The organism is Paenibacillus sp. TAB_01 (genome assembly GCF_043945595.1).
Taxonomy (GTDB): Bacteria; Bacillota; Bacilli; order Paenibacillales; family NBRC-103111; genus Paenibacillus_S.
On the sequence record NZ_JBIFNP010000001.1, the window covers coordinates 6,207,501 to 6,322,843 of the forward strand.

General features: G+C 49.6%; 105 protein-coding genes, 12 tRNA genes, 3 rRNA genes and 9 pseudogenes (2 of these 129 cut by a window edge). 19 read left to right on the forward strand and 110 right to left on the reverse strand.

Annotated elements, in window-relative coordinates; genetic code table 11:
* From ACHHV8_RS30215 to ACHHV8_RS30225, 3 genes are all read left to right on the forward strand, one after another.
* On the forward strand, positions 1 to 318 hold the final stretch of the coding sequence (locus tag ACHHV8_RS30215) for a carbohydrate ABC transporter permease (protein ID WP_395162963.1). Its footprint begins 648 nt before the window's first position; only the last 318 of its 966 coding nucleotides appear in the window; its start codon lies beyond the left edge, outside the window; the stop codon is at positions 316 to 318.
* On the forward strand, positions 315 to 1,136 hold the full coding sequence (locus tag ACHHV8_RS30220; RefSeq protein ID WP_395162964.1) for a carbohydrate ABC transporter permease: 822 nt from the start codon (positions 315 to 317) through the stop codon (positions 1,134 to 1,136). The genes ACHHV8_RS30215 and ACHHV8_RS30220 overlap by 4 nt, the downstream gene beginning before the upstream one ends.
* Before the next feature lie 112 nt (positions 1,137 to 1,248).
* Entirely contained in the window at positions 1,249 to 2,625 is a 1,377-nt protein-coding gene (locus ACHHV8_RS30225) for an ABC transporter substrate-binding protein (protein ID WP_395162965.1), read from the forward strand.
* A 69-nt stretch (positions 2,626 to 2,694) separates the two neighbouring features.
* Here the strand turns inward: ACHHV8_RS30225 and ACHHV8_RS30230 are convergent, their stop codons facing one another.
* Together ACHHV8_RS30230 and ACHHV8_RS30235 are read right to left on the reverse strand one after the other, a co-directional pair.
* A complete protein-coding gene (locus tag ACHHV8_RS30230) occupies positions 2,695 to 2,820 on the reverse strand; it encodes a hypothetical protein (RefSeq protein WP_395162966.1) in 126 nt (41 codons plus the stop codon).
* Positions 2,821 to 2,837: 17 nt separating this feature from the next.
* A complete protein-coding gene (locus ACHHV8_RS30235) occupies positions 2,838 to 3,593 on the reverse strand; it encodes an alpha/beta fold hydrolase (RefSeq protein ID WP_395162967.1) in 756 nt (251 codons plus the stop codon).
* Between the two features lie 190 nt (positions 3,594 to 3,783).
* Here ACHHV8_RS30235 and ACHHV8_RS30240 point away from each other — a divergent pair, with 190 nt between their 5' ends.
* Both ACHHV8_RS30240 and ACHHV8_RS30245 read left to right on the forward strand, forming a co-directional pair.
* Positions 3,784 to 4,650: a helix-turn-helix transcriptional regulator gene (locus ACHHV8_RS30240; protein WP_395162968.1), complete on the forward strand. Its 867-nt coding sequence runs from the start codon at positions 3,784 to 3,786 to the stop codon at positions 4,648 to 4,650.
* 105 nt (positions 4,651 to 4,755) lie between these two features.
* Positions 4,756 to 5,634 carry a phytanoyl-CoA dioxygenase family protein gene (locus ACHHV8_RS30245; RefSeq protein WP_395162969.1) on the forward strand — a complete coding sequence of 293 codons (879 nt, stop codon included), beginning with the start codon at positions 4,756 to 4,758 and terminating at the stop codon, positions 5,632 to 5,634.
* Between the two features lie 248 nt (positions 5,635 to 5,882).
* Here ACHHV8_RS30245 and ACHHV8_RS30250 read toward each other — a convergent pair whose 3' ends face one another.
* The 7 genes from ACHHV8_RS30250 to ACHHV8_RS30280 form a co-directional block, all read right to left on the reverse strand.
* A complete protein-coding gene (locus ACHHV8_RS30250) occupies positions 5,883 to 7,334 on the reverse strand; it encodes an IS1182 family transposase (RefSeq protein WP_395155790.1) in 1,452 nt (483 codons plus the stop codon).
* Positions 7,335 to 7,506: 172 nt separating this feature from the next.
* Positions 7,507 to 7,692: a hypothetical protein gene (locus ACHHV8_RS30255; protein ID WP_395162970.1), complete on the reverse strand. Its 186-nt coding sequence runs from the start codon at positions 7,690 to 7,692 to the stop codon at positions 7,507 to 7,509.
* A gap of 19 nt (positions 7,693 to 7,711) precedes the next feature.
* Positions 7,712 to 8,728, reverse strand: coding sequence for an acrylyl-CoA reductase family protein (locus ACHHV8_RS30260; RefSeq protein ID WP_395162971.1), 1,017 nt, complete (start codon positions 8,726 to 8,728; stop codon positions 7,712 to 7,714).
* A 51-nt stretch (positions 8,729 to 8,779) separates the two neighbouring features.
* Positions 8,780 to 9,793, reverse strand: a complete 1,014-nt coding sequence (locus ACHHV8_RS30265; RefSeq protein WP_395162972.1) for a phosphotransferase enzyme family protein — start codon at positions 9,791 to 9,793, stop codon at positions 8,780 to 8,782.
* Positions 9,794 to 9,920: 127 nt separating this feature from the next.
* Entirely contained in the window at positions 9,921 to 10,484 is a 564-nt protein-coding gene (locus tag ACHHV8_RS30270) for an NADPH-dependent FMN reductase (RefSeq protein ID WP_395162973.1), read from the reverse strand.
* A gap of 227 nt (positions 10,485 to 10,711) precedes the next feature.
* The gene (locus ACHHV8_RS30275; RefSeq protein ID WP_395162974.1) at positions 10,712 to 12,145 is read right to left on the reverse strand and encodes a S1C family serine protease; all 1,434 of its coding nucleotides are present in this window, start codon (positions 12,143 to 12,145) and stop codon (positions 10,712 to 10,714) included.
* A gap of 297 nt (positions 12,146 to 12,442) precedes the next feature.
* Positions 12,443 to 13,201 (reverse strand): glucose 1-dehydrogenase, encoded by a 759-nt coding sequence (locus tag ACHHV8_RS30280; RefSeq protein WP_395162975.1) that lies wholly within the window; start codon positions 13,199 to 13,201, stop codon positions 12,443 to 12,445.
* 203 nt (positions 13,202 to 13,404) lie between these two features.
* On the opposite strand from ACHHV8_RS30280, the gene ACHHV8_RS30285 reads away from it, so the two are divergent.
* Positions 13,405 to 14,025, forward strand: a complete 621-nt coding sequence (locus ACHHV8_RS30285) for a TetR/AcrR family transcriptional regulator (protein ID WP_395162976.1) — start codon at positions 13,405 to 13,407, stop codon at positions 14,023 to 14,025.
* Positions 14,026 to 14,177: 152 nt separating this feature from the next.
* Here ACHHV8_RS30285 and ACHHV8_RS30290 read toward each other — a convergent pair whose 3' ends face one another.
* Both ACHHV8_RS30290 and ACHHV8_RS30295 read right to left on the reverse strand, forming a co-directional pair.
* Positions 14,178 to 15,110, reverse strand: coding sequence for a manganese-dependent inorganic pyrophosphatase (locus ACHHV8_RS30290; RefSeq protein ID WP_395162977.1), 933 nt, complete (start codon positions 15,108 to 15,110; stop codon positions 14,178 to 14,180).
* 149 nt (positions 15,111 to 15,259) lie between these two features.
* Positions 15,260 to 15,688: a cell wall hydrolase gene (locus tag ACHHV8_RS30295; RefSeq protein ID WP_395162978.1), complete on the reverse strand. Its 429-nt coding sequence runs from the start codon at positions 15,686 to 15,688 to the stop codon at positions 15,260 to 15,262.
* A 237-nt stretch (positions 15,689 to 15,925) separates the two neighbouring features.
* Here ACHHV8_RS30295 and ACHHV8_RS30300 point away from each other — a divergent pair, with 237 nt between their 5' ends.
* Positions 15,926 to 17,413 carry an oligosaccharide flippase family protein gene (locus tag ACHHV8_RS30300; RefSeq protein ID WP_395162979.1) on the forward strand — a complete coding sequence of 496 codons (1,488 nt, stop codon included), beginning with the start codon at positions 15,926 to 15,928 and terminating at the stop codon, positions 17,411 to 17,413.
* A gap of 252 nt (positions 17,414 to 17,665) precedes the next feature.
* Here the strand turns inward: ACHHV8_RS30300 and ACHHV8_RS30305 are convergent, their stop codons facing one another.
* From ACHHV8_RS30305 to ACHHV8_RS30315, 3 genes are read right to left on the reverse strand one after another with little or no spacing between them, the layout of a single operon-like run.
* A complete protein-coding gene (locus ACHHV8_RS30305) occupies positions 17,666 to 18,241 on the reverse strand; it encodes a metallophosphoesterase family protein (protein WP_395162980.1) in 576 nt (191 codons plus the stop codon).
* On the reverse strand, positions 18,178 to 18,396 hold the full coding sequence (locus ACHHV8_RS30310) for a metallophosphoesterase family protein (RefSeq protein WP_395162981.1): 219 nt from the start codon (positions 18,394 to 18,396) through the stop codon (positions 18,178 to 18,180). Before ACHHV8_RS30310 ends, ACHHV8_RS30305 begins: the two co-directional genes overlap by 64 nt.
* Positions 18,397 to 18,447: 51 nt before the next feature.
* Positions 18,448 to 19,464, reverse strand: coding sequence for a zinc-dependent alcohol dehydrogenase family protein (locus ACHHV8_RS30315; RefSeq protein WP_395162982.1), 1,017 nt, complete (start codon positions 19,462 to 19,464; stop codon positions 18,448 to 18,450).
* Between the two features lie 318 nt (positions 19,465 to 19,782).
* Here ACHHV8_RS30315 and ACHHV8_RS30320 point away from each other — a divergent pair, with 318 nt between their 5' ends.
* Positions 19,783 to 21,948: an ATP-binding protein gene (locus ACHHV8_RS30320; protein ID WP_395163667.1), complete on the forward strand. Its 2,166-nt coding sequence runs from the start codon at positions 19,783 to 19,785 to the stop codon at positions 21,946 to 21,948.
* Between the two features lie 202 nt (positions 21,949 to 22,150).
* Here the strand turns inward: ACHHV8_RS30320 and ACHHV8_RS30325 are convergent, their stop codons facing one another.
* Complete coding sequence (locus ACHHV8_RS30325) at positions 22,151 to 23,566, reverse strand: MFS transporter (protein ID WP_395162983.1); 1,416 nt, start codon at positions 23,564 to 23,566, stop codon at positions 22,151 to 22,153.
* A gap of 150 nt (positions 23,567 to 23,716) precedes the next feature.
* On the opposite strand from ACHHV8_RS30325, the gene ACHHV8_RS30330 reads away from it, so the two are divergent.
* Positions 23,717 to 24,583 carry a helix-turn-helix transcriptional regulator gene (locus tag ACHHV8_RS30330; protein ID WP_395162984.1) on the forward strand — a complete coding sequence of 289 codons (867 nt, stop codon included), beginning with the start codon at positions 23,717 to 23,719 and terminating at the stop codon, positions 24,581 to 24,583.
* Here the strand turns inward: ACHHV8_RS30330 and ACHHV8_RS30335 are convergent.
* Positions 24,580 to 26,298, reverse strand: a complete 1,719-nt coding sequence (locus ACHHV8_RS30335; protein ID WP_395162985.1) for a DUF4091 domain-containing protein — start codon at positions 26,296 to 26,298, stop codon at positions 24,580 to 24,582. The genes ACHHV8_RS30330 and ACHHV8_RS30335 overlap by 4 nt on opposite strands.
* Before the next feature lie 163 nt (positions 26,299 to 26,461).
* Positions 26,462 to 27,446 (reverse strand): annotated as a pseudogene (msrA, locus tag ACHHV8_RS30340) (peptide-methionine (S)-S-oxide reductase MsrA).
* A gap of 171 nt (positions 27,447 to 27,617) precedes the next feature.
* Here msrA and ACHHV8_RS30345 point away from each other — a divergent pair.
* A complete protein-coding gene (locus ACHHV8_RS30345) occupies positions 27,618 to 28,073 on the forward strand; it encodes a hypothetical protein (RefSeq protein WP_395162986.1) in 456 nt (151 codons plus the stop codon).
* Positions 28,074 to 28,224: 151 nt separating this feature from the next.
* Here ACHHV8_RS30345 and ACHHV8_RS30350 read toward each other — a convergent pair whose 3' ends face one another.
* From ACHHV8_RS30350 to ACHHV8_RS30375, 6 genes and pseudogenes are all read right to left on the reverse strand, one after another.
* Positions 28,225 to 28,539, reverse strand: a complete 315-nt coding sequence (locus tag ACHHV8_RS30350) for an LSm family protein (protein ID WP_395162987.1) — start codon at positions 28,537 to 28,539, stop codon at positions 28,225 to 28,227.
* Between the two features lie 148 nt (positions 28,540 to 28,687).
* Positions 28,688 to 28,930 carry a helix-turn-helix domain-containing protein gene (locus ACHHV8_RS30355; protein ID WP_395162988.1) on the reverse strand — a complete coding sequence of 81 codons (243 nt, stop codon included), beginning with the start codon at positions 28,928 to 28,930 and terminating at the stop codon, positions 28,688 to 28,690.
* 130 nt (positions 28,931 to 29,060) lie between these two features.
* Positions 29,061 to 30,725 carry an ABC transporter substrate-binding protein gene (locus ACHHV8_RS30360; RefSeq protein ID WP_395162989.1) on the reverse strand — a complete coding sequence of 555 codons (1,665 nt, stop codon included), beginning with the start codon at positions 30,723 to 30,725 and terminating at the stop codon, positions 29,061 to 29,063.
* Between the two features lie 53 nt (positions 30,726 to 30,778).
* A pseudogene (locus ACHHV8_RS30365) lies at positions 30,779 to 31,673 on the reverse strand (carbohydrate ABC transporter permease).
* Positions 31,674 to 31,696: 23 nt separating this feature from the next.
* Positions 31,697 to 32,662, reverse strand: coding sequence for an ABC transporter permease (locus tag ACHHV8_RS30370; RefSeq protein ID WP_395162990.1), 966 nt, complete (start codon positions 32,660 to 32,662; stop codon positions 31,697 to 31,699).
* A gap of 120 nt (positions 32,663 to 32,782) precedes the next feature.
* The gene (locus ACHHV8_RS30375) at positions 32,783 to 32,956 is read right to left on the reverse strand and encodes a hypothetical protein (RefSeq protein ID WP_395162991.1); all 174 of its coding nucleotides are present in this window, start codon (positions 32,954 to 32,956) and stop codon (positions 32,783 to 32,785) included.
* 458 nt (positions 32,957 to 33,414) lie between these two features.
* On the opposite strand from ACHHV8_RS30375, the gene ACHHV8_RS30380 reads away from it, so the two are divergent.
* Together ACHHV8_RS30380 and ACHHV8_RS30385 are read left to right on the forward strand one after the other, a co-directional pair.
* Positions 33,415 to 33,840, forward strand: a complete 426-nt coding sequence (locus ACHHV8_RS30380) for an SRPBCC family protein (protein WP_395162992.1) — start codon at positions 33,415 to 33,417, stop codon at positions 33,838 to 33,840.
* Positions 33,840 to 34,220 (forward strand): ArsR/SmtB family transcription factor, encoded by a 381-nt coding sequence (locus tag ACHHV8_RS30385; RefSeq protein WP_395162993.1) that lies wholly within the window; start codon positions 33,840 to 33,842, stop codon positions 34,218 to 34,220. Before ACHHV8_RS30380 ends, ACHHV8_RS30385 begins: the two co-directional genes overlap by 1 nt.
* Positions 34,221 to 34,587: 367 nt before the next feature.
* On the opposite strand, the gene clpP is transcribed toward ACHHV8_RS30385, so the two are convergent.
* The 3 genes from clpP to ACHHV8_RS30400 all read right to left on the reverse strand — a co-directional run bounded on the left by clpP (position 34,588) and on the right by ACHHV8_RS30400 (position 36,930).
* Complete coding sequence (gene clpP, locus ACHHV8_RS30390) at positions 34,588 to 35,178, reverse strand: ATP-dependent Clp endopeptidase proteolytic subunit ClpP (RefSeq protein WP_395162994.1); 591 nt, start codon at positions 35,176 to 35,178, stop codon at positions 34,588 to 34,590.
* A 26-nt stretch (positions 35,179 to 35,204) separates the two neighbouring features.
* The gene (locus ACHHV8_RS30395) at positions 35,205 to 35,963 is read right to left on the reverse strand and encodes an RNA polymerase sigma factor (RefSeq protein ID WP_395162995.1); all 759 of its coding nucleotides are present in this window, start codon (positions 35,961 to 35,963) and stop codon (positions 35,205 to 35,207) included.
* Between the two features lie 85 nt (positions 35,964 to 36,048).
* Positions 36,049 to 36,930, reverse strand: a complete 882-nt coding sequence (locus tag ACHHV8_RS30400; RefSeq protein WP_395162996.1) for a LysR family transcriptional regulator — start codon at positions 36,928 to 36,930, stop codon at positions 36,049 to 36,051.
* Between the two features lie 260 nt (positions 36,931 to 37,190).
* Here ACHHV8_RS30400 and ACHHV8_RS30405 point away from each other — a divergent pair, with 260 nt between their 5' ends.
* Complete coding sequence (locus ACHHV8_RS30405; RefSeq protein ID WP_395162997.1) at positions 37,191 to 38,087, forward strand: DMT family transporter; 897 nt, start codon at positions 37,191 to 37,193, stop codon at positions 38,085 to 38,087.
* Between the two features lie 273 nt (positions 38,088 to 38,360).
* Complete coding sequence (locus ACHHV8_RS30410) at positions 38,361 to 38,522, forward strand: aspartyl-phosphate phosphatase Spo0E family protein (protein WP_395162998.1); 162 nt, start codon at positions 38,361 to 38,363, stop codon at positions 38,520 to 38,522.
* A 165-nt stretch (positions 38,523 to 38,687) separates the two neighbouring features.
* Here the strand turns inward: ACHHV8_RS30410 and ACHHV8_RS30415 are convergent, their stop codons facing one another.
* The 5 genes and pseudogenes from ACHHV8_RS30415 to ACHHV8_RS30435 all read right to left on the reverse strand — a co-directional run bounded on the left by ACHHV8_RS30415 (position 38,688) and on the right by ACHHV8_RS30435 (position 43,921).
* The gene (locus tag ACHHV8_RS30415; protein ID WP_395162999.1) at positions 38,688 to 39,611 is read right to left on the reverse strand and encodes an ADP-ribosylglycohydrolase family protein; all 924 of its coding nucleotides are present in this window, start codon (positions 39,609 to 39,611) and stop codon (positions 38,688 to 38,690) included.
* A gap of 263 nt (positions 39,612 to 39,874) precedes the next feature.
* Positions 39,875 to 40,366, reverse strand: coding sequence for a PepSY-associated TM helix domain-containing protein (locus tag ACHHV8_RS30420; RefSeq protein WP_395163000.1), 492 nt, complete (start codon positions 40,364 to 40,366; stop codon positions 39,875 to 39,877).
* 156 nt (positions 40,367 to 40,522) lie between these two features.
* Positions 40,523 to 42,484: a carbohydrate-binding domain-containing protein gene (locus ACHHV8_RS30425; protein WP_395163001.1), complete on the reverse strand. Its 1,962-nt coding sequence runs from the start codon at positions 42,482 to 42,484 to the stop codon at positions 40,523 to 40,525.
* 18 nt (positions 42,485 to 42,502) lie between these two features.
* Positions 42,503 to 43,183: a DUF4956 domain-containing protein gene (locus ACHHV8_RS30430; RefSeq protein ID WP_395163002.1), complete on the reverse strand. Its 681-nt coding sequence runs from the start codon at positions 43,181 to 43,183 to the stop codon at positions 42,503 to 42,505.
* Positions 43,180 to 43,921: pseudogene (locus tag ACHHV8_RS30435) on the reverse strand (VTC domain-containing protein). Before ACHHV8_RS30435 ends, ACHHV8_RS30430 begins: the two are co-directional and overlap by 4 nt.
* Positions 43,922 to 44,211: 290 nt before the next feature.
* Between ACHHV8_RS30435 and ACHHV8_RS30440 the strand changes: the two are divergent.
* Positions 44,212 to 44,889, forward strand: a complete 678-nt coding sequence (locus ACHHV8_RS30440; protein WP_395163003.1) for a response regulator transcription factor — start codon at positions 44,212 to 44,214, stop codon at positions 44,887 to 44,889.
* Positions 44,889 to 46,148, forward strand: a complete 1,260-nt coding sequence (locus tag ACHHV8_RS30445; protein ID WP_395163004.1) for a sensor histidine kinase — start codon at positions 44,889 to 44,891, stop codon at positions 46,146 to 46,148. Before ACHHV8_RS30440 ends, ACHHV8_RS30445 begins: the two co-directional genes overlap by 1 nt.
* A gap of 583 nt (positions 46,149 to 46,731) precedes the next feature.
* On the opposite strand, the gene ACHHV8_RS30450 is transcribed toward ACHHV8_RS30445, so the two are convergent.
* From ACHHV8_RS30450 to ACHHV8_RS30470, 5 genes are all read right to left on the reverse strand, one after another.
* Positions 46,732 to 46,929, reverse strand: coding sequence for a hypothetical protein (locus ACHHV8_RS30450; RefSeq protein ID WP_395163005.1), 198 nt, complete (start codon positions 46,927 to 46,929; stop codon positions 46,732 to 46,734).
* A gap of 360 nt (positions 46,930 to 47,289) precedes the next feature.
* Entirely contained in the window at positions 47,290 to 47,940 is a 651-nt protein-coding gene (locus ACHHV8_RS30455; protein ID WP_395163006.1) for an FMN-dependent NADH-azoreductase, read from the reverse strand.
* Positions 47,941 to 48,056: 116 nt separating this feature from the next.
* Entirely contained in the window at positions 48,057 to 48,911 is an 855-nt protein-coding gene (locus ACHHV8_RS30460; RefSeq protein ID WP_395163007.1) for an MBL fold metallo-hydrolase, read from the reverse strand.
* Positions 48,912 to 48,959: 48 nt separating this feature from the next.
* Positions 48,960 to 49,541, reverse strand: coding sequence for a TetR/AcrR family transcriptional regulator (locus ACHHV8_RS30465; RefSeq protein ID WP_395163008.1), 582 nt, complete (start codon positions 49,539 to 49,541; stop codon positions 48,960 to 48,962).
* A 420-nt stretch (positions 49,542 to 49,961) separates the two neighbouring features.
* Entirely contained in the window at positions 49,962 to 50,294 is a 333-nt protein-coding gene (locus ACHHV8_RS30470) for a hypothetical protein (protein ID WP_395163009.1), read from the reverse strand.
* Positions 50,295 to 50,476: 182 nt separating this feature from the next.
* On the opposite strand from ACHHV8_RS30470, the gene ACHHV8_RS30475 reads away from it, so the two are divergent.
* Entirely contained in the window at positions 50,477 to 51,355 is an 879-nt protein-coding gene (locus ACHHV8_RS30475; RefSeq protein WP_395163010.1) for an AraC family transcriptional regulator, read from the forward strand.
* A gap of 192 nt (positions 51,356 to 51,547) precedes the next feature.
* Here ACHHV8_RS30475 and ACHHV8_RS30480 read toward each other — a convergent pair whose 3' ends face one another.
* From ACHHV8_RS30480 to ACHHV8_RS30615, 28 genes and pseudogenes are all read right to left on the reverse strand, one after another.
* Positions 51,548 to 55,219, reverse strand: coding sequence for a X2-like carbohydrate binding domain-containing protein (locus ACHHV8_RS30480; RefSeq protein ID WP_395163011.1), 3,672 nt, complete (start codon positions 55,217 to 55,219; stop codon positions 51,548 to 51,550).
* Between the two features lie 266 nt (positions 55,220 to 55,485).
* Positions 55,486 to 57,420 carry an S-layer homology domain-containing protein gene (locus ACHHV8_RS30485; protein ID WP_395163012.1) on the reverse strand — a complete coding sequence of 645 codons (1,935 nt, stop codon included), beginning with the start codon at positions 57,418 to 57,420 and terminating at the stop codon, positions 55,486 to 55,488.
* Between the two features lie 50 nt (positions 57,421 to 57,470).
* Complete coding sequence (locus tag ACHHV8_RS30490; protein WP_395163013.1) at positions 57,471 to 61,646, reverse strand: Ig-like domain-containing protein; 4,176 nt, start codon at positions 61,644 to 61,646, stop codon at positions 57,471 to 57,473.
* Between the two features lie 354 nt (positions 61,647 to 62,000).
* On the reverse strand, positions 62,001 to 63,830 hold the full coding sequence (gene glmS / locus ACHHV8_RS30495; protein ID WP_395163014.1) for a glutamine--fructose-6-phosphate transaminase (isomerizing): 1,830 nt from the start codon (positions 63,828 to 63,830) through the stop codon (positions 62,001 to 62,003).
* 463 nt (positions 63,831 to 64,293) lie between these two features.
* Positions 64,294 to 65,634, reverse strand: coding sequence for a phosphoglucosamine mutase (gene glmM, locus ACHHV8_RS30500; protein WP_395163015.1), 1,341 nt, complete (start codon positions 65,632 to 65,634; stop codon positions 64,294 to 64,296).
* A 46-nt stretch (positions 65,635 to 65,680) separates the two neighbouring features.
* On the reverse strand, positions 65,681 to 66,175 hold the full coding sequence (locus tag ACHHV8_RS30505) for a CdaR family protein (RefSeq protein ID WP_395163016.1): 495 nt from the start codon (positions 66,173 to 66,175) through the stop codon (positions 65,681 to 65,683).
* Positions 66,135 to 66,872, reverse strand: a complete 738-nt coding sequence (locus tag ACHHV8_RS30510; protein WP_395163017.1) for a CdaR family protein — start codon at positions 66,870 to 66,872, stop codon at positions 66,135 to 66,137. The genes ACHHV8_RS30505 and ACHHV8_RS30510 overlap by 41 nt, the downstream gene beginning before the upstream one ends.
* An 82-nt stretch (positions 66,873 to 66,954) precedes the next feature.
* Complete coding sequence (gene cdaA / locus ACHHV8_RS30515; protein WP_395163018.1) at positions 66,955 to 67,761, reverse strand: diadenylate cyclase CdaA; 807 nt, start codon at positions 67,759 to 67,761, stop codon at positions 66,955 to 66,957.
* A 144-nt stretch (positions 67,762 to 67,905) separates the two neighbouring features.
* Positions 67,906 to 68,511 (reverse strand): zf-HC2 domain-containing protein, encoded by a 606-nt coding sequence (locus ACHHV8_RS30520; protein WP_395163019.1) that lies wholly within the window; start codon positions 68,509 to 68,511, stop codon positions 67,906 to 67,908.
* Between the two features lie 79 nt (positions 68,512 to 68,590).
* On the reverse strand, positions 68,591 to 69,157 hold the full coding sequence (sigW, locus tag ACHHV8_RS30525) for an RNA polymerase sigma factor SigW (protein WP_395163020.1): 567 nt from the start codon (positions 69,155 to 69,157) through the stop codon (positions 68,591 to 68,593).
* A 290-nt stretch (positions 69,158 to 69,447) separates the two neighbouring features.
* Positions 69,448 to 72,236, reverse strand: a pseudogene (gene ppc, locus ACHHV8_RS30530) (phosphoenolpyruvate carboxylase).
* A 257-nt stretch (positions 72,237 to 72,493) separates the two neighbouring features.
* Positions 72,494 to 72,567, reverse strand: a tRNA-Gly gene (locus ACHHV8_RS30535).
* 6 nt (positions 72,568 to 72,573) lie between these two features.
* A tRNA-Pro gene (locus tag ACHHV8_RS30540) sits at positions 72,574 to 72,650 on the reverse strand.
* A gap of 52 nt (positions 72,651 to 72,702) precedes the next feature.
* A tRNA-Arg gene (locus ACHHV8_RS30545) sits at positions 72,703 to 72,779 on the reverse strand.
* Positions 72,780 to 72,785: 6 nt separating this feature from the next.
* Positions 72,786 to 72,860 (reverse strand) — tRNA-Gly (locus ACHHV8_RS30550).
* An 8-nt stretch (positions 72,861 to 72,868) separates the two neighbouring features.
* A tRNA-Leu gene (locus ACHHV8_RS30555) sits at positions 72,869 to 72,948 on the reverse strand.
* A gap of 13 nt (positions 72,949 to 72,961) precedes the next feature.
* A tRNA-Lys gene (locus tag ACHHV8_RS30560) sits at positions 72,962 to 73,037 on the reverse strand.
* 7 nt (positions 73,038 to 73,044) lie between these two features.
* Positions 73,045 to 73,119 (reverse strand) — tRNA-Gln (locus tag ACHHV8_RS30565).
* A 12-nt stretch (positions 73,120 to 73,131) separates the two neighbouring features.
* Positions 73,132 to 73,207: transfer RNA gene (locus ACHHV8_RS30570), tRNA-Thr, on the reverse strand.
* 4 nt (positions 73,208 to 73,211) lie between these two features.
* Positions 73,212 to 73,287 (reverse strand) — tRNA-Val (locus ACHHV8_RS30575).
* A 16-nt stretch (positions 73,288 to 73,303) separates the two neighbouring features.
* A tRNA-Glu gene (locus ACHHV8_RS30580) sits at positions 73,304 to 73,378 on the reverse strand.
* A gap of 9 nt (positions 73,379 to 73,387) precedes the next feature.
* A tRNA-Thr gene (locus ACHHV8_RS30585) sits at positions 73,388 to 73,463 on the reverse strand.
* A 3-nt stretch (positions 73,464 to 73,466) separates the two neighbouring features.
* Positions 73,467 to 73,542: transfer RNA gene (locus ACHHV8_RS30590), tRNA-Asn, on the reverse strand.
* Positions 73,543 to 73,547: 5 nt separating this feature from the next.
* Positions 73,548 to 73,664 (reverse strand): 5S ribosomal RNA (rrf, locus tag ACHHV8_RS30595).
* 179 nt (positions 73,665 to 73,843) lie between these two features.
* Positions 73,844 to 76,793, reverse strand: a 23S ribosomal RNA gene (locus ACHHV8_RS30600).
* 249 nt (positions 76,794 to 77,042) lie between these two features.
* Positions 77,043 to 78,585: ribosomal RNA gene (locus ACHHV8_RS30605) — 16S ribosomal RNA — on the reverse strand.
* The 16S, 23S and 5S rRNA genes sit together here with 12 tRNA genes alongside, the layout of an rRNA operon.
* 303 nt (positions 78,586 to 78,888) lie before the next feature.
* The gene (locus ACHHV8_RS30610) at positions 78,889 to 79,107 is read right to left on the reverse strand and encodes a hypothetical protein (protein ID WP_094018015.1); all 219 of its coding nucleotides are present in this window, start codon (positions 79,105 to 79,107) and stop codon (positions 78,889 to 78,891) included.
* Positions 79,108 to 79,283: 176 nt separating this feature from the next.
* Positions 79,284 to 79,889, reverse strand: coding sequence for a stage II sporulation protein M (locus ACHHV8_RS30615; protein ID WP_395163021.1), 606 nt, complete (start codon positions 79,887 to 79,889; stop codon positions 79,284 to 79,286).
* A 120-nt stretch (positions 79,890 to 80,009) separates the two neighbouring features.
* Here ACHHV8_RS30615 and pdaB point away from each other — a divergent pair, with 120 nt between their 5' ends.
* Positions 80,010 to 80,795 (forward strand): polysaccharide deacetylase family sporulation protein PdaB, encoded by a 786-nt coding sequence (gene pdaB / locus ACHHV8_RS30620; RefSeq protein ID WP_395163022.1) that lies wholly within the window; start codon positions 80,010 to 80,012, stop codon positions 80,793 to 80,795.
* Between the two features lie 29 nt (positions 80,796 to 80,824).
* Here the strand turns inward: pdaB and ACHHV8_RS30625 are convergent, their stop codons facing one another.
* On the reverse strand, positions 80,825 to 81,421 hold the full coding sequence (locus ACHHV8_RS30625; protein ID WP_395163023.1) for a KinB-signaling pathway activation protein: 597 nt from the start codon (positions 81,419 to 81,421) through the stop codon (positions 80,825 to 80,827).
* A 191-nt stretch (positions 81,422 to 81,612) separates the two neighbouring features.
* Here ACHHV8_RS30625 and gerD point away from each other — a divergent pair, with 191 nt between their 5' ends.
* Positions 81,613 to 82,245, forward strand: coding sequence for a spore germination lipoprotein GerD (gene gerD, locus ACHHV8_RS30630; protein ID WP_395163024.1), 633 nt, complete (start codon positions 81,613 to 81,615; stop codon positions 82,243 to 82,245).
* Positions 82,246 to 82,284: 39 nt separating this feature from the next.
* On the opposite strand, the gene ACHHV8_RS30635 is transcribed toward gerD, so the two are convergent.
* The 45 genes and pseudogenes from ACHHV8_RS30635 to rpoB form a co-directional block, all read right to left on the reverse strand.
* Positions 82,285 to 83,367, reverse strand: a complete 1,083-nt coding sequence (locus ACHHV8_RS30635; protein ID WP_395163025.1) for an Mrp/NBP35 family ATP-binding protein — start codon at positions 83,365 to 83,367, stop codon at positions 82,285 to 82,287.
* A 56-nt stretch (positions 83,368 to 83,423) separates the two neighbouring features.
* Positions 83,424 to 84,176 (reverse strand): N-acetylmuramoyl-L-alanine amidase CwlD, encoded by a 753-nt coding sequence (gene cwlD / locus ACHHV8_RS30640; RefSeq protein ID WP_395163026.1) that lies wholly within the window; start codon positions 84,174 to 84,176, stop codon positions 83,424 to 83,426.
* Positions 84,177 to 84,275: 99 nt separating this feature from the next.
* Positions 84,276 to 85,436: a sulfate adenylyltransferase gene (gene sat, locus ACHHV8_RS30645; protein ID WP_395163027.1), complete on the reverse strand. Its 1,161-nt coding sequence runs from the start codon at positions 85,434 to 85,436 to the stop codon at positions 84,276 to 84,278.
* 34 nt (positions 85,437 to 85,470) lie between these two features.
* Positions 85,471 to 86,163 (reverse strand): phosphoadenylyl-sulfate reductase, encoded by a 693-nt coding sequence (locus tag ACHHV8_RS30650; RefSeq protein ID WP_395163028.1) that lies wholly within the window; start codon positions 86,161 to 86,163, stop codon positions 85,471 to 85,473.
* Between the two features lie 212 nt (positions 86,164 to 86,375).
* Complete coding sequence (gene rpsI / locus ACHHV8_RS30655; RefSeq protein WP_094018023.1) at positions 86,376 to 86,768, reverse strand: 30S ribosomal protein S9; 393 nt, start codon at positions 86,766 to 86,768, stop codon at positions 86,376 to 86,378.
* Positions 86,769 to 86,788: 20 nt separating this feature from the next.
* The gene (rplM, locus tag ACHHV8_RS30660; RefSeq protein WP_395163029.1) at positions 86,789 to 87,226 is read right to left on the reverse strand and encodes a 50S ribosomal protein L13; all 438 of its coding nucleotides are present in this window, start codon (positions 87,224 to 87,226) and stop codon (positions 86,789 to 86,791) included.
* A gap of 209 nt (positions 87,227 to 87,435) precedes the next feature.
* A pseudogene (gene truA, locus ACHHV8_RS30665) lies at positions 87,436 to 88,231 on the reverse strand (tRNA pseudouridine(38-40) synthase TruA).
* A 71-nt stretch (positions 88,232 to 88,302) separates the two neighbouring features.
* Positions 88,303 to 88,668: a 50S ribosomal protein L17 gene (rplQ, locus tag ACHHV8_RS30670; RefSeq protein ID WP_395163030.1), complete on the reverse strand. Its 366-nt coding sequence runs from the start codon at positions 88,666 to 88,668 to the stop codon at positions 88,303 to 88,305.
* Positions 88,669 to 88,704: 36 nt separating this feature from the next.
* Positions 88,705 to 89,649, reverse strand: coding sequence for a DNA-directed RNA polymerase subunit alpha (locus tag ACHHV8_RS30675; protein WP_094018027.1), 945 nt, complete (start codon positions 89,647 to 89,649; stop codon positions 88,705 to 88,707).
* 124 nt (positions 89,650 to 89,773) lie between these two features.
* A pseudogene (gene rpsK / locus ACHHV8_RS30680) lies at positions 89,774 to 90,170 on the reverse strand (30S ribosomal protein S11).
* A gap of 20 nt (positions 90,171 to 90,190) precedes the next feature.
* Positions 90,191 to 90,560: pseudogene (rpsM, locus tag ACHHV8_RS30685) on the reverse strand (30S ribosomal protein S13).
* A 16-nt stretch (positions 90,561 to 90,576) separates the two neighbouring features.
* Positions 90,577 to 90,690 (reverse strand): 50S ribosomal protein L36, encoded by a 114-nt coding sequence (rpmJ, locus tag ACHHV8_RS30690; RefSeq protein ID WP_003333770.1) that lies wholly within the window; start codon positions 90,688 to 90,690, stop codon positions 90,577 to 90,579.
* 57 nt (positions 90,691 to 90,747) lie between these two features.
* Positions 90,748 to 90,966, reverse strand: a complete 219-nt coding sequence (gene infA, locus ACHHV8_RS30695) for a translation initiation factor IF-1 (protein ID WP_009676800.1) — start codon at positions 90,964 to 90,966, stop codon at positions 90,748 to 90,750.
* Between the two features lie 2 nt (positions 90,967 to 90,968).
* Positions 90,969 to 91,262 carry a KOW motif-containing protein gene (locus ACHHV8_RS30700; RefSeq protein ID WP_395163668.1) on the reverse strand — a complete coding sequence of 98 codons (294 nt, stop codon included), beginning with the start codon at positions 91,260 to 91,262 and terminating at the stop codon, positions 90,969 to 90,971.
* 23 nt (positions 91,263 to 91,285) lie between these two features.
* Positions 91,286 to 92,038, reverse strand: a complete 753-nt coding sequence (map, locus tag ACHHV8_RS30705) for a type I methionyl aminopeptidase (protein WP_395163031.1) — start codon at positions 92,036 to 92,038, stop codon at positions 91,286 to 91,288.
* Positions 92,038 to 92,688 (reverse strand): adenylate kinase, encoded by a 651-nt coding sequence (locus tag ACHHV8_RS30710; protein ID WP_395163032.1) that lies wholly within the window; start codon positions 92,686 to 92,688, stop codon positions 92,038 to 92,040. The genes map and ACHHV8_RS30710 overlap by 1 nt, the downstream gene beginning before the upstream one ends.
* 85 nt (positions 92,689 to 92,773) lie before the next feature.
* The gene (gene secY / locus ACHHV8_RS30715; protein ID WP_395163033.1) at positions 92,774 to 94,075 is read right to left on the reverse strand and encodes a preprotein translocase subunit SecY; all 1,302 of its coding nucleotides are present in this window, start codon (positions 94,073 to 94,075) and stop codon (positions 92,774 to 92,776) included.
* On the reverse strand, positions 94,075 to 94,515 hold the full coding sequence (gene rplO / locus ACHHV8_RS30720) for a 50S ribosomal protein L15 (protein WP_395163034.1): 441 nt from the start codon (positions 94,513 to 94,515) through the stop codon (positions 94,075 to 94,077). Before rplO ends, secY begins: the two co-directional genes overlap by 1 nt.
* Before the next feature lie 36 nt (positions 94,516 to 94,551).
* On the reverse strand, positions 94,552 to 94,740 hold the full coding sequence (gene rpmD, locus ACHHV8_RS30725) for a 50S ribosomal protein L30 (RefSeq protein ID WP_094018035.1): 189 nt from the start codon (positions 94,738 to 94,740) through the stop codon (positions 94,552 to 94,554).
* A 10-nt stretch (positions 94,741 to 94,750) separates the two neighbouring features.
* Positions 94,751 to 95,248, reverse strand: coding sequence for a 30S ribosomal protein S5 (gene rpsE / locus ACHHV8_RS30730; RefSeq protein WP_094018036.1), 498 nt, complete (start codon positions 95,246 to 95,248; stop codon positions 94,751 to 94,753).
* Positions 95,249 to 95,278: 30 nt separating this feature from the next.
* Complete coding sequence (gene rplR, locus ACHHV8_RS30735) at positions 95,279 to 95,647, reverse strand: 50S ribosomal protein L18 (protein ID WP_395163035.1); 369 nt, start codon at positions 95,645 to 95,647, stop codon at positions 95,279 to 95,281.
* Between the two features lie 51 nt (positions 95,648 to 95,698).
* The gene (rplF, locus tag ACHHV8_RS30740; RefSeq protein WP_395163036.1) at positions 95,699 to 96,241 is read right to left on the reverse strand and encodes a 50S ribosomal protein L6; all 543 of its coding nucleotides are present in this window, start codon (positions 96,239 to 96,241) and stop codon (positions 95,699 to 95,701) included.
* A gap of 33 nt (positions 96,242 to 96,274) precedes the next feature.
* Positions 96,275 to 96,673, reverse strand: coding sequence for a 30S ribosomal protein S8 (rpsH, locus tag ACHHV8_RS30745; protein WP_395163037.1), 399 nt, complete (start codon positions 96,671 to 96,673; stop codon positions 96,275 to 96,277).
* Between the two features lie 32 nt (positions 96,674 to 96,705).
* Positions 96,706 to 96,891 (reverse strand): type Z 30S ribosomal protein S14, encoded by a 186-nt coding sequence (locus ACHHV8_RS30750; RefSeq protein ID WP_026326663.1) that lies wholly within the window; start codon positions 96,889 to 96,891, stop codon positions 96,706 to 96,708.
* A gap of 32 nt (positions 96,892 to 96,923) precedes the next feature.
* Positions 96,924 to 97,466 carry a 50S ribosomal protein L5 gene (gene rplE / locus ACHHV8_RS30755; protein WP_094018040.1) on the reverse strand — a complete coding sequence of 181 codons (543 nt, stop codon included), beginning with the start codon at positions 97,464 to 97,466 and terminating at the stop codon, positions 96,924 to 96,926.
* Positions 97,467 to 97,498: 32 nt separating this feature from the next.
* Positions 97,499 to 97,852: a 50S ribosomal protein L24 gene (gene rplX, locus ACHHV8_RS30760; RefSeq protein ID WP_395163038.1), complete on the reverse strand. Its 354-nt coding sequence runs from the start codon at positions 97,850 to 97,852 to the stop codon at positions 97,499 to 97,501.
* A 118-nt stretch (positions 97,853 to 97,970) separates the two neighbouring features.
* Positions 97,971 to 98,339, reverse strand: a complete 369-nt coding sequence (rplN, locus tag ACHHV8_RS30765) for a 50S ribosomal protein L14 (RefSeq protein WP_395163039.1) — start codon at positions 98,337 to 98,339, stop codon at positions 97,971 to 97,973.
* 41 nt (positions 98,340 to 98,380) lie between these two features.
* Positions 98,381 to 98,644: a 30S ribosomal protein S17 gene (gene rpsQ / locus ACHHV8_RS30770; RefSeq protein WP_395163040.1), complete on the reverse strand. Its 264-nt coding sequence runs from the start codon at positions 98,642 to 98,644 to the stop codon at positions 98,381 to 98,383.
* Between the two features lie 23 nt (positions 98,645 to 98,667).
* On the reverse strand, positions 98,668 to 98,868 hold the full coding sequence (gene rpmC / locus ACHHV8_RS30775; RefSeq protein ID WP_094018044.1) for a 50S ribosomal protein L29: 201 nt from the start codon (positions 98,866 to 98,868) through the stop codon (positions 98,668 to 98,670).
* Positions 98,858 to 99,292 carry a 50S ribosomal protein L16 gene (gene rplP / locus ACHHV8_RS30780; protein ID WP_395163041.1) on the reverse strand — a complete coding sequence of 145 codons (435 nt, stop codon included), beginning with the start codon at positions 99,290 to 99,292 and terminating at the stop codon, positions 98,858 to 98,860. The genes rpmC and rplP overlap by 11 nt, the downstream gene beginning before the upstream one ends.
* A gap of 2 nt (positions 99,293 to 99,294) precedes the next feature.
* Positions 99,295 to 99,960 carry a 30S ribosomal protein S3 gene (gene rpsC, locus ACHHV8_RS30785; RefSeq protein WP_395163042.1) on the reverse strand — a complete coding sequence of 222 codons (666 nt, stop codon included), beginning with the start codon at positions 99,958 to 99,960 and terminating at the stop codon, positions 99,295 to 99,297.
* Positions 99,961 to 99,973: 13 nt separating this feature from the next.
* The gene (gene rplV / locus ACHHV8_RS30790) at positions 99,974 to 100,309 is read right to left on the reverse strand and encodes a 50S ribosomal protein L22 (RefSeq protein ID WP_395163043.1); all 336 of its coding nucleotides are present in this window, start codon (positions 100,307 to 100,309) and stop codon (positions 99,974 to 99,976) included.
* 45 nt (positions 100,310 to 100,354) lie between these two features.
* Positions 100,355 to 100,635: pseudogene (gene rpsS / locus ACHHV8_RS30795) on the reverse strand (30S ribosomal protein S19).
* A gap of 39 nt (positions 100,636 to 100,674) precedes the next feature.
* Positions 100,675 to 101,505: a 50S ribosomal protein L2 gene (gene rplB / locus ACHHV8_RS30800; RefSeq protein WP_395163044.1), complete on the reverse strand. Its 831-nt coding sequence runs from the start codon at positions 101,503 to 101,505 to the stop codon at positions 100,675 to 100,677.
* 30 nt (positions 101,506 to 101,535) lie between these two features.
* Positions 101,536 to 101,826 carry a 50S ribosomal protein L23 gene (gene rplW, locus ACHHV8_RS30805; protein WP_395163045.1) on the reverse strand — a complete coding sequence of 97 codons (291 nt, stop codon included), beginning with the start codon at positions 101,824 to 101,826 and terminating at the stop codon, positions 101,536 to 101,538.
* Positions 101,826 to 102,449: a 50S ribosomal protein L4 gene (gene rplD / locus ACHHV8_RS30810; RefSeq protein ID WP_395163046.1), complete on the reverse strand. Its 624-nt coding sequence runs from the start codon at positions 102,447 to 102,449 to the stop codon at positions 101,826 to 101,828. The genes rplW and rplD overlap by 1 nt, the downstream gene beginning before the upstream one ends.
* A 26-nt stretch (positions 102,450 to 102,475) precedes the next feature.
* Positions 102,476 to 103,096 (reverse strand): 50S ribosomal protein L3, encoded by a 621-nt coding sequence (gene rplC, locus ACHHV8_RS30815; protein WP_395163047.1) that lies wholly within the window; start codon positions 103,094 to 103,096, stop codon positions 102,476 to 102,478.
* Positions 103,097 to 103,144: 48 nt separating this feature from the next.
* Positions 103,145 to 103,453, reverse strand: coding sequence for a 30S ribosomal protein S10 (gene rpsJ, locus ACHHV8_RS30820; protein ID WP_006212922.1), 309 nt, complete (start codon positions 103,451 to 103,453; stop codon positions 103,145 to 103,147).
* A 242-nt stretch (positions 103,454 to 103,695) separates the two neighbouring features.
* A complete protein-coding gene (gene tuf, locus ACHHV8_RS30825; protein WP_395163048.1) occupies positions 103,696 to 104,886 on the reverse strand; it encodes an elongation factor Tu in 1,191 nt (396 codons plus the stop codon).
* A 33-nt stretch (positions 104,887 to 104,919) separates the two neighbouring features.
* Positions 104,920 to 106,995, reverse strand: coding sequence for an elongation factor G (gene fusA, locus ACHHV8_RS30830; RefSeq protein WP_395163049.1), 2,076 nt, complete (start codon positions 106,993 to 106,995; stop codon positions 104,920 to 104,922).
* Positions 106,996 to 107,034: 39 nt separating this feature from the next.
* On the reverse strand, positions 107,035 to 107,505 hold the full coding sequence (gene rpsG, locus ACHHV8_RS30835; protein ID WP_028552019.1) for a 30S ribosomal protein S7: 471 nt from the start codon (positions 107,503 to 107,505) through the stop codon (positions 107,035 to 107,037).
* Between the two features lie 44 nt (positions 107,506 to 107,549).
* Positions 107,550 to 107,972: a 30S ribosomal protein S12 gene (rpsL, locus tag ACHHV8_RS30840; RefSeq protein WP_395163050.1), complete on the reverse strand. Its 423-nt coding sequence runs from the start codon at positions 107,970 to 107,972 to the stop codon at positions 107,550 to 107,552.
* Positions 107,973 to 108,099: 127 nt separating this feature from the next.
* Entirely contained in the window at positions 108,100 to 108,351 is a 252-nt protein-coding gene (locus ACHHV8_RS30845; protein WP_395163051.1) for a ribosomal L7Ae/L30e/S12e/Gadd45 family protein, read from the reverse strand.
* Between the two features lie 168 nt (positions 108,352 to 108,519).
* Positions 108,520 to 112,144 (reverse strand): annotated as a pseudogene (gene rpoC / locus ACHHV8_RS30850) (DNA-directed RNA polymerase subunit beta').
* A gap of 92 nt (positions 112,145 to 112,236) precedes the next feature.
* A protein-coding gene (rpoB, locus tag ACHHV8_RS30855; protein WP_483874893.1) for a DNA-directed RNA polymerase subunit beta crosses the window boundary here: on the reverse strand, positions 112,237 to 115,343 show its 3' portion. It continues 430 nt past the right edge of the window; the window shows 3,107 of its 3,537 coding nt (coding positions 431–3,537); its start codon lies off the right edge, out of view; its stop codon occupies positions 112,237 to 112,239.

The following is a 115,343-nucleotide window of genomic DNA, read 5'->3' on the forward strand; positions in this document are numbered from 1 at the left end:
GACAGCGCCAAAATCGATGGGTCCGGCTCAATGCGCACGTTTATCCAGCTGACGCTTCCGCTAATTTCGCCGACCTTGTTCTTTTCGACGATCGTTTCAATCATCGGAGCTTTTCAGTCGTTCGGGCAAATCCACATTCTGACCAAGGGCGGGCCGATGAATACGACCGATGTCGTCGTGTACAACATTTATCAGGATGCGTTCGTTAATTTCCGGTTCGGGATGGGGAGCGCACAAGCGTTGGTCTTGTTTGCGATCATTCTTATCCTTACCTTGATTCAGTTCAAATTTTTTGAAAAGAAGGTGCACTACCAATGACGACGAAGCTGCAAAACACTATCATCTATGTGCTTCTTATCGCTGCAGCGGCGTTGGTGCTGTATCCGATTTTTTTCACAGTATCCGCCACTTTCATGACACCCGCCGAGTCTTCCGCTTATCCGCCCAAGGTGCTGCCGGGCAGCCTGTACTTGGATAATTTGCTGAAGGTGATTCAGATGGTGCCGATTTTCAAGTTCATCTCCAACAGCTTTTTGATCTCGACTGCCATTATGGCAGGTCAGGTTTTGACGGCCAGCCTGGCGGCCTATGCGTTCGCTTTCCTCCGTTTTCCCGGCAAAAGCGTGCTGTTCGCCTTATTCCTGTCCACCATGATGATTCCATGGGAAGTGACGATGATCCCCAATTATTTGACTATAAAAAGCTGGGGCTGGCTGGATACGTACGCGGGACTGACCGTCCCTTTCCTCGCTTCGGCTTTCGGCACTTTTCTGCTGCGGCAGTTTTTCCTGCAGCTTCCATCGGAGCTGTTCGAGGCGGCGCGAATGGACGGATGCGGCCATTGGCGAAGCTTTTTCCGGCTTGTACTGCCGCTGTCCCGTCCCGCTTTGGCTACGCTCAGCGTGTATTCGTTCTTGACCCATTGGAACATGTACCTGTGGCCGCTGCTCATTACCAACGGTGAACAAATGCGTACCGTTCAAATAGGGATCAGCATGCTCCAATTCGAGGAAATGACTTCGTGGAACCTGGTGCTCGCCGGGGTCAGCCTGGTCATGCTGCCTTCCCTGCTGCTGCTGGTGCTTGGAATCAAGCAGCTCGTACGCGGCATCACCGCAGGGGCCGTCAAAGGGTAACGCGGATCAAGCAGCCGGCAATCACCATGCCCGTACAGCTGCAAAAGACAATAGCGCTTCCCCTTCGGGGGCTCTATATAAAACATAATTTTTTAAGGGAGAGAAATCTACAATGAAGAACTGGACTAAAAAGAGTTGGGTCCTGCTTTGCCTCGCTTGTGTGATGCTGTTTATGGCGGCGTGCGGAAGCGGCGGAGCTCAGTCAACAGCAGGCGGCAGCGATACTAAAGATGAAACCAAGCCTGCAGCAAGCAAAGATCCGGTCAAGGTCGTATGGTGGCACTCGATGAGCGGCGAGCTCGGCAAAACGGTGGACAAGCTGGTGGCCGATTTTAATGCATCGCAGAAAAATGTAGTTGTCGAAGCCGTATTCCAAGGGACCTACGATGAAAGCTTGAACAAGATGAAGGCGTCGATGGATTCCAAAAGCGGTCCGAGTCTGATTCAGGTGTACGAAATCGGCAGTCGGTTCATGATCGATTCCAAGGCGATTACGCCTATGCAAAAGTTTATCGATCAGGATAAATATGATCTGTCTCAGCTTGAAGAAAACATTCTGAACTACTATAAAATCGACGGCAAGCTGAACGCAATGCCTTTTAATACGTCCAATCCGGTTCTGTATTACAATAAAGATATGTTCAAAGCAGCCGGACTGGATCCGGAAAAACCGCCAACAACGTTTGAAGAAGTAGCCCAAGCTGCGAAGGCTTTGACTAAAGACGGCAAAACCGGCGGAGCCTTCGCCATTTACGGCTGGTTCATGGAGCAGTTCCTTGCGAATCAGGGCATAGATTTGCTGAACAACGGTAACGGCCGCAACGGCTTGGCAACCGAGTCGATGGTCAACAGCGAAGCGGCAGTGAAAACTTTGGCTTGGTGGAAGCAAATGGTCGACGACAAAACCATGCTAAACTTGGGTCGCAAAACGGATGATACGAAAAAGGCGTTCCTCGCCGGTCAAATCGGCATGACACTGGATTCCACAGGATCACTGAGAGGATACGTCGATGGAGCGCAAGGAAAGTTTCAAGTCGGCACAGCGTATTTGCCTAAACCGGCGGATGCGAAGGACGGCGGCGTGATCGTAGGCGGCGCAAGCTTGTACATCTTGAACAACCGCAGTGAAGAGGAGCAAAAGGGCGCTTGGGAATTTATCAAATTCCTGACGGAGCCGAAGCAGCAAGCGTACTGGCACGTAAACACCGGCTACTTCCCGATCACGAAGAAGGCCTATGACGAGCAGACGGTAAAAGACAACCTGGCCAAATATCCTCAGCTGAAAACGGCGGTAGACCAGCTTCACGCTACCAAAGCAAGCACGGCTACACAGGGCGCTGTGATGGGAGTATTCCCGGAAGCCCGCCAATTGACCGAAGGTGCAATTGAAGAAGTGCTTAACGGCAAAAAGCAGCCGAAGGAAGCGTTGGATGCAGCAGCCAAAGAAATTACGTCCAAAATCGTGCAATATAATAAGACGGTGAAATAGTGAAAAGCCCCCCTCCACTTCTGCTTTCTGCGGAAATGGAGGGGGGCTTTTTTGCGGCCATTCGAGGGATCAGCGCTGAAGCTCCTGCTCTTGTTCCTGCACCGGCAGTTGCGGCTGGGCATCCGACCAAGCCCGAATAGGCTCGATCGGCGCCTCCCGCAGCTCAGACGGTTCAGCGAGGCTGCTGCTACTCACCGCTCTTTGCTGTGTTTTCAGCCAGCTGCGGATGAGCTGATGCAGCTCATAAGGGCTTTTGGTCGGAATCTGATGCTTGGCTCCTGGAATATAGTACAGCTCGCGGTTGACGAGCTTCCGGCGCATAATCTCCGCATATTTGCGGAAGCCCCGTCATTTTCGCCGTAAACCAGCAGGACCGGACTTTGGATCCGGTGAAGCCGGTCCGTAACCCGATAGCCGTAGCTGGCTTCATAATATTGATGCAGATGAAGCCGATCCCCAGCAGCGGCGGTTTTATACAGCTGGCGGAAGGTACGGCGGTTATCCGCATTACCCCATGTAATGGCCGCCGATAACAGCCCCGTGGCCCGAAGCTTCGAGAGCGCTATGGCGGCCCAAAGCCTGCTTTTATTGTATAGATCGCTCATCTCCGACATGGCGCTGATCAAGATGCCGCCAAGGAACCGCTCCGGGTAGTTAAGCATCGCTTCCAAGGCAACCTCGCCTCCGGTAGAATAGCCGCAGAGATATGCTTGAGGGATACCGAGGTGATTCATAAGCCCGATGATATCGCCCGCTATCAGGGAATAGGTTAATCTATCGGGAGACGGCGCGCTCCGCCCATGCCCTCTGACATCAAATGTAATGACGCGGCATACATCGGCCAGGCCGTCCCTTTGATAAGCAAAAATGTCCCCGGTCAACAGAGGCGGATGAATACAGATCAAAGCCGGCCCGCTTCCCGTTATATCATAATGCAGTTGAAATCCATTCATTTCGACTTTTGGCATCGGCTGTCCCTCCCGCTATATTTCGGATTGTCTTCCTAGTTTGACCATTTCCGAAAGGAACATGCGACGGAAGCCGCCACCGAATCCGGCATTCCTCATTCCCCCTCGTTCGGCCCAATGGTATACTCGAAATGCATAGACATCGGGTGAAGCTCAGACTTTACATTGAGGACAAAGGAGACCTGTATCGATGTTCAAACCACAGGAACCTGCAGAGCCGGACTTTCCGCTGGCCGGCATCCGTCTGCTGCGCAGCGCCCAGGCAGGCAAGGCCCGCTGCGAGCCGGGATGGCATTGGCGGCCGCAGCCGCTGCACGATTACGACCTATGGTATGCCCTGTCCGGAAAAGGACGCATGACTCTGAACGGCCGGCAGTATCCGATCGAGAAAGGCAGCTGCTTTCTCGTTCGTCCCGGCGACAGTCCGGAAGCGGTACAGGACCCGGAAGACCGGCTTACGGTCATTTTTATCCATTTCAGCGCGCAAGACCTGCAGCAAGGGAAGGCTTATGACCCGAACCTTATGCCGGAGCGGTATTCGCGGATCGGCGATACCTTTTTGTTCGAGGTACTGCTCAACCGGCTGCTGCAAACGATCCACGGCAATGGACGCTGGTACGAAGCCGAGTTTCAGCTTATTCTCTCCCAGCTGCTGCTCCATCTGTTCCGCGCCCAGCAGGAGGAGGAATCCTCTACGTCGGGCAAGCACAGGCAGCTGATCAACCGGGTCATCGGACATATCCGCGAAGATATCGGCAAACGGATCTCTCATGAGGAAATCGCCGAGCAGGTGCAGTTATCCGCGGAATATTTGAGTCTTTTATTCAAAAAAGTGACGGGAACGTCCATGAAGGAATACATAACGAAAGCGCGTTTGGAGCGTGCACTGCATCTGCTCATGGAAACGCCCATGAATGTCTCCCAGGTTGCGGAAGCGCTGGGCTATTCCAACGTTTATTTGTTCAGCAAGCAGTTTAAGGAGCATTACGGCTCGCCGCCGTCGGCATTCAAGTGGAAATCACAGCCCGCCGAGGCGCATAAGCCGCCAACCCATTGACAGCCCCTATCGGTTTAAGTATAAAAAATCGCAGCGTGCAGCCATTCAGCAATCCCTTGCTTTCCGGTACGATATAGCTATGAAAGATAAAGGGAGGTAAGGCAAATGGCGAGTAAAGCGGAAGACAAAGAAGCGTTATACGGCTACAAAAGCAAGGAAGAGGAGCTGTTGGCCCGAAACATCGCGGATTCGCTGTACCGGTACGATGCAGTTGCTACGGATAGGCTGTCCCATTTGAGCGAACTGACGGATGAGCATGTGAAAAAGTTTTGGGAACAGGGGTACCTTGTAGTCGATGAGGTTTTGAATGCCGAAGAAATTGCCACTTCACTGGAAGCGCTGATGGATATCCTCTACGGAAGGTCCAAAGGCTCCAAGGTGCAGTTCGTCAAACCGAGAGCCGAGCTGAAATCAGAGGAGGAAGTCGAGCTCGCGGCCCGTAAGATCTATGATTACGTCGATCACGAGCCTCGTTTGAAAGCGGTTGCGGACCATCCCGACATTATGTCGGCCATGGCGAAGCTGTTCAAGGAAGGCGCCAGACTTGCGCAGGATCAGGCGCTGTTGAAGCCTCCTACGGGCGGTGCGGAAAAGCCGTGGCATCAGGACATGGCCTATGGCAATCTGGCGTACGACCAATGTGTTATCGGCATTTGGCTGGCGCTCGACCCTGCGGAGCTGGATAACGGGTGTATGCATGTGATCCCGTATTCGCACCGGGAAGGCGCCGTTCCCCATTATGCCGTGCGGGATTGGCAGCTCTGTGATGTCAGCGTGCATGTCGAGCGGGATGTGGCCGTTCCCCTGAAGCCAGGCGGAGCTCTGCTGTTCGCAGGCCTGCTTCATCATGGGACACCGCCGAACTTCTCTAACAAACGCCGCCGGGCGCTTCAGCTGCATTATGCGCCGGAGTCCGCGAAAAAGCTGACCCCGCAGGAGTATAAGAAAATGTTCACGAATGAGATGACCGGAGCGGAATGCTAAACGGTATTCACAATTCGGCCGGCAGCGGCAGCATTCAAGCGCGCTATCGCTAGGTGCGCCAAGCCAGCCTTCCAGAGCTCCCGCTAAGCCGGGCGCACATGAAAAAAAGAACTCCTTCCCGATCCCAGGAGGCCACTGAAGAACTTACGTTTTTTCGGTGAGTCCAGGCGTTAGGCGAAAAAAAATGCGGCACCTGTTCCGATTTTCTCGGAGGGTACCGCATTTTTCATAGGGCTTTACACTATTTTTTAGTCAGCCAGTTTCAATATCCGCTTTAAGTTTACTGCGAATATGGCCATAGCTCCTTGTATCTGCATGCCTAACAGACCCGAGGACGTGGCTACGTCGTACCCGTGCCGGTGCTTAAGTTCGCTGTTTTTGGCCTCGATCTTGTACCGTTCTTTCGCCTTCTCTTTGAAATACTCCGTTTCCTGGAATGCCATCTGCTCGGCGTGCTCCCCGGATTTAATGCTCACCGAGTACGTTTTACTTTTAGAGCCCTCCTTGTAGCATCCTTCTTTGAAGGGGCATCGTTTGCATAGCTCCACATCGAAATAGTAAGTGTCCTTTTGGTTTTTGCTGATTCCCTTTTTTCCTGTCCGCGCTTTCCGAATCGCCATATGGCCTGCCTTGCATACATACATGCCTGCATCTTTATTGAATTCGAATTCATCTTCCTTTTTGCGCATACCCTGGGTGATTTGTGGGTTAAGCCGGGAGACGAGTTCAATCTGATTTTCCTTGCTGTATGCGATGTTTTCTTTTTCCGAATAGGCCATATCGCCAATTACCGTCTTTACATCCATGCCCGCAGCCTTGCTTTTCTCGATGAGCGATTGCAACTGCTTGCCATCGTTCTTCTCTCCGGTCGTTACAATTGCCGCCGTAATGATTCGTTCCTCACTCATGGCAATATGCGTCTTATAGCCAAAAAACGAGGAATCTGCACTCTTGTGGCCGACGCGCGCATCCTGATCTTGCGAGATGCGCAGTTGTTCTATGTCATCCTCGACGGTCTCTTTTAGCAGATTCAACGGTTCTGTAATCTTAGGCAGTTGGGCGATACCAAGCCCGGTTTCGGTAACCTCGATGAGCTTCTGGCAATAGTCGATCTCGGCCTCGAGCGTATCCACGGCGTTCTTGGCAGGTAGCTTCCCCTTCAGCGATTCGTCGATAGAGTAGATGGCTTTTCGCAATTTGCGGGAACGGTCCTGTAAAATCTCCCTCGGTGATTTCTGGTTATAACGGGCTTTTGTATGCGTCGCGTCCACGATGATGGACGTGCTCGTTAAAATCCCTTGCGCAGTAGCCAGTTCAACTGTCTTGCCGATGAGTAGATCCAGCAGATCCATGTTTTTTAACCGCAACTTGCGGAACTTCGTAAGGGAGCTCGGGTCGATGACGGCTTCTTCCGGAGCCATCTGAAGGAAGTATTTAAAAGACATATCGTACCGGGAGCGCTCGACCAGATCCACGTCCGACACCTCGAAAATAGCTTTCAGAAGCAGATATTTAAACATCCGCAACGGATCGATGGCGTTACGGCCGTTGTCCAAACAGTAGTTAGCTTTCAATTCGTCGTAGACGAAGGAGAAATCAACCAGCTCATTTATCTGGCGTAGCATGTTGTCTTTCGGCACGATGAGGTCATATAGCGCTGTGTATGGGCTTAATGCAAAAGAAAGTTGAGGCTGGAACATGGTCTTCACCCTTCCGACGTATTACTTTAAAGTATACAAGAAAAAAGGCACAGCGCCCTCAAAGTATTGAGAGTCTGTACCTTTTCATTAATGGACTTTTTCAGTGGCCTCCGATCCCAGGGGAGGAGTTCTTCGCTTTGCCCTTTGTGCCGGAACGAGCGGCGACTAGGCTTCAACCATGCATCGCCACCATACCGATCGTCCACATCATCAAGGCAAAAAACAGGCCGGCCCAGCCCTTTTCGGCGGTGCACCGCTGTTTGTGAACGATTTTTTCTATAGCCTGCAGCAAGAGAATCACGAAGAGAAAAGCAAAAACAGGCACCAGGTACACCGCGCTGAAGCCAATTACGATCAATGGTTCCCCGCCTCCCCTGTCAAGCTTGGTCCAGCTCTACAATCGTTCTTCCTTTCATCCGTCCCTGCAGAATCGCTTCCACCGCTTCCGGCACCTGCTCCAGACGGATGCGGGCTGCGCCGATCCGCTCCAAATGCCCTGCCGGCTTCAAGTCGGCGGCCAGCCGCTCCCACAACGCATAGCGCCGCTCCAGCGGATAGTACACCGAATCGATGCCGAGCAGGCTGACGCCCCGCAAAATAAACGGGTGCACCGTCGTCGGAATATCGCCTCCTCCGGTCAGCCCGCTTACAGCGACAGCGCCTCCGTACTGAATGGAGGCGAGGATAAATGCAAGCGAGGGCCCGCCGACCGGGTCGACGGCGGCCGCCCACGCCTGCTTCTCCAGCGGCCTGACGGCATCGCGCTGCAGCTCGCTTCGCGTCAGCACCTCCTGCGCTCCGAGCTCGCGCAGGTAACCATGCTCCGCCGCCTTGCCGGTAGCGGCGGCCACCCGGTAGCCGCGCGCGGCGAGCAGCGCCACGGCAAAGCTGCCGACGCCTCCGGTGGCGCCGGTGACAAGCACCGGGCCTTGGCCTGGCGCAAGGCCGTGCCGTTCCAGCGCGTCGACGGACATCGCCGCGGTCAGCCCCGCCGTGCCGACAGCCATCGCCTCGGCCGGATCGAGTCCCGGTGGCAGCGGCACCACCCAGTCCGCGGGCACGCGGGCCAGCTGGCTGTAGCCGCCGAAGTGGGATATGCCGAGGCCAAAGCCGGTGACAACAACGGCTTGCCCCGGCTGGAACTGCGGCGCCCGGGAGGAGAGCACCGTGCCGGCCAGATCAATCCCGGGCACATGGGGATACTGGCGTACTACGCTGCTTTGAGGCTGGCATGCCAGCGCATCCTTGTAATTCAGGCTCGAGTACTGCACCCGGATGATGACCTCCCCTTCCGGAAGATCCGCCTCCTTCAGCTCCTTTACCCCTATCTGAAAAAGGCCGCTTTCCTTATCCTTATCGGCAACCAATGCACGAAACTCTCTAGAACCGGACAATGACGTTCATTCCCTTCTATGTACAGTATAGTCATCAGAATTATTGGATAATTAACGCAGCTGTTCGGCAAACCGGATGAAATCAAATTGAACGATGGGCTCTTGATTTTCAATAATTTTGCGGCGCTTCTCCTGCTCCGTCCATTGGTCCGGCGTGATTTGGCTTCGCTCATGGCTTTGGAAAAAGATCGTATAGAGCAGAATGTGGCGCAGCATTAGAAAATCGGGCACATGCCGGAACCAAACCGAGTCCAGCTTATGATGCCGGTTATAGCCGGCCATAAAATGCTGCAGAAAATAAGCGATAAAGTCCGGCTCCTCCGGGTGCAGCCCCCGCTTCGGAAAACGTGCGTAAAATAACACAATCGCAATATCGTTCATAAACCAGCTATACTCGATATCATCAAAATCAAAGACCGTGATCCGCCCTTCGTCATCAATGAAAAAATTACCGCGGTGCAGGTCCGCATGAACCAGCCCGTAAACGTCGCGCGTCCGGGGCAGCCGGCGGAGCCTTGCGATCAGCGCCTGGGCCCGTTCGACAACCCTCGTCTGATCCACAGGCACATAGTTCACCGTCCGAAGCTGTTCCCCTTCATACCATTCCTGACGTTTGTAAACTGGAGCGCTCGGCACATAGCTTTTGGTTAAAACATGCATCCTGCCCATCAGCTCGCCAAGCGCCTCAAACAAGGGGCCGCTCCACTCAGCTTCGCCCGCCCGACGGCCTTCGGCTTTGTCATAGCAGATGACAAGGAAGGCAGAGCCGTCCGGCTCTGCGAGGACTTCTACGTTTCTTCCTTGACGGGAAGGTACGGAGCGGGCAGCCGGAATGCCATGGTCTGCCAAATACGCGAGCCACTCCAGCTCGCCTTGAATATAATCCACGGAACGGCGGAGCGTGTGGGTGATTTTCATGATGTACGAGCGTCCGTCTCTCGAATATTCATACACGCTGCTTTCAAAGCCGCCGACGCTTTTCAACTGATCCGCGGTCAAATCATAGGCTACCGCCGCTGCTTGAAGAACGCCTTCGTGAAACCGATTGCGAATTTCATAGTTCATGGTTATCCCGCCTCGTCTGCCGTTTCGTTCAACCAAGCTTTCTGCAGCATGAAAGAAAAGGAATGCCGCTTAATATTCCAAATAATGGTGCCGCGAAATAAGGGGAATGACTACAGCTGTGTTCAGATTATGATGATGGCTGCATCTGTCGCTCCAAAACATGCAATACCTGCTTCAGGGCGCCCAGCGTCGCTTCATCCGTTACTTCGCCCTCGGCATTCAGCTTCTTGCTGACCATAGGTATCTTTAATGTCGCGCCTTCGGCTATAGAGGCCGTCAGCATCTTTAGCGTTAACAGCAGGGAAGCGTGCGCCTTATCGCCGCCGAGCGGATTGGGGGACGCGCTGATTACAGCCGTCGGTTTATCCAAAAATTCGCCGGAGGAGACGATCCAATCCAGCGCGTTTTTTAATGAGCCGGGAACGCCGTTCGCGTACTCCGGCGTGCAGATGATCACTCCATCCGCCGCTCGGAGCTGAGCGCGCCATCCTCTAACCGGTTCCGGCGCCTCGTCACCATCCCCGTCCAGCTCAGGATTGAAATGCGGCAGTGTGTCCAAACCGTTGTAGAACGTAAAATGAAACCGTTCCGCCCCCAACTGCGAGGCCGCCTGCAGCACCGAAGCATTGGACGACTTCCGCCGCAGGCTTCCCGAGATCGCCAATATGTGCTTTGTATTCGATTCGGTCACATCCTATCATCCTCTCTTTACATTATGCCGTAAACACTGCTTCAAATATATAGGTATCGGCCCGCCCTTACTGCAGCAAGAGAAGACAAGCGCCGCGGTCTTCCATCCTAATTTTACCACCACTTCGGGTCGAATTCATAGGCGCCTCCGGTCTTTTCGTTCGCCTGCCGTTTCCACAAAAAAACTGCCGGGGTCGTCTATCCCCTCGGCAGTTCTCTTTTCCAAGCTTATTTACTTTGCAGGTTGGCGTTGCGGTCGCCAATCGTGACCGTGACTTCTTTCTCCTCCCCGTTGCGGACAATGGTGAGCTGCATTTTATCTCCGACCTTCGCGGCCTGAACCTTCTTGGTCAGCTCCTCAGCATTCGCGATCTTGGAGCCATTCACGGCTATGATAGCATCGTATTGGCGCAGACCGGCTTCAAAGCCAGGCGTTTTCGGCTGAATGTCGGCAACCAGCGCACCGTCTGTATTTTTCAGATTCAGATCGGACAGCATGTCGTTCGTAATATTTTGCAAGCTTACCCCGATATAAGGAGACGGTTCTTTAGGAATCGTCACATTGTTTTTAAGGTTTTCCAGTACGGAGCTGATCGTGCTCGTCGGAATCGCGAAGCCGATACCCTGTGCTTCCGCATTAACCGCGGTGTTGATCCCGATCACCTCGCCGTTCATGTTCAACAACGGACCGCCGGAGTTGCCCGGATTAATGGCCGCATCCGTTTGCAGCAGATGCTTGTAATTGCGGGTGCCTTTCTCATCCGGGATGCTGATCGGACGCTCCTTGGCGCTGATAACGCCGGAAGTCACCGTGTAGTCAAAGTCGTACGGGTTACCGATCGCAACGACCCAATCTCCGACCTGCGTGTTGTCCGAGCTGCCGATAGGCAGGGTCGGGAAGTCTTTATCCCCTTCGATTTTCAGCACAGCCAAGTCGAGATCGTAGCTGTTGCCGAGCAAGGTCGCTTTGAACGGCTGGTCGTAGCCTTGAACCGTCACTTCAATTTCGGCGGCACCGTCCACCACGTGCTCATTGGTTAAGATATAACCGCTGGATTGGAAGATGAAGCCCGAGCCCATGCCGCCCGGCTGCAAGCTTCCACTGTTCCCCGAGTCGCCCTGGGAGCTGCCGTCGCCTCCGTTATTGCCGAAAAATTGACGGAACAACGGATCGTTGAACATGGAATTGCCGGAGCGGTTCTCCGCCTTCACTTTCGTTTCGATCTTCACGACAGCCGGCCCCGCCTGCTTGGCGATATCGGCAATACTGCCGTTCGTAATCGTATTTAGCGATGCGGTCTTGGCTCCGCTGTTGTTACCTGAACCGGAAGCAACGCTCTGCGTCGTCGGCGCTGCCGCGGCATTGCCTGTAAATAAATTGTACTTATCCGCCACAAACATGAGGCTGCTCACCACGAGGGCGCCTGCCATAAAAGCGGCGAAGGAACTGACCAGCGCGTTCCGCTTCTTACCTTGAGGCGGTTCGCCGGAGTTCAAGCTTACCTCGCCCGAATATCCGAAGAACCGGCGGGACGCCTGCGGCGTCACATCGATGGGCTCTTCCCGATTGTCGAAGGAAGCCGGCCCTTGCTGAGAATTTTCCATAGGAGACGCACCTCTGTATGTGTAGTTATACTCGTTGTCGTTTCGATTGTTTTCCATGATATTGCCCTCCCTATTTGAAATATGATAAAGGATGAAATAGATGAAGTTGACTGCTTGCTAGCAGCTGTTGCTTATGTTCTAATCATGCAGTCTGAACCTTAAAATCGCTTTAAAATAAGATAAAGGAAAGGTAAAAGAATTCATTTTGTCGAACAAGCCCGATATAGCCAACAATCGCCGGCCGCCGCCTGTCTTTTTTTGAGGGATGGCGTGCTATTCCGGACATACCAAAAGACGACATGCTGCGCATGCCGTCAGAGTACCCATTCTATTGTGCGATGTTTGTTGTTCCTCTTAACGTGCGGTCCAGCCGCCATCCACCTTCACGACATCGCCGTTGACAAAGCCGGCATCGTCGGATGCCAGGAACAGCGCCACCCGGGCAATGTCCATAGGATCTCCCGTGCGGGCAGGACCCGTATCATTCTGAGCAGCCAAGCCCAGAGGATGCGGCGCGGTAATCGTCGACCCGATGTTGGTGTTGACGGCCCCTGGCGCAATCGCGTTGCATCGGATTTTGCCGTCGCGTCCGTAGGTAGCGGCGATGCTTTTGGTTAACCCGATCACTCCGTGCTTCGATGTTACATAAGACGATCCGCCTCTGGCGCCGAACAAGCCGCCTACCGAAGCGTTATTGATGATGACGCCGCCGCTTTCCTGCCCGACCATATGCTTCAATGCCGCGCGGCAAGCATAGAAGGGTCCGTATAAGTTAACTCCCAATACTCTCTCCCACAGCTCGTCCGTTACATCCGCTACCGGAACAAAGTTATCCATAATTCCTGCATTGTTAACCAGCACATCGATCGAGCCGAACGTCCGGACAGCCGTTTCCACCATCGCCGTAACATCCGCATCTTTAGCTACGTTCGCTGTAACCCCGACCGCTTCTCCGCCTGATGCTACAATGCTCTCTACCACTGTGTCGATATTGGCCTGGTTCAAATCGGCCACCACGACCTTAGCCCCTTCCCGGGCATACAGCTCAGCAATCGCTCGGCCCATACCCGACCTGGCCCCTGTAACCACCGCTACTTTATTTTGCAGTTTCATTGAAAATCTCCTCCTCCAGCTTGATTTTATAAGAGTAAAAGAGGTATTTTTAATTGAACACATGTCCATTAAATGAACACATGTTTATTATATTCCTTCTTCCGCTCCGGCTTCAATCAGCAAAAAATCCGCTCTTGTCCGCTAATGAACATTTAGGCGGCGAGTGTATGATAACTCTAACATTTCAAACAATGGAGGCGTTTATGTCTAACAATCACCGTCCGCCAACCGTCGATAAACGAATTAAACGAACAAAGCATGCATTGAAAGACGCGCTGATCCGTCTAATGGAAGAAAAGGATTTCAGAAGCATTACGATTACCGATATTATTGAACGGGCGGACTATAACCGGGGCACATTTTACACGCACTATCCTCATAAAGAGGCTTTGCTCGACGATGTCGTCAACGAGGTGATCGACGGCTTTATAGAAGCTTACCGGGAGCCTTATTTAGATAAATCCGAGCTGAATATCGAGCAGCTGCCGGATACGGGAGTCAAAATTTTCACGTACGTCGAACAGCATGCCAACATATTCAGTCTGCTCCTGAGAGACGAATATATCCCAAGGTTCCAGGAACAGCTGTCTCATGCGATCAAGGAAGTCATTACGGCGGAATTTCCGCCTCCCCCGCCTCCGATCAACGCCGAGATTTATATTAACTACACGGCCTACTCGTTTCTCGGATTAATTATTTACTGGGTTAAAAGCGGCTATACTTACTCCGCCAAGTATATGAGCCAGCAGCTGCTCGCCATTAGTCTGGGTCAAACGAAGTCGTCCGCTACCATCAAGGTTAACCCTAAAAAGCCGATGGAATAGCCTCTCTACATTTTTCCTTCGTGTATCCTTGATACAAGACCATACGTTTAAGCCTAAGGAGGAGGAGATGGATATGATGGGCTCCGCAAAGCAAAAAAGCCGCGCGGCACTACATTGCCGGCAGCCTTTAAGGGAAGGAGAAATCCCAGTAATTACATTTTATTAAAAATTTCGGTCAGAACAGGAACGATTTGCGATTTACGGGATACGACGCCTTTCAGGACGGTTTTGTTGTCCGCCAGCGCCACATTATAGGCTTGCTCTACCGCAGCCGCTTTGTTGCCAAGCGCTACGCCGATGGAATCGTTGTTCAAGATATCCGTAACGACAAACAAGAATAAGTCCAGGCCTTTCTCAGCAATAATACCGTTAAGCGCAGCTTCCAGCTCGGCTTGGCGGGACAATACGTCGTTCACGTCCACCGCGTTCACCTGTGCGATTTCCACTTTGTAAGCGCCCATCGAGAATTCCTTGGAGTCCAGGGAAATCAGCTGGCTGATCGATTTGTCGCTCAGGTCGGCGCCTGCTTTCAGCATCGATAGGCCGTAGGTTTCCAGATCTACGCCAGCAATACCGGCAAGCTCGTGTGCCGCGGCTACGTCCTGCTCCGTGCAGGTAGGGGACTTGAGCAGCAAGGTGTCGGAGATGATGGCGGACAGCATCAGACCGGCGATCTCTTTCGTCACGGCAACGCCGTTTTCTTTGTACAATTTATTTATAATCGTTGTCGTGCAGCCTACAGGCTCGGCACGGTAGTACAACGGATGGCTCGTCTCAAAATTTGCAATACGGTGGTGGTCGATAACTTCAAGCACACGCACTTGGTCGATATCATTCGCGCTTTGCTGGCGCTCGTTGTGGTCGACCAGAATCACGCCCTCGGCTTCCCCGGCTACCGTTTCCACTTGGCGCGGAGCGGCCGCTTTGAAATAATCAAGGACGAACTGAGTTTCGCTGCTGACGCTGCCCAGACGAACGGCTTCGACATTCGCACCTAATTTAGTCTTCAGATCCGCATAAACCAGTGCGGAGCAAATTGAATCGGTGTCCGGATTTTTATGTCCGAAAATAAGAGTTTTTCCCATGCTATTACTCCTTGTCATGTGTAATGACGAGACATCCGTCCCGTAAATTGTTTTTTCCACTTTCGATTATAGCGTTAAAGCCTCCTTATTCCAATTCCTTTACAGAGAATCGTTCGACCCGCCAAAAAAATAGAGCCTCTCGGCTCCATTCAAAACGTGTTAAAAATACTTTCGCACTCCTGCAGTGTCGGCTGATAGAAGCAGTGAGCCTTATAACGCCCGACCAGCGGCTGATTATACCAGGTATCCGGACAGTCTCCCGTCGGTTTAAAATACCACAGGCTGAATTCCCCCGGCCACGATCTCTCCCCGTTAATCGCCCGTTGAGCTAAGCGCTTCTCCCGTTCTCTCGCACTCTGATAAAAATACCCGTGAATGGTCGCTTCGAAAGCATGCGGCTGATAAATCATCTGCGGAATCGTTCGCAGGCCCTTGAAATCCGAGCAGTTCGCCCGTATGCGGTTAATGCCCACGTTGCCTACCAGCATCATCCCTTTCTCGCCTTCCCCTTCCGCCTCCGCGCGCAGCAGCCTCGCAAGCAATGCAACATCCTGATCTCTAGCCTTCACTACTGCCATATCATCACCCCACTATTATGTATGCCGGGTTTCGCAGCAAATAGACCGGAGGGACAATTCATATCATAAAATAATTTGTGCTTTGCGTTCATCCTGCGCTTAAATCGCCCTCTATTCTGCGAAAAGCATGCCATAACGGGCATTTTCAGCCAATTCAGTCCGTTGCCAATGGAAAGCTGCTCTGTTACGATAAAGCGGTGAATTCATACATCAAGAAACCAAGAAGGTGCCCTTTTTATGCAAAAAATGAGGCTCGTGTTAAGCGAGCACCAGCGGTTTTTATTGCGCAGCGTCTCCATTATTGTTGTCGGCCTGTTTATTAACCAACTGCTGCAAACGGTCGGCAGTATTATTCTGGCCCGGGTGCTTAATGATCCCGCCAAGTTCGGAGAAGTAAATTTGCTGCTGCAAATTTTCGGAATGGTCGCCTTGTTCCTGAACGTCGGCTTCAACTCCGCACTGGTATACACCTTCTCCACGGACAGGCAGGAAGCGATCCAGCAGAAATTCCGGCTCTCTTTGCTGGGAAGCACCTTTGCCGCTGTTGTGGTCAGCCTCGCGCTTACCGCGCTGGCCCCGTTTCTGGCTGAGATATACCATCTGCCTTCCCTCAAGGGAGCGCTGTTCATTAGTTCAATTATGTTAATCTTTAACTCTGTAATCAATATCGGGGTTTCCTCGTTTTCGGGCAACCGGGAATTTATGACGCAAGCGTTATTCATGGTCATTACAACGACGTTCTCAACGCTCGGCATGGTTCTGGGCGTGCTCTGGACGTTCGGCACCAACGATCTGCTGTGGGGCGTCTCCTTCTGGATGGGAATGGGCTCTGTTCTGACCGCCGCTTTCATTGTATGGAAGGTTGAACGTGTGCATCGTCCCAAATGGCTCGGAAGCATTTCCCTTCCCGAGATGGGGCAAATGATGAAATACGGCGTGCCGCTCTGGGCCGGCAACATCGCCAAAGCCTTCCAGCAGCCGTTCCTGGTCATGTTCATCGGCTCCAGCTCGGTCATCGCCGTAGGGGAGCTGGCTAACGCCTCGCGGATAACGGGGTTTATCGGGATCGTTACCTGGGCGTTTATGATCGTTACCTTTCCGTTCGTCGCCGAAAGCTCCCGGGACCTGAACGAAAGCACGCGCCGCGGTACACTGTGCATCCGTTACAACAATCTGATCCTGTATCCGCTCACGCTGATCATCTGCCTCTATCCGAATGAAATCAACGGCTTCCTGTTCGGATCGGGCTACACAACGCAGGATTCCGCTATCTATATCCGCCTGCTTGCTCTTGGGGTTTTCTTCTCCTCGGTCGGACGGTTAGGAGGCAATATTCTGGCCGGTCTCGGCAAAACGAAGGCGAATTTCTGGGTGATGATTGTAGCCGGTGTCATCGTCATTACGTTGGCTCCTATATTCGCCGTCAATAATCCGGTCTTGGCCGTGTGGCTCTATACCGGCGGCTGGGCGGTATCCGCCTTGTTCATGATCTGGTTTTTCTTCTATGAGGGCTTTCCTCTGGACTGGTGGAAATCGTACGGAGAGCCTTTGATCCCTACCCTGGTGATGGGATTGCTGATGGAAATCGGGCATTTTGCAGGAGGTTTCTCTACCTTGTTCGTCTTGCTCGGCATTGGCGGACTGATGCTTTTCACGCTGATAGTTGAAACGTTTCATGTCCCTCGTTTACGGCTTTCCAAGCATAAACAGTCTAATTCCGGCTAAACCATGGAAAAAGAGCCTGCCCGGCCCCGAGGCCGCTGAAAAAGGCATCGCTCCGAGTACCCGCTTGTAGCGGTTGAAACCCAAGGACAAAGGCGAACGCTTTCGCTTCTACAGAACGATTCCGCACGCTCCGCTAGTTTTTCAGTGGCCTCCCCGGCCCGGCAGGCTCTTTCTCTATGCAGCGCGCGCTGCGGCGCTTCGCAGCGACCGGTTGAGTCCTACGGCCAGCTGTGCTGTGCCTGCCGCGTCGGCTTATACCTTCACGCTGGCCTTTCGGACGATGCGCGTCATCATCTCCGCATTCGGGTAACGGGCCTCCTCATACTCGCTGACCACCTGCTCGATATCAAAGGCAACACGCTCGATGCGCGTAGACAAGCTGCCGTCCGCTATTTCGATCAGACCGTAGGAAGCCCGCGGCAGCCCGTCGAAAGGCAGCCCCACGCTCCCGATATTGATGACAATACGTCCTTCCAGGTAACGGATATACGGCTTATGGATGTGCGCGTAGACGTATAGATCCGCTTCCGCCGCGGACATCAGCTTCGTTTGCAGCACTTCATCTCCAGAGCCTGGAGCGACAATATCGAACAAACTGTCCGGCGTAGCGTGAAACGCGTGGATGCTCACGCCTTCATGCTCAAGATGAAGCTCAGAAGGAAGGCTCGCCAAATACTCCAGGTCTTCCAGACCGAGCTGAGATACCGTCCAGTCGCGCTCCCGATTCATCAGCTCCAGCGCCCCGTCGGCCACCTCGCCCTGCCTTACTCCACGCACGACCCACTCGTCCGCATTCCCCTTGATGACGCTCGTTTGTAAAGCCTGCACGAGCTCCAAGGAACGTTTCGGGGCCGGCACCGGTAACACAGATCGCCGAGTACGTAAATACGATCCACCGCCTGTTCCCGTATGTGCGCCAGCACCGCTTCAAGTGCGGTTGCATTGCCGTGAATATCCGAAATAAATGCAATTTTCATTGTCATTTCCTCCTTGTCTAAATTAGCCGCTTGGGGCCGTTAATTTTCGCACCGGCATCATTTCTGCCGGCCGGATCTGCTGACCAGCATGATCTTCCCCCGCCGTCCCCGTTGTTCCGCCGCCCGGACGGCATCGACGGCATGCTTGAGCTCAAAGATTTGCTCGACCTCCGCCAAGTGAAGCAAGTGTCTTTTGAAGAGCACGATGAGAATGGCAAACGTGCGCTGCCAGACATCCGGCGATACATGGCGCATCCAATGCCGGAGATGAAATAACCGCGACTCGATTCGCCGTTCCGCATAAACCGGCTCGGGCACCGGCTCCCCTGACAGCAGACCGAGACTGAGGAACGTCCCTCCTGCAGCGATACAGGCGGACAGCTCCGCTGCTGCTGAGCCGCCGACACAATCGATGGCGGCCCGAACGCCTTGTCCTCCGGTCAGCCTCTTTACGGTATCTATAAGGCTGCCCTTGGTGTCCGGATGTCCGGAAGCCTCCATGACCTGCCATGCGCCTAAGCTGTACAGCCGGGACGCCTGCTGAGGCTCGCGGATCACGGCCGCAAAGCGGAAGCCCAAAATCGCGGACAGCTGAGCGAAGATGGCGCCTAGCGAAGAATTCGCCGCATTCATAAGCAGAATATCGCCCCGCTTCAGCTGCAGCACTTCCGTACACAGGACCCACGCCGTAACCGGATTGATAAAAAGCTGGCAGGCCGCTTCATCCGGCAGCTCATCCGGAACGGGAACCGCCCAGACTGCGGGCGAGATGACGCTGTCCTGCCACGTGCCTGCTCCGCGCAGCGGCAGGACGCGCCTTCCGATCAAAGCGGGGCTGACGCCAGGTCCCACCGCCTCGATGACGCCGACTCCCTCATAGCCGGGGACAGCCGGCAGCTCGATCCGATGGGCATACGCGCCCCGGACCGGGATAAGATCGGACGGATTGATGATCCGTGCGGCCACTCGCGTGCGGATCTCTCCGATCCCTGGCTCCGATAGCGGCCTTTGCTCAACCTGAAGCACTTCGGCAGGCTCTCCGAACCGGCGGTAACAAATAACATGTTCATTCATAATGCGTTGTCCTGCTCCTTTGTTTCACGCTGCAGGAGAAATGCGCGCCCCTGCTCCCGAGCTAATCCCCGTTCCAGAAAAAGCTCATGGAAAATCCTTACCAAGCATGTTATCATTTCATGTACGTGTCCTGCGGGAGACGATTATCCCCTTTGGATACGCAGCCTCGAACACGTCCCTCTAGGAGGTCATCTTCTGTCTATCAAAACAAAGCTCTCTTTATGTATCTCTTTTATTGTAGCTATTATCTTATCTTTAAATATATCGATCTACTATTACTCTACCAAATCCGAGCTGCAGGCTGGCGCCGTGAAGCAGATGGCCTCGATCGCCAAGCAAATCGGAGGCAATGTAGAGATGTCCCAGCAAATGAAGCAGTCCCTGGAGGACGGCTTGGGTGAAAAGCTACGCATAGCCGCAGTCGCCGCCAGAAATCAGCTCGACCCCGACATCGACAAAGTAACCAATGAGCAGCTGACGGAGCTGAGCCGTGAGCTGGGCATTGACCATATCACCCTCTGGAAGCGGTTCGATAATGATATTGTAGCATTGAAGTCGTCCAATGCGAAGGAGATCAATCTCAGCTCCAAGAGCTGGGATTACTGGTACACTGCCTTTAATCAGCTGCTGGATGCCGGGGAGGTCACGATCCCGCAGGGCCAGAAGCTGTCTCATTATTGGTTCGGCCCGATCAATTATGCCAGCTCGGATCCGTCTATCATTAATAAATGGGGTTACTATTACGACGGGACGACGAATTATTTGATCGATCCTTATTTGAACGCCAAGCCGCTGCTTGAATTTGAAACGGCAGCCGGAACGGAAGCGCTGCTGCAAAAGATGCTGAAGGATAACCGCAATATTTTGGAAATTACCGGTTTCGATCCGCAGTTTTTCGGCAAAGAGCCGATAATTAAAATCAAGAACGGAATGGCGATCAACAATCTGGATGTCCGGGATATTATTTTCGGAAAGTACACGTATCAAGCGGCATCGGATGAAGCCCAGATCCGGCAGGCCGTCCAATCCGGTTCGATGGTGACGGTAACGGATACCGTGCAGGACCAGCAGGTCATTAAAAGCTTCATCCCGATTCAAGCGGCTCAGCCTTATGTCATTGGCGTCACCTTCGACCATGCCGTTATTCAGAGCGCGTTGAACAAGCAGCTGCTTGAGCATATCGGCATTTCCGTCGGTCTTCTGCTGATTACGATGATCGCAAGCTATTTCATCGCAGGCTTCATGCTTCGCTCGCTGCAGCTCGTGATGCGCCAGGTCAATGAAATGGCGGCCGGACATTTCAGCGGCAGGCTGGCCATCCGCAGCAAGGATGAGCTGGGACAGCTGGCTTCCAAAGTGAACACGATGGCCGAGAATCTGCACCTGTACACGACCCAGCTGCGCAATGCGGCGGAGGAGCTGCAGCATACCAAGGAGTATCTGGAATCGTTCGTAAATCATACGTCCGATGCGATTCATGTCGTGGATCTGAAAGGCACCGTCATGCAGACGAACCATGCCTTCGAAGCGATCTACGGCTGGAGCAAGGAGGAAACGGAGGGCAGGCCGCTTGAGGATCTGGCACCGAGCCATGTGCTGGAATTCAGGCAGATCCGCTCCGCTATTCTGGAAGGAGGCACGGTTGCCGACTACGAGACAGTGCATGATACGAAAAATGGCGAATCGATAGATGTCAGTATTACAAGCTCGCCCATTCGCAGCGCGCAAGGGGACATCATTGCCATTGCCTCCATCTCCCGCAATATCACAGTAAGAAAACGGACAGAGGAGCTGCTGCGCAAATCGGAAAAGCTGTCCGTCGTCGGACAGCTCGCTGCAGGCGTCGCGCATGAAATCCGCAACCCGCTGACGACTATCCGCGGCTTTTTGCAGCTGCAAAAAAGCAAAGGCCCGCTGAACCCGATGCATGTGGATGTCATGCTGTCGGAGCTGGACCGGATCAATTTTATCGTCAGCGAATTTCTTGTGCTCGCCAAGCCTCAGGTAAGCTGCTTCGAGCTTACCGACCTGCAGACGATTCTTCGGGATATCGTGCTGCTGCTGGATTCGCAGGCATTGCTGAACAATGTCCAGCTGGAGCTGCACATGGCGCCCGATCATCCGCCGATCTATTGTGAACCGAATCAGTTGAAGCAGGTATTCATCAATGTGCTTAAGAACGGAATTGAAGCCATGCCGGACGGAGGCATTCTGCGTATCCAAACAGAGAGTGATCCCTCCGGCTGCATCACCGTCCGCTTCATCGATCAAGGCTGCGGAATCCCGGAGCAGGATCTCCCCCGCTTGGGCGAGCCGTTCTTCACCAACAAAGAGTCCGGTACCGGACTCGGTCTGATGGTCAGCCAAAAAATTATCGCCAACCACAAAGGGAGCCTCCAGATTCGAAGCAAGCTGGGAACAGGCACCAGCGTGGAAATCCGGCTGCCCGCTGCCGAGCCGGAATCAGCCGATCAAACAGGCTGAGCCCAGGGCCGCTTCTCCAAGGAAATCATTGCCCCTTGGAGGAGCGGCCTTTTTTGACGCTGCCCAGCTTTCCCCTGCTTCGCCCAGCGTCCGGCATTCGGCCGGACGCTCAATAAGCGCGCTGGGTTCGGTCGACCCCCACGCCGAGCCATAACGCGCGCTTGAGATTCGCATGCGCGGGAAAAGCGGCGGCCAGCGAAGCCTACCGGGCCGCTTCCTCTCCGGCGGCGGAATCTCTCCGCTTCGTGCCGATATAAGCAAACGACAGTACGCCTCCGAGCAGCAAAAGCGCTGCGGCAGCGAATAATCCGCTGTGCATACCATCGCTCCATGTAACGCTGCCATTGATGATGGCGCCCAGCACAGCGACCCCGATAGCCGCCCCCAGCTGGCGGCTGGTATGAAGCGCGCCCGAGGCGGCACCGGTCAGCTCCTTGGGCGAAGCCCCGATGACGGCCGCCATGAGCGCAGGGATCGTGAGCGAAATGCCGAAGCCTGTAAGCAGCAGTCCAGCCAGCATGAGCCCATGATACGCCCCGTCCATTCCTCCTGCCTGCAGCAGCGTGCCGCAGGCAGCCAGCATAAAGCCTGCCGTCATTGGCGCTCTTGCACCTATCCGGCTGACCAAACGGCCGGTCAGCACCGGATTGACGGCCATCGGAATCGTCATCGGAAGAAGAATCAGTCCGGCCGCATGAGCGGAATAGCCCAAGCCCTGCTGGAAATATAAAGGTATAACAAACAGGATGCCCGATAAAGCTATATTAACGAGCATTCCGGCCAGCATGCCCGCAGAGATCGTCGGGCTGCGGAACAGGGTCAATGGCAGCATCGGCATCCTTCCCTTCGCCTCCAGACGAATAAAAACGGCGAGGCTGAGTACGGCTGCCGTCCAAGCTGCCAGCACCCATGGAGAACCCCATCCCCATTCCTGTCCCTCCATGATGGCCAGCGACAAGGACACAACACCTGCGGCCGCTGCTAATTGTCCGCCGATATCCATTCCTTGCCCCGGTCTGCGGGGCGTCTCCCGGATCAGAACCGCCGTTATCATAAAGCTGATCAGGGCCAGCGGCACCTGAAGCATAAAGATGCTCCGCCAGCCGAGCAGATCCGCAAGGAAGCCGCCGGCGACCGGCCCGGCTGCCATCGCTGTTCCCGTTACCGCAGCCCAAACCCCCAGTGCCCGTGCTTTCTGGGCAGGCTCCTGGAACCTGTGGGAGAGCAGCGCCAGCGAGGCGGGCATCAAGGCCGCGCCGCCAGCTCCCAGCAGCGCCCGCATAGCGATAAGCATGCCTAGAGAACCGCTGGCAGCCGAAAGTGCCGAGGCAGCCAGAAACAGTCCAAGTCCGCCCAAATAAACACGCTTGGCTCCCAGCCTGTCGCAAAGGGCGCCCATCGCTAGAAGCAGACCCGCAAAAACGATCGTATAGGCATTGACCACCCATTGGAGGCCGACAAGCCCTCCGCCCAACGTCTGCCTTATAGCCGGTAATGCGACGGTCACCACCGTCATATCCAGAAGGACCATAAAATAACCGAGAGAAAGCCCCAGCAGCAGCATCCCTCTTGCCGTTCTGCTCCCCAGGCTTCCATAACTTCTTACCTGTTCTTTCAAACGTAACACTCTCCTTTTCGGGTCCGTCGAAAGCCTGTCGGCTCCCGGCATAGAAGAGTGTATAATGGGATTTATCCTGGTACTAGATGATGCTTTATCCTAGGAGTATGGCTCCTACAATATATTTCCTAAGTAGAAAGGGGCGGACTCATGAGCCAGACAGAGCAAGAAGAACGGGAACGGTTATTGGAGCTGGCCCGGTTCTTGCGCACGCGGCGCGAGCGCATTACCCCGGAGCTGGCCGGCCTTCCCTCGGGCGGGCGCAGACGCACGCCAGGGCTGAGGCGCGGTGAAATCGCCATGCTGGCCGGTGTCAGCGTAGACTGGTACACCTGGCTGGAGCAGGCGCGAAACATTAAGGTATCCGCCCAAGTACTGGAGAGCCTGGCCGGAGCGCTCCGGCTGGATGCCAATGAGCGGAAGCATCTGTTCCTTCTCGCGCTCCAGCAGGTGCCCGCTCCATCCGAGCCGTTAAGCAGCGAGGCCACCGCTTCCCTGCAAAGCTTCCTTGACCTGCAGGGAACAAGCCCCGCCTATCTGTGCGATTTGCGGTTAAACGTTATCGCCTGGAACCGCGCGGCCCATCTCGTCTACGGCGATTACAGCCATATGACGATGCGCGAGCGCAACAGTGTATGGCGCACGTTCACTTCCCCCTATGTCCGGCAGCTGCTGGGACAGCACTGGGAGCGGCATGCCCGGCACCGTCTGGCGCAATTCCGCGCCAGCTACGCCAAATTCGCCGGGGATGCCTGGTGGCTGGCCTTCATCGGGGAGCTGACACTGATAAGCGATGAATTCCGAGCCTGGTGGCCGCAGCATGAAGTATTGGAGGCTCCGGAAGGCCGGAAAATCAATTATCATCCGACAGCCGGAACCCTGATTTTTGATCAGGTTTCGTTCCAAGTCACCGGGGCGCCCGACCTTACTGTTACCGTCAACATGCCTTTCGCCGGTTCCGGTACGGAGGAAAAGATGCGGCGGCTGCTTCAGCACGCCGGCCCTCCGGGGAGCTAAAGGTCATACAGCCTGTCGTAAGCGTCGGGCTGCAGGCTGTAAAGCTCATCAGCCCGCTTGTTGGCGGCAGGCGATAATTCGGCCGGATGCTTAAATCGAAAGACCTGCTCCAGCAGGCGCTGCACCTGCTCTCCCTTTCCCGCTGCCTTGAGCTGCTGCATGTATTCATAATCCCGGATGCCGCGCTGCAGCCACTTGTATCTAAGCGACAGCATCGGACGGCCCATCCGCCCCGGGTACACAAAGTTCGTATCTCCCGCTTTCCAGGAGGAAGGGCGGTAAGATAGCCGCTCCAGCGGATGATCCGGCCAGACCGTATAATTCCAGCGAAGAAAGCCGTCCAGCCCCAGCTGCTCGGCAAGCCATGGAATGATGCGCGATTCGATGGAGGGAGAACATAGAAACGTATTAGGCAGCTCCGGCGCGCAGCAGACGTAATACGCCAATTTTCCTTTGACGAATGGCCTCATCTGTTCTAACTGCTCGTACTCGGCCGCAGCACAATTCAAGATCGGCACATAATCGACGAGTCCTTCAATCTGCTCGCCAATAAATTCGGCGTGATTGATCGCGGCCTTGTATGTAAAGGATGGTGCGATAGCGCGCAGGCAGTCCATCCGCTCTTTAAACAAGGCGATATCGTCCGGCTCGTCGGCTACAATGCGAACGCGGTCCATCCAGCCTTTGGCCAGAAAGTGTGCCTCCAGCGCCTGGATATAGGCGGCCAGCTCCTGCCTGCTGCGTATAAAAGCGTACCGCCGTTCCGCCTCATCGTAGTACCTTACGCGAATCGCATCGGGAAATCCCTCCACCAGAGCCCCATACCCCGCTTCATCCTGACGCCAAATATTGACAAGCCCGAACACTTCGATTTCCTCCCGGATGCCGTGGCGTTCCGCCATTTCCACATAGCGGTCCAAATGGGAGAAGTCGTAATGAAAGCTTCCGTCCTGGCGCTTAACAACCGGGACAATACTGTATTCGTTCAGATCGGACGGCTCTGCGTCGAGAAACGTCCGCTGGCCGCTCCAAGGCTCCTCCGAGACGACGACTGAAACCGCTTTCTGGCCAAGCTGGCCTAAGCTGTGCAAATACGAATCCAATACGGCAAAATGCTCCTCCGACCAATAGGCCGCGTCATATTTTCTCGCGATATTGCAGTTATGCTGCCATAAATCGAGATAAAAAGCATGATCCTGCGGCGCCGGAAGCACATGGTCCCGGATCGTTAGCTCGAAAGTGAGAGTGGCGTCCAGCACCTCGTCCTCAAATAAAGTGCGTGTATAAAACCTGACCGCTCCCTGATACGCGCCGGGAGCTGCGGCTTCATCGGCATGCAGCTCGATCCATACGGCCTGCAGCCGTCTCTTCGGTACCTTGACATGCCGCTCCTCCAGAAGCACATCCGCCTGCAGGGACCGGTCGTCGTCCTCCATGAGTCCGATGAGCTTGACTTCTACCCGGCATGGAGCCGCGGTCTCCACTTCGCAGCGAACGGTACGCATCGCTCCTCCTTTCCACAGCAGCGGATCGCTCCCGATCGTCAGCACGAATTCCTCCTGTGCAGAAAAAACAACGGCCTGAAAAGCCGCGCTGTCGCGGCGGCAGCAAACCAGCCGTCTGTGCTTTGAAGCTGTTGCCTCGTCCCCATGATTCCAGGCGTTATAAGACCAGCGGTATTTATAGAAGCTATGCTGCAGTCCGTATTGTATCAAGTCGGCTCATCCCCTCGGATTCGAATATCGAAATCATCGTACAAAAAAACCGCTCCATCCTTCGCAATCAGCAAGAGTAGAGCGGTTCTTGGTGTTATGTTTCGGCAGCAAGGCAGGAACGGGTTATTTTATGCGGGCAGCCTATGGAACTATGCTGCCGCGCCTAGCTATTGGCCTGCTCGAACAGCTTCAAATAATGCCCGTAGCCTTCCGCTTGCAGCTCTTCCTTCGGAATAAACCGCAGAGCGGCCGAGTTGATGCAATACCGCAGCCCCGTCGGCGCCGGTCCGTCATTGAACACATGTCCCAGATGGGAATCGCCTTCACGGCTGCGCACTTCGGTGCGGATCATCATATGGCTGAAATCCGATTTTTCCTTCACATTGCCGGAAACAAGCGGCTTCGTAAAGCTGGGCCAGCCGCAGCCGGAATCGAACTTGTCCAGTGAGCTGAACAACGGCTCGCCGGATACAATGTCGACATACAGCCCTTCGCGGTGATTGTCCCAAAATTCATTACGGAAAGGAGGCTCCGTCGCATTGTTTTGCGTCACCTCATATTGCAGCGGAGTCAGGCTTTGTTTCAACTGAGCCTGGTCTCTTCTCTGCCCGCCAATGCTGTTCGATAAAGGCGTCGCGGCCCGAGCCTTTACGGTACATTTTGTAGCGGAACGGATTTTTCGTATGGTAATCCTGGTGATAATCCTCGGCCGGGTAAAATACAGCCGCCGGTACGATCTCCGTAGCAATCGGTTTATCGAACCTGCCGCTGCGCTCCAGCTGCTCTTTCGAGGCTTCCGCCAGGCGCTTCTGTTCCTCATTGTGATAAAAAATCGCCGTACGGTAGGAGGAACCCCGGTCATGAAATTGACCTCCCGCATCCGTCGGATCGATCTGCCGCCAGAATAGCTCCAGCAGCTGCTCATACGGCATCAACTCGGGGTCAAAAGTAATCTGTACCGCTTCGGCATGGCCCGTCGTTTCCGAACATACCTGCTCGTAGGTCGGATGCTCCGTATGACCTCCCGTATACCCCGAAACAACCCGGATGATGCCGGGCATCTCTTCAAACGGGGTAACCATGCACCAGAAGCAGCCTCCGGCGAAGGTGGCCAATTCATACTCATGCGGCTTATTCGCTTCACTCATGCTCCTAACCTCCCTGTAATCGAATTTGCTGAAGATGACTTTAGTATAATCGATCCCCGCTCCAGGTTCCAATCCGCAGCCCGCTCGAAATTAACCGGTACAGACTCGTTTAAAAAATTCCCCTTAAGCCTATACTCATTATCATGCTTTATAGTAAAGAAGGTGAATGATTTGTGGTCCAGCGGCTATATATTCGCTTATACTGCTAGCGCTATCTTCATTGTGGCCTATATTTTGTCTCCTAAGCATCTGAATAAGCGGGAAGTATATGTCAGCTGGTATATGATGACCGCGCTCACTCTCAATATTGATTTAATCTGCGGTCTGATCTATGACCGATATGATTTCGTCACTTCAGAGGTTTCCCTGCCGGACCTGCTGCTGCAAGCCCTGCTGGCGCCATCCGCCTCCATCCTTGTATTAAACTTCATGCCGGCCAAGACGGGCCGCTTTATCCTTTATCTTATAGGGGTAACCCTGCTTTCCTTATTGATCGAGTGGTTAAGCTTATGGTTCGGCTACCTCGTTTATAAAGGCTGGAAGCTCTGGTATTCGGCCCCATTCTACTTCTTCGGCGTGATTTACTTAAGGTGGCATCTGCGTTTCCTGCGAAAAAACAAATCGTGACCCATGACCGCCTGAAGCTGTGCGTTGTGCCACCTGCCCGAAGCAGACTTAGGTTCCATGCAAAAAAAGCGGATCCACGCGCTTCGGTTCATTTCTCGAAGAGCGTGGATCCGCTTCGTGCTTCTTCATTCGTGGTTCGTGGTTCGTGCCGTTAAGTATACAGCAGTGTGATGACCAGCAAGTTATACAATACGAGCGGGAGAATGGCATTGTTATAAAAAGAAGCGCTTGGTCCCCAAAAACCGCGGGGCGCAGCCGGTATTGCCAAATAAATATGGCCCGGATCGACCATCACGATCGTCCCCTCATAGGTTTGTCCGTCGATCGTCTGGACCCGCACCTTTTTGTTCATGTAATGCTGTCCGATAGAACGGACATGGCCCCTCACCGATTTCAAGGTTTGAACCGTATGCGGGTTCGCTTGGTACAGCACCTGCTCCTGATGCATGGGTTGAGAGTAAGTCATAAAAGGAAACCTCCCTGGGCTTTAATACTGTCATCGTATTCGCCCGCCCAAGTATAGGTTCCTTGCCCATACAAATAAAATAGAGCGCCATCGCTGACCGTGCCGCCGATACTTTTTAAGGCTCGGCTAAATGCTGCGAATCGCTCGCTTAGACATCCGCGCGTTTGACCGGCACCGGGGCATCCGGCAGGAGCTCATACAGCTCCTTCGCCTCGCACCCCAGCGTATCCGCAATCGAGATCGCCGTTTTCAGCGGCATGACCCGCTTGTTGTCCATATAGTCGGACAATCGCTCAGGCTTATAGCGGAGCGCCCGCGCAAGCTGCTCCGCTGTCAGGCCCGCCTGCAGCAGCCTTTCCCGAAGCAGGCAGCGGCCCAGCTCGAACTTCATTGAGGCAGCCTCCTTCCATTTACTATTACACAAGCTAGCATGACCCAACGAAAGCCGTTATAAGCGGGGAGATAAAAAGAACGCGGCTCCCAACGGAAGCCGCGCCGGATATCGCGCTACTTTTTATTCTTCATATAAACCTCGTAGGCAGCCTGTTGAATTTCCAGGTAGCGGTCACCTTCATGCTGTCCAGCGTCTTCAAGTAATTGTCCCATTCCTTCGCGATATCGATTTTGCCTGTAATTGCTTTGGCCAGCGTCTCGGTCCGGTAATCGTTAATCGTTTTGGTGAGACCCGCCAGCTCCTCCGCCTGCTCGCTGGAGAAGAACAGCGGCGGAACGATCTTACCCACAGCGATCTTATAAGGCTCATATTTCATCTTTGTTTCATTATACAAAATAATTTCAAGCGGGTTTTTGGGATCAGCCATCTGACTTAAGCGGAATTTGTTCGAACGGTAGGAAGGGTTCGCCTGGCCCCAATGCACATTCTGCTGCGTCCCTGTCGGGGCTCCCAGCTGCTTCCAGCGCGCCGGCTGGCCGTCAATGCCCTTCTCTCCCGGCTCGGCCCAAGCCCATTCTTTGTCCTGCCGGCCGATCGTCCCCCTCAAGGCATTCTCTTCGGTGTACATAAAATCCGCCAGACGGAACGCGGCTTCCGGGTTTTTCGCTTTATCTGTAATCACATAGTTCCCGTTCGAGACGGCAAACGGATTGTACGCCGCCGATTGAATGCCTGCCGGCCCCTTCAATGGAGGCACAGCGACATATTCCTTAAACCGCGGTCCCGCGGAATTGATGAACATCGTCTGATTCTGGGCAATAGCCACGCCAAGGATCGGGGCATCCGGATTTTCGCCCATTTGCTTCAGCTGGTTGCGGTCCTGCGTAAACGTCTGCTGCGCGATGAGCCCTTCCGAATACAGCTTGTTCAAATAGATCAAGCCGTCTCTCCAGCCCGGCTGCGTATAAGCCAGCTGCACCTTGCCGTCCTTGACGAACATGGAGTTCGTGTCCTTCTCTACAAAGGAGCCCAACAGGTGCGAATCGATATTCGATGCCGCCCCCATGCTCGGCGTCGCTCCATTCACATACCCTGCCAGCGGAATTTCGTCAGCCTTGCCGTTTCCGTTCGGATCTTTCTCTTTAAACGCTTTCAATACCTGATAAAATTCATCCGTCGTCGTCGGCAGCGGCAGTCCGAGCTTGTCGAGCCACGGTTGATAAATCCACATTTTCTGCCCCAGGGAGCAGTGGAAGCATTCGTTGACGAGCGGAAGCCCATAAATGTTCCCGTCCGGCATCGTAATCAGACTTTTGACGTAATCCGCTTCCTTGAACATTTTGTTCGTCTCGACGCCGAATTGATCGATGTACGAGTTCAGCGGGAGGAACACGCCCTCTTTGCCGTACAGCGCCTGCTGCACCGGGGAAATATTGAAGTTCATAATGACATCGGGATAATCGCCGCTGGCCAGCGCTACATTCAGCTTTTCCTGCGCTGACTTGTCCTGAACGACCTCCCACTCAATATGAATATTTGTTTTCTCCTCCAGCCATTTCGTGTACTCGTTCGTTGCATAATCCTCTACATTGGTCATCGCTTTGACCATGATCTTCAGATTGGTCTTCTCCTTCGTAATCGGCAGCTCTCCCGCCGCCGTTACTCTGGACGCGTCGACCTTGACCGCCCCCGCTTCGCCGCTTGCAGGCGCCGCCTCATCCTTGGCACACGCGCTTAGCAGCAGAGACATCCCCATCGCCGCGCTTAATCCGGCAACCATCCATCTTTTCATTGTTTAACCCCCTAAAGTAAATTGGCAGCAGTACTGCCGCATCGTCCGGTCCGCTATCCTTTTAAGGAGCCGACCAGCATCCCTTTCACAAAATGCTTCTGGATAAACGGATAAATAATCAATACGGGCACCGTCGAAACGACGATCAGCGAATATTTCAGCAGCTCTCGTAAGGCATCTTTGGCCGCCGCTTCATTTACGTCCATCATGCTGGAGGCATCGACATTGTTCTGCACCAGAATATCCCGGAGCACGATCTGGAGCGGATACAGGCTCTGCCGCTTCAAGTACAGCAAGGCGGAGAAATACTGGTTCCAATGGCCGACCGCATACATCAGCGTAATGACCGCTATAATCGGCCCCGATACGGGAACAACGATATCCTTGAAAAATTTGAAATCCGAGCAGCCGTCCATCTGTGCCGCCTCGAGCAGCTCATCCGGAACCGTACTCTGAAAGTACGTTCGGGTGACAATTACATTCCAGACCGTGATCGCCCCGGGAATGAGCAGCGACCAGCGGGTATCGAGCATTCCCAGCTGTTTAATGAGCATATACGACGGAATCAAGCCGCCGGAGAACATCATCGTGAAGACGAACATCGCCATAATCCAGTGGCGGATCATGAAATCCTTGCGCGAGAGCGGATAAGCGGCCAGCAGCGTCAGCACGACATTGATGAAGGTGCCCCACGACCGTATAAAACACCGAGTTTAAGAAGCTCGATACAATCAGCTTGTGGTTGAACACGGCTTTATACCCTTCCAGCGATACATCGACCGGCCAGAGCCACACTTTGCCGGACACGACGGCCAACGGATTGCTGAACGATGCGCTGAGGATGTAAACCGCCGGGTACAGCACGGAAATCGTAAACAGAGACAAGATCAGAACATTCGCAGCATCGAAAATCCGGTCGCTCTTCGTGTCGCGGACTGCATTTTTCATCGTTCCTTCCTCCCTTCCCTTTCTTACCATAAGCTGGTCTGCCCGGCTTTCTTGGCGATTTTATTGACGGCTACCAGCAGCAGCAGGCTGACGACCGATTTGAACAGACCGATGGCGGACGAATACGAATAGTTAATGGCTGTCGAGGCCAAGCCAACCTTATAGACATACGTATCGATGATTTCCGATGCGCTTAAATTCAGCGGATTTTGCATGAGGAGCACCTTCTCGAACCCGACATCCAGAATATGTCCGGTATTAAGAATAAGCAGGATGACCGCAATGGGCAGAATGCCCGGCAAATCGATGTTCCACATCCGCTGCAGCTTGTTCGCTCCATCCACGACAGCCGCCTCATGCAGCGATGGATCGATGGAAGCCAGCGCCGCGAGGTAGACGATACAGGAGAATCCGACATTCTGCCAAATGCCCGACCAGACGACGATATGCATAAACAGTCCCGGCTCGCCCATAAACCCGACAGGCTCCATCCCCAAGAGAGGCAGCAGCTTGTTGATCAGCCCGGTCCGCGGGCCCAGCATTTGCAGAATCATGCCCACCATAACGACGACCGATATAAAATGCGGTGCATACGTAATCATTTGGGCTGCATTCTTGAACCATTTTTGCTTCACATAATTTAAACTCAGCGCCAAAATAATCGGAAACGGAAAGCCTGCCACCAGGCTGTAAACGCTTAAATAAAGCGTATTCTTCATGATCCGAATGAACTCGTACGAATGAAAAAACTTCGAGAAGTGCTTGAATCCTACCCAATCGCTGCCCATAATACCCTTGGTCGGCACATAATTTTGGAATGCCATGAGCGCTCCGTACATGGGCACATATTTGAACAGGATAAAATAGGCCGCAGGCAGCAGCATAAAAAGGTACAGCTGCCATGCTTTTCTCACATTCTGAAGCAGTGCCGATGCATAGCCGCTTTTGCGTGCCGCCTGCTTGGGCCTTACCGCCGTAACTGTTTCCATAAGCTCGCTCCTCCGCTGCATTTCGTTGATTTCCCAGGCTGTCGTGCTCTACCCAGTGTACAAAAAACAAAAAGACCCTTAATTATGTTAAATTAAGGGCCTATCTGCTTTTTTGCGATACTAGGTGTCAAAGTTTTTATCAGACTTCTTTTTCTTGCTCCGCACAACAAGCCACAGCCTCTTAAACCACCCGCTTCTACAGCCGTCTCCCGCCCACATCCATGCGTGTCTTGCCTTTCTCTCGATTTCGCTTTGATTAAGTTCCATTTGCTGCTGCAGGTCTCCCCACCACATAGAAACTCCCCCTTGCTTTATGATAAAAACGTCTCTCGACGTCTTTTCACAGATGGCTGGCCGCGCGTCCAGCGGTCGTGGTATAACAAAAAAGCCCACAGAAAGTTACCGACATAACGGAACTTTCCGAGGACTTTTATTCCTACGGTGTAAAGCAGGTCCAACCCGCTCCTGTATCACTTGGTTCGAACCGAAGCAGCAACGTCAGCCTCGTCGGATCCCTAGATATCTTCCACGTTGTGTAGGATTCTACGATACCTAATATGAATTAGCAAAATCCAAAACATGCCATGAAAGCGGGAACATCCCATTTAATCTTAGGTTTTGGATCCTTTATCTTCCTCTTTCTGAATTCTGAATAAATCGATTCATCCGACTTGACTCGAAACCAAAAGGTTTCATATAATAAGGCCATACGGCAGGCATGTCTTTAAGCAGCCGATGAATGGAGGATTCCGATGCAGCACGATTCTACCGGGAGCATCCCGGATATACGCCACACCATCCTGATGAATGCACCTATCCAAAAGGTATGGGATACCGTCGCTACAGCCGAAGGTATAGCAGCCTGGCTTATGCCGAATACATTCCAGCCTGTGCTTGGATATGAATTTACCCTGACTTCTCCTTACGGCATTTCCCCTTGTAAGGTTACTGAGCTTGACGCTCCCAAGCGGCTGGCTTTCAGCTGGGGAAAGGATTGGCACGTTACCTTTGATCTGGAAAGTCTGGAGGGAAGCACCCGCTTCACCTTAACGCATTCCGGCTGGTCTCTAGATACAGTCACGGAGGTCGGCGCGCCTCACACTGTCATCCGCGACAGAATGAACGACGGCTGGGGATCCGTCATTCTCCCGCGTCTGCAGCAGCTGGTCGAGGCCTAATGTCCTCCGCACCGAAGCATGACGTATTTCAGGCTATTGCCGATCCCACGCGGCGGCAGTTATTATCGCTGCTCAGCGACAAGGAGATGGCCGTTACCGTGCTCAGCGGACACTTTCCGATCAGCCGGACGGCGGTTTCCAAGCATCTGCGCATATTATCGGATGCCGGGCTGGTCAAAGAACGGAAAGCCGGGCGGGAAACCAGATACAGCCTGCAGCCGGAGCCTCTGCTGGAGCTCAAGCGCTGGCTCGCATACTATGAGCGGTTCTGGGAGAACCGGCTGTCGGTCCTGAAGCAGCTGGTGGAACAGGATTCACCGTCCGCCGATGACTCTGCATCCGCTGAGCCGAAGGCTGCTGCGCCTCCGGTGGAAGAGTAACTCTCTACCGGCTGAAGCGAACCGCCGGCCCCCTCGAAACGATGCGCTCCGCATCGCGGTACGCTACGAGGCGTCTGCGTGGGGGACTCGGTGGTGTATCCTCCTCTGGAAGATACACCACCGGAGTCGAGGCCACTGAAAAAATCATTGCTACAAGTACGGAATATTCTTCCGATCGCTGTTGTCCCTGTATTTCTCTGATTATATTCCGCTTGTAGCGGTTGAAATCCAGGGACAAAGGCGAACGCCTACGCTTCTACGGAACATTTCCGTACCCTCCGTAAGTTTTTCAGTGACCTCCCTGCGTCTATGCTCATTTTTCACTTAAGCAGCCCCCAGGGCTGCTTTTTCTTCTTCCTGGCGCTTTTTAGCCGGGGATGGACCGGATCACCTGGTCGAGGATGCCGTATTCCTTGGCCTCCTCCGCCGACATGTAATAGTCGCGGTCCATATCCTTCTCGATCCGCTCGATCGGCTGTCCCGTCCGCTCGGAGGCGATGGTGTTCAGCCTCTCGCGGATGCGCAGAATCCGATTGGCGCTAATCGCGATATCGCTCGCCTGCCCCTGCACGCCTCCGTGCGGCTGGTGAATCATAATTTCGCTGTTCGGCAGCGCCAATCGCTTGCCCTTCGCCCCGGAAAGCAGCAGAATGGCCGCGAACGAGGCCGCCATTCCCGTACAAATCGTCGATACGTCAGGCTTAATGAACTGCATCGTGTCATAAATGGCGAACCCCGCCGAAGTCGATCCTCCCGGGCTGTTAATATATAAGTGAATGTCCTTCTCCGGTTCGTCTGCGGTCAAAAACAGCAGCTGTGCTATAATGCTGTTCGCTACGGCATCGTCAATCGCCGCTCCCAGGAAAATAATCCGATCCTTCAGCAGCCGGGAGTAAATATCATAGGAACGCTCGCCTCTCCCCAATTGCTCCACTACATACGGTACATACGTACTCATGGGCGTGCACTCTCCTCATCGAAAGACTAGGCGGCCATGATCAGGGAACGGCTCTGTACAGGATCCGGCTGCGCGGCTGCCTTCCGGCGCTTGCCGCTCTGCATTCCGACAACGGCGGGCAGCAGATCCTGCCGGGTCTCTTCATTCAACAATCTGGCAAGCGCAAAGGGATTATGCTGCTGAAAAGCCTGCAAATATGCATAGACGACGTGTTCGTCTACCGCTCCCCGCTCCGGTACGAGCTTCCCCTCATCAGACGAGCCTGCTGCTTCGTCTCTTACCGACTTCAGCTTGGTACGGGCCCGATGCAGACCGGCCTTAACGGCACCCTCCGTGGTCCCTAGAAGCCGCGCCGTCTCCTGAGCCGTGAAGCCAAGCGCCTCCACCAGCAGCACCACCACCCTTTGCCGCGCAGGCAGATGGGCAATCAGCGTTTCCATCGCGCCCCGCAGTTCAATCGGGTCTACCGAAGAGGGAGACGCGAGCTCCAGCGTCTCGCTTGAAACGCCGCTTCCCTGCCTTTGCTTCCGGCGGCAGCGGTCGATCCATGTATTATGGGCGATACGGTACAAATACGATTTGGACATCTCCGTACGGGACGGATCCCGCAAATACATCCGGTACGCCTTTACCCACGTATCCTGCGCCAAATCGTCCGCCTCCCAGCTCGAATGAGCAATGGAGCGGCAGTACGCTTGCAGCGATGGACTCAGCGGCTCCATTAAAGACGCGAAGCGGCGCTGCTCCGCTGTGTATTTCCCGCTTCCGGCGGCTTCGGTTGTCATCTGCATCGGCTCCCCTCTGGGTCGTTGTAAGAGTCTTGCCCCTATATACGATGGCGGATTGTAAATCGATACGGTGCTCGCGAATTTATTTTATATTACGCTCCCGGATCAGTTTCTGCACCGTCTCAATGAACAGCTTCACCGCAGGCGAGGCTTCATTCAGGGAAGGCACAGCGATGCTCACCTCCCGGCACACCTCCGGCTCCAGGCTGCGGATTTCGATGTCCGGCGGCAGATTCGTCAAAGAAAGTCCCGCCATAATCGATATGCCTAGCCCCTCCCGGACCATGCTCAGCACCGTAGCTACATTGTAGACGGCATGCGCAATCGTTAACTCCGCTTCCGCGCGGCGGAACATCTCAATAATCGGCGCCTCGTAGCCGCCATGACACACAATAAGCGGTAAGCCGTCCAAATCGTTAATGGAAACCGTCTGCTGCGCGCACAACGGATGGTCCCGCCGCAGAACGGCTTTCATCGTGTCTTTATAAATAGGGACCGTCTCCATCTCCGCATCCGGCAAAATGATAATTCCGGCATCGACCTCACGGCTGTTCAGCCACTTCTTCACTTCTTCAATCGTACCCTCACGAAGCAGCAGCTCGAGCTTCGGATAATGGCGTTGAAAATACGACATAATGGGCGGAATAAACTGCGCAGCCGCCGTCGGGAAGGTCCCGATGCGGATCGTGCCTACCTCCAGCCCTTTTTCCGCAGCCGCGATCTGTTCAATATGTCCGACGCGCTGCAATATTTCCCTCATATGAACCAGCAGTTGCTTGCCTACCTCGGTAAGAAGGATGCCTTTGCGTCTGTCGCGGATAATCAACCGTACACCCAGATCGGATTCCAGGCTGGAAATGGCATGACTGACGGCCGGCTGCGTCATATTCAACTCCTGTGCCGCCTTGGTGAAGCTTCCCGATTCCATGACCTTAACAAATACCTGATATTGAGTGATTGTCATAAGCTTTTAGTAATACCCCTTATAAAAAACATTCATTTTATTTATAACTATTCCTAGCTTATCATAGGAAAACGAGATTCGAAAGCCGTCTTCCCCGTCTCATTCAGCGCCTTTCCATCTGCTCCTCCCAGCCGGATATACTATGCGGAAACGAAGTTTGGGCATGCCGCATTTCGAATCAGGATAAACCTGTACTTATCCAAGGAGGCTGAGTATGAATTCGCAGTCTGTCTCGGAAAGCCATAAAGGAGTGCTTCATTATGTTATCGCCATCCCGTGCAAGAACCGCCGGTATGCTTACCTTTCTTATTATAGTCTGGGGCTTCAACTGGCCCTTATCCAAGATCGCGTTGAATTATGCTCCGCCCCTGCTGTTTGCCGGCATCCGGACCGTCATCGGCGGCGTTCTTCTGATCCTGATCGCGCTGCCGCGGTATAAGCAACTGCGCTTCAGGCAAAATTGGGGCGTCTATCTGCTCTCTGCGCTCGTTAATATCGTTCTGTTCTATGGGCTTCAGACCGTGGGGCTCGGCTACATTCCGTCCGGGCTGTTCTCATCCATCGTCTTCCTTCAGCCGGTTCTGCTCGGCCTGATCTCGTGGCTCTGGTTCGGGGAAGCCATGTACGGCTTAAAAGTAATCGGGCTGATCCTCGGCTTCATCGGCGTTGCCGCTATAAGCGCAGGCGCGTTATCCGCCCATGTGTCTACCATCGGCATCCTGCTCGCGCTCGGAACGTCCGTAAGCTGGGCGCTCGGCACCGCATTGATCAAAAAAGTCGGCCCCCGCGTGGACGCGGTCTGGCTTGTCGCCGTTCAGCTCACACTTGGCGGCCTGTTCCTGACCGGCACCGGCTCGGTGACGGAATCATGGGGCAGCATTCATTGGAACGGCGCCTTTTTGGTTAACCTGCTGTTTATCTCGATATTTGTCATCGCCTTCGGGTGGCTGGCCTATTTTACACTGATGGGAGAAGGAGAAGCGAGCAAGGTCGCTTCCTTCACATTCCTCATCCCTGTGGTCTCCATTAGCGCCAGTGCGGTGCTGATGGGTGAGCATATTACCGTGAACTTAATTATCGGGCTGCTGATGATCCTGCTTAGTATTGTATTTGTGAATATGAAACCGAGGGCGGCCGCTTCTCGTATCGGCTCATAAATCTGTTAAATAGAGCCTCGCTAACAGCACGGCGGATCCGGCAGTGAAAAAAGGGTTGTTCCTTCGAATTGATACGAAGAAACAACCCTTTGCTTTTACATTTCCGGCCCGTTATCTGCATCACATTACAAAAAAGGGCACGTACCACATTATTTTTCCTTTTGTCAGTTGTTTTTTTCGCCTTTTTCTACAGCAATTCTCCAAAAAATTAACCTCATATATATTCCCTGTTTCCACATTTTAGTGTAAACTTAAAACTAGGGAGGCGTATATATGGTATACTTGGAGCAGAGAATTGAGCATCTGAGAGCAGAGTTAGTATCTCTGGTTGAACATACCGGGAATTTTATCGATTCCAGAGTTCTTTCTCTCAGTCAGGAATTGGACGAAGTATTAATAGAATTCCATAAAAGGCTTCACTCGGTAGTAGCTTAATCTATAAAGGCTTATACCGCATGCTAAATTACTTCATGATCGTTTGAACATCCGAAGAATCATCCGTTTATTTTGATTCAGCCTATATGTAATTATTTGTAATTTAAAACATGATACATTGGTATACATCTTTTCTCGGACATAAGCGTGTTTGAAGCGCTGACATTATGCCCGAGTTTTTTCTGTGTGCAAAAATAGCTGATCTGCATATTGCAGAATCAACTCACTCATGGCCACCTGCTTAACCCAGCGGTCAGGTATCTGCTCTATACCGTACAGAGCTCCGGCCAACTGGCCATATACCGCGCCGGTCGTATCCGCATCATTCCCTAGGTTAACTGCCAGCAGCACGCCTTCCTCAAAGCTGCTTCCGGAATGCAGAGCCCATAAGGCCGCCTCCAACGACTTGACCACATACCCGCTCCCGACAATCTCCGGCGGCTGCAGCTTTTTATAGGAACCTTTATACACTTCCTGTATCCGCGGTGCAAGCGGCTCCTCTTCCCATAACTCATCGAAGGTGTCGGGATGCAGCAGCGCTTCCTTCCCCATCCCCGCTGCGGCCGACGCGATCATCACTCCGAACAGCCTGCACGCATCCAGACATTCTTTGGCCGCATGCGTCGTTCTGGAGCTCTCTGCAGACCGTTTGGCCGCCTCTGTCAGATCGCTGCCAAAATATAATGCAGCCGGAGCCAGCCGCATGATCGATCCGTTACCCGCAGCATAGACGCTGTCGGAGCCGCTGAACGGCTCCAAGGTTTGTTCAAATCTGTGCAGCGCTTCCGCCGTCGCATTCCCGATATCGAAGCATGCTCCAGTAGAGCTGAGATGCCCTGTACGGTACCATTTCACATACCGTTCCATTTGGTCCAGCGCATTGAAGCCTTGGCGAACGATCAGGCTCTCCGCCATACATAAAGCCATCGAGGTGTCATCCGTCCAGCAGCCTGCAGGCAGCTCGAAAACGCCTCCTCCGGTCATATCCGTCACCGGCTCGAACGTTCCCGGATGCTGAAATTCGACTGTCGTTCCAATCGCATCCCCTACGGCCAGCCCCATTAAACTTCCCTGGAACCGATTCCTCATAGTCGTTACCTCCTGCGTATAAAGTTATGCCTGCCTTTTCAGCAAATTTTGCAAAAATCCGCATTTGACAGGGAAGCGGCAGTCATTCTCCATTAAATGGTACCTCTATTAAGGATTCTCGTTGTCCCTTCCATTAACCTGCCCTTGCGGGGAAAAAACTGCCTATCAGCAAAGCGCCTGCTAAAAGCAGCTAACGGAGATGCAAAAACGGGGCCAGCCCATTTCATTCAATAGGCGGCCCCTGCCTGCAAGCATACGGGAAATTAGGCTGCCGCTCTTTTCCTCCTGCTTCTGCTTTGTGCTCTTAATGTTTGAACAGAGAGGGAAATCCCTGTTATCGTTAATACAATCAATCCGATGGCTGTCATATCAGCCAGCCATTTCACATTCGTAGAGCCGATTCGTCCTTCGTGAAGCCCATGAATGAGTCCGACAAAGGAATTTCCCTGCTGCCCGCTTCCATTCATCGCTCTCCCTTGCTGCCCAGAGGCACTGCTGCTGGCGGCTCCCTGGTTATTACCTTTGCCTTCTTGGGCCGGAGCAGAGCTTGCGCTGCTGCCGGAAGCCGGATCTTGCCGGTCGGGGGTTGCAGTACCGGCCGCCTGCTGCGTCTGCGCTGGCATTCTTATTTCGGATCGGGAGGTTTGTCCCATCATCCAGGGCTCCGATAAAAGCAAGCCGGTCACGGCCTCCATTAAAATAAGAACCGATGTTAGCAACCCGATCCATAGGTGAAGCTGGCGAAATTTTCTCATTGTAAGCTCTCTCCCTCAATCGTCTTCATGAATGATTGGTGCATGTAAAAAGTCAAGGCGAATGCAACCTCATTCGCATCCATTCGCCTTGACTTGCTGCGGTGCAGCCACAGCTGGTATGACTTATCCCGGCAAGCTTAGTTGCTTGGGCTGCCGTCAGCCGGACGGCCTCGGCCGCCTCCCATTCCGCGGCCGCCGCCGGGCAGCTTCGCCGGTGTTGGCTGTAGTGACGCCGGAGCTGTTGACATACGTCACGGTGTCTCCCAGCTTGAAGGTCACGACCTTGGTGCTGCCGCTGGTCGAGCCGCCGTCGTACAGACCATCGGTCGCGGTTCCGGCAGCCTTGCCGCCGGTAGCCAAGGTGTACTCTGTACCGGCCAACAGATTCGGCGAGGAAACAACGATGCTGGAGAAGGTTTTTGCCGGTGCGAACGCCGCTATCTGCTTACCCGAGCTGTCTGTCAGCGTCACTAAAGTGCCTGCTTCAAGCTGGCTCGGAAACGTCATCAGGATAGCTCGCTGCGATGACGTCTCGGAAGGAGCTTGCGCCATCCCCGAGCTGCCTGCTGCGATCAAGGTGCCTCCTGACTGCTCGAAGGTGCCGTCGTAATCCAAAGCGCCGTTGCCATCGTTGGAAGGGCCGTTCACAAGGGCCGTCCCGCCCGTCATGACCATCGATCCGTTGGAATCGAGGCCGTCGCCTGCGGCGTCAACGTACAGATAACCGCCGCTGATCGTCAGCTTGCCGCTTGCGGGGCTGGACGGGCCCCTGCCGCCTTGCGCTGTGCCGGTGCTGCTGCCGCCGCTGACGTTTACACCGTCATCCGTCGAAACAAGATGGATTGTACCGCCGGAGATGGCAATATCCAAGCTCTCCAAGCCTTCATAGCTCTTCGTAATATCGATGGTCCCCTTCGAGATGGCGATAGCCGTATCCGCATGGATCCCGTCATCTCCGGAAGCCAGGCTGTACTGACCTCCTGTGATCGCCAGATTGGCCTTACTGTGAATCGCATCGTCCGCTGCGTCAATCTGGAACGTACCGTCCGTAACCGCAATATTCTTCGCCGCTTTCAGCGCTTTACCGCTGGAGGACTCAGTCTCGGTATCCGCCTGCGTCTGGGCTTGGGCGCTAGCTGCTGCACCTGGCTTTTGCTGCCCTTGCGGCGAACCGTTAAAGCCGCGCGGCGGCTCCTCCTGATGCGTCTTCGTAGAGGCTGCGCTGCCGCCGCCGGACACGATATGAAACGTGCCGCCGCCGATCAGGAGACTGGAAGCGGCCTGGATGCCGTCGTTAGCAGAGGTGATGTTGAAGGTCCCGCCTGCGATGGCGATATTGCCTTTATCCGAATCGGTATCATTCGTCGTTTTTACACCATCGCCGCCCGCCTTGATTGTCAGGCTGCCGTCTTTGACCGCAAATAAATCGCGTCCAACCACCCCGTCATCCGCCGCTTGAACGTCAATCACGCCGCTCATCAGCTTCACGTCATCCTTGCCGGTGATACCGTCCTTTGCGTTGCCTCGAACGGTTAGTTTGCCGGAGCCGTTAATCGTCAGATCGCCCTTGCTGTAGATCGCCGCTGTCGGCGCATCCTCTGATGTATCCGTGTAAGCCGCACCGTCGGAAACGACGTTTTCCGTGCCTTCCGGCAGGGTGACGATAGTCCTGTCAGCCTCCTTCACATAAATAGCGGAGCTATCCTTGCTGCTGATCTGCGTGCCGTTCAGCACCAGATGGACGACCGCATCCTTCGGAGCATTGACGATCAATTGGCCTTCGGCGGCTGTCCCGGACACGACATAGGTACCGGCCTCGGTAATCGTGACGACGCCTCCCTCAGCCGCTGCGCCGGAGCCGTCGATGCTGGCGCCCGAGGTTCCCCAGAGGATCGCTGTCGATTGCTCCTTGCTCCAGGATGTCAGCGTGTCATTTTCGCCAAAACCGGCCTGCTTTGCCGCATCCAGGCTTGTCAGCTGTGCAGCGGCGGCCGGGGTTGAGGCTGTACTCGCCGCCGCAGGTGCCGACACCTCAGCGGACTTCGAGCTGCAGCCTGCAGCTAATAGAGTGCTTAGAAGCACGATTGCCATCATTTTTGCTTTATTGGAGTGTTTCATTGATTGTCCTCTTTTCATTTAGTATTCCATGACCGTCGGGTTCATGGTCAGTGTAATATCGAGATTGCCATTTCGCGTACGGACGGCGTCGAGCAGTTCCTTCTGATTCGTATTCGGGCCCAGCTTTATCGCATAAACGACTTCGTATAAGCTGCCGAGCTCAGTGGTGCGTACCTTTTTCAACTCGTACTCGATGTTGAACTTGTTGAAGATTTCCTCGAATGCCTCCTCATAGCCGAGACTCTCCGGAATGGTCACCTTCAGCGTCTTCATCGCTTCCTTGCTTGTGCCGAATTTCACAGCTTTCAGGACGAACATCAGGATGCAGAGCAGCACCGTGAACAGTGCGGCATAGCCATATGCGCCGACGCCGCAGGCGAGACCCGCCGCCATGGAGAACAGGACATACGAGATATCCTTCGAGTCGCCGGGAGCGCTTCGGAACCGGATGATCGAGAAGGCACCGGCCAGGCTGAATGCACGGGCGATATTGCTGCCGATCAGCAGGATGATGATAGCCACAATCGTGGGCAGCACCATCATCGTAAGCGTGAAGCTCGGAGAATAGGCCTTCTGTGTCTTCATATAAGTCCAGCTGATGATACCGCCCAGGAGGATAGCGACTGCAAAGGTCAGCAGCGCCTGGGTTAAAGTTAATTCAGTGACGGGCGTATTTGAGGTGAAGATCGATTCCATCATAAAATAATGCTCTCCTTTTCCTGTTTCGCATAGCGAACTGATTTTTTATACTCGTTGCCGTATTTGGAGAAGCTCGTACGGTACATCTGGTGCTCCGACAGCAGCTTGGACAGCCAGACCGGAATCGTCTTCTCCGCCTTCACTTCCATTAGCCACTGGCCCCGCTCTATCAGCTGTTCGCCGTAATCCCCGTACTCCAGCTTGAGATCATGCCTTCTCGACCGAATGTTGGTGTCGAACGTGATCCTTAGATCCCGGTTGCCTTTGCAGAACATCGCAATCCGATCATACGCCAGATACACCATAGGCTGCAGTGCGTATCTCGATAGAAAGTAGTCGATTTCTTGAATAACCTGCTGGTTCATTCCCTTCCTGTATTCCGGCGCTTGCCCGGTTCCGAACAAATTCGTACGCTTCATGAAGCTTCAGGGAGGTTCGCCGTTTGTTGACGAGGCCGAACACCTTCTTTTTTAGCTCCAGATACACTTTAGCGTCCGAATCGGGTACGCCGTATGCCCTAATACGCAGCTTCTCCCTATACTTCGGCTTCGAGAGACTATTCCGCACAAGCGTGTGCTGCTCCGTGTCGTAGTACAAATTGCTGATGGAATAAAACTTATCATACTTATTAAAAGCATCCAGCTCCATGTATTCCATCAGGCAGTTATACATTCGGTAAAAGGCTTTGGTATCCATCAAGTATTTGTTTTCATAACGGTTGAACACTTCGATCGCCATCGTTCAACGCTCCCTTCCTTGCTTGCGACGTTGTGTCGCGTTCCATATGCTGTATATTAAGGCGGGAACCTTTAACGAATCTTAAATGTTTTCGAGAATCTTTGTTTGGGTGAAGCCGCACCGGGTGCTATTATAGAAGTTAAACGGAATCTGCATAGTACGGGTAATGATAGCGGCTGCCGGTAAACTTGCTTTGTTGGGTCGACGCGATTGCCGCGCTTCTCCGCTTAAGGTTGATTAAAGGTTTCCCGTTCACAATAGAGGTACGAGCTGGATAGGAGGCTGAAGCCATGAGATTGTTGATTGTAGAAGATGAAATAAATTTGGCGGAAGCACTCTCGCAAATTTTAAAGAAGCATAATTATTCCGTCGACGTCGTTCATGACGGGCAGGCGGGACTGGACAATGCGCTTAGCGGGATCTATGACCTGCTGCTGCTCGATATCATGCTTCCCGGCATGGATGGGATTTCTATATTAAAATCGATTCGCGCCAAAGGGATCCACACACCGGTCATCATGCTAACGGCAAAGGGAGAGATTCCTGACAAAATCGCCGGGCTCGATCACGGCGCGGACGACTATGTCGCCAAGCCTTTCTCCACTGAAGAGCTGCTGGCGCGCATTCGAGCTGCGCTGCGGCGTAAAGGAGAGGTGATACCGGAGGATGGGCTGCGGTTCGAGGATCTTGAGTTGAACACCTCAACGCTGAAGCTGACGTGCAAAGGGAAGGAGCTCAAGCTGATCCTCAAAGAAAGCGAGCTGCTGGAGCTTTTGATTACAAGAAAGCAAGCCGTTACCTCCAAGGAGCAAATGATCGAGAAGCTGTGGGGGTTCGATTCGGATGCGGAGCATAACAATGTGGAAGTGTACATTTCGTTCTTGAGGAAAAAGCTTGCCTTCTTGCACTCCTCGGTTCGCATTAGCACCATCCGGGGCGTAGGCTACGTACTGGAGGCGTCTTCCTGATGTTCAACAAGCTGCGCAACCGGTTCCTCCTGATGAACATGGTGATCTTCTCGGTTATTATGCTCGGCGCCTTCACAACGATTTATATCATTACTTATCAGAACGTGCGGAAGGATATCGTTATGGATCTTCAGCACGTGTCGGATTCCTATACTAAACCAGACGGTGCGGAGGGCAAGAAAGGCGGGGGGCCTCCAGGGAAAAAGGGAGCGGACCTGTTCGGAGCTCCTCACGTGCGTTCGGCCTCCTTCTCGCTGCAGACAGACGCTCAGTGGAACATTAAGGAAACGAATTCCAGGTTTGAGCTGAACAGCGAGTTTTATGCAGCCGTAGTCAAGAAAGCAGCCGCGCATCCGGAGCCTTACAGCCAGTTCACGCTCGACGGGACGCGCTGGGCGTACAGCGTTATGCAGAATCCAACGGGTTATTTTATTGTCTATATGGATGTGACTGCCCAGCAAAATATTTTAACCAATCTCATCTACACGTTCTCCGCCGTCGCGCTTGCGATGCTGGGGATCATTTATTTGACCAGCCGCTACTTTGCCAACCGCTCCATCGCACCTGTGAAAGAGGCCTTCGATAAGCAAAAGCAATTTATTGCTGACGCGTCCCACGAGCTGAAGACGCCTCTTGCCGTCATTAATACAAATGCCGATGTCCTGCTGGCTAACGGCGATGAGACCATTAACGAACAGGCCAAGTGGCTTCACCATATCAAATCGGAAACGGAACGTATGAAAATATTGACCCGAGATCTGCTGTATCTTACCGAGATGGAAGACAGCCGGTCGCAGATGATCCAGGTCCCGTTCGATTTGAGCGAAGCCGTCGAAAGCGTCATTCTCACTATGGAAGCGGTCATCTTTGAAAAGGATCTTGCGCTTCACTACGATATCGAGCCTAATCTCGTCGTCACCGGCAGCAGCGAGCAGCTAAAGCAAGTGACCATGATCCTTCTGGACAATGCTATTAAGTACTCCAGCCCGAAAGGCACGATCGATCTCTCGCTTAAAAGGCTTCATAATCATATTCAACTGTCGGTGGCCAATACGGGACCCGGTATACCTCCCGAACACCTGGAGAAAATCTTTGACCGCTTTTATCGTGCCGATCCCTCCCGCTCGCGGCAGAATGGCGGTTACGGCCTCGGGCTGGCCATCGCTAGATCGATTGTCGTTCAGCACCGGGGCAAAATTTACGCGAAAAGCGTACCGAACGAGACGACCACGTTTTATGTACAGCTGAATGAACGCTAACAGTTTCAAGACTGATCTGGTCCGCCAAAATAAACCAGCCCTGCTCCAGTAACATACCTGGTGTAGGGCTGCTTGCATAAGAAATGCTATAGGGCACTTATCTAAGTCTAAACCTTCTATAACTGTTTGGACCGAATCCGTCATATTCCTTGGAGTTCCAGTTTGAACTCACCGTCGAAGCGGTGCCGCTCTTCGTTAATTTGGGTTACTTTTCCCGGACGATTTTCCCGTTTATTCCTTGCACTCAGCCTGCTTCAAGTTTGATGTCCCGCCTCCGGCAAGTGTTCGAAGAAAATAAAGTATTAGACTGGGGTTGTTGATTTAGAGCGGTTTTTGAGTTGAGAATTCGTCAGCTTAAGATAAATAAGTTTTAGACTGATTCCAACATTTCCAAAGGAATAGCCTGGGTCCCGATGACGAATGAACGAAACGAATCCAAAAGATGTGCAAATAGCGGCAACCAAGAATAAGATTCCTTGGCTACCGCTCTTCCTATTTTCACAAATATTTAGCGACCATGTTTTTATTGGGACCGATCAGTACAAAAAGGTCAGGAGCAAGCCTTTTTAAAATCACTATTAGTTTAATTGAATTGTTTCTGGTTGCCTGAATTATCAGTTACTTCGATGACACTATAATAAACATTTGCATATATATCTTTGCTTGTAACATTTGCTGTAACAATTGTGCCTGAAGGTATTAAACTAGATCGGTTTATATAAGTATCTGCTAGTAATTCGTTATTATTTTTATCAAATAACTTAATAACGATGTTTGCCAAACTTCCCCTTCCTGTACTTAGTTCAATATCTTCATTAATCCTAAAACTAAATACAGCAGAGTTCTGACTGTTGTTAAAATATAAACCGACTACTTCTATTTCAGGAGGCGTTGTATCTACTATTGAAGTTCATAGTTGTTACCTGTATCAGTAGTACCAGTATCACCTTTATCCCCTTTTTCACCTTGCACACCTTGTGGTTAGTACTTCACCTTGTGGACCTTGTTCCCCTTGATCTCCTTTGTCTCCCTTATCACCTTTGATACCTTGCAGACCTTGTGGTCTAGCAGGACCAGGAATTGCTTGTTTAATGCTTAGTTCTTTGATTTCTTTCGGTAAATTATTTCTTAGACACAAATATTAGAATTTCTTTGCCAATTCAGTAGCTTCCAACAATGCTTTACTTTTTATTTCATCAGCTTGGTCTTTATACTGTGCCATACCTTCTACATAAATAGTTTGGAAATCTTCAATGCCTAGCATTGTAAGTACTGCTCTTAGGTAACTATCACCGAAGTTTAATTTTTCAAACTCACCATATGATAAAATGGTCCCAGAAGCTTGAATATGAACAACCTTCTTACCTTGTGCTGTTCCTACTAGACCGCCTAAACCTCTCATACCGTTATTAGCTGGCTTAACAGTTATACCTGGAACGAAAATAGTATCGATATAAGATTTCAGAACAGGAGGAAACATCAAGTTCCAAACTGGATTAGCGATTATAATTTTATCAGCAGCAACAAATTGCTCGACCAATTCTCGCATACGTACAGCCTTTACTTTGGATTCGTCGCTCAATCCATCAAATGACTCTCCGCTTGGCGGTTGTCCCCAACGTCTCAATAGATCGAAATCAATTTCAGGAATATCTTCCTTATACAAATCTAGATGTACGATTTCATCTTCAGGATTTGCTTCACGATATGTTTCAATAAATTTGTTTCCAACTGTAACGCTGTTCGAATAGCTGTTAATCGGATGTGCTGTGATATAAAGCAATGTTTTCATGATAATTACCTCTTTTCATTTTTGTGAATTCATATTATGAAAATATATATAGGTCTGTCTCGTATTGGTACCGATCAGTACAAAAAAGTCATAAAAATAGCAGGGAAACTCATGCTTTAGTAGCTTTTGATTCCTTTTGCCGCTTTCGCTGATCCCCAAAGCGATCCCGGGTTGACACGATCACCATGCAGCTTAAGCATCTCGTTATATAGATCGAGTGGAGTTTCAGCTGCATCAGCAAATGTATTAAAGTCTTTAATATATTCGCGTGTTTTTTGGATATTGTCCGGACTGTCTGGTTCGTCTGGTTGTTGGTGTCCGGATACAACGTGAGTAGGGTTCAGCGCTTCGATAATGTCCAGCGCCTTTAGCCATTCTTGGCGCGTTTCTGGTGAGCTTTCACCTAGCAACGGGTGTACGTGCCCGTATGTAGCATCACCGGCAATCACTAGACCAATCGACGGCACATGCAACGCTGTCGTGCTATGTGTATCTGTAAAGCCTGTGTCCACGACTACAAGCTTATGACCTTCTAGCTCGAACTCATTGCCCTCTAATGCTTCAGCAGCTACTAGCGTATCCGGAATCTGTCCTGGGAATAGACGTTCCCAGAAGCTTTCACGTGCAAAATCTGAAATCTGATGCGGCATACCTTTAACTGATTCTGCTGTAGAGATCGCTTTAGCATTCGGAAACTTAGACTGAATAATATCGATACCAAAGAAATGATCTCCGTGAGGGTGTGTGATATAGATGTGCGTAAGGTTCTTACCGCTTGCTACAATCCAGTCGAGTAGCTGCTTGTTATGTTCAACCGTTGTGAACGTGTCAACCAGTACAGCATCGTTCTCACCGTAGATCAGTGTTGCCGTGTTTGCTACCCATTGAAGGGATTCGTCCACGCCTGCTGGAAGGTCTCTTGTCATACCGGCACGCTTGATAATGAATGTTTCATATTTTAGTGTTGTCATAGTTTTTATCTCCTTTTATAAGGACGTTTAACGTCCTAAGTGATTTCGTTACTTTAGTAATTGAAACATCACGGACAATGACTCATCGATGAATTGCCGCTCAGGCTTTGTCTTCAAAGTGACCAAGAGACCGTTCATAAAGATGATGAGCGAATGCGAGACGGCTAAAGCATCCAGGTCGCGCGAGAACTCTCCAGCTAGAATTCCCTTTTCAAGTGCCTGCCATACAAGAATTTGCAACTGCTCTTGATAACGGCTCGTTATCTGGGAGAATTGAGAATCGTGAGGTGCGAGTTCCACAATGGTATTGACGCAGAAGCATCCGAAGGACGGATTCGTTTGATAGGCAATATCGATGATGTCTTTGAAACACGATTTGATTGATTCTCGTACCGACGCATGACCTTGAAGTTTGGCCTTCAAATAAGCGATCCTGGTTTCCGAATATTTTTGGAGCGCGGTCGTAAACAACGACCTCTTGTCGCCATACGTCGCGTAGAAGCTGGATCGTTGAAGCCCCATTCTCTCCGTCAAAGCGCTCAGAGACGTTGCTTCGTACCCTTTTTCCCAAAACAACTGCATGGCTGCGTCTAATGCCTTCCGTTCGTCGAATTCCTTGGTTCTGGCCATCGGTATACCTTCCTCCTTTCTGTGTCGATCGGTACAGAATAATCATACTACCTCTAACTCTGGATTGTCAAGATGGTCACGAGATGTAATTTGCGGAGGTTCCAATTTGAACATCCGGTAGTCTCGGCAATCCGAAACCGGCAGCGAACAAGAGTCTTCTTGCGTGCCGGATCTCGCATGAATGCTGCATGTCAAGGTCGAACGCCTATGTCGCGGCCAGGTACGCTTGCCGCGCGAGCTGCTGTCCGATGAAAATTAAGAATTAAAGTGGAACCGTTGCGGTATCCTAATAATCTGTAGCACTGGCTTAATGCCCCTGCAGTCTAAAACTTTATTTTCTTAGTCTAATACTTTATTTTCCGAATCTAACACTTTATTTTTCAGTCTAATACTTTATTTTGTTTTGACAGCAAGACAACATTACAAATGGTTTGCCTTGTTCATATAAAATCGTTTCACTCGTTCAAAAGCCTGCCATACGGCGGCTTCGCGCACCATTTTCGAATCGGCTTTCTCTTCCTCATCCACTTGCTTCAAATGTGTGTCAAGCGTACTCTTGATTCCGCCGCAAGCCTCCTGAATGGATGCTGCGAATGGGATATAGTCGGCTAACAATCCTTCAGCCCGCTCGCGTCCCTTTCGAACAATATTAACGGCTTCGTCTTCAGAAATGGGATAGCTCTCTTTCAAAAGCAACTTTATTCCGTCCGCGATGTCGGAATATTCTTTTTCCTTAAGCGTCGTAAAAATCATTCTCACGCCCTCCTCCAACTCGTGTATCTGAGCAGATGAGACTTCAACCTGACTCGTATCGTTCGTTCTTATTCGCCATGTTAATCATATCCATTTTTTATAATAAAAAGTGATATTGTGCTGTTACAAAATATCACTCCATTGTTATAATTAAAGAAAGGTTTGTTGGAGGGAGAGACTTGTTGAAGCACTCAAACCATACAAATGAGCAGTTTCAGGTGTTTCATGCGACGAATAACAAAGCCCTCCGGCTTCGTTATAAAATTGTGTCCACTGAAACGCCGCCTATTTACTACCATTATCATAGAGGAATTGAGATATTATTTGTTCATCATGGCATCGGAAGTCTGACCCTCAACCGCAAGATGTATAATCTCGAGGCCGGAAGCATAGTCCTGCTGCATCCCTTCCAGCTGCACCGTGTGCAATTCGAAACGCATACGCAACCCTATGTACGCACAACGTTAACCTTTGAGCCCTCAAGCTTTGCCCCTCTTCTTAAACATTTTCCTGTCTTGTTTCGTTTTTTTGAGCAAATATGGAAAGGGCAGCTTTCCGTCCAAGTATTCCGTATGGGCAGCAATTTGACTTATATTTCCGGTGTGCTTGAACGGTTTCATCATTTTGTTTCGGAGCCGGGTGGAGATGAAGATCTCGAAAGCGCTTCTATGCTGATCCTCAATATTCTGGATTATGTAAAATCGCTCCATAATGGCGGTTTTGGGGGAGCTGCACGTCCTGAAAGCCATGCTGAAAAAATAATGAATTGGGTAGAGGATCATTATACTGAGCCTTTCGATCTAAGCACCTTGGCCGAGGAGCTCCATCTTTCCAAGCATCATGTCTCCCATCTCTTTCAATCGGAAACAGGAAGCAGCATCACCGATTATGTGATTGCTCGAAGAATCAGGCAAGCTTGCTGGCTGTTAAAAACAGAATCAAAGTCTATAGAGCAGATCGGTGCGTTAGTCGGCATATCGAACTTCCCCTATTTCTGCCGTCTCTTCAAGAAGGTCACAGGCTTGACTCCAAATCAGTACCGCAAGAGCCATTTAAATTAAATTGTACAATAATGTATCCCGTGTGAGAGTTTCAATTGCTTCAGAGCCCAAAGCGATTAAGATACACAGCTAGTATGATCCATTATACCGACCATGAAGTTTGTAGGAAACATAAAAAACTGCCCGGTCATCGCTTCATTTAAAGCGATGATCGGGCAGTTTTTGTAAACTTCATATGATACGGTGCCATAACTAAATGAGGTTCGATTTTTGCAGCAGCCGCTGTACAAGCACTGCTACTTCGGCTCTGGATATGAACGCTTTCGGAGCAAATTCGGTGCTGCTGCGGCCTGAAACAATTCCCGCCTGTAAGCACTCAACAACACTATTCTTAGCCCAAACAGAGACGTTGCTTCCATCCTGAAAACCATCAAGCATATTGACTACAGACGCTTCAGTATGCAGATCTGTTAGGAGCATCGCCTTGGCAATCATGGTCATAGCTTGCTCACGAGTAATTTTGTCCTGCGGTCGAAACGAGCCATCTTCAAAACCGCTAATCAGCTTATACGCATAAGCAGTCTCGACAACGGAGTTGTACCAGTCCGTTGGTTTAACGTCGGTGAACGTTGATCCTCCGGCTTCCGGTTTTAGACCTAAGCCCCGTACGAGGATCGCTGCAAATTCTGCGCGCGTAATGTCTTGATCCGGTCTAAATAGGTCGGTTTCAATCCCGGTGATGATTAGACGCGAACCCATGTCATTTATTGCGTCCTTCGCCCAATGCTGTGCAGCGTCCTTAAATTCCAGAGGGTGCCAAACTACAGAGTAGGTGCTGTTCGTCAAGCTGTTGATTTTGGCAATATACTTGCCATTGGAATCCTTCTCGACCTTCGTCGGCACATGTCGTAACGCACCGTCCGGATCGATAACAACACCAGTTGTAATTTGCTGCGGATTTACGCCCTCAGGAATCGATATCGTTCTTTCTAAATAGGCATTAAATTGGGAAACACCGATTGTATTGCCGTTGTAAATGCCGGTGATATTAAAATCAAGCGGGTCTGCTACTAACTTCAGGTTGTATCGGGCAGCAGAATCCTTGATTATTTCCATCATATTCTCTGCTGGCTTGGTAATTTCGATATGAACCGTAATATCCTGCAACTGCACCCCGGTACCCAGCTTGTCCGATAACGCACGGATATTGATCTGCTGCGCTGGAAGTCTGTACGTGGCGTTATCTGTCTTGATTTCTAAGATAGCTTCCTTTATCTCCATGTTTCTGACCATTTGTCCGTTCAACTCGCCGACTATAGTGTCCGATTTCGTATTGAATGGAATCGTTACTATCGCATGCTGACCTTCTGCTGCGAGCTTTTCATCCAACTTTTGCGGGTCTAGAGTGACTGTCGTTACGGATTTGCTGCCATTCGTCTCGGTCGCTACAGTCCCTGCATCCTGAGCCTTGCCGTTCACCAAGGCTTGGGCAATGTTAGTTGACTCTGGCATAGGTGTCCCAGAGGCAGTAGAGTGTGAGCCCGATCTGGACGACCCTTTGGTTATCACTACAATTTCGTTGGAGGCCGGGCTATCACCGCCTGCGCCTGAAGCCTTCACTACGAAATAATAAGTAGTATTCTTCGTCAAGTTCCCAGTGCTATAGCTAAGTGTAGAACCATCGACCGTATCCACTTCCTCCCCGTAAGAAGCGGAGATACTGCTTTTGAAAATCTTATAACTGGTAGCGCCCGACACCGCCGTCCAGCTAATAATAACTCCTTGGCTGGACGTGGAAACCAGTTGCACAGTAGGTGCCATTGGAGCCGCGGGTCCCGTCGTGTCACTCACGGCAATAGTCAATGTTTGGGAGGCTCCTGCGCTGAAGTTAAACGTTAGAACCGTCGTCCCGATTTTCTGCTCAGCCAGATATGCTTTCGAAATATATACGTCGGAACTTACTGTCGTGCCCGTCACCATGTAATCCGTTCCCCTACTCAGCGGAGACGTTCCGTTCACGATGCTGCTAAGCGTATTGCCGTTAAACGACACCATTGTTGATACGTCTGCATATTGACCGGTTGACGTGTTTGCCATATTCTTATCAAACGTCGCCGTCGTTGGGCTGATTGTACTGTTTCCTGGTGTCGTATCGTTTACCGTGATCGTCAGTGTTTGCGTCGCTCCAGCGCTGAAATTGAAAATCAGGGTTACCGGACTCACCGTTTGTGCCGCAAGGTACTCCTTCTTGATCGTTACCCTTGAACCTGACACTGTATAGTCCGTTATCGCATTCAGCGGAGACACTCCGTTTAGAATGCTGCTCAATAAATTACCGTTCAATATCACCGTAGTCGTTACGTCTGTATAATGACCTGGCGTTGTATCTGCAATGTTCTTATCAAACGTCGCCGTCGTTGGGCTGATTGTACTGTTTAATGGTGTCGTGTCGTTAATGATGACGGTTAACGTTGGATCTGTCCCTTCACTCATATCCAACGTAAACACTTTCTCCCCTGGACCTAGTGTCGCCAAGTATTCCTTTTTAATCGTTACCATACCGCTCAACTCATTAAAGTTGCCCGAATCAATCGAACTTCCGTTTAACGTTATATCCATTAATGTGTTGCCATTAAACGCCAGGGTCGTTGTAATATCCGCGTAATGCCCCGTCGTTGTGTCCGCAACGTTCTTGTCAAAGGATGCCGTTGTCGGGGAAATCGTCGAGCTTGGTGCGACTGCAGAGGCTACTCCGTGTAAAATAAACGTTTGTGAACTAAAGTTGTCGTGATAAACGCCAATATGATTCTCAAATCCGGAGAATACAATTTGCCCGCCTACTATAAAATCATTGTCATTATTGATAACCGGACTATACGAAGAAATAGAATTTCCATTGTTATCTACCTCCGCTGCATCCATCGCGCCATTTTGATCGATCCGGTAAAAAATAAAGTGATCGGCTTCCGACTCGAGAAGGCCTGCTGTAAAATCGGCTGAAACGTACGCCGGGTTAACGATGGAGCCAACCGTCGCACCATTATTATCGAATTCTTGAATAATAGCGTTATCGCCGTCCACATACAACGCAGCATAATTATGGTTGGATAGTCCAATTACACTAATCGGGAAGTTCATGCTGGTCGTATTCCCCGAGGTATTCAAATTAAATAGGTTTTTTTTCACTGTTCCATTGTTATTATACAGAACGGCCCGGTCATAATCGTAGGCCATAGCAGGTGTTATATCAGTCTTAAAATGCCGGCTTACGATCATATATGTACCGTTATGATTGGTAGCGATCGCATATTGACTCGGGGTACTCTCTGCCTGATCGCGTTGGTCACTAATCGTTGCCTTACCCACTACAGATGTGCCATCAGGCTTAAAAATTGTCGTGTAATAAGCATGGTTATCGGCCACATACCACATAAAAACAATATTGCCGTCCGAAAGCTGCACGGCATCTGTTAATTCAGCATTAGTGTCGGCGACAGGATCGCCAATTGCTGTCTTGTGCGTCGTGATGCTAAGACTGGAATTAAGAACGATAAAAGAATTGCCATCCCCTAGCTTGTCCCAAGCAATAAGCACGCTGCCATTATTTAAGTAAATTACTTTCATCCCTCCTGGGCTTCCGGCTGCCGTCCCCATCTCGCTGTCCAGAGCAACAGTGGTACCTGGAATTTCCGTACCCGTCTTGTCCAACAGCGTGTAGTAAGTGCCTCCGCCTGAATCCGAATACACATAGCCGGTTTTTCCGCCTGGAAGCGCAACAGCACTATGTACCGATTTAAAGCTTCCTGTTAGGTCAGTGATCACAGCAGTGTTAAAGTCCACATCCCCCGAATTCGCATATGCTTTCTGTTCAGTGAAGGGGAATGGACCCCAACCCGAAACGGCGATAAGCAAGCTCATCAACATGATCAAGCTTCTTATCGCCAGTGACTTTGACCTCATTTGTATGCACCTCATTCTAAAAAAGTTTCGACGTTGCATCTCATATTTCGACAGCAATTTCTAATTACCTGCTGATTAATTCAGAAATTTTATTAGGAAATTGTTCTGTACAACACTATACTTTTTCTCACTCAACCACAACTCAAGTCATGGTTTTAAAGAACTATAATTATTAATCAAAAACAATCGAAAAAAAGCTGCTCTGGCCTTATCTCCAGAGCAGCTTTCCCTTAGTTATTTATGAGCTGGGCTTGCACCAGCATTCTTCTAACCATGACGGCCGTCTGTGCACGGGTGATCGGTTGCGTCGGTTCCAAATGGCGGCCGGAACCCTGTACGATACCTTGCTTGACCGCGTTCGCAACCGCTTGGCGGGCCCAGTCTCCAACACTTCCTTGATCCTCAAAAGTTTCAAGCAGCTTATCCGCCTCATCAGGGTCCGCTGGATTCAGCTTAGCCAAGGCCGATGCACGGCTCAGCATAACCATTGCTTCTACGCGGGTAATCGTATCATTTGGCCGGAAGGTACCATTCGTGTATCCGCCGATCAATCCATAGGAAGCTGCCGCAGAGACATCGTGGCCGAACCAGTCGTGCTCGCCGATATCAGTAAAGGCGGCTTGTGAACCGTCCCTCTCTTCGTGCAAGCCTAAAGCGCGGAGCAAAATCGCTGTAAATTCGGCACGAGTAATCTCCCGCTCCGGTGCAAACGTATCCTCCGTTACCCCCTGTACAACAAGCCGGGAAGCCAGGTCATCGATCTCCCTGCCTGCCCAATAGTCTTTTGTGTCAGCGAAGGACTTTGGATGCCAAACTACAGTGTAGGTGCTGTTAGTAAGGCTGTTGATCACAGCATAATATTTTCCGTCGATTTGTGTGATCTTAGTAGGAACATGCGTAAGTGAACCGTCATCACCTGCTACTACACCTGTCGTCATTTTAGCGGGATCAATACCATTCGGTAAAGCGATGGCACGTTCGACATAATTATTGAATCGGTCCACCTCTACCGTTTTATCCCCGTACTTAGCCTTAACCTCGAAATTAACAGGCGGGATGGTAACACTCATTCCTCCGTTTGCCGCTGCCTTACTCACTTGTTCTTTCTTTACTGAATCCGTCTCCGCTATAGTTACACTAATCTTAATATCTTGCAGCGGTACCTCATTTCCAAAAGAAGATGAAACTCGGTCTATGTTAATTTGGGAGGCTGGCAGCGTATAAACAGCACGGTCTGTCTGAATCTCCAGCTTCGCTTCCTGACCCTCCATCGCTTTGACAAGCTTCCCGTTCAGTTCACCCACGACCTCATCGCCAGCTTCATTGGCAGGCACCACTAGTGTCTTCTCCTGACTGCTGTTTAGCTGCTCGATGGCCTTTTCCTCATCGACGTTGACTGTAACTACTGTCCGATCATTAACCTCCGTTTTGATTGTCGTCACGGGGCTGCTCTGCGTCGAGGACGGATTGCTCTGCATAGGTGAGCTGCTCTGTGCCGAGGACGGGTTGCTCTGTTCTGGTGTGCTGCTCTGCGTCGAGGACGGGTTGCTTTGTGCGGGCGAACTGCTCTGTCCCTGATTGCTGCTCACCGGACGGGACTTGTTGGGCTGCTTTACGATAAGCTGTCCCTCCGCCGTTTGAACCGGCAAGATGTTCATATCCGTATCGGTGAATGTCAGATTCGAAGGATCGGATGTTTTCACAGCAAATGCTTTCTCACCAGTTGTAGTGGCCACCGCCTGTATAGCAAAAAGCTCCTGTGCAGCATTAATCGGACGATCCCCTCCGCTTGCGTCCGCCCAAATGACACGAATCCAACCGTTCTTATTATCAAAGAACGATTTGAAGCAGCCTTCATCGGCGGTACTGCATGTCATTTCGTCGTCGCTTCCGTATCTTGGCGTAATACTCAAAACTTGAAACGCTGTATTATCAAAATCAATTTGAATCCCGTACGAGCCAATACCTGTTTCCGGCTGACCGATCGATACGGGGATCTGCACGGTTCTGCCTTTTGTCACGTTCATGCTGCCAATTGTGACCTGAACAGGAGATACCGGGGCAGCCCATGCCTGCGGCCAACCTGTTTGTACTACCGCGGCTACCAGAACGAGCATGAGCGGCAGGCGCCGCATGGATAGAGTGAACTTCCGCTTAAAGAGCATAGTCAGCCTCCGTTATTTTAGATAAATAAAGCATAAGGACATTCCCTCGTTTAAGGCGTATGATTTCCGATTTTAGTAAATGTATCTACTGGGTATACATCCCATTGAGACGGATCGTATAACGTAACACCTCCGACAACTCCCGACTTCCGTACAAGCGTTCCTCCGCTTGACAGGAAACTTCCCGGGCCGGTTGCAGTCGGATCTCCAATAACGTCGAGTACTTGGTCTCCCTCTTTCAGAACAAGAGCCTTTAGAACAAGCGGGGGCAAATCGTAAATAACGTCATCCTGATTAAAATATTGATATCCACTGGAAAAACTTGCGGTCGTAGTGATATCCATAAAATCATAAAATGCTCCATCTATGATAATTAGCGGTACTGTTTTATATGCCTGCGCCTGGATCTTGATTTCAGTAATTTCCATGGACGAGGTCGATGTGTTGTATTGATAAGCAAATACCGAGAATGTCTTTGACGGAGCCGGGTTCATGGGCGCTCCCGACGGATAATACAGCTCAATGGCTACCTGGTGGCTGCCCGATCCGCGCAGAAATTCCGAGAAGAACATGTCGGGAACTTTCACGGTCATAAAGCTCCAGGCAGTTTTGGCAGCAATCGGTTCACTGCCTATATGACTCGCGTCTTCAAATGCACCTCCCTGCAGCAGCACATAGTACTCCGTGCCGTTGGAAAGGGCCGTGTGCCCAACCGTTACTGTATTACCGCTTATCGTGACCAGGGATGTATTTCCCGCATCTATCGCTTGAATCACTTTGTCGTCGGACTTCCTATAAATGGTTATCTTCTTCCCTGCTACCGCTGAAACATCTCTGTCAAAGATCATCGACAGACTCGCTGAACTATTGATCCCTTGGGCGTTATTGTTCGGTGTGGTGCTGACAACAGTCGGTTCTACTATAGCCTGGATAGTCAGCTGATTTGATGTAATCGCCCTTCCGCTGTCTAACGCAGACGGCAGAACGGTCACTGAAAAATCTGAAATATCCGAATCAAAATCGGTGCCGTTAAAGTTAAAGGTAATGGTAACCGTATGGGCATCGTTATACACGGCTCCAGCTACGGTCAAGCCTGTCGGCGCATGGTTCAACTGGATATATCCGGTTAGATCTTGATTTTTAAATGAATCGTCCATAAGATCAAGAGTTAATGTAGTACCACTGGCCAAATTGACCTCATTCAGTGGAGCCGACGGCGAAACAGTCAACTCCCTGAGATCCTTCGTTTCGAAGTTCCAGGTGTCGCTGCCCGACATGCCTACATAGCTGTGGTCGGCTGCATCCTTCAACGCGCCTGCCTCAATCTCAACATAATAGCTCGATAATGCTTCAAACGCACTATGCTGGATCGTCAGCACCTTGCCATTCACCGAAACCTCGGGATCGGTGCCTAGCGTGTAAGACATGTACACTGAGCTATTTACAGTATTACGGATCGTTATTGTCTTACCGTTCACAGCCCATACCGGCTCGCTGAAAGTTACTTTAAGATCGGCATTCCAGTCAATCCTAGTGGCATTATCGGCTGGAATCGTAGAGACAACGCTCGGCGGCATCGTATCCAGTGTTGTAAAACTCCATGCCACAGAACTGCTTAGTCCTGTAAAGTCATTGCCAGCCATATCCTTGAACGCTCCGGCATCAATCTTTACATAGAAGCTAGCTCCATCATCCAAGTTTGGATTCTTCAGCGTCACATCTGCTAAAGTAACGGAAACCTCGCTTGAATCGGTCACGTTGTACGTTTTCAGCAAGCTGTCGTCCAGTGACCGGTAAATTTGGATTGACCCCCCAGAGATTGCTTGAACTGGTTCAGAAAATTTGATCATCATGTCCGCCAAACGATCCACACCGACAGCATCGTCTGCAGGCGTCGACGAAACGATGATTGGTGCTGTCTTATCCGGTACTGTAAATGTCCAATCTCCCTTGCCGCTCAAACCTGCAAATGGATTGCCGCTCCTGTCGGTGAAGGCACCTGCTTCGACCGTCACATAATATGAAGACTTCTCATCCAGACCTGAGTTTTTAATTGTAACCGTTGCGCCGTTGATCTTCACATTCGTCGTGTTATCCGCAGCGTAAGTAAATGCTACGCTGTCGTCAGCCTTGTCATATACAGTTACCGTTTTTCCGGCCGCCGCGATGACAGGTTCGCTGAAAGTCAGTGTGAGATCCCCAGCCTTGTCCGCATCCACCGCAAGATTGGCCGGAAGTATCGCCTGAAGAGTCGGTGCAACTGTATCCGGTGTTGAGAAGCTCCATGCCGACGAATCAGTCAGGCCCGCAAAATCATTTCCCGCCATATCTTTAAACGCTCCGGCATCGATCACCACATAGAAGCCAACTCCGTCATCCAAGTTCGGACTCTTCAGCGTCACATCCGCTCCAGTAACGGAAACCTCGTTTGAATCGGTCACGTTATACGTTTTCAGTAAGCTATCGTCCGCTGACCTATAAATCTGGATCGACTTCCCCGTGACAGCCTGAATTGGCTCGGAGAATTTAATCGTCATGTCCGCCAAACGGTTCACACCGACAGCATCGTCTGCAGGCGTCGACGAAACGATGACTGGTGCTGTCTTATCCGGTACTGTAAATGTCCAATCTCCCTTGCCGCTCAAACCTGCAAATGGATTGCCGCTCCTGTCGGTGAAGGCACCTGCTTCGACCGTCACATAATATGAAGACTTCTCATCCAGACCTGGATTTATAATCGTGACCGTCGAACCATTGATCTCCACTTCAGTTGTGTTACCTGCAGCGTAGGACAATTTTACACTGTCATCGGCCTTGTTATATACGTTAACCGTTTTTCCTGGTGCCGCAACGACAGGCTCGCTGAAGGTCAGTGTGAAATTCGCAGCCTTATCCGCAGCCACCGCGAGATTGGCTGGGAGCATCGCCTGAGTGGTCGGTGCAATCGTATCCGGTGTTGAGAAGCTCCATAAGGATGAATCGCTTAGCCCTGCGAAATTATTGCCTGCCGTGTCCTTAAACGCACCAGCATCGATATCCATATAATATGTGGTTTCACTTTCCAAGCTAGCATTTAAGAAACTGACGTTCGATCCGCTAACTAGAACTGAGCTTATATCGTTTGCGGTATACGTCTTCATAATACTGTTGTCCGCCAGCCGGCGAATCCGTACTGACTTCCCCTCGACTGCTTGAACCGGCTCGCTAAATTTCGCCTGCAGCGTCGTATTTATATCCACACCTGTCGCATTATTCTCAGGCGTCATCGAAATGATCGTTGGTGCCGTCTTATCCAGCACTTTACCGCTAGTTATAGCAGCGGTGGAAGTACCCGCCATACCTTTCGCATCGGTTGGCGTAACTTCGAAGAACAAATACTGGTCGATGTCCTCCTCCTGTACCTGATACTGAACGCTTACTGCACCGGAAATAGCAGTTTTGTCTGAGCCGTTCTCCTGCCACCCGCGGTACCACTGATATGCTGAGGTACCTTCATTATCGTTCTCAGGGTCTAAGTAGCGGTAATTGCCCAGCAACGTCTGCCCGGTTTGAATGGCCCCCGTAATAGAGGTTTGCTCAGCTTTTGGAGCATCGTTTCTGTCCGTCAGTGACACAAGAAACTTCACACCGCCCGATACGGGGGTTTTACCGACATAACTGCTCATCAACAACGCAGCATCCGCTGATGTCACTTGTCCATCCCGATTAATGTCAAGACGGTTTTTCTCCTCGTCAGAGGTGGCCAGCTTTGAATTGACGACTTTATAAATATATTGCACGTCCGCCGATGTCAAAATCCCGTCTCCATTTGTATCGCCGAGCAGCGTAACCTTCATCTCCAAATTATCCGTCAATACGGATGAAGAAGCACCTGTGCCCGTAACTGCCAATCTCATCGTGCCCGTAGTCTTAACTTGAACCCGAATTGCACTACCAGTTGTTGTCGCATCCGCGATGGAAGGGTTGTCGGAGGCAGCCGAGATATTTACCGGCGTATCGGTCAGTTGTTGAAAATGAGCCCTGGCATCAAACATGAATGAATCGTCCGCAACGGCGATTGGCGCAGCTATCCACCCTACATTACTTGAGACCGGCGTCATAACCGCATTCGGCAGTGATGCCGCGCGAACCTGTGACGGAAATGCTGTAGTGAGCGATAAAAGCAGCGCAATCAGTGCACAAGCCGCACTTCTCCTCTTGCAGGAACTAATAATGGTTCCAATCATGCAGTTGTCCCTTCCCTTTCGAGTTTACTTTAAGATTTTTGGTATATCGATTTCACTCGACATCTACTGTCATTTATTCGACGTATTCACAAAAAAACCTTTCGAATTTCCGCCTGATCCTCCTTCATTCACATGTTTTTTTCGACTTAAACTGACATATATCGACAATACTACTGATTCGATAAACAACTATAAGTCAAAACAAATTTTTGGGAAAATTTGATTGTTAATAAAAAATAGTCCTGATGATTTTTTACAAATCACCAGGACTATTTTTTATGAGACAAGCGCTTCAGTAGCCCTGCAGCTTTATTTTCACCAAACAAAAAAGAGGGGGCTAAGGCCCCTCTCCCATTACTCTACAGTTACACTTTTCGCCAAGTTTCTTGGCTTATCAACATCGTTGCCGCGGGCAAGCGACGCATAGTAAGACAACAGCTGAAGCGGAACAACGGACAAAGCCGGGCTCAGCAGCGGCAGCGTATAAGGAATTTCAAATACTTGATCCACCGATTTCTTCAATTCGGTTTCGCCTGCAGCGTGAAGTCCGAATACATGAGCACCGCGGGCCTTCACTTCTTTAATGTTACTGACCGTTTTCTCGAACAGATCCTCCTGGATCGCAAGAGCGATCACCGGAATGCCTTCTTCGATCAGAGCCAACGTACCGTGCTTCAACTCGCCGGCTGCATAAGCCTCGGAGTGAATGTAGGAAATTTCTTTAAGCTTCAGAGAACCTTCCTGCGCCACCGCAAAATCTAGCCCTCTACCGATAAAGAACAAGTTATCATGTGTCGCAACCTGCTCCGCCCATTCCTTGATCGAATCGGCTTGCTCCAGAATGCTCTCCACTTTCTCCGGAAGCTCCTTCAAATGGGTGACGATTTCCGTGATCGTCGCTTCATCCTGTGTCTCCAGCGTTTGAGCCAGATACAGACCGAACAGATAGAAGGCAATCAGTTGAGAGGTGTAGGCTTTAGTCGAAGCTACTGCAATTTCCGGGCCTGCCCAGGTTACAATTACATCATCCGCTTCACGGGCCACCGAGCTGCCTACGACATTCGTAATAGCTACTACACGCGCGCCGTTTCGCTTTGCTTCGCGCAGCGCGGCCAGCGTATCCGCTGTTTCACCGGACTGACTCACAACCATCACAAGCGTCTCAGGCGTGATGATCGGAGAGCGGTAACGGTACTCGGAAGCGACATCCACCTCTACTGGAATCCGCACCAGCTTTTCGATGATGCTCTTACCTACAAGACCTGCATGATAAGCCGTTCCGCAAGCCACAATATGAACATTGCGAATGGAGCTGATCTGCTCCTTCGTCATTTTGACTTCGTCTAAAACGACCTTCGTTCCCGAAGCATCCAGACGCGCGCCCATCGTATCGCGATAAGCTTTAGGCTGCTCATGGATTTCTTTTAGCATAAAGTGATCGAATCCGGCTTTTTCTGCGGTAACGATGTCCCAATCGACATGGAATAATTCCCGGGAAATAAAATTCCCCTCCAACGTCATTAATTCGACAGCGTCTTTCGTCAAAACCGCCATTTCACCGTCATTCAAGATATATACATTGCGCGTATAATCCAGAATTGCCGGAATGTCCGATCCAATGAAGTTCTCGCCTTCGCCTACGCCGATAATGAGCGGACTAGCCAAACGAACGGCTACCAGCTTATCCGGCTCATATTCTGTCAGTACGCCTAACGCGAAAGCCCCTCTCATCCGCTGCACAGCCTTCTGTACGGCTTTCACGATGTCGCCCTCGTACAAGCTTGCAATCAGATGGGAAATGACTTCCGTGTCCGTTTCCGATACAAAAATATGGCCCTTCTCTATCAATTCCTCTTTGAGAGAAACATAGTTTTCAATAATGCCGTTGTGTACTACGGAGAACTTCTGAGAGTTGTCCGTATGAGGATGGGAATTGACGTCCGATGGTTTGCCGTGAGTTGCCCAGCGTGTATGACCGATTCCGATCGAACCGCTCAAAGGCGATTGATCCAGCTTCGACTCCAGGTTAGCCAGACGGCCGATCGACTTCTTGATTTGCAGTCCGTCCTTCGTAAATACAGCAACACCTGCGGAATCATAACCGCGGTACTCCAGCTTTTTCAAACCTTCAATCAATATATTTTGAGAATTACGATTACCTACATATCCAACGATACCACACATAAGGGATAGAACCTCCTGCTATTTTAGAAAAACCTCAATCAAGCTTACCTGAAGTAAGCCCCTTTCATGTTGGATTGTTGTCTCCCCGGTCACCCGGGTGCTTTGCCGTCCAACTTAACGGTAGTGAGTGCTACCGGAAGGTCCCCGCCGAATGTTTCGAACACCTTCACCTCGTCAACTTGCAGACAGCCGCTCGACACCCCCTCGCCCGTTACAAAATGTATCGTAAAGGCGTACATCGAACGCTAATGCAAGTTCTGGCGCTGTTTTTGTAAGTCAACCTCTGCCCACCTTTCACTTCCTGAGTAAAAAATTAGCTGCACCGTAAGTGCATATCAATATCTTATTCATTTTGACTCTGAAGTGCAACAACATATTTATACAAATCGATCCGGGCGGCTAAAAAAGACACTCCCCCAGCGTTAATGCCAGGGGAGATCAGCTATAAGTTCACGTTTTTCAATCAGCACAGCTCCTGCTGAATCACCGTCGCAATTTCCTGCACATAAGCCTCAACCTGAGCCTTATCGGGCCCTTCCGCCATAACGCGGATCAGCGATTCCGTTCCAGAAGGCCTCACCAGGACCCGGCCGTTATCGCCCAGCTCGGTTTCCACCTTGAGAATCGCCGCAGCAATCGCTTTGTTTTCCTTCCAGGTGCTTTTATCCGCTACCCTGACGTTAACAAGCTTCTGCGGAAACTTACGCATAATTTGCTTCAGCTCGCTCAGCTTCTTCCCCGCTTGAACCAATGTATCTACCAGTTGCAGCGCGGTCAGAATGCCGTCTCCTGTGGTGTTATATTCGAGAAAAATGACGTGTCCGGACTGCTCTCCGCCCAGATTGTAACCGCCCTTGCGCATTTCCTCCATCACATAACGGTCGCCTACGGCCGTTTTGGCCGCTTTTAATCCTACAGCCTCAATGCCTTTGAAAAAGCCGATGTTGCTCATGACCGTCGTTACAATCGTGCTGTGCTTCAGTAACCCCGCCTGATTCATCGCGTGGCCGCAGATGCTCAGGATGTAATCTCCGTCTACTTCCGCTCCTGTCTCGTCAATCGCAATCAGACGGTCTGCATCTCCGTCAAAAGCCAGCCCCAGCGCTGCGCCGTGCTCCACAACCGCTTTCTGCAGGTTCTCCGGATGCGTCGACCCGCAGTGGTCGTTAATGTTGCGGCCGTTCGGCTCCGCTCCGATAGTAATAACCTCTGCTCCAAGCGCCTCAAACACTTTGGGTGCCAGCTCATAAGCAGATCCGTTGGCACAGTCCAGAACAACTTTGTATCCTTGGAAGGAAGATTTCACCGTAGATTTCACATAATCCAAGTAAAGATATTTGGCTTCGTTATCGTCGGTCGCCGTCCCTAAATCCCCGCCAACCGGCCGCGGCAGCTCATCTACCGCAGCATCCATCAAACGCTCGATTTCCAGCTCCGTCTCATCCGAAAGCTTGTAGCCGTCAGCCGCAAAAAACTTAATCCCGTTATCTTCTACCGGATTATGCGATGCCGAAATCATCACACCCGCATCCGCTTTTAACAGGCGTGTTAAATAGGCGACAGCCGGTGTCGACACGACACCGATTCTAATTACGTTCGCGCCGATGGACAACAAGCCGGCAACAAGAGCCGCCTCCAGCATCGTGCCGGAAATTCGGGTATCCCGGCCGATAACCACATTGGGCTTATCCACCTTCCCTGCCAAGACATAACCGCCGCAGCGGCCGATTTTATAAGCTAATTCAGGTGTCAGCTCCTGGTTTGCAACCCCGCGGACACCGTCTGTACCGAAATATTTCCCCATATAATCTTACTCTCCCCTTGTTTGCCTATCTATGATCCGGTCTGCTTTATTGCTGCTTAGCTACATTGGAAGCTTTGGCTGTGTCCTGCTTGGCGCTGATTTCTACCGTTGCTTTGAAATCCTGGCCCGGCCCTTTCTTAATAAAGGTCGGCAGGTTCAAGGTCACCGGCAGCTCATGGCTGCCCGGAGGCAGGTTGCTGACATCCAATATAGCCTGCACATCCTGTGCCTTCACTTTATCCAACAAGGCCGGAGCCCCTTCTACCACCAAGTTGATCTTGCCGCTTTCGGGAAGCGCCACTTTCGTGTTGAAGCCGTCGTTTTGACCGACGATGGACAAAGGCACCTGTTCCAATGTTTTTGTGGCTGAAGCCACGATGTTAATCTTCACATCTACCTTCGCAGGATCCACCTGGGTTACTTTCGTACGAAGCGGAATATCCAGACTTAACGCATACTCCTTCTCTTCCTTCAAATCCGCCAAATTAATGCTAGGACCCTCATAGTACTCCAGGCGGTTCAACACATCCTGCGGTTGCATAGACGGTCACCTTATCCGTGTTCTGCACAAGAGAGGCCACACTAAACCCAGGCGGTGGCTCCCCAACCAGCTTCAGCTGCAGCGGCACCGTAGTAAACGGGCTTGTGATCGGCACCTCCACCTCGACTACCGCAGGGTTAATGCCCGCCATCTCCAGCACCTTGCCATCCTTATCGTAGGCCGCTAATCTGACCTTGTTCGACACAGGCGCTTGGGCCTTCTCTACATTGACATCGGCACGGACCGAATCCACTGCATCAATGCTTCCGCTAGGCATCGTAACGGTAACCTTGTTCGGCTTCACGATCGGCTGTCCCGCCTTTAGACCAACTGCAGGAATTCCCGTCACATTGACGGTCACCGGCATTTGTTTGTTCGATTTCTCATCAATGATAACCTTCGCACTCGAGGGGCTGACTTTGACCGTCACCGTCGTAGGAAATCCGACAGGCGTCAACGGCATAATATGCTCCCCTTTGCCGACTTTTGTCAGGTCGAGCTCTACAGAATAATCGCTGATGCTCATCGCCTTTTTCAAAGCCGAATCCTTACCTGTTATCGTTAATACTACCTGAGCCGGTTCTATGGTTTCAACAAAAAATTGATTACTGTCATATTTTGGCGTTACCGAAACATTCGTAATTTGTTCCTCTCTTACTCCTGTCCCCCCCGAGCCGGGGAGCGCATTATCCTCCATGTGAACGACCGCCCACAGCATAATGCCTATGATCAGCGCAATGACTTTAACGACATTTGTATTCCGCAGCCACTGGTCCGATTTATTTCAGCCTCCATTTCCAAATGGAGCTTTTTTCCTTCGTTTTGGTTTTCGATTTCAGCTCTTCAAACAGCTTCGAAAGCAGCGACTCTTCCTTAATATCCCTTAGGATATGGCCGTTCATCGCAAGCGAAACCTGACCCGTTTCCTCGGAAACGATAACGCAGATCGCGTCGGACACTTCACTCATCCCGATAGCGGCGCGGTGCCTTGTGCCAAGCTCCTTGCTGATAAACGGATTTTCGGACAAAGGCAGGTAACAGCCCGCAGCCATTAACTGATTTTTGCGCAGAAATACCGCGCCGTCATGTAAAGGCGTGTTCGGGATAAAAATATTGATCAACAGCTCCGAGCTGATATGGGATTCAATTGAAATCCCCGATTCTATGTAATCGTTCAATCCGGTTTCCCGTTCAAAAACGATTAATGCCCCGATTTTTCTACGTGCCAAATAATTAACTGCTTTAAGTACTTCTCCGAGCCGCTTGTTCAGCTCCTGGTCATCCTCTGTCGTGGTTCGGCTGAACAGCGTGCCGCGGCCCAGCTGCTCCAACGCACGGCGCAGCTCCGGCTGAAAAATAATAATGACAGCCAGTACCCCGAAGGTAAACATTTGGTTCATCATCCACTGCAGTGTGTTCAGCTTGAACCAGGTGCTCAGCGCCCAAGTGACGACGACGACAAAAATCCCTTTCAGCAGTTGGATAGCACGTGTTCCCCGTACCAACAAAATCAAATTGTATATGACATAACTGACGATCAGAATATCAACGATATCTTTAATACTGATGGCTGGTATGAAATCCATCGCATCTGCCCCTAACCCAAACCGCTTCTATATTTTTATTATCTCTAGACCCTTCCTTAAATCATACCATAATATGAACAAAAAACCCTCCCTTTCTAAGGATCTTTTAGGGAGGATTTTTGAAAAATGATACATACGGCCTACTTATTTTGATATGCTGGTTGCCCAATCATTCATTTTAAACCAAAGCCAGCTGAACGCCTCGTCAATTTCCGTAACTTGACCGGAAATATGCGCTGTAGAGGCCATGTTAACGGAACCGTCGATTACAACGATGTTGCCTTTAATATCCCCGTCCACCTGCACCTTACCGTTCTCCACCATCAAATTTCCTGCTACCGTTTTACCAGCCGGTACGACGACCGTATTCCCTTCGATGACAACGGACTGAAGATCGTTGCCTTTAACTACGAGCTCGGAATCCTCATTCCATAGCGACATAAAGCTGCCCATCATCACTAGCACAAACACAGCCGCGACCGATGCCGCCGGATGACGCCGTACCCACTGCCACCACGGGCTCTGACGTTTCACAGGCGGTAAAGATTGCATGATGCGTTCGGTAAGACCGTCCGGAACCTCCGGCTTCGGCCAAGCGTGAATAAGAGCTTCCACCCTCTCAAACTGCTTGAGCCGCTCACGGCATGACGCACAGCCAAGCAAATGTTCCTTTAAGGCTACGGCTTCAGAGCCCTTCAGGCCACCGTCCAAATATTCGTGCATCAAAGGGAGGGCTTCCTGACAATCCATAAGCTGAGCCACTCCTTTCATCTCCATGATAGCTTGTGTAATACAATACGTCTCAACCTAAGATATGTTTCAAAAGTCGCTATAAAATATGCTCCAATTTTTTGCGTAAATATTCCCTGCCTCGGTGGAGCCGCGTTTTAATCGTCGTTACAGGCATGGACAGCACATCACTGATTTCTTGAAGCGACAGGTCCTGTAAATAGCGCAAAATAACGACGGATTTATATTTTTCGGGGAGCGTATCGATCGATTTGCGAATTTCGCTCTGTGTCTCCGACAAGACGACCTGATCATCGGGCGAATCGTCCTTGCTCGGGAGCATGGAATACCAGTCCGTTCCTTCTCCGTCGTTCATCTCGGCATCAAGCGAATAATTCGGTTTACGTTTGCGCAAACGGTCGATACATAAATTCGTCCCAATCCGATAAATCCAGGTCGAAAATTTTTGATTCTCATCATACCGGTCCAGGTTCGTGTACACCCTTAAGAACGTTTCCTGCACAATTTCTTCCGCTTCCTGTTTCTGGTGCAGCATCCGGTAAGCCAGATGAAATATTTTATCTTTATACAATTCGACTAGCTCGGCGAACGCAGCCCTGTCTCCGGTACGAGCCAGTTTTGCGAGCCTCACATCCATTTCGTTCAACCCACATTCCTCCAGACTTCCGGTCCCGAACCCACGTTAGCACCGGACCTAGTTAGGACGTTATCTCTTCCTCAACGATGACTCCCTGTTTATATGAAAATCATACCAAACGATACCTGCCAAGTACAGTCTGCAGGGGTCCTAACCTACTCATTCCTACGATACAGCCTTCATTTCGTTTCAGGTGCCCGAACAGTAAAAAAGCCAGGCAGCCTTGCGTAAAGGCCACCCGACTTTGAAAACGGAGTACTAGCACATCTTCGGCTCTTCCGAGCCATCGTTAACCGGCATCAGCCCGTATTCCGAAGCCCTGCTGCAATACCGTTAATGGTCAACAGCACTTCTCTCAAGAGCAGCGCGTCATCTTCACCCTGTTCTTTTTGACCTCTTAGCTCGGACAGCAGTTGTACCTGCATATAGCTGAGCGGATCGACATACGGATTGCGCAGTCGAATCGATTCTTGAATAACCGGGACATTGTCCAAAATTTCTTGTTGACCCGTGATACTCAAGATAAGCTCGGATGTACGCACATATTCTTCCCGGATTTCATTAAAAATACGCTCTGCAATCGAAGAATCTTTGATCATGCTCCCGTATTCCTTGGCAATCTGCAGATCCGCCTTAGCCAGCGCCATTTGCAGATTGTCGATCAATGACCGGAAGAAGGACCAGTTCTCATACATATTTTGGAGAACCTTCAGATTCTCTTCCTTGCCTTCATAAAAGCTATACAGACCTGTACCGGATGCATACCAAGCTGGCAGCAAGTAGCGGCTTTGTGTCCATGCGAATACCCATGGAATTGCGCGTAAGTCCTCAAAGCGGTCGCTGTTTTTCCGTTTGGACGGTCTGGAGCCGATATTCAATTCGCCGATTTCAGGCAGCGGTGTAGATTCTTTAAAGAAGGTCAAGAAGTCCGGATCGCGGAAAATCAAATCCTGATATTTCGTTTGAGCTTTCTCGGAAATATCCTTCATGATTTCTTCCCAATGCGTTTCCGACTCATCTCTCTGCGGATTACGAGCCCATAATGCTGCGGTAATCAATGCGGAAGTTGCCTGCTCCAGACTGCGGTAGGCAATTCCCTTCATCGAATAACGGGAGGACAACACTTCGCCCTGCTCCGTAATTTTAATGCCTCCTCCAATGGTATCGGCAGGCTGAGCAAGAATACTGCGGTTCAAAGGCATACCGCCGCGGCCCAGCGCCCCTCCACGGCCATGGAAGAACTTCAGCTTTACTCCGGATTCTTTGGCAGCAGCGGTGATGCTGCGCAGCGCAACACGAAGCTCCCAGTTCGCCGTAATGACGCCGCCATCCTTGTTACTGTCGGAGTAACCCAGCATAATTTCTTGCAGATGGTTCGTGCTGACCAGGCTGTTACGGTAGGCTGGAATTTGATACAGCGTACGCATAATATCCGGTGCTGCATGGAGATCGTCAATCGTTTCAAACAAAGGTACCGATTGCAGCGTGCAAACGACGGATCCATCGGCTTCCTGACGGTACAAGCCCGCCTCTTTGCCGAATACAAGAACCTCCAGCAAGTCGCTTGCTCCCTGCGTCATACTGATGAGATAGCTAGAAATACAGTTGCGGCCGAATTCCTGCTGAGCCTTTTTCACAACACGGTACACATTCAAGCATTCCAATGTGGATTCCGAGTAATCCATGTAAGGCGAAGTGATCGGTCTTGGTTCATTCAAAAGATTCGTCAGCAGTTGAATCTTCTCTTCCTCGCTCAATGCGGCATAGTCTTTACAGATGCTCATTTTCGCAAGAATTTCTGTCATCGCTGATTCATGCTCTTTACTATGCTGACGCACATCCAGTGTAGCCAGATGGAAGCCGAACAGCTCTACCTGACGGATCAGCTTGGTCACATACTCATCTGCAATGAAATCTGCATAATGGTTGCGCAAGCTGCGATCAATCATTTTTAATTCTTCGACGAACTCGTCAGGGGAGTTATATTTTTTGGATTCGCTAACGTTCGGATTGCCTGCATTCTGGATCTTTTCGATCATATAAATGATTTTAATCCGGTAAGGCTCCTTCTCATTACGCCAAACTTCATTAGAGCGAAGATCCAATGCTTCACGGTCTGCTTGAACCGAATCCAGCAGCTCTTGTGTAACCTCGACAATATTTTTGCTGAAGCTCAAATGGGTCATAAACTCACGCAGCAGCTCTTCATACTTCTGCAAAGCAAGCTTGCGGTGCATCGTCAATGTCTCCCAAGTGACTTTGGAAGTCACGGAAGGGTTGCCATCGCGGCCCCACCGATCCAAGAACCGAATTTCATGAAAATCGGCACATGCCATGATTCTTCCGGATAATATTTGTGCAGACAGCGCTCCAACTCCTGGTAAACCTCCGGAAGTACATCGAATAGCGTTTCATCAAAGAAATAAAGACCGTTGTTCACTTCATCGATAACTGTAGGCTTACGGTCGCGCAGCTCATCTGTCTGCCACAACGTAATGACCTCGCCCAATAGCTTCTTACGCAGCTGCTCCCGCTCACGGAAGGTTAAGCTCGGATTGTCGAGCTCCATGACTCCGTTGGCAATACGCTGGTGAATATCCAGCACAGCACGGCGCGAAGCTTCTGTAGGGTGCGCAGTCATAACGAGCTCCAAAGAGATCCCTTGAATCATCTCTTGAACCTCGCTAGCAGGGATACTTTGTTGTTTCAAGCCACGTACTACATCCTCAATTGAGCCCGGCTGAACTTCTTCACCTGCCGACCGTTCGTAATCACGTTTACGGCGAATCCGGTGATTTTGCTCTGCGATATTAATCAGTTGAAAATAAATAGCAAAGGCACGGATCACTTGGTGTCTTTTCTCGGGTGCTAACGAGTTGATCGTTTCTTTAAACTCATTGTACAAATCTGAACTGCTCTGGGCGCGTAGAGTTTTACTCATTTCTCTTATATTCTCTACAATGGTTAGAAGCTCATTCCCACCCTGATGAACCAGCACTTCACCCAAAATGTGCCCTAAAAAACGCACATCCCTACGCAGTAGATTGTTTGAAGTATGTTTACTACTCAAGCTGCCTGAATCCGACATGGTTCTCCTCCATCCTTACCTAAGTCATAATGAATATTTTAACACAATACCGCGCTACCATGCAGTATATTTAACAAATAGTTTCATAGATTTTCCTTCCATATTTCTACAACTTATTTTATGAAGAGAAATAGAGGGTCTATGAAACCCACTGACATAAGTAATTAAGCGCCCTTAAACCAGTCGCTTTAACACTTTAGCGCAGTTCATTATAAAGATATTAAAAAAAGACCTTTCGGTCTTAGTTATATACAATATGGAGCGGGTGATGGGAATCGAACCCACGCTACCAGCTTGGAAGGCTGGAGTTCTACCATTGAACTACACCCGCAAAAGGTGGTCGGGACGACACGATTTGAACATGCGACCCCCTGGTCCCAAACCAGGTGCTCTACCAAGCTGAGCTACGTCCCGACAGTATATGTAGTGCGATATGAAGAGCACTTCATAAGCTAAATATAAAATATGGCGTTCCCTGAGAGATTCGAACTCCCGGCCTTTTGATTCGTAGTCAAACGCTCTATCCAGCTGAGCTAAGGGAACATCATATGGAGCGGAAGACGGGAATCGAACCCGCGACCCTCGCCTTGGCAAGGCGATGCTCTACCGCTGAGCCACTTCCGCAAAGACAATGCGCGTAGAGGGACTTGAACCCCCACGGTCGCCCGCTAGATCCTAAGTCTAGTGCGTCTGCCAATTCCGCCATACGCGCGCTTGAGTAAAAATGGTGAGCCATGTAGGACTCGAACCTACGACACCCTGATTAAAAGTCAGGTGCTCTACCAACTGAGCTAATGGCTCAAACTAATGGCTGGGGATCTAGGATTCGAACCTAGGCATGACGGAGTCAAAGTCCGTTGCCTTACCGCTTGGCTAATCCCCAATAATGAAACAATGGTGCCGTCGAGAGGACTTGAACCCCCAACCTACTGATTACAAGTCAGTTGCTCTACCAATTGAGCTACAACGGCTTAGTGGTGGAGGCTGACGGGATCGAACCGCCGACCCTCTGCTTGTAAGGCAGATGCTCTCCCAGCTGAGCTAAGCCTCCACACCGGGAATGAAAATGGTGACCCGTAGGGGATTCGAACCCCTGTTACCTCCGTGAAAGGGAGGTGTCTTAACCCCTTGACCAACGGGCCTAAATCATCTGGAGCTTCCAACCGGGATCGAACCGGTGACCTCATCCTTACCATGGATGCACTCTACCTACTGAGCTATGGAAGCATATGGCTCCCCGAACAGGACTCGAACCTGTGACAACTCGATTAACAGTCGAGTGCTCTACCAACTGAGCTATCAGGGAAAATTGCTTGGCGACGTCCTACTCTCCCGGAACCCTTCGGTTCAAGTACCATCGGCGCTGGAGGGCTTAACGGTCGTGTTCGAGATGGGAACGCGTGGTTCCCCTCCGCCATCATCACCAAACGATGTGCTTTCGTTAGAAAGCTGGCTACGTAAGCCTGGGATTTTTCGAAGCGTTGCTTCTTCGAAAACGCTGCAAGAAAATATCCATCCCTATAAAGGACATGCAGCTATTTGTTCAAGGTTGTTACCCTGAAAACTAGATACGAAACAAGCATACATCCTTCTTCTTTGCTGTTCTCTTGGATAAGCCCTCGACCGATTAGTATTCGTCAGCTCCATACCTTACGGCACTTCCACCCCGAACCTATCTACCTCGTCGTCTTCAAGGGGTCTTACATACTGGGAAATCTCATCTTGAGGGGGGCTTCACGCTTAGATGCTTTCAGCGCTTATCCCGTCCGTACGTAGCTATCCAGCCGTGCTCCTGGCGGAACAACTGGTACACCAGCGGTACGTCCATCCCGGTCCTCTCGTACTAAGGACAGCTCCTCTCAAATTTCCTGCGCCCACGACAGATAGGGACCGAACTGTCTCACGACGTTCTGAACCCAGCTCGCGTACCGCTTTAATGGGCGAACAGCCCAACCCTTGGGACCTACTTCAGCCCCAGGATGCGATGAGCCGACATCGAGGTGCCAAACCTCCCCGTCGATGTGGACTCTTGGGGGAGATAAGCCTGTTATCCCCAGGGTAGCTTTTATCCGTTGAGCGATGGCCCTTCCATGCGGTACCACCGGATCACTAAGCCCGACTTTCGTCCCTGCTCGACCTGTTTGTCTCGCAGTCAAGCTCCCTTATGCCTTTGCACTCTTCGAATGATTTCCAACCATTCTGAGGGAACCTTGGGGCGCCTCCGTTACTTTTTAGGAGGCGACCGCCCCAGTCAAACTGCCCACCTGACACTGTCCCCATACCGGTTCACGGTACCAGGTTAGAACTCCGATACGATCAGGGTGGTATCCCAACGTCGCCTCCACCCAAGCTGGCGCTCAGGCTTCTCAGGCTCCCACCTATCCTGTACAGATCGTACCAAAGTCCAATATCAAGCTGCAGTAAAGCTCCATGGGGTCTTTCCGTCTTGTCGCGGGTAACCTGCATCTTCACAGGTATTAAAATTTCACCGGATCTCTCGTTGAGACAGCGCCCAAGTCGTTACGCCATTCGTGCGGGTCAGAATTTACCTGACAAGGAATTTCGCTACCTTAGGACCGTTATAGTTACGGCCGCCGTTTACTGGGGCTTCGGTTCATAGCTTCGGGTTACCCCTAACCACTCCCCTTAACCTTCCAGCACCGGGCAGGCGTCAGCCCGTATACTTCGCCTTGCGGCTTCGCACAGACCTGTGTTTTTGCTAAACAGTCGCTTGGGCCTTTTCACTGCGGCCCCCTCGGGCTATTCACCCTACCGAGGCACCCCTTCTCCCGAAGTTACGAGGTCATTTTGCCGAGTTCCTTAACGAGAGTTCTTCCGCGCGCCTTAGCATGCTCTGCTCGCCTACCTGTGTCGGTTTGCGGTACGGGCACCTTCTCCCTGGCTAGAGGCTTTTCTTGGCAGCCTGAACTCATGACCTTCGCTACTATAATTTTCGCTCCCCATCACAGACCAGCCTTAACGATGTGCGGATTTGCCTACACACCAGCCTCTCTGCTTGGACGGACATCCATCAGTCCGCGTCACTATCCTTCTGCGTCACCCCATTGCTCATAACGGTTCACGGTGGTACAGGAATTTCAACCTGTTGTCCTTCGACTACGCCTTTCGGCCTCGCCTTAGGTCCCGACTTACCCTGAGCGGACGAGCCTTCCTCAGGAACCCTTAGGCTTTCGGCGGATCAGATTCTCACTGATCTTTTCGTTACTCATACCGGCATTCTCACTTGTGTATTGTCCAGCGCTCCTTACGGTACACCTTCAACCTATACACAACGCTCCCCTACCCAAGTGCAAATCTTGTTTGCACGAGCCATAGCTTCGGTGGTGTGTTTAGCCCCGTTACATTTTCGGCGCAGAGTCACTCGACCAGTGAGCTATTACGCACTCTTTCAATGGTGGCTGCTTCTAAGCCAACATCCTGGTTGTCTTTGCAACTCCACATCCTTTCCCACTTAACACACACTTGGGGCACCTTAGCTGATGATCTGGGCTGTTTCCCTCTTGACAATGGATCTTAGCACTCACTGTCTGACTCCCGGGATAAAGTATGTGGCATTCAGAGTTTGACTGGACTTGGTAACCCTTGGCGGGCCCCGCACCCAATCAGTGCTTTACCTCCACTACTCATCTCCCGAGGCTAGCCCTAAAGCTATTTCGGGGAGAACCAGCTATCTCCGAGTTCGATTGGAATTTCTCCGCTACCCCCACCTCATCCCCGAATTTTTCAACATTCGTGGGTTCGGGCCTCCAGTGCGTGTTACCGCACCTTCACCCTGGGCAGGGGTAGATCACACGGTTTCGGGTCTACGTCCACGTACTGCGATTTTTCGCAAGAAAATATCGATACGCCCTATTCAGACTCGCTTTCGCTGCGGCTCCGGCTCTTCACCTTAACCTTGCACGGGAACGTAACTCGCCGGTTCATTCTACAAAAGGCACGCCATCATCCATTAACGGACTCTGACTTCTTGTAAGCACACGGTTTCAGGTTCTATTTCACTCCGCTCCCGCGGTTCTTTTCACCTTTCCCTCACGGTACTGCTTCACTATCGGTCGCTAGGGAGTATTTAGCCTTGGCAGATGGTCCTGCCTGCTTCCCACGAGGTTTCACGTGTCTCGCGGTACTCGGGATCCGTCTAAGGTTTTCGCAAAATTTCGATTACAGGGCTGTTACCTTCTGTGGCCGGCCTTTCCAGACCGCTTCATCTACTCTGCTAAACCCACATTGACGTCCCACAACCCCAGAGGGCAAGCCCTCTGGTTTGGGCTGTTCCGCTTTCGCTCGCCGCTACTGACGGAATCACTCTTGTTTTCTTCTCCTGAGGGTACTTAGATGTTTCAGTTCCCCTCGTATGCCTCCGGCTACCCTATGTATTCAGATAGCGGTAACTGAGTATTACCTCAGCTGGGTTCCCCCATTCGGACATCCCCGGATCAACGCCTGCTTACGGCTCCCCGAGGCGATTTCGTCGTTCGCCACGTCCTTCGTCGGCTCCTAGCGCCTAGGCATCCTCCGTGTGCTCTTATTAGCTTAACCCGTGTTCGATGAATCGAACGGCAGCTAAAGATTAAACATGAAGATCGATAAGATCAACATCTTTAAAGGATGATTCTATGCTTTGTTTCGTTATCTAGTTTTCAAGGAACAAGCTGTCCTGCAACTGGTAAACGAAGTTTCCATCGTTTCAGTTGTCAGTAGGTTTGAGAGTCTATTGCACCTCTCAAAACTGAGCAACGAGTGAGTGAATTTATGTCCGATGACCTACCGTCATCATGGACTCCATAGAAAGGAGGTGATCCAGCCGCACCTTCCGATACGGCTACCTTGTTACGACTTCACCCCAATCATCTACCCCACCTTCGGCGGCTGGCTCCCTTGCGGGTTACCCCACCGACTTCGGGTGTTGTAAACTCTCGTGGTGTGACGGGCGGTGTGTACAAGACCCGGGAACGTATTCACCGCGGCATGCTGATCCGCGATTACTAGCAATTCCGACTTCATGCAGGCGAGTTGCAGCCTGCAATCCGAACTGAGACCGGCTTCTAAAGATTCGCTCCAGATCGCTCCTTCGCTTCCCGTTGTACCGGCCATTGTAGTACGTGTGTAGCCCAGGTCATAAGGGGCATGATGATTTGACGTCATCCCCACCTTCCTCCGGTTTGTCACCGGCAGTCACTCTAGAGTGCCCAACTCAATGCTGGCAACTAAAGTCAAGGGTTGCGCTCGTTGCGGGACTTAACCCAACATCTCACGACACGAGCTGACGACAACCATGCACCACCTGTCTCCTCTGTCCCGAAGGAAAGGTACATCTCTGTACCGGTCAGAGGGATGTCAAGACCTGGTAAGGTTCTTCGCGTTGCTTCGAATTAAACCACATACTCCACTGCTTGTGCGGGTCCCCGTCAATTCCTTTGAGTTTCACTCTTGCGAGCGTACTCCCCAGGCGGAGTGCTTACTGTGTTTACTTCGGCACCAAGGGTATCGAAACCCCTAACACCTAGCACTCATCGTTTACGGCGTGGACTACCAGGGTATCTAATCCTGTTTGCTCCCCACGCTTTCGCGCCTCAGCGTCAGTTACGGTCCAGAAAGTCGCCTTCGCCACTGGTGTTCCTCCACATCTCTACGCATTTCACCGCTACACGTGGAATTCCACTTTCCTCTCCCGCACTCAAGTCATCCAGTTTTCAGTGCGATCCGGGGTTGAGCCCCGGGCTTAAACACCAAACTTAAATAACCGCCTGCGCGCGCTTTACGCCCAATAATTCCGGACAACGCTTGCCCCCTACGTATTACCGCGGCTGCTGGCACGTAGTTAGCCGGGGCTTTCTTCTCAGGTACCGTCACCTCAGGAGCAGTTACTCTCCCAAGCGTTCTTCCCTGGCAACAGAGCTTTACGATCCGAAAACCTTCATCACTCACGCGGCGTTGCTCCGTCAGACTTGCGTCCATTGCGGAAGATTCCCTACTGCTGCCTCCCGTAGGAGTCTGGGCCGTGTCTCAGTCCCAGTGTGGCCGATCACCCTCTCAGGTCGGCTACGCATCGTCGCCTTGGTGAGCCATTACCTCACCAACTAGCTAATGCGCCGCAGGCCCATCCGTAAGCCACAGATTGCTCCGTGTTTCATGATTCCCTCATGCGAGAGAACCAGTTATCCGGTCTTAGCTATCGTTTCCGATAGTTATCCCGGTCTTACAGGCAGGTTGCCTACGTGTTACTCACCCGTCCGCCGCTAACTTCACCCGAAGGTGAAATCCGCTCGACTTGCATGTATTAGGCACGCCGCCAGCGTTCGTCCTGAGCCAGGATCAAACTCTCCATTAAAGTTGTAGAACTTGTAACAGAGCTTGTCTTAAGCTCAAAATTTCTTGCTAGCGAGAATTTGCATTCTCTTTATTTCACTCACTCGTTGTTCAGTTTTCAAAGGGCAATTCATTTGTTACTTATTGTCACCTTGTTTAGCGGCGACTTTTATAATATAACACATTTGCCTATCCTTATGCAAGAGCTTTTTTAAAATTTATTTTATTCTCTACTAGAGCGAAATAACTTTCAAAGCTCTTTAAAAGGAACGAGTTATAAATTACCACAGATGAGATTTATAAGTCAACTGTTTTTCTGAAAAAGTTAATGATACATCCTATTTCTCGCATATTTCGATATTTCCTTAGGCGAGGCCAGTCTGGCATACATCCTGAATATAATTTTGTACCGCGATTCAATGGCCACTTTAATATCTGGATCGATACGTTTGTCATTAAGATCGAACAGCATTTCATCCAGCTCTTTTTTTAACACGTAATCAAGCTCTTTGCATTCTCTTTCATTAAACAAAAAACCAAGCATTGGCTTCTGTGCCCCTTTCGAATATGTGCTGCAACTTGTGGTGAAGACACAAAAAAGGTATGTAACTGGACGAAGAACGTTTTTTCTGCTCTTTTTCAGACATACCTTTTAGGCAAAGCGCACTTGACGCTTTACTGTTATGCACATATTTGGTTGTTTTTATGCGAAAAGGATTTTTATGGTTTCATGAGCCAATAAGTAAAAGTACTCTCAATTAATGCTGCAGCGGACAAAGACACGACCAGAATAATAATTACTGGCAGCAATATCTTTAGGAAAGCGCGAAAATCTTCCTTGTTTTTGGTTACTCTAGCTGGACTGATGACGGAAATGATCGATCTAATAACAAGCGCCCCTAATCTTAAACCTATCGCGCAAGCGAAAATAATCGCCGGTATTTCAATAATTCCATGCGGGAGAATTCCTTTAACCATGTAAAGTAATGACTCTTTCTGTGCGGATGCGGCCATCACATAACCTAACAACAGGCCATTGCCTAACAAAAAGAATAAAGGGAGTACCCCGAAGAACGCCCCTAATCCAATAATTAAAATGGATTTGGACGTATTATTCCAAAAGATCAGCCAGAAAAGTGCCCATTGCTGGTTCGGCTTGTTTGCGATCGATTGAGAAAGCTGCTCCAGACCTTTCATCTGTGCTTCAATATAGGTTTGGAACTGATCCGAAAATCCCGCTCCAAGTATGATTCCTGTAATAAAAACAAGCGCGGATGCAATGAAATAATGTTTCATTCCGGCAAACTGCCGCATCAAATTATTCATGAATTGTCTTCTTCCTCCGATTCCCTGATAGCATATCTTTCTTGTCCCAGCATACATTTTATTAAACTAATATTATACAAGCCCTGCTTGTACCAAGGGCACGAAGGAGGCCAAAGGAACGTGAATTATTTTTACGTGTTGAACGGAAAAAAGATCAAGCAAGCATTTATTATTGCGGTATCCATTCTGTTCGCCATCGGGATTATTTATTCGGAGCGCGATAATGTCACCGTGTTCTCGCAAAACCAGCCTGAAGCTATTTATAGCGTGCAGACAGATAAAAAGGTCATTGCGCTCACCTTTGATATCAGCTGGGGCGATAAGAGAACAGAGCCTATTTTAAAAATTTTAGAGGACAAGGGCGTCAAAAAAGCAACATTCTTTCTCTCTTCTCCCTGGACTAAAAGTCACCCTGACATCGTTAATCAGATTGTAAAGGGCGGATTTGAAATCGGAAGCCATGGACATAAACATACGAACTACAGCGGTTTAAGCGATGAAGAAATCCGTACCCAAATTACTACGGCACATCAAATCATCAGCGAAACTACAGGACAGACCCCCCATTTGCTTCGGCTTCCTAACGGGGATTTTGACAAGAGAGTCCTAAAAATCGCCAGCGATCTTAACTACTCGGTTATTCAGTGGGATACCGATTCCCAGGACTGGTTGAATAAAGGGACGGATAATATTATTAACCGAGTTGTCACCAAGGCTCATCCCGGCGATATCGTACTCCTTCACGCCAGTGATTCTGTAAAGCAAACCCACGAAGCGCTGCCTGTCATTATCGATCAATTAAGAGCCAAAGGATATGAATTCGCTACAGTCAGTGAACTGCTGAAGCAGACACAGGTGGACAATAAGCCCCCGGTCGAAGATCAGGCTATGAAGCAAGTTCACTAACAGCTTATACGTAAAAACACGAAGAGCCGTTACAGCGGCTCTTTGTTTGTGTTCAAAACCTTCGATAAAATTAAAATTTGCCATGCATTGCATGCCAGCAATGGAACCATCATAAATAACGTGGAGGCCGCACTATCCAGTCTTAATGCTGGAACCGCCTCGATTGCAGTCACGGCTGTCATGAAAAATAACGTAGGAATGAATCCGTTACGATTGGTAAGCTTCACTTTCAACATAGCTGCAGCTAACGCCAAAATTAGCATAATCAGCGGGAGAGCAAGATAGGATGCCCAAGCCGAAGATTGTTCTGTATGTCTTAGAATAACAAGATCCACAATAGAGACAACGACCAGAATCACCTGAAGCGTGTCCCAAATCCATTTGCTTCGGACAATCCCCATTGCAATAAATCGGATAATGAGGTAAGCGAAAAAGCCCATCTGACTTAATACACTGATCGTCGCACCACCCAGAAGCATATTTACAATATTAAATCCTAGGGCGGATCCGCCAAGCCAACTGAATTCCTGATCGTTTACCTGTAGAAGAAGGCCGGTGATCAGAGCACCTAATGCGCCGATGAGTAATGTCGTCCAAAACAAATAAAACCACTTTCTAAGCGTCACGGTTTACTCCCCCAAAACATCATGTATACAGAAGTTAATTGTACCAACCTTATCAATAAAAAGCCAACAATCTGACGATTGAAAGTTGCTTTCTCAACAAATACTAACAGCAAAACATTGAAGAAAGGAGCTCCACAAAATGATAAAGTGGTGGTTACGGTCTGTTTCCCTCCTTTTAATTATGGTCCGTAATGAGCTCTTGCGGATCGGATAACAACGCGTCATCCCAAGCGCAGAGCGTTGGCTACAAAGACACAAAGACGATGGTTCTCGATATACTCAAAACGGAAGATGGACGAAATGCCATTCAAAACGCCATGATAAAAGTCACTGCCCAAGATGAGAACCAGTTGAAGTTATTATCGACCGGCGATACCCAACAAATGAAGCTCGCAGTAAAAGATGTACTCACGGACACGGAAAGCAATAAGTTCTTACAGCAGCTTATTCTTGATCCGCGGTTTGCCGGGCAATTTGCCAAAGCCATTCAAAAGGATACGAAGCAGCTGCAAAAGGAATTAATGAAGGACCCTGAGTATCAGCAAGCTTTAAGTGATGCCATGAAAAATCCTGATTTTCAAAAAATGTTGATGGATACAATGAAGGGACCCCAATACAGGCAGCAAATGAAAGCTGTAATGCAGGAGTCCTTGGAAAGCCCCATGTTTAGGCTGGAGCTAATGAACTTAATGAAGAAGGTTTTGGAGGAAGAAGCCTTGCCTAAGAATCAGGGGCAAAACAAACAATCCGGCGGCCAAGGGCAGGGCAGCGGAGAAGGCGGCGACCAAAGCAATCAAAACCAGAAGGATCAAGGCAATAAATAATAAAAAGGACTGGCTTCGGGCCAGTCCTTTTTCATGTCCTTAGCTGACTTTATGAATAACTTGATTCGCAAGCTCCAAGTATATTTGGCCCGTTTCTGAATCTTTCTTATATACGGATGGGGAATAATCCGGCTCAGAAATATGGTTATCAGGAGCACCGAGAGGAATTTGAGCCAGCAGCTCGGTATGAAGCTCTTCAGCGAGCTTACCACCGCCGCCGCGGCCGAAAATGTACTCCTTCTCTCCACAGTGTCCGCATTGATAATAGGACATATTCTCGACGATTCCAAGCATTTCATGGTTCGTATGCTTAGCCATAGCGCCGGCTCTAGCAGCAACAAAGGCAGCTGTAGCATGAGGCGTTGTGATGATGATTTCCTTGCTTTGCGGAATCATCTGGTGCACGTCCAAGGCAACATCTCCTGTGCCTGGAGGCAGATCTAGCAGCACATACTCCACATCTCCCCAATCAACCTCGGAGAAGAAATTGCGAAGCATTTTGCCCAGCATCGGCCCTCTCCAAATGACAGGAGTATTATCCTCAACGAAAAAGCCCATCGAAATGACTTTAACGCCAAAACGTTCAATCGGAATAATCCGATTCTGAACCAGCTGAGGACGCTCTTCGATCCCCATCATATCCGGAACGCTAAACCCGTAAATATCCGCATCGATTAAAGCGACCTTTTTGCCTAAACGAGCTAAAGCCACAGCCAAATTCACTGTAACCGTAGACTTACCGACGCCGCCTTTACCGCTGGCAATCGCAATAAAATGGACTCCCTGTTCAGGATCAAGCAAGTCGCGAACAGGAGCTGCAGGTGTTTCGGAAGCCGCGCTCTTCTCCTGCACCTTACGTGCAGCATCATTTCGGTCAAACTCCGTCATAGCTCTATACCGCAAATGGACTTCTGTGGCTCCAGCCCGTTGAAATGACTCGGTAATCTGCTGCTGGAGAGCGGAACGGTAGTTCTCCTCCTCGTTCGACAGCAATACCGTTGCCGAGACGAGCCCCTCTTTAATCACTATATCCCGAATAAATTGAAGCTCGGTTAAGCTCAATTGAAATTCAGGGTCATAAATATGATGAACCGCATCTAAAAGCTGTTCTTTGGTAAGCACGTTTTCACCTCGAAAGATCATGGATAAGTAGCTCATCTTATTATATCATATTTCATTCAGGAACCCACTTTTTCACCTGAATAGTATCTTAATATCCCCTGATAAATCGCTGCCGCAACTTTCTTCTGATAAGCGGGACTACGCAGCAAGTCGGCTTCCGTCGGATTAGAGAGGAATCCCACCTCAACTAAGGCACTCGGGATCGTTAATGTTTTTAATAAATAAATATTATCCACAGATTTCGCAATTCGATCCGTATTCTGCATATTTTTCTTAATCTCATCTTGAATTAAGGAGGCCAGCGTAGCATTTTCCTTACTTCCCGGGTAGTAGAACGTTTGTGCGCCCGACCATTTGCTTGAAGGAATGCTGTTTAAATGTACGCTGACAAAAAGATCGGATTTCTGCTGTGTGATAAACTGCGCCCGGTTCAGCAGGTCTTCTGTTTTGCGTTTGCTATATCCCTTGGTGGTGGATTGCGCCAGGTCCGTATCATTCTCACGCGTCATCACCACAATCGCTCCAGCCTGCTGCAGATAGTCCCTTAAATGAAGCGCAATGGCCAAGTTAATATCCTTCTCAATAATGCCATCCTTACTCTCTGCCCCCCCGTCTGGCCCCCCATGACCGGGATCTAAGGCAATTTTCTTCCCGGATAAGGGCATGGTCCAATACGTCCATGTTTTGGTTGCCGGCAGCTCATACGTGAACATAAATAGCATTAACGCCACTAATAAAGCCGACATCACGAGCTTTAAGCTCCCATGCATCGTGAGCCATACAACGACCCTTTTCCTCCTTTTAAACATGAAAAATCCACCTCGCATCCCCATAGACTTCTAAATCATCTATATGGGACGAGGTGGACAAATATACCTATGATTGCTTGGATGATGACTGCGCCGCGTTCAACTGTCTCTCATGCCGGCAATTAAAATTTCAGCAACCTCAGGTCTTGTAAACTCAGGCGGCGGGCACTGACTGTCACGCAGCAAAGCACGAACTTTAGTACCTGATAAATGCATATGCTCAGCTTTATCGTGGGGGCATGTTTTGCTGGATGCCATATTTCCGCACTTCGTGCAGTAAAAGCTATGCTCAAAAAATAAAGGAGCAATACCAAGCTCTTCAGCCGTAAAATTGCTGAAAATCTCTTGCGCCTCATACGTACCGTAGTAATCGCCTACACCCGCATGATCGCGTCCGACAATAAAATGCGTGCAGCCATAGTTTTTTCTAACCATAGCATGGAAGATCGCTTCACGAGGGCCTGCATAACGCATAGCAGCCGGAAACACGCCTAGAAATACACGATCCTTAGGATAGTAGTTCTCAAGCAGCACCAGGTAACTGCGCATCCGTACATCGGCCGAGATGTCATCGGTCTTGGTTTCTCCCACTAATGGATTCAGAAACAAACCATCAACGATTTCCAATGCACTCTTCTGAATATATTCATGCGCCCGGTGAACCGGATTGCGCGTCTGGAAGCCGACAACGGTTCTCCAGCCTTTCTCAGAGAAAATACGCCGCGTTTCCGATGGATCATAATAAAACTGTTCAAACTTCTCCGGCTTAGGGCGATTAAGTACCTGGATCGAACCGCCTACATAAGTAGAAGGACGCGATAAAAGCTTTTGTACGCCAGGGTGAGCCGCGTCATCCGTCTTAAATACTTTGACCGCCTCACGCTTCGGATCTGTCTCATAGATGCTTTGGACATCTAGAATCGCATAAACTACATTATCCACTTCACCGACAAGCGCCACTTGCTTGCCAACGGACAATTGAGCCGCTGCATCCTTGTCGACCGGCAATGTAATAGGAATACTCCAAACCGTGCCGTCAGCAAGTCTCATTCGTTTCACTACGGATTCATAATCGTCTTTGTTCATAAAACCGGTAAGCGGTGAAAATGCCCCAACACCAATTAGATCCAGGTCAGAGAGGGTCCACGAGTTGATTTTGAGTTCGAATAATTGCTTCGCCTGGGCAAGCAGCCGCTCTCGTTCCGTACCTTGAACCATACGGTTCACGAGACAGCCGCCATGGGGTTGAATGGTTGACATCAGCCAATTCCTCCTCAGGCTTCGTTTAGCTTATTTATTTATGAAGACCGCATTCAGTCTTCTCAAAACCAGCCCAGCGTCCGGCGCGCGGGTCTTCACCGGCAGCTACCTGACGTGTGCAGTGCTCACAACCGATACTTGGATAGTTGCGATCATGCAGCGGGTTATAAATAATATTATTGCTGCGGATGTAATTCCATATATCTTCAGAGGTCCAGGAAGCCAACGGATTAAATTTCACCAGACCGAATTTGGTGTCGTATTCTACTTTTTTAGAGTTAGCCCGGGTAGGCGCTTGATCGCGGCGAATCCCTGTAATCCAAGCGTCGTAGTTTTTCAAGATATCCGTTAATGGGTCTACTTTACGTATATTGCAGCATTGATTCGGTTGTGACTTCCATAATTCATCGCCAAACTGAGCCGTTTGTTCTTCAAGCGTCAGCTTCGGCAATACTTGGACAAATTCAACACCGTAGTGCTGCTGCAATCTGTCGCGCGTTTCATACGTTTCTTTAAAGTGAAGATTCGTATCCAAATAAAAAATATCCGACTTCGGACTTACCTTCTGCAGCATATCTACCAATACTACATCTTCAGCGCCGAAGCTACAGGCTAGCGTGATATTAGGAAATTTCTCAACAGCCAGCTCGATCAACGCTTCGGGAGACTGATGTTCAAAATTTTCAGCTGCTTCTTGAATCCACTTCTCTTTTTCAAATAAGTTCATTCTCATCGTCCTCCTTATTGAATTCCGAGTATTTTAATATGTTTTATTGTGTATATTTAATTATAATCCCGCCATACTTTTTGTCAATTTAATTTTTTGTTAGGCACTAGTGTATAGTATGACTTCTTAAAAATAAGGTGATACACCAAATAAAAAAACCTTTCCACCGTAGTAGTGAAAAGGTTTTTCGTATCGTTGTATTGTACCGAATCTTAACGTTTCGAGAACTGAGGAGCACGACGAGCAGCTTTCAAGCCGTACTTTTTACGTTCTTTCATACGCGGATCACGAGTCAAGAATCCGGCTTTTTTCAAAGAACCGCGGAATTCTGGATCAGCTTTCAGCAGCGCACGGGAAATCCCGTGACGGATGGCTCCAGCTTGTCCGGAGATACCACCGCCGTTAGCGATAACCAGAACATCGTATTTACCCAATGTTTCAGTCAGGTTTAACGGTTGCTTCACGATCAATTTCAAAGTTTCCAGACCAAAATACTCATCCAAATTACGTTTGTTGATAATAATACGGCCTTCGCCCGGCACCAAACGTACACGTGCTACCGAGTGCTTACGACGACCTGTTCCATAGTATTGAACTTGTGCCACAAGACAGTCCTCCCTTTATATTAACCGCGAAGTTCCCAAACTTCAGGTTGTTGTGCTTGATGCGGATGCTCAGAACCAGCATATACTTTCAATTTCGTTTTCAAGCTGTCGCCAAGACGATTTTTTGGAAGCATGCCGTGAATTGCGAATTCAAGCACACGTTCTGGTTTCGTGTTCAGCAAATCTTGTGCGGAAATTACTTTCAAACCGCCGGAATACAAGGAGTGACGATAGTACATTTTGTTTTGAAGCTTCTTACCTGTCAATCTGATTTTCTCAGCATTGATGATAACAACGAAATCACCTGTATCTACATGCGGAGTAAATTGTGGTTTGTGCTTGCCGCGAATGATACTAGCAGCTTCGCTTGCAAGACGACCCAAAGTTTTGTCGGTTGCATCGATGATGTACCATTTGCGTTCTACTTCATTTGGCTTAGCCATATATGTGGTACGCATGAATAGTTCCTCCTAAACGTAATTGCACTTCGTGCTTGTTTGATGAAATGACACACAGCTATATGATGATCGTATAGATTGAAAAGTCATTCCATCATCAAATCTATCTGCATCATATGTTAATTATTTTCGTTGTGAGAAAAGCAATGGACAATTCCTTGACCCGGGGCCGTGGGATAGCCGATCATGAAACGCCAAGTGATATTGTACTACAAATCATTCGAATAATCAAGGTTTAAAACCTCATCACTATAGGAAACTTCCCACAGCATTAAACCTTGCGGGACCGCTGTACTGACCAGCCTTAGCGCGATTCTTGGCCTCAAGAATCGTTCGAATGTCATCGCTTGAACGTTTGCCTTCTCCGACCTGTAATAAGGTCCCAGCAATGATTCTAACCATATTGTATAAAAAGCCGCTGCCGGTTAAATAAATATGGATAGCATAAGACTCAAGCATGGAATCGGGGGGTTCGCATTCCAGCCTAGCTTCAAAGATGGTACGAATATTGGAAAGCTTGGTTGAGCGGACCGAACAAAAGGAAGTGAAATCATGCGTACCTACGAGGTGCTGCAGCCCTTCCCGCATTGAATCGGTATTCAATTTCGTGGGGTGGAAAAACTCCAGATGTCTCTTAAACAAATCCGGATGCCGGCCGCTGCGAATCGTATACCGATAAGTTTTCCGTACAGCCGATCTGCGGGAATGAAACTCCATCGGAGCCTGTCTGGCGCCGCTGACGACAATGTCCTCCGGCAGCAGCATATTCATCGCTATACACCATCTTTCGACGGGGATCTGCGAAGCCGTATAGAAGTTAATCATCTGCCCCCGGGAATGAACACCCGCATCCGTTCTTCCGGATGAGGTAACCTTAATCACCTCACCGGTTAAACGAAACAAAGCCTTTTCCAAATAATCCTGTATCGTATTTAAACTAGGTTGCGTTTGGAATCCGCTGTAAGCTGTACCGTCATAGCTGACGGTCATACATATGTTTCTCACGGACGACCTCCGACTACAAAAAAAAGGGTTTCATCAGAATCAGAAGATCCCGTCCACCCTTTCCCATCCTTTTATGCACGATCTACTAGCTCTAAATATACCATCGGTGCTGCGTCGCCGCGGCGTGGTCCCAGCTTCAAGATTCTGGTGTATCCGCCTTGACGTTCAGCATAACGTGGAGCCAGTTCAGCAAACAATTTTTGAATTGCATCCTGATTTTCATCAGCTGCTTCACGACGAACAAAGGAAGCAACTTGACGGCGAGCATGCAGATCTCCGCGTTTTGCCAATGTAATCAATTTTTCTGCGATCGAGCGCAATTCTTTAGCCTTAGCTTCAGTTGTTTGGATGCGCTCATGTATAAATAAGTCAGTCACCAAGTCGCGAAATAAAGCTTTACGCGCACTGGAGTCACGACCCAATTTTTGGTATGCCATTTGTGCAACCTCCTTCTGTTAATAATAACCTAACGTTTAGTCTTCCATTCTTAGTCCAAGGCCAAGCTCTTCGAGCTTCTCTTGAACTTCTTCAAGAGACTTACGTCCTAGATTACGAACCTTCATCATGTCTTCTTCCGTTTTCGTAATCAATTCTTGTACCGTATTAATGCCTGCGCGTTTGAGGCAGTTATAAGAACGAACAGAAAGATCGAGCTCTTCGATAGTCATCTCAAGCACTTTCTCTTTTTTGTCCTCTTCTTTTTCTACCATAATCTCAGCATCTTTCGCTTCATCGGTCAAACCGACAAACAGCATCAGGTGCTCTGTCAAGATTTTGGCGCCCAAGCTAACGGCTTCTTCAGGTCGAATACTTCCATCGGTCCAGACTTCGAGGGTTAGTTTATCATAGTTGGTAACTTGGCCGACCCGAGTATTCTCAACGCTGTAGTTGACGCGGGTAATCGGAGTGTAGATCGAATCAATCGGAATCACACCAATAGGCTGATCTTCCTTCTTGTTCTTATCGGCCTGAACGTAACCACGCCCCCGGTTTGCGTGAATCCGCATATGCAGACGCGCATCCGAGGATAGTGTAGCAATATGCAGATCCGGATTCAGGATCTCCACATCGCTGTCACCGCGAATATCGCCAGCCACGACAGCTCCTTCACCTTCAGCATCAATTTCCAACACTTTCTCTTCGTCGGAATGAATCTTTAACGATAGCCCTTTTAGGTTAAGGATAATCTCCGTAACATCTTCCATGACACCCGGAACCGTAGAGAACTCATGCAGCACTCCATCGATTTGAACGGAAGTAACTGCCGCCCCCGGAAGCGAGGACAACAGGATTCTGCGCAGCGAGTTTCCCAACGTTGTTCCGTAGCCTCTCTCAAGAGGCTCTACAACAAATTTGCCGTACGTGCCATCTTCACTCAATGATACGGTTTCTATTTTCGGCTTTTCGATTTCGATCATTTATAACCCTCCTTCAAAACGTCGTTTCCCTCTGGATAACTTAAGACGCATAGAACGTGCAGTATACCTATCCACATAGTATTCTCAACTTTTGGATATTTATACCACCCTTTGCAATCCTGAATTAGACACGACGACGTTTTGGAGGACGGCAACCGTTATGTGGAATTGGAGTCACGTCTTTAATCAGGTTAACTTCCAAACCAGCAGCTTGAAGCGAACGAATCGCAGCTTCACGGCCTGCGCCTGGAACCTTTAACCATAACTTCAACCACTTTCATACCATGCTCCATTGCAGCTTTAGCAGCGGATTCCGCAGCCATTTGCGCGGCAAACGGAGTGCTTTTACGGGAACCTTTGAAGCCCAGGTTACCAGCACTTGCCCAGGAGATTGCATTACCGTGTGGGTCAGTGATAGTTACGATTGTATTGTTAAACGTGGAACGAATGTGTGCCACGCCAGTATCAATATTTTTCCGGTCACGACGTTTCGTACGGACAACTTTTTTAGGTTTAGCCATTTAATTGTTAACCTCCTTTACTATTTTTTCTTGTTAGCTACAGTACGACGATGGACCTTTACGCGTACGAGCGTTTGTTTTAGTACGTTGACCACGAACAGGCAATCCACGACGGTGACGAACACCACGGTAGCATCCGATCTCAATCAGACGTTTAATGTTCAGGGCGATTTCACGACGAAGGTCGCCTTCTACTTTAACTGTTTTATCAATAGCATCCCGAAGTTTGCTAACTTCGTCTTCCGTAAGATCGCGAACGCGAGTAGATGCGTCTACTCCTGTAGTAGCCAGAATCTTCTCAGAAGTGGTCTTGCCGATACCGAAAATGTACGTCAACGCGATTACAACGCGTTTGTCACGGGGTAAGTCTACACCAGCAATACGTGCCATTTATAGGAGCACCTCCTTATCCTTGTTTTTGTTTATGCTTAGGGTTTTCGCAAATTACCATTACGTTACCTTTGCGGCGAATGACTTTGCATTTTTCGCAAATAGGTTTGACCGATGGTCTTACTTTCATTTTGGTTACCTCCTGTGAGTTTTCGTTAGAAAACTTACTTCGTAAAAACAATCCCATTTATTTAAAACGATAGGTTATACGGCCCCTGGTCAAATCATACGGGGAAAGCTCCACCGTAACTTTATCTCCGGGCAAGATCCGGATAAAGTGCATTCTGATTTTTCCGGATACATGAGCAAGTATCTTATGACCGTTCTCCAGTTCCACTTTAAACATTGCATTCGGAAGAGGTTCAATCACTGTACCTTCAACTTCAATTACATCTTCTTTGGCCACAGTCATTCTCCTTTCTCTTGTGCTTCTGATTTCATACGGTCCACATATTTATTCAGTGCAAAACGTAACTTCCCGTTTGTCACACGGCCGCTTTCATTTAAGCTATCCACTACTTCACTACTAATCGCATCCAACAACTCGAGATGAATCAGATTCTTCTTCTTAGGCTGGTCGAACTTCCGTTTGTCGCCGTCCGCAATCCACACGAATCGTTGGTCTTCGACGCTAATAACGACGGCATACTTCCCGGAATCTCTCCCTCTAATAATCCTAACGAGTTGTCCGAGCTGAGGCATGTTTACCGAATTCAAACTATCACCTACGATCCAGATTTCGTGAGTATTTCATATCCGTCCGGTGTAATAGCGATGGTATGCTCAAAATGCGCGCACAGTGTGCCATCCACTGTAACAACCGTCCAATTGTCCTGCAGAGTTTTCACGTAACGTTCACCCACATTGACCATAGGCTCGATTGCTAATACCATTCCCGGCTTCAGGCGAGGACCGCGTCCTGCTGGGCCGTAATTCGGAATTTGAGGCTCTTCGTGAAGCTCAGTGCCTATTCCATGACCTACATATTCTCGAACAATTGAAAAACCTTCTTCTTCTACGCATCTTTGAATCGCATTGGAGATAGTGAACAGCCGCGCATCCGGTTTGGCTTCTGCGAGGCCCATGTATAAGGAGCGCTCGGTTACTTCCAAAAGCTTTTTGGCCGTATCCGATATCGTTCCTACACCGTAGGTCCAAGCCGAATCACCATGATATCCTTTATATTGCGCACCGATATCAAGACTGATGATGTCACCATCTTTTAGCTTACGAGCACTGGGTATGCCGTGTACCAATTCATCATTGACTGAAGCACAGATGCTGCCAGAAAAACCATTATAGCCTTTAAAAGATGGGATTGCGCCCTGACTGCGAATATAATTTTCTGCGATCTGATCCAGCTCTTTCGTTGTAATATCGGGCTGAATGGACTTTTGCAACAATCGATGGGTATCCGCAACTATGCGGCCGGCCTCTCTCATTAATTCCAATTCAGCAGCAGACTTACAAATGATCATTACGCTTGCCCTCGCAATAGTGAACTGATTTGTGCAGTAACCGTATTAATCTCTTGCTCACCGTTAACCTCACGCAAATTTCCCTTGTTACGGTAATACGTTAAAAGCGGTGCTGTTTTGTTCGTATATTCATCGAGACGAGTCCCTACTTTTTCTTCGTTGTCGTCTGATCTTTGATACAATTCACCGGAACATTTATCACACACATTTTCACGTGCTGGAGGGTTAAACAAGACATGATACGTAGCTCCACAACTCTTGCAGATTCTTCTTCCAGTCAATCGTGCCAAAAGCAGATCGCGATCTACTTTTAAATTAACTACATGGTCGATGCTTTTGTTCATGGATGCCATAATGTCATCCAAAGCTTCTGCCTGGGAGATCGTTCTCGGAAATCCATCAAGCAAAAAACCTGGGTCGCAATCCGGCTGCTGCAGTCTTTCCTTAACGATACCAATAGTGATCTCGTCAGGAACAAGCAGTCCTTGATCCACATATTTTTTTGCTTCCAATCCAAGCGCCGTTTCCTGCTTCATTGCCAGCCGGAACGCATCGCCTGTCGAAATATGCGGGATTTGAAACTCATTAACGATACTTTCCGCCTGCGTACCTTTGCCTGCACCAGGAGGTCCCATAAAGATCACGTTCATAATGACTTCCTCCCCCATTGCATCGAGTGATGCTAACAGCACAATAGGTGCCGATAGTTAATAAACAACTACCAGAACCTATTTGCTATTTATTAATGAAGCCTTTGTAGTGGCGTTTGATCAATTGGCTTTCAATTTGCTTCATGGTTTCAAGTCCAACCCCGATGACGATCAATAAAGAAGTACCACCGATTCTTACCGAGTTCGGTAAGTTCGCTAAACTTCCCAAGACCATAGGGAGGATGGAGATGATGGACAGGAAGATCGCACCCGACAAAGTAATACGAGTCATAACTCGAGTCAAGTACACGGAGGTTGTTTTACCAGGACGGATCCCAGGAATGTAGCCGCCGTTTTTCTTCATCTGATCCGCCATTTGCTCAGGGTTAATCTGAACAAAGGTGTAGAAGAAAGTGAACCCAATAATTAAAAGCACATACAAAACCATCCCGATTGGTTGAGTGTAGTTCAAGTTGGTAATAATCCAGTCCGCTATCGGATTACCTCTCCAGAAGCTGGCAAGCGTCGGAGGGAACACCAGAAGCGATAGTGCAAAGATAACTGGAATAACACCAGCAGCATTCACCTTTAACGGGATATGAGTAGACTGTCCGCCGTACATTTTCCGTCCAACTACGCGTTTAGCGTATTGAACCGGAATTTTACGAACACCTTGCTGAATAAAAATGACCCCTGCTATCAACGCGATTACGACGATAACAAGAATGACCACCTTTATGATATTCAAGAACAAAGCGTCGCCTGCTTGTGCAAACTGTGTTTTGTAGATCTGCGACATTCCAGTCGGAATGGCAGCTACGATCCCTGCGAAAATGATCATGGAAATCCCGTTTCCAATCCCATTCTCAGTGATTTGTTCCCCTAGCCACATCAGAAAAGCAGTTCCTGCCGTGAGCACAATTGCGATTAGAGCGTAGGTTGTAAAATTCGCATTTACAACCAGTCCCGTATAGATTCGGTTAAATCCGATCGCCAAACCAAACGCTTGAACTAACCCTAACACAATTGTACCATAACGAGTGATCTGCGCTAATTTCCGTCTGCCTACTTCGCCTTCTTTAGCCCATTGAGCAAACCTTGGTATAACATCCATCGATAACAGTTGAACTATAATCGAGGCTGTAATATAAGGCATAATCCCCATCGCGAAGATGGAGAATTGAAACAATGCACCGCCGGAGAACGTGTTCAGCAATCCAAATACATCATTGGAATTGGCCTGATCCTGAAGCTTCAAAATATCTGTGTTGATATTAGGTACCGGGATGAAAGCACCAATCCGGTAGACGAGAAGTACCAACAAGGTAAAAAGAATTCTTCTTCTCAGATCTTCCACCTTAAAAATATTGGATATGGTACGAAACATTAAATCACCTCGGTTTTACCGCCGGCAGCTTGAATTTTATCCACCGCAGATTGGGAAAACTTGTTAGCTTTTACGTTCAACTGAACCGTAATTTCGCCGTTACCCAAGATCTTGATGCCGTCTCTTGCATTTTTCACAATACCGGACTCAAGAAGCAGCTCTGGAGTCACTTCAGTACCCGCAGCGAACTTGTTAAGCTCAGTCAGGTTCACGATAGCAAATTCTTTGCGGAATTGGTTCGTGAAACCACGCTTAGGCAAGCGACGATAAAGAGGGTTTTGACCACCCTCAAAACCAGGGCGTACGCCACCGCCGGAACGAGAGTTTTGCCCTTTGTGACCGCGAGTCGAAGTTTTACCCATACCGCTACCGATACCACGGCCTACACGCTTGCGAGTAGAGCGCGAACCTGGAGCAGGAGTAAGTTCATGCAATTTCATCGTTTGCACCTCCTCTAGTACTATTTGTTAAGCAATTTAAGCTTCGATTTCTTTAACTTCAATCAGATGACTAACATGATTGACCATGCCGCGGATCGCAGCATTGTCGTTATGTGTAACCGTTTGGTGCAGCTTACGCAAGCCGAGAGAAGCGACTGTACGACGCTGTACTTCCGGACGACCGATCAGGCTACGTTTGAGGGTAATTTGCAATTGCTTAGCCATGGTATCCCTCCTAACCTAACAGTTCTTCAACGGTTTTGCCACGTAGTTTTGCAACTTCTTCAGCACGCTTCAGACGCTGCAAACCTTCCAATGTAGCATTAACCATGTTGATGGAGTTAGAAGAACCTAGGGATTTTGTCAAAATGTCGCCAACGCCTGCGAGTTCAAGAACCGCACGAACAGGGCCGCCGGCGATAACGCCAGTACCTTTGGATGCTGGTTTCAAGAGTACATTACCAGCTCCGAATTTGCCGATTACCAAGTGAGGAATCGTTGTGCCAACGATAGGTACATGAATCAGGTTTTTCTTAGCGTCTTCAATACCTTTGCGAATCGCATCAGGTACTTCACCAGCTTTACCGATTCCTGCGCCTACCCAGCCGTTACCGTCGCCTACAACGACAAGTGCGCTGAAGCTGAAACGACGTCCGCCTTTTACTACTTTAGCAACGCGATTAATGTTAACAACTTTTTCTGTTAACTCTAAAGTATTGGGATCAATACGCAAGTGACTTTACCTCCTTGTAGATAATTATTATTAGAATTCAAGACCTGCTTCACGAGCTGCATCAGCCAATGCTTGCACACGTCCGTGATACAAGTATCCGCCGCGGTCAAAAACTACTTTTACAACGCCGTTCTGTTTAGCGCGCTCTGCAATCAAAGTTCCAACTTTAGCAGCCGCTTCTGCGTTTCCGCCGTTACCGATGCTTTCTTTCAACTCTTTATCTTGAGTGGAAGCTGCAGCGATCGTTACTCCTTTAACATCGTCGATCAATTGAGCGTACATATGCTTGGAGGAACGGAAGATATTCAAGCGTGGACGTTCAGCCGTACCTTGAATTTTTTTACGAACACGAAGGTGTCTTTTCAGACGTGCTTTATTTTTATCGCCTTTAGTAATCATTCTAGGGTCACTCCTTTCGACTTGGATGAGAAATTATCGCTTTACGCGATCTTATTTCTTCTTACCGGCTTTACCTTCTTTGCGAAGAATGCGCTCGCCTTCGTATTTAATACCTTTACCTTTATACGGCTCTGGTTCACGAACGGAACGTACTTTTGCAGCAGTTGCGCCGACCAACTCTTTATCGATACCTCTAACGATAATCTTAGTGTTCGAAGGTACTTCGAATTCAATGCCGTTCTCTGGTTCGATTTCAACTGGGTGGGAGTAACCAACGTTCAAAACCAGCTTGTTGCCAGTTTTGTTTGCACGGTACCCTACACCAACCAAATCAAGGGATTTTACGAAACCTTCCGTTACGCCACTAACCATGTTGGCAACAACACTTCTTGTCGTACCGTGAAGGGATCTGTGTAGCTTATTATCAGAAGGACGCTCTACAGAAATTTCGTTTTCTGCAACAACAACCTTCATGTCTCTGTGTAATTCGCGGCTCAAAGTACCTTTTGGACCATTAACTGTAATTAAAGTGTTGTCCAGAGTAACATTTACACCGCTAGGAATTGTAATTGGCTTACGACCAATACGGGACATGGTTTGCACCTCCGTTCAATTGAATTGTGTATATTACCAAACGTAGCAGACAACTTCGCCGCCAGCTTTGGATTGACGAGCTTCCTTATCGGTCATAACGCCTTGGGAAGTAGAGATAATAGCTATTCCCAAACCGCCAAGTACGCGTGGAACCTCTTGGCTTTTCGTGTAAACACGAAGACCTGGTTTGCTGATTCTTTTCAGACCGGAAATAACGCGCTCGTTATTAGGACCGTATTTCAAGAAAAGACGGATAATCCCTTGCTTGTTATCTTCGATATATTCAGCATCACGGATAAAGCCTTCCTTTTTCAAGATCTCAGCGATTTCTCTTTTGACCTTGGAAGCCGGAATTTCAACCGTCTCATGACGCACAACGTTTGCATTACGAATGCGTGTAAGCATATCTGCAATTGGATCTGACATCACCATATTTGTGAACCTCCTTCCCGAAACTAGGGTAATTACCAGCTTGCTTTCTTAACGCCAGGAATCTGGCCTTTGTATGCTAATTCGCGGAAACAAATTCTGCAAATTTTAAATTTCCGTAGAACGGAATGTGGACGACCGCAACGCTCGCAGCGTGTATACGCCTGTACCTTGAATTTAGGAGGGCGCTGCTGCTTAACTTTCATCGAAGTTTTTGCCACTTACTTTTACACCTCCGTTTTGACCGTCGCGATTATTTCGTGAACGGCATTCCCAATTGGGTTAATAACTCACGGGACTCTTCGTCAGTATTAGCAGTCGTAACAATAACGATATCCATACCGCGAACTTTGTCCACTTTATCGTACTCGATCTCAGGGAAGATCAGTTGTTCTTTCAGACCCAGCGTGTAGTTACCGCGGCCGTCAAAAGCCTTGGAAGAAACACCACGGAAGTCACGTACCCGAGGAAGTGCCACATTGAACAATTTGTCCAGGAAGTGATACATACGCTCGCCGCGAAGTGTTACTTTTACACCGATCGGCATATTTTCACGCAGTTTGAAACCTGCGATAGATTTTTTTGCTTTAGTTACTACTGGTTTTTGACCAGCGATCAGCTGAAGATCTTGAACAGCAACGTCCAATACTTTAGAGTTGGAAACCGCCTCACCAACACCCATGTTGATAACGACTTTTTCAATCTTAGGCACTTGCATTACTGTAGAATAGCTGAACTTTTGCATCAACGAAGGTGTTACTTCGTTCAAGAAACGATCTTTTAATCTTGCTGCCATGTTTCATGTACCTCCTTTCCTAACTTATACGATTAGTCGATGACTTCACCGGATTTTTTAGCAACACGTACTTTTTTACCGTTGTCCAATACTTTGTAACCTACGCGAGTAGGCTGGCCGCTCTTTGGATCAATCAGCATAACGTTCGAAACGTGAATTGGCGCCTCTTGCGAGATGATACCGCCTTGTGGATTCGCTTGAGAAGGCTTAGTGTGCTTCTTAACCAGATTCACACCTTCAACCAGCACGCGATTTTCACGAGGATAAGCTGCGATTACACGACCTTTTTTACCTTTGTCTTTACCAGTAATCACGAACACGTTATCGTCTTTTTTCACGTTCAATTTATTGTTGTAAGACTCCAATTTCTTGGGTTGTTTTGGCATTGAGTTTTCCACCTCCTGAGGACATCCGTAGGAATGTCTAGCTTGCTACGATAGAAAGCACTAAGAACTAAGTTTACTATAGAACCGCTCGAACTTTCAAAAGAAAGTTTCTGCCGGATTAGATAACTTCAGGTGCAAGAGACACAATTTTCATGAAGTCTCTTTCGCGAAGTTCACGAGCCACTGGTCCAAAGATACGAGTACCGCGTGGGCTCTTATCGTCTTTAACGATAACTGCAGCATTTTCATCAAAGCTGATGTAAGAACCGTCTTTACGACGAGCGCCACGTTTTGTACGAACGATAACCGCCTTAACTACATCACCCTTTTTGACAACGCCACCTGGTGTTGCTTCTTTCACGGAGCAGATGATCAAATCACCGATATGACCTACGCGGCGACCTGTGCCACCTAATACGCGGATACACATAAGCTGTTTTGCACCAGAGTTATCAGCCACTTTTAAACGAGATAGAGGTTGAATCATTGTCTAAACCCTCCTTCCGAGATTGATGCACATTGCATATCTTAAACGATAACCGCTTTTTCTACGACTTCAACCAGTCTCCAGCGTTTGTCTTTGGAGATCGGACGAGTTTCCATGACTCTTACAACATCACCGATTTGCGCTTCGTTGTTCTCATCATGTGCTTTGAATTTCTTCGTATATTTGATTCTCTTGTGGTAAAGGTCATGCTTCTTATAAGTCTCAACAGCAACAACGATGGTTTTATCCATTTTGTTGCTCACGACTTTACCAACTTGAGTTTTACGTTCGTTACGTTCACTCATTTGAGATCCTCCTCTCTCGTTCATTAACTAATGATACCCAGTTCTCTTTCACGCAAAACAGTCTTTGCACGAGCAATCTCTTTGCGGATTTCTCGAATCTGAACTGGGTTATCCAGTTGACCGGTAGCCAGTTGAAAACGGAGGTTAAAGAGCTGCTCTTTAAATCCGGCAACCTTTTGTTCAATTTCAGCAGTGGTTAAGTTGCGAAATTCACTAGCTTTCATTTGCTTCACCACCTACATCTTCTCTTTTAACAAACTTCGTTTTGATCGGCAGTTTGTGAGAAGCAAGACGCATCGCTTCACGTGCGATCTCTTCACTTACGCCAGCCAATTCGAACATGATTTTACCTGGTTTTACTACAGCAACCCATTTCTCAACGTTACCTTTACCGCTACCCATCCGAACTTCAAGAGGTTTTTGAGTAATTGGTTTCGCTGGGAAAATTTTAATCCAAACTTTACCGCCCCGTTTGATGTAACGAGTCATCGCGATACGAGCGGCTTCGATTTGACGGTTGGTAACCCATGCCGGTTCCATTGCCTGCAAACCATATTCGCCGAAACTTACTTCCGTACCGCCTTTAGCACGACCGCGCATTTTGCCGCGATGTTCTTTGCGGTGCTTTACACGTTTAGGAACTAACATGATTAGTTGCCTCCTTCCGTTACAGCCTTTTTCTTAGCCGTTGGAAGAACTTCGCCACGATAGATCCATACTTTTACGCCGATACGACCGTAAGTGGTATGAGCTTCTGCTGTACCGTAGTCGATGTCTGCACGCAATGTATGAAGAGGAACAGTACCTTCGCTGTATCCTTCTGTTCTGGCGATTTCCGCTCCGCCCAAACGACCGCTAACCGATGTTTTGATACCTTTTGCGCCGGATCTCATCGATCTTTGGATAGCTTGTTTCAATGCACGACGGAACGATACGCGACGCTCCAATTGTTGTGCAATGCTTTCTGCAACCAAGATAGCGTCAAGATCAGCTTGCTTGATTTCAGAAATGTTGATGTGAATCTTTTTACCGTTGGACAGCTTGGAGATGTAGTTACGGATAACTTCAACTTCAGAACCGCCTTTACCGATAACCATACCAGGCTTCGCCGTATGAATAGTAACATTTACACGGTTAGCAGCACGCTCGATATCAATATGAGAAACAGCCGAATCTTTCAGCTTATTTTTCAAGTACTCGCGAATTTTTACGTCTTCCAATAGCAAATCGCCGAAATCTTTACCAGCGTACCATTTGGATTCCCAATCGCGGATAATACCAATTCTAAGTCCTACCGGGTTTACTTTCTGACCCACACGTTATCCCTCCTTATTTTTCAGATACCACAATCGTAATGTGGCTGGTACGCTTATTAATACGGCTCGCACGTCCCATAGCACGTGGACGGAATCTTTTCATTGTCGGGCCCTGGTTAACGAAAGTTTGGGAAATTACCAAACTGTTAGGGTCCATGGAGTAGTTATGCTCAGCGTTAGCAATCGCAGAGTTCAAAACTTTCTCAACAATCGGAGATGCAGCTTTCGGCGTGTGACGCAGAATCGCAATCGCCTCTCCTACTTGCTTGCCGCGGATCAAATCGATCACCAATTGCACCTTACGAGGAGCAATACGAACGAATCTTGCAATGGATTTTGCTTGTTGCATGGATGTACCTCCTCTCATTCACAACTTCATTCAAAGCTCACGCTCTTAGCGCTTGCCTGTTTTCCTGTCATCACCGTGACCTTTGTAAGTACGTGTTGGTGCAAACTCACCAAGTTTGTGTCCAACCATATCCTCAGTCACATAAACCGGCACGTGCTTTCTACCATCATACACCGCAAAAGTGAAACCGATGAATTGCGGGAAAATCGTGGAGCGACGAGACCAAGTTTTGATTACTTGCTTTTTCGTAGTATCACCTTGTTCAGCGACTTTCTTCAAAAGATAGCCGTCAACGAAAGGACAGCTTTTTTCAAACTGCGACCCATGTTCCGTTCCTCCCTTCTTCAAACACTCGCTTAAATCGATTACTTCGTACGACGACGAACGATATATTTATCAGAAGCTTTGCCTTTTTTACGAGTTTTATAACCAAGAGTCGGTTTGCCCCAAGGAGACAGAGGAGATTTACGACCGATAGGAGCACGGCCTTCACCACCACCGTGTGGGTGATCGTTAGGGTTCATTACAACCCCGCGGACTTCAGGTCTTTGACCCAACCAACGGGAACGTCCAGCTTTACCGATCTTAACCAATTCGTAGTCTTCGTTACCTACAGAACCGATTGTAGCTCGGCAAACTTTCAGCACTTTTCTTACCTCACCGGAGGAAAGACGAATGGTTACATACTGTTCTTCTTTACCAAGCAATTGAGCTTCCGTACCGGCAGCGCGGACCAACTGGCCACCTTTACCTGGTTTCAACTCAATATTATGGATTACCGTACCTACAGGAATGTTCTCAAGCGGCAAAGCATTACCGATCTTGATGTCCGATCCAGGTCCGGAAACGATTTGATCGTTTACCTTCAAGCCTTTTGGAGCGATGATATAACGTTTTTCACCATCTACATAGTGAATCAAAGCAATGTTAGCGGAACGGTTAGGATCGTATTCGATTGTAGCAACGCGTCCTGGTATTCCATCTTTGTTCCGTTTGAAGTCGATAATCCGGTATTTACGCTTGTGGCCACCGCCTTGGTGACGAACCGTAATTTTACCTTGGTTATTACGGCCTGCTTTTTTGCTTAGAGGAGCCAACAAAGACTTCTCCGGTGTAGATGTTGTGATTTCTTCAAAAGTAGAAACCGACATAGCGCGTCGAGCAGGCGACGTTGGTTTATATTTTTTAATTGGCACTTGGATTCCCTCCTTACCTTAAAAAGTGAATTACACAGTTTCGAAGAATTCGAGTTCTTTGCTGTCTGCGCTCAAGGAAACAATCGCTTTTTTCCACTCAGATGTGTAACCGGAGTAACGACCGTAACGCTTAGGCTTAGCAGGCATTCTCAGTGTATTAACATTCGTTACTTTCACTTTGAAAATAGACTCGATCGCCTGTTTAATTTCCGTTTTGTTCGCACGAAGTTCTACTTCGAAGACATATTTCTTCTCGGCCATCATCTCACTCGTACGTTCAGTGATCACAGGGCGCTTAATAATGTCGCGAGGGTTCTTCATTACGCAAACACCTCCTCTACCTTCTGTACCGCATCCTTAGTGATGATCAGCTTGTCGTAAACCATAACATCCAAAACGTTAATTCCTTCAGCCACCACAAACTTGATGCCAGGAATGTTACGTGCGGACAATGCTACGTTTTCTTCGTAACCAGCTGTCACTACCAAAGCTTTACGGTCAACTTTCAAGTTGCCCAGGATTGCAGCAAATTCTTTCGTTTTCGGTTGAGCCAATTGCAATTGATCCAACACGATAATCTCGTTAGCAACCACCTTGGAAGATAACGCAGATTTGATCGCCAAACGACGAACTTTTTTAGGAAGCTTATAGGAATAGCTGCGTGGAGTCGGACCGAAAACAACGCCGCCACCCTTCCATTGAGGTGCACGAATACTACCTTGACGAGCACGTCCTGTACCTTTTTGTTTCCAAGGCTTGCGTCCGCCGCCGCGAACTTCAGAACGACCTTTTACTTTGTGCGTACCCAGACGAAGGGATGCACGCTGCATCAATACAGCTTCATTCAAAACGTGAGCATGCGGTTCGATACCGAATACGGAATCCGACAGCTCAACTTCCCCAACTTGGGAACCACTTACGTTGTACAATGCTACTTTAGGCATCTGTAAATCCTCCTTTCTTGCTTAACTTAGTTCTTAACTGTAGATTTCAAGCTAACGAAGCTGTTTTTAGGACCTGGAATGGACCCTTTAACCAAAAGAACATTACGCTCTACATCCACTTTAATAACTTCAAGATTTTGCAGAGTAACCGTTTCGCTACCCATATGTCCTGGCAGGTTTTTACCTTTAGGTACGCGGTTCGCTTGGATGGAACCCATGGAACCTGGACCGCGGTGGTAACGGGAACCGTGAGCCATTGGACCAGTAGACTGGTTATGTCTTTTGATAACACCTTGGAAACCTTTACCTTTGGAAGTACCCGTTACGTCAACGAACTCGCCTTCTGCAAAAACGTCAGCCTTGATTTCTTGGCCAACTTCAAATTCAGAAGTACCGCGAATTTCTTTTACGTAGCGCTTAGGCGTTGCACCTGCTTTTTTGGCATGGCCCAACTCAGGTTTGTTTGCATTTTTTTCTTTCTTATCTTCAAAACCGATTTGGATAGCCTCGTAACCGTCGTTTTCAACATCCTTCTTTTGAAGAACTGTGCAAGGACCCGCTTGAATCACCGTTACTGGAATAACCAAACCTTCTGGAGTAAACACTTGGGTCATACCAAGTTTTTTCCCTAAGATACCTTTAGTCATCGTTGACACCTCTTTTCTTTTCATACATTGTATTTATCCACAAGTGGATTACAGTTTAATTTCAATGTCCACACCGGACGGCAGATCCAAACGCATCAATGCATCAACCGTTTGCGGCGTAGGATTCACGATATCGATCAAACGCTTATGCGTACGCATTTCGAATTGTTCGCGAGAATCTTTGTATTTGTGAACCGCACGAAGAATCGTAATGATTTGCTTCTCAGTCGGAAGCGGAATCGGACCGGATACACCTGCACCGGAGCGTTTCGCAGTTTCAACAATTTTCTCGGCGGATTGATCCAGAACTCTGTGATCATAAGCCTTCAAACGAATACGAATTTTTTGCTTTGCCATAGTATTCCCTCCTTCTATCGCCCAATTTATTATCGGACATACTCTGTGAAAATCTCCTGACGCCGTCCCTATGGCAAAGGGGCCGGGTGTGTCAGCAACCTCTCACATCATCGCAACGTCACAGACCAACGTTTAATATTATATAAAATGCAGAAAGAAAAAGCAAGCGAAATTTATACTTTCGCCTAAAAAAATAAATCCCCTCATCTAATAGCAGATGAGGGGATTTTATCGGAACGAGATTACTTGCTGATAGTAGCAACCGCACCCGCGCCAACAGTACGTCCGCCTTCACGAATCGCGAAGCGAGTACCTTCTTCGATAGCGATTGGGGAGATCAGTTCAACTGTAACTGTGATGTTATCACCAGGCATTACCATCTCAGTGCCTTCTGGCAGGTTGATGATACCTGTAACGTCAGTTGTACGGAAGTAGAACTGTGGACGGTAACCAGTGAAGAAAGGCTTGTGACGGCCACCCTCTTCTTTAGTCAAAACGTAGATTTGAGCAGAGAAGTTAGTGTGAGGCTTAACGGAACCAACTTTCGCCAAAACTTGACCACGCTCGATGTCTTTACGGTCTACACCGCGAAGCAATGCGCCGATGTTGTCGCCCGCTTGAGCGGAATCCAACAATTTACGGAACATCTCAACGCCTGTTACTACGCATTTACGAGTTTCTTCTTGCAGACCAACGATTTCAACCTCGTCTTGTACTTTAACAGTACCACGCTCTACACGGCCTGTAGCAACAGTACCACGACCAGTGATGGAGAATACGTCCTCGACAGGCATCAAGAAAGGCTTGTCAGTGTCGCGTTCTGGAGTTGGGATGTAAGTATCGATTTGTTCGAACAACTCAACGATTTTGTCAGCCCAAGCGCCATCAGGGTTTTGAAGAGCTTCACGAGCTGCACCGCGGATGATTGGAGTATCATCGCCTGGGAACTCATATTCGTTAAGAAGGTCGCGAACTTCCATTTCAACCAGCTCAAGAAGTTCTTCGTCTTCAACCATATCACATTTGTTCAAGAATACTACGATGTAAGGAACGCCTACTTGACGGGACAACAGGATGTGCTCGCGAGTTTGCGGCATTGGGCCGTCAGCTGCGGATACAACCAGGATAGCGCCGTCCATTTGAGCAGCACCAGTGATCATGTTTTTAACATAGTCAGCATGGCCTGGGCAGTCTACGTGAGCGTAGTGACGGTTAGGAGTTTCATATTCAACGTGAGCTGTGGAGATTGTGATACCGCGCTCGCGCTCTTCTGGAGCTTTGTCGATTTGGTCGAATGCTACAGCAGCACCACCGTATCTTTTGGACAATACAGTTGTGATAGCAGCAGTCAAAGTAGTTTTACCATGGTCAACGTGACCGATAGTACCAATGTTAACATGGGGTTTATTGCGTTCAAATTTCGCTTTTGCCATGATTAGATTGCCTCCTTAGGATAATAATTTATATTAAGCGCCTTTATGTTTTGCAATAATTTCTTCAGCAATTGATTTAGGCACTTCTTCATAATGAGAAATTTCCATCGAGTAAACGCCGCGACCTTGAGTACGGGAACGCAATGTTGTCGAGTAGCCGAACATTTCGGACAAAGGCACCTTTGCACGAATAATTTGAGCGCCGAAACGAGCGTCCATACCTTCGATACGACCACGACGAGAGTTAAGGTCACCCATAACATCGCCCATGTACTCTTCTGGAACCGTTACTTCTACCTTCATGATTGGCTCAAGAAGTACAGGGCTACATTTGTCAACCGCTGCCTTCAATGCCATCGATCCGGCAATTTTAAACGCCATTTCGTTCGAGTCAACGTCATGGTAAGATCCATCAAGAACTACTGCTTTGATGTCTACCAGCGGGAAGCCAGCGATTACACCGTTCTTCATAGATTCTTCAATACCAGCTTGGATAGGTGCGATGTATTCTCTTGGAATCGAACCACCGACAACCTTACTTTCAAACTGGAATCCAGTACCAGGCTCAAGTGGCGAGAACTCAACCCAACAATGACCGTATTGACCACGACCACCGGATTGACGAACGAACTTACCTTCAACCTTGGCTGTTTGACGGAACGTTTCGCGATAAGCAACTTGAGGCTTACCAACGTTGGTTTCCACTTTGAACTCACGAAGCATACGGTCAACGAGAATTTCAAGGTGAAGCTCACCCATACCCGCGATGATCGTTTGCCCAGTTTCTTCATCTGTGTGTGCACGGAACGTAGGATCCTCTTCAGACAATTTGGACAATGCAATACCCATTTTGTCTTGGTCGGCCTTTGTTTTCGGCTCAACAGCAAGTTGAATAACCGGCTCAGGGAAGTTCATGGATTCCAAAATAACAGGGTTTTTCTCATCACAAAGAGTATCACCTGTTGTTGTATCTTTCAGACCAACGGCAGCCGCGATATCACCAGCATATACAATGCTGATTTCTTGACGACTGTTCGCATGCATTTGAAGAATACGTCCAACACGCTCACGTTTACCTTTTGTTGCGTTATTAACGTAAGATCCGGAGTTAAGTACACCAGAGTATACACGGAAGAACGTCAATTTACCAACGAAAGGATCCGTCATGATTTTGAATGCAAGTGCAGAGAACGGTTGATCGTCCGCAGACTTACGAGTTACTTCCGTACCATCTTCCAGAGTACCTTTGATGTCAGGTACATCTACTGGAGAAGGAAGGTAGTTAATAACTGCATCCAACATCAGTTGTACGCCTTTGTTTCTATAAGAAGAGCCGCAAATTACCGGGAAGATCTTAACTTGGCACACGCCAAGACGAAGTGTTCTTTTGATTTCCTCGTTAGTAAGTTCTTCACCTTCAAGGTATTTCATCATCAGTTCTTCGTCAAGCTCTGCAACCTTCTCAACAAGCTCAAGTCTCAATTCTTCAACTTTCGCTTTGTACTCTTCCGGAATTTCCGTTTCAACGATATCTTTACCCAGGTCATCCTTATACATATGTGCACGACGTTCGATCAAGTCAATGATCCCGATGAAGTCATTTTCAGCACCGATCGGCAATTGAATAGCTACCGCATTTGCGCCAAGTTTCACACGCATTTGCTCGATAACACCCAAGAAATCAGCACCGATAATGTCCATTTTGTTTACATATGCAATACGAGGAACTGAGTAACGATCGGCCTGTCTCCAAACCGTTTCAGATTGTGGTTCAACGCCTTCTTTGGCACTGAACACACCAACCGCTCCATCTAATACGCGGAGGGAACGTTCAACTTCTACAGTGAAGTCAACGTGTCCCGGGGTATCAATAATATTGATGCGGTTACCCTTCCAGTGAGTCGTTGTTGCAGCGGAGGTAATCGTGATTCCCCGCTCTTGTTCTTGCTCCATCCAGTCCATTGTTGCAGCACCTTCGTGCACTTCACCAATTTTATGGGTGATGCCTGTGTAGAACAAGATCCGCTCAGTAGTAGTGGTTTTACCCGCATCAATATGCGCCATAATACCGATATTACGCGTATCATTCAAGGAGTACTCTCTAGCCATGAGGATGTCTCCTTCCATTTAATCAGCGTATTTAAAATTCTACCAACGATAATGCGCGAACGCTTTGTTGGCTTCAGCCATTTTGTGAGTATCTTCACGTTTCTTAACGGAAGCACCTGTGTTGTTGCTGGCATCAATAATTTCTTGAGCCAATCTTTCTTCCATCGTTTTCTCACCACGAAGACGAGAATAGTTTACCAACCAACGAAGACCCAAAGTCGTACGACGATCTGGTCTTACTTCGATAGGCACTTGGTAGTTCGCACCACCCACACGACGAGCTTTAACTTCAAGCACAGGCATGATGTTCTTGATGGCTGCTTCAAACACTTCCATCGGTTCTTTACCTGTACGTTCTTGAATCATGTTAAAGGCGTTATAAAGAATGGTCTGAGCGACACCTCTTTTGCCATCAAGCATAATGCGATTGATTAAACGAGTAACCAGCTTGCTATTATAAATAGGATCTGGCAATACGTCTCTGCGAGTAACTGGACCTTTACGAGGCATAGTTATCCCCCTTTCTCAAAAAGTTCATTCTATTTTTAAATAAATTACTTTTTCGCTGCTTTAGGACGCTTCGTACCGTATTTGGAACGAGCTTGCATCCGATTGTTTACACCGGAAGTATCCAATGCGCCGCGAACGATATGGTAACGTACCCCTGGAAGGTCTTTTACCCGTCCGCCGCGAATCAATACAACACTGTGCTCTTGCAAGTTGTGTCCGATACCTGGAATGTACGCAGTTACCTCAACACGGTTAGTCAAACGCACACGCGCATATTTACGAAGTGCGGAGTTCGGCTTCTTCGGTGTCATAGTACCTACACGAGTACAAACACCACGTTTTTGAGGCGCACTCAGTTCAGTAGCTTCTCTTTTCAGAGCATTGAACCCTCTTTGAAGAGCAGGTGATTTGGATTTCTCAACTTTTGCTTGACGTCCTTTACGAACGAGTTGGTTAATTGTTGGCATGTCGCCACCTCCTTCCGAATATTGTTGTTTCTTTCAAGCCCACAGATCCAGGCGAATCGCAAATGAACAAAGGAAAAGTTTTTGCCGACATCACATTGCTGTTTTGAAGACAAAAACATGTTTTACATCATTCATTCACTACAGCCGCCATAGCGGCTCCAACTTCAATACCACACGCTTTACCTAACAACTTCATGGAATCAACGTATGTTACTTTAACCCCCATTTTCTTACAGAGGTTAACCATCTTTATCGTTATTCGCGGATCTGCATCATTAGCAACAAAAACTTCGCTAGCTTTACCTAACTCTACCATCTTCGTCGCTTGCTTTGTGCCGATACTTACGTTCGTTGCCTGTTTCACTTTTTCATAAGACATCTGAAACATCCTCCAAAGCGCAGGAGACTATTGATAAATGGCACACTTTGATATATTAGCATCACCTATGCGGCATTGTCAAGAATATTACTTGCCTTCAAAAAGAATTTCATTTCCAACTCTATTGAAGACAAGTAATTCCTGACGAATACTGCAGATGAGTTACTATTACTCTACCGTTACGGTCTCTAATTCTGAAAATTGCTCATCATCGGCTTCCAGCTCATTCGGATTCGTGATCCGGATGTTGCGGTATCTAGGCATACCTGTACCCGCAGGAATCAGCTTACCGATAATAACATTCTCTTTAAGACCAAGCAACTGGTCAACTTTACCTTTGATCGCTGCATCGGTCAATACTCTTGTCGTCTCTTGGAAAGATGCGGCCGACAAGAACGAATCCGTCTCAAGTGAGGCTTTGGTAATACCCAGCAATACCGGTCTCGCCACAGCGGGCTCCAGGTTAGCGTATAGGGCTACTTTGTTGGCTTCCTCGTACTCATGCATATCCACGAAAGAGCCTGGCAGCAATGTAGTGTCACCAGCGTCTACGATGCGGATTTTACGAAGCATTTGGCGAACCATAACCTCAATATGCTTATCGTTGATTTCTACCCCTTGGTTCCGGTAAACGCGTTGTACTTCCTGCAGAATGTAGTTCTGTACCCCGCGGATCCCTTTGATACGAAGCATTTCCTTCGGATCGATGGAACCTTCCGTCAGCTCATCACCGGCTTCAACCTGCTGATTCAGAGATACACGGATACGGGAGCCATACGGCACCGCATATACTTTGGATTCCGCTTCACCAAGCACTTCGATCTCGCGGCGGTCTTTGGCTTCACGGATTTCTTTAACAACACCGTCGATCTCCGAAATGATCGCTTGACCTTTCGGATTCCGCGCCTCGAACAACTCCTGAATACGCGGCAAACCTTGCGTAATATCGTCTCCGGCAACACCACCGGTATGGAACGTACGCATCGTCAGCTGCGTTCCCGGTTCACCGATAGATTGCGCTGCGATAATACCGACAGCTTCTCCGATTTCAACAAATTGTCCTGTCGCCAAGTTACGGCCGTAACATTTCTTACAAACGCCGTGTCTCGAGCGGCAGCTGAGTACGGAGCGGATTTGCAGCTTTTCAATGCCTGCAGCGATGATGCGGTCGGCAATGCCGGCCTCGATCAGCTCGTTGCGTCCGACAATGATTTCGCCCGTTTCCGGATGACGGATCGTTTCGAAAGCATACCTGCCTTCGATACGGTCGTACAGATCCTCGATAACCTCTTTACCGTCCTGAATTTTGCTTACGGTAAAGCCTTTGTCCGTACCGCAATCTTCATCGCGTACAATAACGTCCTGCGCAACGTCAACCAGACGACGAGTCAAGTAACCGGAGTCGGCTGTACGAAGCGCCGTATCCGCCAAACCTTTCCGCGCGCCGTGCGTGGAGATAAAGTACTCCAGTACCGTCAGACCTTCACGGAAGTTTGATTTGATAGGCAACTCGATAATTTTACCGGACGGGTTGGCCATCAGACCCCGCATCCCGCCAAGCTGAGCGATCTGCGATTTGTTACCCCGTGCTTTGGATTCCACCATCATATTGATGGAATTGTATTTATCCAGCGATTTCATAAGGATATCGGTCAGTTCGTCCTTAGCCTTACTCCAGATCGCGATAATACGGTCATACCGTTCGTCATCGGTAATTAAACCGCGGCGGTATTGATTCGTTACTACGGCAACTTTATCATCGGATTCCTTCAGGATGGCTTCTTTCTCGGAAGGTACGGTTACGTCCGCAACGGCGATCGTAATCCCCGCTTTCGTCGAATAAGTAAAGCCCAATTCCTTGATCCGGTCCAAAATGACGGAAGTTAACGTCGTATGATATTTACGGAAGCATTCGGCGATAATAGAGCCTAAATACTCTTTACCTACCGCTTTACATTCCGGAAGTTCTTCCATAATGGCACGGATGTTCGCGCCTTTATCAAATACGAAATAGTTATCGGACGGGCCGTTCAACAGATTCGTCTTCGTCGGTTCGTTGATGAACGGGAAGTCGGCCGGATAGATTTCGTTAAAGATGACTTTACCTACTGTCGTAATCAGCATCGCTTCCTGCTGCTCGGGCGTAAAGCTGGTTTTGCTCAAAGCCTTAGCCGGGATAGCGATACGGGAATGCAGCGAAGCATCTCCGCGCTGGTACAGCGAAACCGCTTCGTGAACCGTACGAACAATCGTATAGGAACCCTTCGCTTGCTTGTTGTCCATGGTCAGATAGAAGCTTCCCAAGACCATATCCTGCGAAGGCGTAACAACCGGCTTGCCGTCTTTCGGGTTCAAAATGTTGCCCGCTGCAAGCATCAGTACGCGAGCTTCCGCTTGCGCCTCTGAAGACAACGGAACGTGAACGGCCATTTGGTCACCGTCAAAGTCGGCGTTGTAAGCCGTACATACGAGCGGGTGAAGCTTGATAGCGCGTCCTTCAACCAGAATCGGTTCAAATGCTTGAATCCCCAGTCTGTGAAGCGTAGGGGCACGGTTCAGCAGAACCGGGTGCTCTTTGATTACTTCTTCAAGAACGTCCCATACTTCAGGACTTACCCGCTCTACTTTGCGTTTCGCGCTCTTAATGTTATGGGCAAGACCTTTGTTAACAAGCTCTTTCATTACGAAAGGCTTGAACAGCTCAAGCGCCATTTCCTTAGGAAGACCGCATTGGTACATCTTCAGGTTAGGACCTACGACGATAACGGAACGACCGGAGTAGTCAACCCGTTTACCAAGCAGGTTCTGACGGAAACGTCCTTGCTTCCCTTTAAGCATATGGCTCAAAGATTTCAGCGGACGGTTGCCCGGACCCGTAACCGGACGGCCGCGGCGACCGTTGTCGATCAACGCGTCAACCGCTTCCTGCAGCATCCGTTTCTCATTCTGAACAATGATATCCGGCGCCCCAAGATCAAGCAGTCTTTTCAGACGGTTGTTCCGGTTAATTACCCGGCGGTACAAATCGTTCAAGTCGGAGGTGGCAAAACGGCCGCCATCCAATTGAACCATCGGACGAAGCTCTGGAGGGATGACAGGAAGTACATCCAGCACCATCCACTCCGGCATATTTTTCGAGTTACGGAAAGCTTCCATGACTTCAAGACGCTTAATCGCACGATTCCGGCGCTGGCCTTGTGCTGTTTTAAGCTCTTCTTTCAGTGTGTCTACTTCCTTCTCGATGTCGATATCTTGAAGAAGCTTTTTGACAGCCTCCGCACCCATACCTGCTTGGAACGCATAACCGTATTTCTCACGGTAGCTGCGGTATTCTTTCTCGGAAAGCAGCTGTTTTTTCTCCAGCGGTGTATCTCCTGGATCCGTTACAACATAAGATGCAAAATAGATAATCTCTTCGAGCGAGCGAGGAGACATATCCAACGCCAAGCCCATGCGGCTCGGAATCCCTTTAAAGTACCAAATGTGGGATACCGGCGCCGCCAGCTCGATGTGGCCCATCCGTTCGCGACGGACTTTTTGCCGTGTAACTTCTACGCCGCAGCGGTCACAAACAACGCCTTTATAACGGACGCGCTTGTATTTTCCGCAGTGACATTCCCAGTCCTTCGTACGAACCGAAGATTTTTTCGCAGAACAAGCCTTCTTTTTCAGGCTTCAAAGTTCTATAGTTAATCGTTTCCGGTTTTTTGACTTCCCCCCGGGACCAAGAACGGATCTTTTCAGGAGAGGCCAAGCCAATTTTCATGAATTCGAAGTTGTTAACGTCCATCAAGGAGCAACCCTCCTTAAAGTTTTGTCGAGCAAAACTGCATCGCCTAAAGAACCTGCTATATGAAAAGTAACCTACCGGTTAACGAACACGTGTTACTCTGCGCCCATCTCCGCGCCTTCGAGATTGAGATTCAGCTTATCGCTGGTTACCTCATCATCGTCGTCAGCTTCTCTCATCTCGATTTCCTGCTCATCGCCGGACAGAATCTTAACATCCATACCCAAGCTTTGTAGCTCTTTAATCAAGACTTTGAACGATTCCGGAACGCCTGGTTCTGGAACATTTTCGCCTTTGACAATGGATTCGTACGTTTTCACGCGTCCAACCACGTCATCGGACTTGACGGTCAAGATCTCTTGCAGGGTGTACGCAGCGCCATAAGCCTCAAGCGCCCAAACCTCCATCTCTCCAAAACGCTGTCCGCCGAACTGAGCTTTACCACCCAGCGGCTGCTGTGTAACCAAAGAGTAAGGTCCAGTGGAACGGGCATGGATTTTATCGTCAACCATGTGCGCCAGCTTGATCATATACATGACGCCGACGGTAACTTCCCGTTCAAACGGTTCGCCCGTACGTCCATCATACAAAATGGTCTTACCGTTACGCTGCATCCCGGCTTCTTCCATCGTATCGAATACGTCATACTCGCGTGCGCCGTCAAATACCGGCGTTGCGGTATGAATACCCAAGTACTTGGCAGCCATACCCAAGTGAACCTCAAGCGCCTGCCCGATGTTCATCCGCGACGGCACGCCCAGCGGGTTCAAGACAACCTGTACCGGAGTACCATCCGGCAGGAACGGCATGTCCTCTTCCGGCATGATACGCGCGATAACCCCTTTGTTACCGTGACGTCCGGCCATTTTATCGCCTTCGGAAATTTTCCGTTTTTGTGCGATATAGACACGAACCAGCTGATTTACGCCAGGAGGCAGCTCATCGCCGTTCTCGCGGGTAAATACTTTTACGTCAACAACGATACCATCGGTACCATGCGGTACGCGGAGGGAAGTATCACGTACTTCACGAGCCTTCTCACCAAAGATGGCATGCAGCAAACGCTCTTCCGCCGTCAGCTCGGTAACCCCTTTAGGCGTTACTTTACCGACCAGAATGTCGCCTGCGCCAATCTCGGCACCGACACGGATAATACCACGCTCATCCAGATTCTTCAGCGCATCTTCCCCAACGTTCGGAATATCGCGTGTGATTTCTTCCGGTCCGAGCTTCGTATCCCTTGCTTCGGATTCATATTCTTCAATGTGAATGGAGGTATAAACATCCTCTTTCACCAGTTTTTCACTCAAGAGGATAGCATCCTCATAGTTGTAGCCTTCCCACGTCATAAACGCGATAACTACGTTGCGTCCAAGAGCCAGCTCGCCCATCTCAGTGGAAAGACCGTCAGCCAGGATATCTCCAACGCGAACTTGCTCGCCTTTGTGACAGATCGGACGCTGGTTGATGCAAGTCCCTTGGTTAGAACGCATGAACTTGTGCAGCTTATGCTTTACAAGATCCCCGTTAACCAGCTTGCCATCCACCATAGCTTGGCGGCGCACCCAAATTTCGTTAGCCGACACGCGTTCTACAACGCCGTCCACTTTGGATACAATACATACACCGGAGTCCTTGGCTGCCTTATGCTCCATCCCCGTACCTACAAGAGGCGCTTTAGGAATCAGCAATGGAACGGCTTGCCGCTGCATGTTCGAACCCATCAACGCGCGGTTGGAGTCATCGTTCTCCAAGAAGGGAATCAATGCTGTCGCTACCGACACTACCTGCTTAGGAGATACGTCCATATAGTCGACGCGCGCTTTAGGAAGGATCAAGTTATCCTCTTTGTAACGAACGATTACCGTATCGTTAGCAAATGCGCCTTCTTCCGTCAGCTTGGAGTTCGCCTGTGCAACAACATAGTTATCTTCTTCATCCGCCGTCAGATAGTCGATCTGTTCGGTTACAGCACCTGTCTTCGGATCAACCCAACGATACGGCGCTTCGATAAAGCCGTATTCATTGATCCTCGCAAAAGTGGACAAGGAGTTGATCAAACCGATGTTCGGACCCTCCGGCGTTTCAATAGGACACATACGGCCATAGTGGGAGTGATGGACGTCACGAACTTCAAAGCCCGCGCGTTCCCTTGTCAAACCACCAGGTCCCAAGGCGGACAAACGACGCTTATGCGTCAATTCAGCCAGTGGGTTCGTTTGGTCCATAAACTGCGACAACTGGGAGCTTCCGAAGAACTCTTTAATCGACGCAATGACCGGTCTAATATTAATCAATGCCTGAGGCGTAATAACATTCGCGTCTTGAATGGACATCCGCTCGCGAACCACACGCTCCATACGGGACAAACCGATACGGAACTGGTTTTGCAGCAATTCGCCTACAGAACGAAGCCGTCTGTTACCCAGATGGTCAATATCGTCCGTATCGCCAATGCCATGCAGCAAGTTGATAAAATAATTGATTGAAGCAATGATGTCTGCAGGTGTAATGTTTTTGATCGATTTGTCGATTTTGCCGTTAGCGATAACCTTAACGACTTTACCGTCCTCGATCGGCGAGTATACGTTGATGCATTGGAATGGAATATGTTCCATCTCGGTTACACCGTTTACCGCCGTATACTCTTTGAAGCCTACGCCGTTCTCCAGATACGGAAGCACTTCGTCCAGCAGACGACGATCCAGCACCTGTCCTGCTTCGGCGATGATTTCGCCCGTTTCAGGATTGGCCAACGTTTCAGCCAAACGCTGATTGAACAAGCGGTTCTTGATATGCAGCTTCTTGTTGATTTTATAGCGGCCGACATTGGCCAAATCATAACGCTTCGGATCAAAGAAACGAGCGACAAGCAAGCTTCTAGCATTATCAAGCGTTGGAGGCTCGCCCGGACGCAGACGCTCATAAATTTCAATCAGCGCTTTATCCGTCGAATCCGTGTTATCCTTGTCCAGCGTATTGCGGATATACTCATCGTCACCGAGCAGATCCAAAATTTCAGCATCCGTGCCAAAGCCCAAAGCTCTTAACAGGACAGTGACCGGAATTTTACGGGTACGATCGATGCGGACATAAATAATGTCCTTGGCATCCGTCTCCAGCTCGAGCCAAGCGCCACGATTCGGAATAACGGTTGCGGTATATGTTTTCTTGCCGTTTTTATCCACTTTCGTGCTAAAAT

Excerpts from the sequence above, each read along its gene's own strand:
- ACHHV8_RS30315 (WP_395162982.1), bottom strand. The coding sequence starts at position 19,464 with ATGAATGAACATGTTATTTGTTACCGCCGGTTCGGAGAGCCTGCCGAA.
- ACHHV8_RS30350 (WP_395162987.1), bottom strand. The coding sequence starts at position 28,539 with ATGACTTACTCTCAACCCATGCATCAGGAGCAGGTGCTGTACCAAGCG.
- ACHHV8_RS30280 (WP_395162975.1), bottom strand. The coding sequence starts at position 13,201 with ATGAAACTGCAAAATAAAGTAGCGGTGGTTACAGGGGCCAGGTCGGGT.
- map (WP_395163031.1), bottom strand. The coding sequence starts at position 92,038 with ATGATCATTTGTAAGTCTGCTGCTGAATTGGAATTAATGAGAGAGGCC.
- ACHHV8_RS30285 (WP_395162976.1), top strand. The coding sequence starts at position 13,405 with ATGTCTAACAATCACCGTCCGCCAACCGTCGATAAACGAATTAAACGA.
- ACHHV8_RS30415 (WP_395162999.1), bottom strand. The coding sequence starts at position 39,611 with ATGAGGAATCGGTTCCAGGGAAGTTTAATGGGGCTGGCCGTAGGGGAT.
- rpsJ (WP_006212922.1), bottom strand. The coding sequence starts at position 103,453 with ATGGCAAAGCAAAAAATTCGTATTCGTTTGAAGGCTTATGATCACAGA.
- ACHHV8_RS30510 (WP_395163017.1), bottom strand. The coding sequence starts at position 66,872 with ATGGAGGATAATGCGCTCCCCGGCTCGGGGGGGACAGGAGTAAGAGAG.
- rpsQ (WP_395163040.1), bottom strand. The coding sequence starts at position 98,644 with ATGAGTGAACGTAACGAACGTAAAACTCAAGTTGGTAAAGTCGTGAGC.
- rpmD (WP_094018035.1), bottom strand. The coding sequence starts at position 94,740 with ATGGCTAAGCAATTGCAAATTACCCTCAAACGTAGCCTGATCGGTCGT.
- ACHHV8_RS30385 (WP_395162993.1), top strand. The coding sequence starts at position 33,840 with ATGTCCTCCGCACCGAAGCATGACGTATTTCAGGCTATTGCCGATCCC.
- rplW (WP_395163045.1), bottom strand. The coding sequence starts at position 101,826 with ATGAAGAACCCTCGCGACATTATTAAGCGCCCTGTGATCACTGAACGT.
- rpsH (WP_395163037.1), bottom strand. The coding sequence starts at position 96,673 with ATGGTGATGTCAGATCCAATTGCAGATATGCTTACACGCATTCGTAAT.
- rpmC (WP_094018044.1), bottom strand. The coding sequence starts at position 98,868 with ATGAAAGCTAGTGAATTTCGCAACTTAACCACTGCTGAAATTGAACAA.
- gerD (WP_395163024.1), top strand. The coding sequence starts at position 81,613 with ATGAGCTCTTGCGGATCGGATAACAACGCGTCATCCCAAGCGCAGAGC.
- clpP (WP_395162994.1), bottom strand. The coding sequence starts at position 35,178 with ATGAGTACGTATGTACCGTATGTAGTGGAGCAATTGGGGAGAGGCGAG.
- ACHHV8_RS30245 (WP_395162969.1), top strand. The coding sequence starts at position 4,756 with ATGGCGAGTAAAGCGGAAGACAAAGAAGCGTTATACGGCTACAAAAGC.
- ACHHV8_RS30355 (WP_395162988.1), bottom strand. The coding sequence starts at position 28,930 with ATGAAGTTCGAGCTGGGCCGCTGCCTGCTTCGGGAAAGGCTGCTGCAG.
- ACHHV8_RS30610 (WP_094018015.1), bottom strand. The coding sequence starts at position 79,107 with ATGCTTGGTTTTTTGTTTAATGAAAGAGAATGCAAAGAGCTTGATTAC.
- ACHHV8_RS30480 (WP_395163011.1), bottom strand. The coding sequence starts at position 55,219 with ATGTTGATGAGCTTGCTTATCGCCGTTTCGGGTTGGGGTCCATTCCCC.
- ACHHV8_RS30380 (WP_395162992.1), top strand. The coding sequence starts at position 33,415 with ATGCAGCACGATTCTACCGGGAGCATCCCGGATATACGCCACACCATC.
- rplM (WP_395163029.1), bottom strand. The coding sequence starts at position 87,226 with ATGCGTACCACATATATGGCTAAGCCAAATGAAGTAGAACGCAAATGG.
- ACHHV8_RS30310 (WP_395162981.1), bottom strand. The coding sequence starts at position 18,396 with ATGACAATGAAAATTGCATTTATTTCGGATATTCACGGCAATGCAACC.
- ACHHV8_RS30845 (WP_395163051.1), bottom strand. The coding sequence starts at position 108,351 with ATGTCTTATGAAAAAGTGAAACAGGCAACGAACGTAAGTATCGGCACA.
- rplV (WP_395163043.1), bottom strand. The coding sequence starts at position 100,309 with ATGCAACAAGCAAAATCCATTGCAAGATTCGTTCGTATTGCTCCTCGT.
- ACHHV8_RS30250 (WP_395155790.1), bottom strand. The coding sequence starts at position 7,334 with ATGTTCCAGCCTCAACTTTCTTTTGCATTAAGCCCATACACAGCGCTA.
- ACHHV8_RS30505 (WP_395163016.1), bottom strand. The coding sequence starts at position 66,175 with ATGCAACCGCAGGATGTGTTGAACCGCCTGGAGTACTATGAGGGTCCT.
- ACHHV8_RS30430 (WP_395163002.1), bottom strand. The coding sequence starts at position 43,183 with ATGATGGAATCGATCTTCACCTCAAATACGCCCGTCACTGAATTAACT.
- ACHHV8_RS30520 (WP_395163019.1), bottom strand. The coding sequence starts at position 68,511 with ATGGATTGTCAGGAAGCCCTCCCTTTGATGCACGAATATTTGGACGGT.
- ACHHV8_RS30370 (WP_395162990.1), bottom strand. The coding sequence starts at position 32,662 with ATGGAAACAGTTACGGCGGTAAGGCCCAAGCAGGCGGCACGCAAAAGC.
- ACHHV8_RS30425 (WP_395163001.1), bottom strand. The coding sequence starts at position 42,484 with ATGAAACACTCCAATAAAGCAAAAATGATGGCAATCGTGCTTCTAAGC.
- ACHHV8_RS30485 (WP_395163012.1), bottom strand. The coding sequence starts at position 57,420 with ATGCTCTTTAAGCGGAAGTTCACTCTATCCATGCGGCGCCTGCCGCTC.
- ACHHV8_RS30235 (WP_395162967.1), bottom strand. The coding sequence starts at position 3,593 with ATGCCAAAAGTCGAAATGAATGGATTTCAACTGCATTATGATATAACG.
- rpmJ (WP_003333770.1), bottom strand. The coding sequence starts at position 90,690 with ATGAAAGTAAGACCATCGGTCAAACCTATTTGCGAAAAATGCAAAGTC.
- rplX (WP_395163038.1), bottom strand. The coding sequence starts at position 97,852 with ATGCCAAAACAACCCAAGAAATTGGAGTCTTACAACAATAAATTGAAC.
- rplD (WP_395163046.1), bottom strand. The coding sequence starts at position 102,449 with ATGCCTAAAGTAGCATTGTACAACGTAAGTGGTTCCCAAGTTGGGGAA.
- fusA (WP_395163049.1), bottom strand. The coding sequence starts at position 106,995 with ATGGCTAGAGAGTACTCCTTGAATGATACGCGTAATATCGGTATTATG.
- rplP (WP_395163041.1), bottom strand. The coding sequence starts at position 99,292 with ATGTTAGTTCCTAAACGTGTAAAGCACCGCAAAGAACATCGCGGCAAA.
- rplC (WP_395163047.1), bottom strand. The coding sequence starts at position 103,096 with ATGACTAAAGGTATCTTAGGGAAAAAACTTGGTATGACCCAAGTGTTT.
- ACHHV8_RS30675 (WP_094018027.1), bottom strand. The coding sequence starts at position 89,649 with ATGATCGAAATCGAAAAGCCGAAAATAGAAACCGTATCATTGAGTGAA.
- secY (WP_395163033.1), bottom strand. The coding sequence starts at position 94,075 with ATGTTTCGTACCATATCCAATATTTTTAAGGTGGAAGATCTGAGAAGA.
- sat (WP_395163027.1), bottom strand. The coding sequence starts at position 85,436 with ATGTCAACCATTCAACCCCATGGCGGCTGTCTCGTGAACCGTATGGTT.
- ACHHV8_RS30490 (WP_395163013.1), bottom strand. The coding sequence starts at position 61,646 with ATGATTGGAACCATTATTAGTTCCTGCAAGAGGAGAAGTGCGGCTTGT.
- rpsG (WP_028552019.1), bottom strand. The coding sequence starts at position 107,505 with ATGCCTCGTAAAGGTCCAGTTACTCGCAGAGACGTATTGCCAGATCCT.
- ACHHV8_RS30650 (WP_395163028.1), bottom strand. The coding sequence starts at position 86,163 with ATGAACTTATTTGAAAAAGAGAAGTGGATTCAAGAAGCAGCTGAAAAT.
- ACHHV8_RS30465 (WP_395163008.1), bottom strand. The coding sequence starts at position 49,541 with ATGGCCAGAACCAAGGAATTCGACGAACGGAAGGCATTAGACGCAGCC.
- ACHHV8_RS30275 (WP_395162974.1), bottom strand. The coding sequence starts at position 12,145 with ATGGAAAACAATCGAAACGACAACGAGTATAACTACACATACAGAGGT.
- ACHHV8_RS30470 (WP_395163009.1), bottom strand. The coding sequence starts at position 50,294 with ATGATTTTTACGACGCTTAAGGAAAAAGAATATTCCGACATCGCGGAC.
- ACHHV8_RS30330 (WP_395162984.1), top strand. The coding sequence starts at position 23,717 with ATGAGCCAGACAGAGCAAGAAGAACGGGAACGGTTATTGGAGCTGGCC.
- rplE (WP_094018040.1), bottom strand. The coding sequence starts at position 97,466 with ATGGCAGCAAGATTAAAAGATCGTTTCTTGAACGAAGTAACACCTTCG.
- rplR (WP_395163035.1), bottom strand. The coding sequence starts at position 95,647 with ATGATTACTAAAGGCGATAAAAATAAAGCACGTCTGAAAAGACACCTT.
- ACHHV8_RS30455 (WP_395163006.1), bottom strand. The coding sequence starts at position 47,940 with ATGAAAACATTGCTTTATATCACAGCACATCCGATTAACAGCTATTCG.
- ACHHV8_RS30395 (WP_395162995.1), bottom strand. The coding sequence starts at position 35,963 with ATGACAACCGAAGCCGCCGGAAGCGGGAAATACACAGCGGAGCAGCGC.
- ACHHV8_RS30320 (WP_395163667.1), top strand. The coding sequence starts at position 19,783 with ATGGCCTCGATCGCCAAGCAAATCGGAGGCAATGTAGAGATGTCCCAG.
- ACHHV8_RS30375 (WP_395162991.1), bottom strand. The coding sequence starts at position 32,956 with ATGTGGTGGGGAGACCTGCAGCAGCAAATGGAACTTAATCAAAGCGAA.
- ACHHV8_RS30440 (WP_395163003.1), top strand. The coding sequence starts at position 44,212 with ATGAGATTGTTGATTGTAGAAGATGAAATAAATTTGGCGGAAGCACTC.
- ACHHV8_RS30410 (WP_395162998.1), top strand. The coding sequence starts at position 38,361 with ATGGTATACTTGGAGCAGAGAATTGAGCATCTGAGAGCAGAGTTAGTA.
- ACHHV8_RS30615 (WP_395163021.1), bottom strand. The coding sequence starts at position 79,889 with ATGAATAATTTGATGCGGCAGTTTGCCGGAATGAAACATTATTTCATT.
- ACHHV8_RS30240 (WP_395162968.1), top strand. The coding sequence starts at position 3,784 with ATGTTCAAACCACAGGAACCTGCAGAGCCGGACTTTCCGCTGGCCGGC.
- ACHHV8_RS30710 (WP_395163032.1), bottom strand. The coding sequence starts at position 92,688 with ATGAACGTGATCTTTATGGGACCTCCTGGTGCAGGCAAAGGTACGCAG.
- rplN (WP_395163039.1), bottom strand. The coding sequence starts at position 98,339 with ATGATTCAACCTCTATCTCGTTTAAAAGTGGCTGATAACTCTGGTGCA.
- rplQ (WP_395163030.1), bottom strand. The coding sequence starts at position 88,668 with ATGGCATACCAAAAATTGGGTCGTGACTCCAGTGCGCGTAAAGCTTTA.
- ACHHV8_RS30225 (WP_395162965.1), top strand. The coding sequence starts at position 1,249 with ATGAAGAACTGGACTAAAAAGAGTTGGGTCCTGCTTTGCCTCGCTTGT.
- glmM (WP_395163015.1), bottom strand. The coding sequence starts at position 65,634 with ATGGGGAAATATTTCGGTACAGACGGTGTCCGCGGGGTTGCAAACCAG.
- ACHHV8_RS30420 (WP_395163000.1), bottom strand. The coding sequence starts at position 40,366 with ATGAGAAAATTTCGCCAGCTTCACCTATGGATCGGGTTGCTAACATCG.
- glmS (WP_395163014.1), bottom strand. The coding sequence starts at position 63,830 with ATGTGTGGTATCGTTGGATATGTAGGTAATCGTAATTCTCAAAATATA.
- rplF (WP_395163036.1), bottom strand. The coding sequence starts at position 96,241 with ATGTCCCGTATTGGTCGTAAGCCAATTACAATTCCTAGCGGTGTAAAT.
- ACHHV8_RS30700 (WP_395163668.1), bottom strand. The coding sequence starts at position 91,262 with ATGCCTCAGCTCGGACAACTCGTTAGGATTATTAGAGGGAGAGATTCC.
- ACHHV8_RS30265 (WP_395162972.1), bottom strand. The coding sequence starts at position 9,793 with ATGAACTATGAAATTCGCAATCGGTTTCACGAAGGCGTTCTTCAAGCA.
- rplO (WP_395163034.1), bottom strand. The coding sequence starts at position 94,515 with ATGAAATTGCATGAACTTACTCCTGCTCCAGGTTCGCGCTCTACTCGC.
- ACHHV8_RS30460 (WP_395163007.1), bottom strand. The coding sequence starts at position 48,911 with ATGACAACACTAAAATATGAAACATTCATTATCAAGCGTGCCGGTATG.
- ACHHV8_RS30360 (WP_395162989.1), bottom strand. The coding sequence starts at position 30,725 with ATGAAAAGATGGATGGTTGCCGGATTAAGCGCGGCGATGGGGATGTCT.
- ACHHV8_RS30445 (WP_395163004.1), top strand. The coding sequence starts at position 44,889 with ATGTTCAACAAGCTGCGCAACCGGTTCCTCCTGATGAACATGGTGATC.
- ACHHV8_RS30295 (WP_395162978.1), bottom strand. The coding sequence starts at position 15,688 with ATGGCAGTAGTGAAGGCTAGAGATCAGGATGTTGCATTGCTTGCGAGG.
- ACHHV8_RS30220 (WP_395162964.1), top strand. The coding sequence starts at position 315 with ATGACGACGAAGCTGCAAAACACTATCATCTATGTGCTTCTTATCGCT.
- cwlD (WP_395163026.1), bottom strand. The coding sequence starts at position 84,176 with ATGTTTAAAAGGAGGAAAAGGGTCGTTGTATGGCTCACGATGCATGGG.
- tuf (WP_395163048.1), bottom strand. The coding sequence starts at position 104,886 with ATGGCAAAAGCGAAATTTGAACGCAATAAACCCCATGTTAACATTGGT.
- ACHHV8_RS30290 (WP_395162977.1), bottom strand. The coding sequence starts at position 15,110 with ATGGGAAAAACTCTTATTTTCGGACATAAAAATCCGGACACCGATTCA.
- ACHHV8_RS30300 (WP_395162979.1), top strand. The coding sequence starts at position 15,926 with ATGCAAAAAATGAGGCTCGTGTTAAGCGAGCACCAGCGGTTTTTATTG.
- rpsL (WP_395163050.1), bottom strand. The coding sequence starts at position 107,972 with ATGCCAACAATTAACCAACTCGTTCGTAAAGGACGTCAAGCAAAAGTT.
- cdaA (WP_395163018.1), bottom strand. The coding sequence starts at position 67,761 with ATGGATTTCATACCAGCCATCAGTATTAAAGATATCGTTGATATTCTG.
- ACHHV8_RS30400 (WP_395162996.1), bottom strand. The coding sequence starts at position 36,930 with ATGACAATCACTCAATATCAGGTATTTGTTAAGGTCATGGAATCGGGA.
- ACHHV8_RS30405 (WP_395162997.1), top strand. The coding sequence starts at position 37,191 with ATGTTATCGCCATCCCGTGCAAGAACCGCCGGTATGCTTACCTTTCTT.